The organism is Xanthomonas hortorum pv. pelargonii, from assembly GCF_024499015.1.
GTDB classification, from domain to species: Bacteria; Pseudomonadota; Gammaproteobacteria; order Xanthomonadales; family Xanthomonadaceae; genus Xanthomonas; species Xanthomonas hortorum_B.
The window spans coordinates 4949554-5064896 of sequence record NZ_CP098604.1 but is presented as its reverse complement, the minus strand read 5'-3'; the positions used below and the strand labels follow the sequence as shown (position 1 = coordinate 5064896).

Here is a 115343-nt window from a genome sequence, read left to right as displayed (position 1 = left end):
TACGCGGCATCCATGCCGCGTAAGGTCCCGCGACGGTAGGCGGGCAAGGACCAGTCGAGATGGTCGGTGTGCATGTCTTTCAACAAAGCACCGACTCACTCTCTGGTGCGGTGTCCTCACCGATTGCGGGACCGTGTGGCGGCATGGATGCCGCCACCGAGCCTCCACGGATGGATTCACGGCGTGTCCCGCGAGCGGTGAGGGCACCGCGCCCTCGACCGACCCAGCGTTTGATCTGGCTTCTGACTGCATCCAACAAGATGCAACCAACGAACCCCTACTGCGCTCCTCGTCAGCAAGCCCCGCCACGTTCTATTAGCCGCTCTGACCGGCAACCGATCTACCGCGCCTGATCTGCAGCGCAAGTTTCCACCGCTTCCGCCTAGCTGCTACCCACCTGCAGCCAGCCCTGCCCCGCGCAGGCCGCCGCGCCCCACTCCGGGTGATCCAGCGCACAGCCGGCAAAAATCCGGCGCGGGTTTGGCACGGCACGTGCATATACCCAGCCGTGCCCGGAACACATCCCCGGGTCTAACGAGGAATCGGGTCATGAATCAGGCTTTGTGGGTCGCCAAAACCGGACTGGATGCGCAGCAGACGCGCATGTCGGTCATTTCCAACAACCTGGCCAATACCAATACCACCGGCTTCAAGCGCGATCGTGCTGCGTTCGAAGACCTGTTGTATCAACAGGTGCGTGCGCCGGGCGGTTCCACCTCCGCGCAGACGCAGTTGCCGACCGGCCTGCAACTGGGTACCGGTGTGCGCGTGGTCTCCACCTTTAAGGGCTTCGACCAGGGCAGCCAGCAGCAGACCGGCCGCGCGCTCGATGTGATGGTCAACGGTCGCGGCTTCTTCGAAGTGCAGATGCCGGACGGTACCTCCGCCTACACCCGCGACGGCACCTTTCAGATCAATGCGCAGGGCGAAGTGGTCACCAACAGCGGCTACCCGCTGCAGCCCGGCATCCAGGTGCCCGAAGGCGCGCAGTCGCTGACCATCGGCAACGACGGCACCATCAGCGTGACCCTGGCCGGCCAGGCCGCCGCACAGGAAATCGGCGCGTTGACGCTGACCGACTTCATCAACCCCTCGGGCCTGCAGTCCAAGGGCGAGAACCTGTTCGTCGAAACCACCGCCTCCGGCCCCGCGCAGAACGGCACCCCCGGCCTCAATGGCCTGGGCACCACCGTGCAGGGCGCCCTGGAAGGCAGCAACGTCAATACGGTGGAAGAGCTGGTGAGCATGATCGAGACCCAGCGCGCCTACGAAATGAATGCCAAGGCGATCTCCACCACCGACTCGATGCTCGGTTACTTGAACAACAACGTCTGATCGGCTCGCCGGTCGCTGCCCTCTCAGGAATCCACGCCATGTCACGCCTGCCTTCTCTCTCTTCGCTGTCTTTTGCCCTCGCCTGCAGCGCGCTGCTGGGTGGCTGCGTGGCAGCCGGCGACGTGCGGCCGTTCGCCGAACTGGCACCGATCGTGCCGGTGGTCGCGCCGGTGGCGCAGCCCACCGCCGGTGCCATCTATGCCGCCGGCCCGGGCCTGAACTTGTACGGCGACCGCCGTGCCCGCGATGTCGGCGATCTGCTGACAGTGAACCTGGTGGAAAGCACTACCGCCTCGTCCACCGCCAACACCAGCGTCAGCAAGGCCGACACCGTGGACATGAGCACGCCGACGCTGCTGGGTGTGCCGCTCACCGTCAATGGCACCGACGTGTTGCGCAACTCCACCAGCGGCGACCGCAGCTTTGCCGGCAAGGGCAACACCGCGCAGAGCAACCGCATGCAGGGCAGCGTGACCGTCACCGTGATGCAGCGCCTGCCCAACGGCAATCTGGTGATCCAGGGGCAGAAGAATCTGCGCCTGACCCAGGGCGACGAGCTGGTGCAGGTGCAAGGCATCGTGCGCGCCGCCGACATCGCCCCGGACAACACCGTGCCCTCCAGCAAGGTGGCCGACGCACGCATCGCCTACGGCGGCCGCGGCGCGATCGCGCAGTCCAACGCGATGGGCTGGCTGAGCCGCTTCTTCAATTCCCGTTTGTCGCCCTACTGAGCCTGCGACCATGAATCTGTCTTCCCTGCCCTTCCGTCTGCTCGCTGCCGCTGTCGCGGTCTGCGCGATTGCCGCGCCGGCCTCGGCCGAGCGCATCAAGGATCTTGCACAGGTCGGCGGCGTGCGCGGCAACGCGCTGGTCGGTTACGGCCTGGTGGTTGGCCTGGACGGCAGCGGCGACCGCACCAGCCAGGCGCCCTTCACCGTGCAGAGTTTGAAGAACCTGCTCGGCGAGCTGGGCGTCAATGTTCCGGCGAACGTCAATCCGCAGCTGAAAAACGTCGCGGCGGTGGCCATCCACGCCGAATTGCCGCCGTTTGCCAAGCCCGGCCAGCCGATCGACATCACCGTCTCCTCGATCGCCAACGCGGTGTCGCTACGTGGCGGCTCGCTGCTGATGGCACCGCTGAAAGGCGCCGATGGCCAGGTCTACGCGATGGCCCAGGGCAACCTGGTGGTCGGTGGCTTCGGCGCGCAGGGCAAGGATGGCTCGCGGGTGTCGGTCAACATTCCCAGCGTCGGTCGCATTCCCAACGGCGCCACTGTTGAGCGCGCATTGCCGGACGTGTTTGCCGGCACCGGCGAGATCACGCTCAACCTGCATCAGAACGACTTCACCACCGTCTCGCGCATGGTCGCGGCGATCGACAACAGCTTCGGCGCCGGCACCGCGCGTGCGGTCGATGGCGTCACCGTGTCGGTGCGCTCGCCCACCGATCCGGGCGCCCGTATCGGCCTGCTGGCGCGGCTGGAAAACGTCGAACTCTCTCCGGGCGACGCGCCGGCCAAGGTGGTGGTCAACGCACGCACCGGCACGGTGGTGATCGGCCAGCTGGTGCGGGTGATGCCGGCGGCGATTGCGCATGGCTCGCTCACCGTGACCATCAGCGAAAACACCAATGTCAGCCAGCCGGGCGCCTTCAGTGGCGGCCGTACGGCAGTGACGCCGCAATCGACCATCACGGCCACCTCCGAAGGCAGCCGCATGTTCAAGTTCGAAGGCGGCACCACGCTCGATCAGATCGTGCGCGCAGTCAACGAAGTGGGCGCGGCTCCCGGCGACCTGGTCGCCATTCTCGAAGCTCTGAAGCAGGCTGGCGCGCTGACGGCGGAGCTAGAGGTCATCTGACATGCGTATCGCAGCCTCGCCCATTGATCTCAACCCGAGCACCAAGGCCGATCCGGCAAAGATCGACAAGGTCTCACGTCAGCTCGAAGGACAGTTCGCGCAGATGCTGGTCAAGAGCATGCGCGATGCGAGCTCCGGCGACCCGATGTTTCCGGGTGAAAACCAGATGTTCCGCGAAATGTACGACCAGCAGATGGCCAAGGCGCTGACCGAAGGCAAGGGGTTGGGTCTGTCGGCGATGATCTCCAAGCAGTTGAGTGGCGACACTGGCGGCCCGGCGTTGAACACCTCGCTGAGCACCGCCGATGCGGCCAAAGCCTACGCCCTGGTGGCCGGCAAGCGCGATGCCTCGTTGCCGCTGCCGGCACGCGACGGCGCGGCAACCAGCGTCGGTGCGAGCCTGGGCGCAGCGGTCGGCACCGCTGCAGGCATCGGCGCAGGCGGCCTGACCGGTATCGGCATGAGCCAGGTGCTGGATCTGATCGCCGGGCGTACCGGCGGTGGCGAGTCCGGCGGCGACGATGCGGCCGCACTGAGCTGGCCGTCGGCCAACGATCGCTGGAGCGATGTGGCTGTCAGCGATGCCGCCGATGCCAGTGCCGCGGTCAATGCGAGCGCGGCCAGCAGCGCCGCCGCCAGCCTGGGCGAGCGCACCCCGGAAGGCTTCGTCGCCAAGATCTGGACGCATGCGCAGAAAGCCGCGCGCGAACTGGGCGTGGATCCGCGTGCGCTGGTCGCACAGGCCGCGCTGGAAACCGGCTGGGGCCGTCGCGGTATCGGCAATGGCGGCGATTCCAACAACCTGTTCGGCATCAAGGCCACCGGCTGGAGCGGCGACAAGGTCACCACCGGCACCCACGAATACGTCAATGGCGTCAAAACCACCGAAACCGCCGATTTCCGTGCCTACGGCTCGGCCGAAGAGAGCTTTGCCGACTACGTGCGGTTGCTGAAGAACAACAGTCGTTACCAGCCCGCACTGCAGGCCGGCACCGATATCAAGGGTTTTGCACGCGGCTTGCAACAGGCTGGGTACGCCACCGATCCGGGCTATGCAGCCAAGATCGCGGCGATCGCCAACGGTCCGACCATCGACCGCGCGGTGGCCGCCATCGGCAACGCGGCGGCCGACCTGTCCAACCGCTATGCCAGCACCGCCGAGCCCGCCGGGCTTGGCACCATTCGTCGCTGAGGTAAACGCTCATGTCCATCATGTCCACCGGGACCAGCGCGCTGATCGCCTTCCAACGGGCGTTGTCGACCGTTAGCCATAACGTCGCCAACATCAATACCGAAGGTTACAGCCGCCAACGTGTGGAATTTGCAACGCGCACGCCCACCGACATGGGCTACGCGTTCGTGGGCAATGGCGCCAAGATTACCGACGTGGGCCGGGTGGCCGACCAGCTGGCCATCTCGCGCCTGCTCGACAGCGGCGGCGAGCTCTCGCGCCTGCAGCAGCTGTCCTCGCTGACCAATCGCGTGGACAGCCTGTACTCCAACACCGCCACCAATGTCGCCGGGCTGTGGTCGAACTTCTTCGACTCCACCAGCGCGGTGTCGTCCAACGCCTCCTCCACCGCCGAGCGGCAGAGCATGCTCGACAGCGGCAACTCGCTGGCCACGCGCTTCAAGCAGCTCAATGGGCAGATGGACAGCCTGAGCAACGAGGTCAACAGCGGGCTGACTTCGTCGGTGGACGAGGTCAATCGCCTGACCCAACAGATCGCCAAGATCAACGGCACCATCGGCAACAGCGTGGACAACGCCTCGCCGGATCTGCTCGATCAACGCGATGCGCTGGTGTCCAAGCTGGTCGGCTTCACCGGCGGCACCGCGGTGATCCAGGACGGCGGCTTCATGAATGTTTTCACCGCCGGCGGCCAGGCGCTGGTGGTGGGGACCACGGCGGCCAAACTGACCACCGTGGCCGACCCGTATCAGCCGACCAAGCTGCAGGTGGCGTTGCAGACCCAGGGCCAGAACGTCAGCCTCAGCGCCAACTCGCTGGGCGGCCAGATGGGCGGCCTGCTGGAGTTCCGCAGCAGCGTGCTCGAACCGACCCAGGCCGAACTGGGACGCCTGGCCGTGGGCATGGCCAGCACCTTCAATGCCGGTCACGCCCAGGGCATGGACCTGTACGGCGCGATGGGCGGCAACTTCTTCAACATCGGCTCGCCCACCACCGCCGCCAATCCCAAGAACACCGGCACTGCGGCGCTGAGCGCCAGTTTCAGCAACATGAGCGCGGTGGACGGGCAGAACGTCACGCTCAGCTTCGACGGTGCGGCGTGGAAGGCCACGCGCGCCGATACCGGCGCCGCCGTGCCGATCACCGGCACCGGCACCCCGGCCAATCCGCTGGTGCTCAACGGCGTCAGCCTGGTGGTCGGCGGCACGCCGGCCAACGGCGACAAGTTCCTGCTGCAGCCCACCGCAGGGTTGGCCGGCAGCATCTCGGTGGCCATCACCGACCCCTCGCGCATTGCCGCGGCAACGCCGGTCAAGGCCACGGCCACGCTCGCCAACCTGGGCACTGGCAAGATCAGCGACGTCAAGGTCACCAATGCGCAGAACCCTGCGCTGCTGACGCCGTCGTCGGTCGAGTTCATCGACGCCAACCAGTACACCATCGATGGCAACGGCCCGTTTCCCTACACCGCCGGCCAGACCATCAGCGCCAATGGCTGGAGTTTTGCGCTGGATGGCGCGCCCAAGGCCGGCGACACCTTCGGCGTCGGCCCGATGGGCGCCGGCTCCAGCGACAACGGCAACGCCAAACTGCTGGCCAAGGTGGAAGACGCCAAGGCGCTCAACGGCGGCACGGTCACGCTCAATGGCGCGCTGTCCGGCCTGACCACCTCGGTGGGCTCGGCCGCACGTGCGGCCAGTTACTCGGCCGATGCGCAGAAGGTCATCAACGACCAGGCGCAGGCCAGCCGCGATTCGATTTCCGGCGTCAACCTCGACGAGGAAGCCGCCGACATGCTGAAACTGCAGCAGGCCTATCAGGCCGCCGCACAGATGATCTCCACCGCCGACACCATCTTCCAAGCCATCCTGGGCGCCGTACGCTGATGACCGACCGTATCTCCACCAGCATGATGTACAGCCAGTCGGTGTCGTCGATGACGGCCAAGCAGTCGCGGCTGAACCAACTCGAGGCCCAGCTCGCCAGTGGGCAGCGCCTGGTCACCGCCAAGGACGACCCGGTCGCCGCCGGCACCGCGGTCGGCCTGGATCGCGCCCTGGCGGCGATCACACGGTTTGGCGAAAATGCCAACAACGTAAAAAATCGGCTGGGTTTGCAGGAAAACGTGCTGGCGCAGGCCGGCGACGCCATGGCCCGCGTCAACGAACTGACGATCCAGGCCAACAGCTCCGCGCTGGGGCCCGACGATCGCAAGGCGATTGCCTCGGAACTGACCGCGCTGCGCGACGGCATGGTGAGCCTGGCAAACAGTACCGACGGCACCGGGCGCTACCTGTTCGGCGGCACCGCCGATGGCAGCGCGCCGTTCATCAAGAGCAATGGCGGCGTCGTCTACAACGGCGACCAGACCCAGAGGCAGGTGGAAGTGGCGCCGGACACCTTTGTCAGCGACACCCTGCCCGGCAGCGAGATCTTCATGCGCATCCGCACCGGCGACGGTACCGTGGACGCGCATTCCAACAGTGCCAATACGGGCACCGGGCTGCTGCTGGATTTCAGCCGCGATGCCAGTACCGGCAGCTGGAATGGCGGCAGCTACAGCGTGCAGTTCACCGCCGCCAACACCTATGAGGTGCGCGACAGCACCAACGCAGTGGTCAGCACCGGCACCTACAAGGATGGCGAAGACATCACCGCCGCCGGCGTGCGCATGCGCATCAGCGGCGCACCGGCGGTGGGCGACAGTTTCCAGATCGGTGCCTCCACCACCAAGGACGTGTTCTCCACCATCGACGACCTGGTCGGCGCACTCAACTCCGACACTCTGACCCAGCCGCAGAAGGCAGCGATGATCAATACGCTGCAGACCTCCATGCGCGACATCAGCCAGGCCTCGTCGAAGATGATCGATGCACGCGCCTCGGGCGGCGCGCAGTTGTCGGCGATCGATAACGCCAACTCGCTGCTCGAATCCAACGAAGTCACGCTCAAGACCACCCTGTCGTCGATCCGCGATCTGGATTACGCCTCGGCGATTGGGCAGTACCAACTCGAGAAGGCCTCGTTGCAGGCCGCTCAAACGATTTTTCAGCAGATGCAGTCGTCGTCGTTGTTCAACCTGCTCCGCTGATTTTGCAGTAGAAACTTGGTTTTTCTTCGCTCCTGCGTGTGAGCATCTGCGCAGGCTGACGGAGTTTATTTGTAGATAGTTATACCAGCGCTAAAGATCTGCGGGGTGCTGCCGAATAAACCAAACCCCTTGCTACACAACGTTTCCGTATTTCGTCCCGATGCAGAAAAACAGTAAAAAAATACTGGATTTCGCTAAAGGTTCCCGACGCAACGCCGTTATTCATCTCAGCAGCGGCAACGGCCAACTTGATGGCCCCCCTGCGGAGGCTCCGGGCAAGTCCCCCTTGCCGGAAAAATCGCTTAGGAGAAATCAAAATGGCACAGGTAATCAACACCAACGTAATGTCGCTGAACGCTCAGCGTAACCTCAACACCAACAGTTCGAGCATGGCGCTGAGCATTCAGCAGCTGTCCTCGGGCAAGCGCATCACCAGCGCCTCGGTCGATGCGGCCGGTCTGGCGATTTCAGAGCGCTTCACCACGCAGATCCGCGGCCTGGACGTTGCCTCGCGCAACGCCAACGACGGTATCTCACTGGCCCAGACCGCCGAAGGCGCGATGGTCGAAATCGGCAACAACCTGCAGCGTATCCGTGAGCTGTCGGTGCAGTCGGCCAACGCCACCAACTCGGCCACCGACCGTGAAGCACTGAACTCCGAAGTCAAGCAGCTCACCTCGGAAATCGATCGCGTCGCCAACCAGACCAGCTTCAACGGCACCAAGCTGTTGAACGGCGACTTCTCCGGCGCGCTCTTCCAGGTCGGCGCCGACGCTGGCCAGACCATCGGCATCAACAGCATCGTCGACGCCAATGTCGATTCGTTGGGCAAGGCCAACTTCGCAGCATCGGTGTCCGGCGCTGGCGTCACCGGCACGGCCACCGCGTCGGGTTCGCTCAGCGGTATCACTCTGGCCTTCAAGGATGCCTCCGGCGCTGCAAAAAGCGTTGCCGTCGCCGATATCAAGATCGCTTCCGGCGATACTGCGGCAGACATCAACAAGAAAGTTGCCTCGGCGATCAACGATAAGCTGGATCAGACCGGCATGTATGCCTCGATCGACACCAGCGGCAACGTGAAGCTCGAGTCGCTGAAGGCTGGCCAGGACTTCACCTCGCTGTCCGGCGGCACCTCCGGCGCCGCGGGCATCACCGCCGGTGCAGGCATCCAGACCGCCTCGGCCGCTTCCGGCTCCGCTGCGTCCACCCTGAGCAGCCTCGATATCTCCACCTTCTCGGGCGCCCAGAAGGCCTTGGAAATCGTCGACAAGGCATTGACATCGGTCAACTCCTCGCGCGCCGACATGGGTGCGGTGCAGAACCGCTTCACCTCCACCATCGCCAATCTGGCCGCCACTTCGGAGAACCTGACGGCCTCGCGCAGCCGGATCGCCGATACCGACTACGCAAAGACCACCGCCGAGCTGACCCGTACGCAGATCTTGCAGCAGGCGGGTACCGCGATGCTGGCCCAGGCCAAGTCGGTTCCGCAGAACGTGCTGAGCCTGCTGCAGTAATCGCAAGCGCTTTGCAGAAAGTCAAAAGCCCCTCTTCGGAGGGGCTTTTTTGTGGCTGCGGACCTGGCGCGGCCTCGCCACGGGTTTTTGACGCGGTTTTCTTGACGCATTCCGGGCATGGAAGTTGCTATAGCCGTCGTTGTGAGCGAGAACGGTCGCTGCCGCTAAAGTCCTCCCGGATACGGCCGATACCAGACTCGTAACCCCATGCGTCCGCTGTCGCTGGACGCCTAGACGAGGAACGCACCATGGCATCGTTGGTCAGCACCTCCAGTTCCGGACTGGACATTCCTACCGTGGTCTCCACGCTTGTGGCCCAGCGCAAGGATCCGGAGCAGGCGCGCATCAACAAGGCCGGCACTGCCGCGACGACCCAGTTGTCGGCGATCAGCCAGATCAAGAGCAGCATGACCACGCTCAAATCTGCGCTGGACAAGGTCGTCAGCAGCGCCGACACCAACGCCTACAAGGCGACCGTGCCGACCGATGCCGGTTTCACCGCCACCACTACCAGTTCGGCCGCACCCGGCAACTACTCGGTGGAAGTGGTCTCGCTGGCCAGTGCGCAGAAGCTGGCGTCCGGTGCATTCACTGCCGATGCTACGGTGGGCAGCGGCACGCTGACGATCGGGTATGGCGACAAAAGCATCACCGTGGACATCAGCGGTACCGACAAGCTCACCGACATCGCCGCAGCCATCAACAAGGCAGCTGGTGGCAAGGGCGTCACCGCCAGCGTGGTGACCGCCAACGATGGCCAACATCTGGTGTTCAACGCAGCAGACACCGGCGTGAAGGGCGCGCTGACCGTCAGCGCCAGCGACCCGAGCCTGAGCCGCCTGGCATATGGCGGCGGCACGACTGGCGGCTTGACCCAGACTGCGGCGGCTGCCGATGCGCTGGTGCGCGTGGATGGCTTCGAGCGCAGCTCCAGTTCCAACACTATCACCGACATCGTACCGGGCGTGGTGCTCAACCTCACCAAGGCCGCCGAAGGCACCAAGGTCACGCTGGGCGTTGCAGCCGACACCAGCGGCCTCAAGGGCAATCTCACCGCCTTCGCCGCTGCCTACAACACCGCCAACACGCTGTTGAAGAACAGCAGCAGTTATAACGCCACCACCAAGACGGCCTCGGCGTTGACCGGCGACTCGCTGGTGCGCAGCTTGCAACAGCAGCTGCGCAGTCAGGTCAGCGGCAACGTCAATGAACTCAAGGCGCTGGGCCTGACCATAGATAAGGATGGCGTGATGAGCTTCGATGGCGGCAAGTTCGATACCGCCATCGCCGCCGACGGCGGTGCCGCCACCGACGCGTTGGGCAAGGACAGCAAGTTCGGCTCCGGGATGACCAAATTGCTTGAAAGCAATGTCAACGTCACCACTGGCACCCTGACCTTGCGCTCGGACAGCTTGAACAAGCAGATCAAAGGCTACGAGGCCGATCTGGACGACCTCGATGCACGTATGGTGAAGTTCAGCGACCGCCTGACCGCGCAGTTCACCGCGATGGAAACCATGGTCAGCAAGCTACAGGCAAGCACCGGCTCGCTCAGCAGCCTGCTGACAAGCTGAGTTTCGTGATGCCGATCCTCAAGTCCTGCGAGGGTCTTGCCGATACAAGAAGGGTCTATCGTGATTTCGGCCTTGCCTTCTGGCAGGAGCGTCGTCGCAGGAGCACAGCGCTCCGGGACCAGCGAAGGTCAGCCCATTGAGGAGTCATCCATGTACGGTTCCAATCGCCAATATGCAGAGCAGTACCGCAAGGTCGGCGTGTCCACCAGCGTGACGGAAGCCGACCCGCACAAGCTGGTGTCGTTGCTGTTTGCGGGCGCCTGCCAGCGCATTCGTCTGGCTCAGGCCTGCCTGGCGCAGGGCGACCAGGCGCGCAAGGGCAAGGCCATCGGCGAAGCATGCGCCATTGTCGGTCACTTGAACGGTTCGCTCGATCACGAAGCCGGCGGCGAGATCGCAGGTAACCTGTCGGCACTGTACGACTACGTCATGCAGCGGCTGACCGCAGCCAATCTGCATAATGACGAAACTGCGTTGACCGAAGCGCTGGAGTTGCTCAGCGAAATCGACTCGGCGTGGAATTCCATCCCCTTGAATCAACGCGGCATTGCTGCGGTCTCGTGAGTTCAACCATGCATAGCGTGCAAAGTCTTCAAGCCGAAATCTCCGACATCCGCCTGGCCATGGCGCATGAGGAGTTCGAGGTCATGCCGCAGATGCTGGACAACCACGACCTGCATTTGCACGAATATGCGCAACATGTGGATCTGAACCAGGATCGCGACGCATTGCAAATCTTGCTGACGATGCACAACGACCTGATGCGTTTGATGCGCGAGCGCCAACGCAAGTTGGCGGAAATGATCCGCGCACAGCGCACCTCATCGACGGCCAGCCGCGCCTATGCCCGGGTCGGACGGATCTGATGAGTACGCTCGGCACACTCGCGCCATCCGCCGATGCCGCGCTGTTCGCCGACACGCTCAGCTGCGAATTGCGTCTGCCGGCCGGCTTCCGCGCCGGTAGCGATGCCGGCTCGCACAGCGCCACAGAAACCCTGCTGCGCAGCCTGGGCCAGGTGGAAGACCTGCGCAGCGAAGAAACCAGCGAAGACCGCGGCGACCTGCCGCTGCTGGTGCAGCGCATGGATGCCAAACTCGACCTGATGCTGGCCTTGATCGGCCGCCTGGTGCGGCAAGCCGACACCGGCCTGATCCAGGGCACGGTGCGCTGGTCGGTCCGAGGGATCCGCCTGAGTTGCGCAAGCAGCCAGCCGCCAGGCACGGTTGGCAGCGTTTGCCTGCAGCCATCCGACTGGCTTCCTGAACTGGTACAGCTGCCTGCCGAGGTGTTGGCGAGCGCCCACGATGGCCACGATCACTGGCTGTGGCTGCGGTTTGCGCCGCTCTCGCCCGGCCTGCAGGACGCACTGGAACGCCATCTGTTCCGTCTGCATCGCCGTCAGATCGCCGACGCCCGCCGCCAGCGCTGACGCCGCCTGTTGGCGCGAGGCGCCGGGTCGGCTAAGGTGCCCTTTACTGAAAAAAGGTCTCTTCTGCGCCGTGCGAGTCATCATCGTCGACGATCACACCCTTGTACGTGCCGGCCTGGCCAGGCTGCTGCAAACCTTCGCCGGCATCGATGTCGTTGGCGAGGCCAGCAATGCGCAACAAGCCCTGGATATGACATCCCTGCACCGACCCGATCTGGTGTTGATGGATCTGTCCCTGCCCGGCCGTAGCGGCCTGGATGCCATGACCGATGTGTTGCGCGCTGCGCCGCGTACGCATGTGGTGATGATGTCGATGCACGACGACCCGGTGCATGTGCGCGACGCGCTGGATCGCGGCGCGGTCGGTTTCGTGGTCAAAGACGCCGCGCCGCTCGAACTGGAACTGGCGCTGCGTGCTGCAGCCGCCGGCCAGGTGTTTTTGAGCCCGCAGATTTCTTCCAAGATGATCGCGCCGATGCTGGGCCGCGAAAAACCGGTCGGCATCGCCGCGCTGTCCCCGCGCCAACGCGAGATCCTGCGCGAGATCGGCCGCGGCCAGAGCAACAAGGAAATCGCCGCCGACCTGGGCATCAGCGTCAAGACGGTGGAGACGCATCGCGCACGCATGATGGAATCGCTCGGCTGCCGGCGTGCCAACGACCTGGTGCTGCTGGCCGCCAAACACCACAACGAGCTGGTCTGAGGCGGTCGCTCGGTCCGATCGTCTGGCAGGCTGTTGAAGGCCAAAACAGTGACGGGATTCCGGCGGGCATGCTTGAGTCCGCCTGTGGTGTCAGGAATTTCCCGACACCCTGTCAGGAATATCATGAGTCACCTCACACCACTCCCTGATTAGAAACCCGTCGCGTTGTCCTGCAAGATGCGTTCCATCGCCGCTACATGCGGCGCCTTACGGAAGCGCTTCGATGAAGACGACCATTTCCGCCCAGCTTGGCCAGCAACTGCACCTGACCCCGCAGTTGCTGCAGTCGATCCGTCTGTTGCAATTGGACGGCATGCAGTTGGAATTGGAAATCCGTCGCGCGCTGGAAACCAATCCGCTGCTGGAGCTGGAAGAACTGGCCGACAGCAGCGACGACGTCGCGACCAGCGATGATGGCGCCTCCGATATCGCCGCTTTCGACGAGCTGCCTGAGAGCACGATGTGGGACGTGCAGAGCAGCAGTTGGAACGATGGCGACGACGACCGCATGCAGCGCGTGGCCGCTGGCGAATCCACCGACCCGCATGTGCGCATCCTGCGCGAACTGGCGCTGGACCTGGACGAGGCCGCGTTGGCGGCTGCCGCGTTCTGGTTGGAGCAGACCGACGACGCCGGCTATCTGAGCGAAGCGTTGGCGACCCTGCAGCAGCTCGGCGCCACTCGCTTGGGTATGACCGTGCAGGCAGTGGAAGCGATCCGTCAGCGCCTGCTGCATGGCGACCCGGCCGGCTTGGCCGCCTGCGATCTGCGCGAGTGTCTGCAAGCCCAGCTGAGCGCCCTGCCCGGCCGCGTGCCGGCACGCCATCTGGCTGCGCGCATCTTGTCCGGCGATCTGGAAGTGCTGGCCAGCCACGATTACGCATTGCTGGCACGCGCGCACAACGCCGAGCTCGACGACGCCCGCGAAGCGGTGCGCCTGATCCTCTCGCTGCAACCGCGCCCGGGCGACGACCTGCTGCAGGAAAGCAACGCCAGCGTGATTCCGGATGTGCTCGCCTGGCATGCCGATGGCAGCTGGCGGGTTGCATTGAATCCGGCCACTACCCATCGCGTGAGCATCAACCCGGTGCACGAGCGCGCACTGGCCGAGGCCGGCGACGCCGCACAACCGCTGCGCGATATGCTGCAGGAAGCGCGCTGGCTGACCCGTGGGTTGTCGATGCGCTACGAAACCTTGCTGCGTGCCACGCGTGCCATCGTCGAGCGTCAGGCTGCCTTCCTGGTGCGTGGCGAAGAAGCCATGGCACCGCTGACGCTGAAGGAAATTGCCGATGAGATCGGCATGCACGAATCGACGATTTCGCGCATTACCACCGGTAAATACATCCAGACCCCGCGCGGCACCTTCGAGCTCAAGCATTTCTTTGCCGTGCGTCTGGAAGGCGCCAGCGTCTCCGGCCAGGCAGTCAAGGCGATGGTGCGCAGACTGATCGAAAGCGAACCGGCCGGCCGGCCGCTGGCCGACGAAGCCATCGCCGGGCTGTTGTCGCGTCAGGGCGTTAACATTGCCCGTCGCACTGTGGCCAAGTACCGCGAACAACTCGACATCGCCCCGGCACGCGAGCGCCGCCGCATCAACAAACCGCTGCTTGCCCGGGCAGGATAAGGATTACTATGAGCAAACTCACCGTGCTGCTGGTCGACGACCACGAGGGCTTCATCAACGCTGCGATGCGTCATTTTCGCAAAGTGGAGTGGCTCAATATCGTGGGCAGTGCCGCCAATGGGCTGGAAGCGATCGAGCGCTCTGAGTCGCTGCGCCCCAATGTCGTGTTGATGGACCTGGCCATGCCGGAGATGGGCGGGTTGCAGGCGACCCGTCTGATCAAGACGCAGGACGATCCGCCGTATATTGTCATCGCGAGCCACTTTGACGATGCAGAGCATCGTGAACATGCCCTTCGCGCGGGTGCTGACAATTTTGTTAGCAAGCTGTCCTATATCCAGGAAGTCATGCCAATCCTGGAGGGCCTGACGGAAGGAGCCAGGAATGAGTGAGTCCCGCATTCTGTTGATCGACAGCGATGCCGTGCGCGCCGAGCGCACGGTGTCGCTGCTCGAGTTTATGGACTTCAATCCACGCTGGGTCACCGACGGCGCTGACATCAATCCTGGCCGTCATCGCCACGATGAGTGGATGGCGGTGATGGTGGGCTCGGCGCAGGATGCTGCACAGGCCGACAAGTTCTTCGACTGGCTGGCCGATGCCAAGCTGCCGCCACCGGTGCTGCTGATGGAAGGCAGCCCGAGCGCGTTCGCGCAGACGCACGGGCTGCACGAAGCCAACGTCTGGACGCTGGACACGCCGCTGCGCCACGCGCAACTGGAAGCCTTGTTGCGCCGTGCCAGCCTCAAGCGGCTGGATGCCGAGCATCAAGCCGGCGTGCAGCAGGACACCGGCCCGACCGGCAATAGCGAGGCGGTGACCCGTCTGCGCCGCTTGATCGACCAGGTGGCGGCGTTCGACACCACCGTGCTGGTGCTGGGCGAATCGGGCACCGGCAAAGAGGTCGTCGCACGCGCCATCCACCAGCACTCGCCACGGCGCGATGGGCCGTTTGTGGCGATCAACTGCGGCGCGATTCCGCCGGACCTGTTGGAAAGCGAACTGTTCGGTCACGAAAAAGGTGCCTTCACCGGTGCCCTGAGCACCCGCAAGGGCCGCTTCGAAATGGCCGAGGGCGGCACCCTGCTGCTCGATGAAATCGGCGACATGAGCCTGCCGATGCAGGTGAAGCTGCTGCGCGTGCTGCAGGAGCGCAGCTTCGAGCGCGTGGGCGGTGGCCAGACCATCCGCTGCAACGTGCGGGTGATCGCCGCGACCCATCGCAATCTGGAAACGCGCATCAGCGATGGCCAGTTCCGCGAGGATCTGTTCTATCGCCTCAACGTGTTTCCGATCGAAATGCCTGCGTTGCGCGAACGCGTGGACGACCTGGCCATTCTGGTGCAGACCATCGCCGGGCAGCTGGCGCGCACCGGGCGCGGCGAAGTGCGCTTTGCCGACGAAGCCTTGCAGGCGCTGCGCAGCTACGACTGGCCGGGTAACGTACGCGAGCTGACCAATCTGGTGGAGCGCCTTGCGGTGCTGCACCCGGGCGGTCTGGTGCGCGTGCAGGATCTGCCGGCACGCTATCGCGGCGATTTTGCCGCGGCCACGGCGCTCGAACTTCCGCCCGAGCCGGCGTTGGTTGCCGCACCGGCAGAGGTCAGCACCTTGCCGAGCAATGTGGTGACGCTGCAGCCCAAATCGGCCACCTCCGAACCGGCCACCGCGTCCAGCCTGCCCGACGATGGTATCGACCTGCGTGGTCATATGGCCAACATCGAGCTGGCGCTGATCAACGAAGCGCTGGAACGTACCCAGGGCGTGGTGGCGCACGCCGCGCAGCTGCTCGGCCTGCGCCGCACCACGCTGGTGGAAAAGCTGCGCAAGTACGGCATCGATCGCGAGCAAACCGAGCTGGCGAACTAGGACCAGCGCGCCGGCCACGTCTGCTGGCACAGCGCTTGCTTCAGCAGGATCACTCCGTTCGCAGTCATCGGCTGCGAGCGGAATCGACATCGACGTGCCGACTCCACTTGCCGAGTGTTTGATGACCATACCCGTCACCAGTCCGCTGCTGCCGCCGCTGGAAGAATTTCTGCCCTATCTGGAGCAGATCTGGACCAGCCGCATCCTCAGCAACGGTGGCGAGATGCATGGGGCACTCGAGCGCGCACTGTGCGATTACCTGGGCGTGTCGCATCTGGCATTGCTGACCAACGGCACCACTGCGCTGATCACCGCGTTGCAGGCGCTGCGCATCACCGGTGAAGTGATCACCACGCCCTACTCGTTCGTGGCCACCGCACATTCGCTGCTGTGGAAAAGCATCACCCCGGTGTTTGTGGACATCGACCCGGTGACGCTCAACATGGATCCGTCCAAGATCGAAGCGGCCATCACGCCGCAGACCACCGCGATCATGCCGGTGCATTGTTACGGCACGACCTGCGACACCGCCGCCATCACGCGCATCGCCGATATCTACAACCTCAAGGTGATCTACGACGCGGCGCATGCCTTCGGCGTGCGCGATGGCGGCGGCTCGATCCTGCGCCATGGCGACCTGAGCGTGTTGAGCTTTCATGCCACCAAGGTGTTCAACACCTTCGAAGGCGGCGCGATTATCTGCCCGGATGAAAAAACCTATCAACGTATCGGGCATCTGAAGAACTTCGGCTTCGTCGACGAAACAACGGTAGTGGCGCCGGGCATCAACGGCAAGATGAATGAGATCAGCGCGGCGTTCGGCTTGTTGCAACTCAAGCACATCGATCACGCCATCGCCCAGCGCAGCGCCATCGATGCGCAGTATCGGCAGCGATTGAACGATATTCGCGGCATCCGCTGCGTTGCGCGGCCCGATCACGCCACGGCCAACTACGCGTATTTTCCGATTCTGGTGCAGGACGATTACCCGCTGGCGCGCGATGCGCTATACCAATTGATGCGCGAGCACGGCATCCTGGTACGGCGTTACTTCTATCCGTTGATCAGCGATTTCCCAATGTATCGCGCCCTGCCCTCGTCCGCACCGGCATGGCTGCCGGTGGCGCGTTCGGTGGCGGCGCAAGTGTTGTGCCTGCCGATCTTTCCTGGCTTGACCCGCGACCAGGTCGATACCATTGCCGATCTGATCGCCGGCCAACAGGCAACATGATCGCAACACGCTGCACCTGCATTTCAGACTCCCATTTCTTCAACAGGCAACCAGGCGAGATCGCATGACCCAGGCAACGTTTATCGAGAACTTCATCTCCGCCACCGACTTCCAGGAACCGGTGGAGGTCACGCTGGACACCGTGCTGCTGGAATTGCCGGAATGGGATTCGCTGGCCGCGCTGGGCGTGATCGTGATGTTCGATATGGAATACGGCAAGACCATCACCGGCGAGGACCTGACCACGGCCATCACTGTCGGCGATCTCTACAAACTGACCGAGGCGTAAGCACCATGCCGACCTCCACGCTGCACAATGTTCGCTTTGCCGGCATGGCGACATGCGTGCCGAAGCGGGTCGTGTCCAACCTCACCGATTGCCGGCCGCAGATTCGTTCCGAGCGCGAGCGCCTGGTGCGCAACATCGGGATCGAGACGCGCCGCATGGCCTCGGAGTGGCAGTGCTTCTCCGACCTGGCCTTCGATGCGACGCAGGTGCTGCTGGAAAAACTGCAATGGAAGCGCGAGGAGATCGACGCACTGATCGTGGTGACTCAATCACCAGATTATCCGATCCCGGCCACCGCGATCATCCTGCAGGACCGGCTGGGGCTCTCGCACGCCACGGTCGCCTTCGACGTCAACCTGGGCTGCTCGGCCTACCCGTTCGGCATCAACCTGCTCGGCTCGATGATCGCCGCCGCCGGCGTCAAGAAAGGCCTGCTGCTGGTCGGCGACCGCAGCGCCACGCTGGAAGACCCGATCTTCTCCGATTCCGGCACCGCCACCGCGCTGGAATTCAGCGCCGACGCCCCACCGATGCATTTCGACCTCAACAGCGATGGCAGCGGTTATAAGGCGATCATCCTGCCGGTGGGCGGCCACCGCGAACCGGTCGGCATCCAGCACTTGGTGCCGTATCGCGACGAGGCGGATGGTGCCTGGAAGCGTGGCGTGGACCTGATCCTGGACGGCGTGGCAGTGCTGAGCTTCTCCACCCAGCGCATCCCGCCAGCAGTGCAGAAATTGCTCGACTACACCGGCGTGGCCAAAGAGGACATCGACTACTTCGTGTTCCACCAGGCCAACCGCATGATCAACGAAACCATCCGCAAGAAGCTCGGTCTGCCGGTGGAAAAAGTTCCCTCCACGCTGCGCGATTTCGGCAACACCAGCGGCGCTTCACTGCCAGTGACCATGACCGCGCGCATCAACAAGGAACTGGAATCCGGCCGCAAGCGCGTGCTGCTATGCGGCTTCGGCATCGGGCTGTCGTGGGGCACCTGCCTGGTGGACATCGATGGCGCGGTGTTTCCTGATTTGATCGAGTCATGATGGCCACACCTGCAGCAACCACCGATGCGTTCGGGCTGCAAAACAAGACAGTTATGGTGACCGGCGCGTCGTCGGGCATTGGCGCTGCGGTCGCTACGTTGTGCGCGCGTCTGGGCGCGAGTGTGGTGCTCACCGGGCGCGATATTGCGCGACTGGATACGGTAGCCGGCGCGTTGCAGGGCAGCGGGCATGCGGTAGTGGCCGGCGATCTGACCGAAGAAGACACCCGTACACGCCTGCTCAACGCTGCAGAGCGGTATCACGGGCTGGTTTCCTGCGCAGGCATCGCGGCGTTGGTGCCGTTCCGCATGGCCGCAGAAAAGCATCTGCAACAGATGCTGTCGGTGAACTATCTGGCACCGATCGCGCTGACGCAGCAGTTGCTGGTCAAGCGCCGCCTGAGCGAAGGCGCATCGCTGGTCTATATCTCGGCATTGTCCGCACGCGCGGCACCTCAGGCCGCCGCCGGCTACGCAGCATCCAAGGCAGCGCTGGAGGCTGCGGTCCGCACGCTGGCGCTCGAACAGGCCAAACACGGCGTCCGCGCCAACTGCATCGCGCCAGGCTACGTGGACACGCCCATGCTGAAGAAATTGGGCACCGCAGCAGACCTGGAAGACAAGATCGGGCTGACGCCGCTGGGGCGCATCGACCCGGATGACATCGCCAAAGGCGCGGTGTATCTGTTGTCGGCGGCCAGCCGCTGGATTACCCGCAGCACCTTGACCATCGATGGCGGGATTTCCCTGCCCATCCGCCTATGAGTATCGACACCACCATGGCAGCAGACGATCCCATTTCCGTGCTGCTGCGCGACATGTATGGCCTGCGCGGCAAGTCCGTACTGGTGACCGGCGCATCCAAAGGCATCGGCGAAGCGGTCGCACGCGCATGCGCCGCCGCAGGAGCACGCCTGATCGTCACCGGGCGCGATGCGGAGCGTCTGCAAACCACGCTGGCATCGCTGCACGGCGATGGCCATCGCCTGTTTGCTGGCGACCTGAGCGATGCGGCTGTCGTGCAACAACTCGCTGCCGATTGCGGGCCCGTCGACGGTGTGGTGCACAGCGCCGGCATTCGCGGGCTGTCGCCCATGAAACTGGTCAGCGAAAAATTCCTGCGCGAGGTCATGGACATCAACTATCTGGCGCCGGTGATGCTGACTCGCCACCTGTTGGCGCGGCAATCGCTGAAGCCTGGAGGTTCGGTGATCTTCCTTTCATCCATCGCCGCACTCACCGGCACGGTGGGTGTGGGCCCGTACGCAGGCTCCAAGGCTGCACTGGTCGGCACGCTACGGCCGTTAGCGCTGGAGCTGGCGCGCCGCAAGATCCGCGCGAACGCGCTGTGCCCCGGCTTGGTCGAGACCTCGTTGATCAATGAGGACAAGGCCTGGTTCGAAGAAAGCCGCAAGCGCTATCCGCTGGGCATCGGACAGCCCGACGACGTGGCGCTGGCCTGTCTGTATTTTCTTTCCGATGCCAGCAGCAAGGTGACCGGACAGGCCTTCAGCATGGATGGAGGCGTGGAATTCGCATGACCGCCGATACACCTGCCCCGCCCTACCACCTGCTGATCGTCAACGCCGGTGGCTTTGGGCGGGATATCGCATCGCTGGCGTATCACGAAGATCCAGCCTACGGGGTGGAGTGGGACATCAAGGGATTTCTGGATAACCGCACGCATCTGCATGGCACATCGCGTTGGCCGATCGTAGGAGACCCCTCCACCTATCACCCCGTCGAAGGCGATATCTTCATCTGCGCGATCGGAGACCCTGCAGCGCGACGGCGCTACTCCCGTGCGCTGATCGACAAGGGTGCGGACTTCATCGTGTTTCATCCGCCGCCGTCGCGCGAGGCCGCTGCCGGCTACATCGGGCGCGGAAGCGTGTTCGATTCGCGCGTTTCCATTGGGTCGGGTAGCCGGATCGGCGAGTTCGTTACCGTACTCTCCACGTCCATCATCGCGCACGAAGTCAGCATCGGCGATTACGTGCAGATCGGCAGTTTCGTTTTCATCGGCGGCGGCGCGGTGGTTGGCAACGAAGTGACGATTCACCCGCACGCCACCATCCTGCCCGGCATCCGCATCGGCGACGGCGCAGTGGTCGGCGCCGGTGCGGTTGTGGTGAAGGACGTGCCGGCGGGCGCCAGCGTGTTCGGCAACCCGGCCCGGGTCATCTACTACAAGGATTCGTGAGGAAGCCGCGCCGATGCGATCGCGAATGCACCCCAGCTACTACCTGTCCACGGACATCTTCGCCCGCGAACAGCGCAAGATCTTCCGCAAGGCCTGGCTGTTTGCCGGCCTGAAGACGCTGCTGCCCGACAACAACTGCTTCATCACCCGCAAGCTCGCCGGCATTCCGGTGCTGATCCAGAACTTCCAGGGCCGGCTGCGCGCGTTCGAGAACGTCTGCCTGCACCGCAGCGCGCTGCTGCAGACCGCTGTGGTGGGAAAGCGCCCGCTGGTCTGCCCCTACCATGCATGGAAGTACGACGCCGACGGCCGGGTCGAGAACATCCCCGAGTGCGATGCCCTTTATGGCTTCGGCGATGAGGAACGGCACGGTCTGAAGCTGCGCGAGTTTGCGCTGTGCGAGGTGGGCAACCTGCTGTTCGTCAACCTCGACCCCGACCCGATGCCGATCGAGGAGCAGTTTTCGGCAGACTTCATCGCCTTGCTGGAAAGCAGTTCCAATGCCTATGACACCGAGGTCATGGTGACCACATGGCATGGCCGGTACAACTGGAAACTCGCTTACGAAAATCTTCGGGATGCCAACCACCCGCGCTTTGTCCACCCCAAGACCCTGGCCAAGAGCGTCAGCTTCGTTCCCCAGGTAAACGAGGAACAAGCCAAGGAGTCCATGGGAGCCTTGCAGGAAACATCGCCCGCAGCCTTGCGGCGCGAAATGCGTCGCTTCAGCTTCGGTGGGGCTGAAGCGCCCATCCCCAAGCTTCAGCACTTCGGCTGGCACGAGAAAGTGGAACGCTGGGGCAAGCAGGATGCCTACTTCAACTGGCTGGCCTTCCCGAACTTGCATATCGCCAGTCCCAACGGCGGCTATTCCTTCACGCTGGAACACCACATCCCCGTCGCACCGGACCGGACCGACCTGGAAATCTATTGGTTTAGCGCACGCAGGAAACAGCCTTACGTTTCTTCCAGCCAAGTGCTACTGGCACAGATGCACGGCAGCAAGGTGGTGGTGGGCGAAGACGTGGACATCATGGAGCGGGTGCAGGCGGCATTACACACGGATGCTCCGCTACCCACCCAGGGTGCCTACGAATCCATGAATCGCCTGGTCGAACGCTGGTACACGCTGCTGATGGAGACCGAACATGAAATCTAGGTGGATCATCGGCGGCAGCGCATACCTCGACCTGGCCTTTCACGCCTGGAAGCAGGCGCGTCAGGACGAGGCGGTCATCAGGATCGATGTGCCACAAGACGCGGAACACGAATTCGATCTGGGCGTGCTGGATGGACTGAATCCGACCGATGGGGCCATGTTCGTGGCGATCGACGAACGCTTCGGCAACTTCAAGCGCCTAGAACTGATGCAGGCAGCGATGGAACGTGGCTTCAAGCTGGAGCCCTTCATCCACTCCAGCGCAGCCATCGCCTCTGACACGGTCATCGGGCTCAACGCATTCGTGGGTGCCAATGCTGTCGTCGGGCACGGGTGCAGGATCGACTACAACACCGTCATCCATGCCGGCGCGCACCTGGGACCGGCATGCCGCGTCAAATCGTCATGCTGGATAGAGAATGGTGTGCAAATCGGCGCGGGCGTCGAGATCGGCGGCAATAGCATCCTGCGCACCGGCGCCATCGTGAGTTGGGGCGTCAAGGTGGGACGAAGCTGCGAACTGGGTTGGCAGCGTGCCTACCGCGAGGACGTGCCTGCCAAGACCTATTTCGATGTCCGCTACGACGCCCCCATTCATACCTACGGGAGATGACGTTCATGAACGCAAGAAATGAGCAGCTTCGCCAACGGATTCTCCGTATTGCGGAGCAGGAGCGCCCCGCACTCGAGGATGTCATTGCGCGCCTACCCGCGATTGCAGATCGCCCTGTATTCCTCGTCGCTCCCGAGTCCTATGCAGGCGTGGTGCATGGCCCCAGGGTCGTTGCCGACCTGCGCCATGTCGTTGCCGCAATTGATGACCAAAGCATCCACCTGGACCGCATTCACGGCGCGCCGCGCTGGAATAGTCAGGAGTTCCTTGCCAAGGCAGGGCAGTACGCCGATGCGATCGCTATCGATTTCTCTTGCAGCCCGCGCGGTCGGGCGTTTGCAAACGACCTCTGTGCCAGCGCGGGTATCGAGCAACTGAGCATTGCGCCTTCCGTGGATCCGCTGATCCCACACTTTGAGCAGCGCCCCCTCTTTCTGCTCCATCCGCGCTCGGGCATTGGCAACATTTATGGCTCAAAGATCGTCCAGCACTCCAGCCATGTAATCGCCGCCATTGATGACCAGCCAAGCGACAGCGACACCGTTCATGGGGTGCCGCGCTGGAGTTCGCGCCAGTTCATCGAACAGGCGGCCCAGTATTCCCAGGCATTGGCCATCGATTTTTCCTATAGCCCCGGAGAATCCGGCCTGGCACGCAAGCTCTGCGAACAAGCAGGCATTGAAAGGGTAGATGCCTGCCTGGCCGTTGCTCACTGTGGACTGCTCGCCGTATATGAGCCTGCCAAGGTATACCGTCAGCGGACGCTTACGCGCCTGGACGAATTTCTGAGTTTTACGGATCGGCTGGACGACGATTTCAGCGTTTTTACGCTCTACAGCAACCTGTTGTTCCGCCTGACCTACGATTCCAGCCTCCTGCTGGACTGTTGGGCTACGCCGATCAACGAGTACTTTTCAGAGTTCGCCGATAGCAGTACTTTCCAGCTGGGCCAGCGTGAACATTTCTGCGATGGCGGTGCCTTCCAAGGCCCCATCGTCCACAAGTTTCTGGAAGCATCCCGCTATCGCTACGAAAGCATCACCGCCTTTGAACCCGATAGCATCAACTTCCAGAAACTGGAGGGCATCGCCAGCTCCCTCCCCCTTCCACCGCACAATTTCAAGGCCATAAAAAAAGCCATCTCCAACGAACAGACGACGCTGCGCTTCGAGGAGACCGGCACCGTTTCCAGCCATGTATCGCCGGATGGCGGAATCTCCGTGACTACTACGCGCCTGGACGACGAGTTGGAAAAACTGACGCTACTGAAGTTGGATATCGAAGGGTTCGAAGCCAGGGCACTAGAAGGCGCATCTCGCCTCATCCGCACCCAGCGCCCCCGTATGGCTATTTGCGTGTACCACTACGCCCAGGATTTACTGGATATCGTGGGGCAACTGGACAAACTGGTGGATGGCTATCACTTCCGTCTACGCCAGCACTCTCCCGCCCACTACTACGACCTCGTTTTGTATGCATCGCCCGTCGCCGGTGCCGCACCGCCGCCCTGGGCGGAGTAAGGCCAGTAAACTTACGACTTGGAGAAGATAGAGAGATGACTGACGTCCGCATTGGATACATCTTAAGATGACCACCAGCATCATTCTTGTTCCGGACTTACTAAGAGATACGCGTGTCTTTCCGGAAGCTTTTTTCGATCTAAGGAACCTCTGAACAACGCACCATAGATACGCGACACTACCCGCCTCATGTTGAGGAGTAATCCATGCAACTGACGTTCGGCGACGCTGAAGGCCTGGGCAAGCGCAAGCAGACCCGCCGGGAGATCTTCCTGGCCGAGATGGAGCAGGTCGTTCCGTGGCAGCACTTGCTCGGTCTGATCGCACCGCACTATCCGGTGTCGGGACGCCCTGGTCGACAGCCATACGCACTGGCGACGATGTTGCGGATTCATTTGCTGCAGCAGTGGTATGCGTTGAGCGATCCGGCGATGGAAGAAGCGCTGCACGAGATTCCGACCTTGCGGCGCTTTGCCCAGCTCGGTGGCTTGGACAACGTTCCGGACGAGACCACGATTTTGAACTTTCGGCGCCTGCTGGAGACCCATGGCCTTGCCGCGCGGATGCTGGACGCGGTCAACGCGCATCTGGCACGCAAGGGGCAGAGCCTGCGGTCGGGCACGATCGTCGATGCGACGCTGATCGCTGCACCCAGTTCGACCAAGAACGCCGATCACGCGCGCGACCCTGAAATGCATCAGACCAGGAAGGGCAATCAGTGGTATTTCGGGATGAAGGCGCACATCGGCGTGGATGAATTTTCCGGGCTGGTGCACCACGTCCATTGCACAGCCGCCAATGTCGCCGACGTCACGGTGACGCACGCATTACTGCATGGCAAAGAAGACAGCGTGTTCGGCGACAGCGGCTACACCGGTGCGGACAAACGCGAAGAACTGCAGACCTGCAAGGCTGCATTTTTCATTGCCGCCAAGCGTTCGACGCTGAAAGCCATCGGCAACAAACGCGAGCGTGCTCGGGAACAGCGTTGGGAACACTTCAAGGCCAGCGTGCGCGCGAAGGTGGAGCATCCGTTCCGGGTGATCAAGCGCCAGTTCGGTTACACCAAGGTCCGCTATCGCGGCCTGGCCAAGAACACCGCACACGTGCTGACCTTGTTTGCGCTCTCCAATCTGTGGATGAAGCGAAAGCAGTTACTGCCTGCCATGGGGAGCGTGCGCCTGTAACCCGGGGAATTCCCAAGGAAAGTGCCAGAAATAGCGGAAGATCCGAAGATCCAAACGCGACTCTCCGGACCGACGCGACATCCCGCACTCTCAGGCCTCGTTGTTCAGACCTTCCCTAATCAGGGAACCTATTTTACAAGGCTCAGGAATCGAGATCGGTTTTGCGCTCGATAGCGACCACTGTCATTATCAGAGCTTTGATCTGGATTATTTTCGCCGACTCGCATTTGCCGATTCTGGCTCTTGGTCTAAGTACTACTACCAGCTGCCGCAACGGGCCGAAGAATATTTGAAGCAACACTTACCACCATGCGACCTACTAATTTCACTTGAAATGCCGCCATGGCTGATGGATTTCTGCACTCAGGCGAGCATCCCTTTCCTCGATATCCGTGTCTCGCCGCTTCGCTTCGCGCGTGATCTGTACGTGGCGCTGCGTAGTTCGCAGCAGTTGGTGGCCAAGCGTGTGTCCATGCATACCGTTACCTCGGAGGAACTACGTCTCGAAGCCGCAACACTTGCAGCAAACGTGCGAATGCATCAGCGCCGCCTGCACGACGAGCGCAGCTATTCCTTTACCCCACTGGACGGCGGCATCGTCTTTGTCGGTCAGGCGCCATACGATGCCTCATTGATCTCTCCTGACGGGCATGTATTGCAGTGTGCGGACTTTTCTGACCAGTTGCGGACACTATGCACAGGCAGGCGTCTTCTGTACAAAGCGCATCCTATGGCCGAAGATGCCGCGAGCGAGGAGATAGCAACGCTACAGCGAATCACCGGCCAATCCCCGATCCGCTGCCTGCACAATGCTTACCAGATTCTCGCTACACGTGAGGATGTTGAGCTGGTAGGCATTTCATCGGGCCTGTTGCAAGAAGCCAAATGGTTCGATAAAACCGCCCATATGCTTTATCAGCCATTTGTTCCGCTTGCCCAGCAAGGTCACGACAATAGCCAAGCCTACGAGCAGATCCATTTCCAGACATTGCTTTCGCCAACATTCTGGCACCAGTTGTTATGCCCCGAGCGTGCAGCGCCACGCCTCCCCGCTTTGCCCGCATTGGCACATCATCATGCTCGCGAAACACTCGACCATTGGTGGGACTATTCCAAAGTCATGCTTTGGGAACGCAGCTTTCCGGTTGAGGCATTTATCCGCTCGGGGGGAGGACTGGTTCATCAGCGTCTTGAACAGATCGAAAGCACGATTGAGGGCGGGAGCGCATCCACGAACGGAGGAATAAAGCGCGGAACTTCAAAAGACGCTGCGCTTCACAAAGAACTTTCCATTTCGCTCTATACAAGGCTCGCTGCGACCTACACATCGATCGGGCATGCTTTAAGCGCAAATAGCGCTCCTGCCGAATATGCAAACAAGGTATTGGACGCGGCGTACTACCAACGTCTGCATGAAAACAATCCGCTGTTTCAACGCAACAACTGGCTTATGCCGTATACCAAATTTCTTGCCGAACGTCGGTTTGCGAACGTGCGAGAGGTTGGCTGCGGAAATGGTGCCTTCGTCGCCGAAATCGCGAAGTCCGTGCCTCGCGTTATCGGCCTGGATTGGGCCAGGTCGCCGGACTTTCCAGAAGGCGACAACATCGAGTTTTCCCAACAGGATCTAACCAGTTCTACATTGGAGCATGTCGACCTTAATTGTTCTGCCGATGTTCTTGAGCATATCCAGCCCCATGAGCTAGCCGAGTTGACAAGATCTTTGCACCGAACAGCTCGCTTTAATTTTCATGTCATCGCCTGCTACGACGATGGTCATAGCCATGTCTCGATCTTTCCGCCGGACGTCTGGCTGCATCTCTTCCTGCAACAGTCTCCCGACTATCGCATTTACGATATTTCGATTCGGCACGACAACGCCTCTCACATTGTCTGTGTGATCAGCAACCTATGAATCAGCTCAAGCTACATGTCGGGTGTGCTTCAAAACGACTGAACGGCTATATCAATATTGATTCCAGGCAGACTGAAGCTACCGACCACGTTTGTGATGCAGGAGCGATCACGATCGCTGCTCCAGGTAGCGTTGCGGAGATCTATTCCCGGCACATGTTGGAGCATCTCGATCCGAATGATGCGCTTGCCACATTGACGCACTGGCACGCGCTACTTGCACCCGCGGGCATGCTGCATGTGATTGTCCCCGACATTACATTCCATGCGCGCCAACTTCTCGGCTTGGAGCGCAGCTCCCTGGCGGACCAGAACTTGCATGCATTCGCCGGGTTCTGGGGTTGGCGCGACGAGGCACGCGGAGGCAGTAGGGAAGATGCGCATCGTTGGGGCTACACCGAGCAATCTCTGATGTCCCTGCTCACCGATATCGGCTTCACCGATGTGCAAAGACTGACGGAAGGCCCGGACAGCGAGCCTTGGCACCTGAATTTGATTGCGCGGCGAGAAGCTGCCACTCCTCTAAAGCAAACCGACACTGCGGAAATCTGACTGCAGCGTTCGCTATTCGCTAGCTCGACGCTTCTACGAGCAGAAACCGGGTCGACCGAGCGGACCCAAGCACGATGGCTCCCCTACAGTTTGACCGTAATACTCTCCCCCGCCACAGCCTTCATCACACAGATGCCTGACGCTCCACTACCTTCGAACGCCCTGGTCAGCATCGTCATGCCGACCTACAAGCCGCGCTATTTCGCGCAGGCGCTGGATAGCGTGCTGGCGCAGAACTACACGGCATTGGAGCTGGTGATCTGCGACGACAACACCGATGGTGCCATCGAGGCCGTGTTGGCGTCGAGGCTGGCTAACGCCCCATTTCCGATTCGCTACCACCGCAATGCCACCCGTCTCGGTGAACTCGCCAGTACCGTCAAGGGCATCGCGCTGGCGCAAGGCGCGTACGTCAAATTCCTGCACGACGACGATGTGCTGCAGCCGGACTGCATTGCCCAGTTGGTGGCGGCGATGGAACGCAACCCCGGCACAGCGCTGGCGTCCTCGCGCCGGCTGCGCATCGACGATGACGGCGCGCCGTTGCCGGACATCCTGGCCACCAGCTTCCCGTTCGGCGAGGACGTGCTGATCGACGGGCCAGAGCTGGTGTCGTTCCTGGCCGACCACGCCATCAACTTCATCGGCGAGCCGAGTTGCGTGCTTGCACGGCGCGCCGACCTGGCGGCGCTGGGTGGCGAGCTGATGATGTTGAACGGCAAGCCAATCCACTGGGTTGGCGATCTGGCGACCTACGTCAAGCTGCTGCGTCACGGCAACCTAGCCTTGCTGTCCAGTCCGCTCACGCATTTTCGCGTATCCAGCGCGCAATTCAGTCAGGCTGGTCGCGATCAGCCGGGCATCGGCGATCAGGGCCATGAAGACTTGCGCCAGGGCATCCGCCAACTCGGCTGGCGACGCGAAAGCGGCGACAACCGCCAGGTGCGCGTGGCCCCGCTCAGCCCGCACAAGGCGCGGGTGTTCAAGTCGGTGGATCTGGTCAATGCGCTGATGCAAAGCGCCGGCATGGCCGAGCGTGTGTCGCCCTCCACCTGGTTGGGCGTGCGCCATCCCAGCAACGTCCAGCGCTCACTGATCGAGGCGCGCTTGCAGGCGCATGCAGGCGGCCCGCGGATCGCAGTGATGTTGATCGACAGCAATGGCGATGCGGCAGCGGTGGCCGCAACTCAGGCCAGTCTGGCGGCGGTGGCGTGTTATCGGAATCAGCAGACCTGGGTTTTCAGCAGCTCGCCGCAGCAGGTCGCCGAGCATGGGGAGTGCGGTGTGTTGGTCGGCCCCGACGGGTTGTTGTCCACACTCAATCGGACCATCGCCGCACAGCAGTCCATCGACTGGGTGCTGCTGGTCGAAGCCGGCAGCCTCTTTACTGCCAGCGGCCTGTTGATGCTGGCGCTGGAGATGCTCGCGCTGCCGGACGATTGCCAGGCCGTCTACGCCGACGAAGTGGTCGCGCTGGACGACGGTCAGCTGGGGCTGGCGATGCGGCCGGCGTTGTATCTAGACATGCTGTTGAGCGCGCCATCGACGATATCGCGGCATTGGTTGTTCCGGCAGCGCACGTTGTTGGCCGATGGCGGCTTTCCAACCGAAACGAGCGACGCATTCGAGCTCGATTACCAATTTGGGCTGGTCGAGCGCCACGGCCTGGCCTGCATCCAGCACATCGCCGAACCCTTGCTGGTTGCATCGGCCAACACCTCCCGGCACAGCGACGAGGACGAACAACGCGCCATCACGCGCCATCTCGCCGCGCGCGGCTATGTGGACGCGGTGGTGAGCAGCAACGGTCCCGGCCGCCATGCAGTGGATTACCAGCATGCGCAGCAGCCGCTGGTCAGCATTCTGGTGTTGGTCGATGGACGCCTGGCGCAGGTACAGCGCTGCCTGGAAAGCGTGCTCGCCAATACCGCCTATCCGCACTATGAGTTGCTGTTGCTGGATCGCGGCGACAGCACCGAGCCGGAGCTGCGCGACTGGCTGACGGGCATCGACAACCTCGGCCTGCAGCAGATCCGCGTGCTGCGCTTTGAGGGTGAACCTTCGCGCGAGGCGGCCTGCAATGCCGCAGCCGAGCAGGCACGTGGGGACGTGCTGCTGTGGCTGGCAGCGGGCGCGGCAGCGATCAAGGCCGATTGGCTGGCGCAGTTGCTCAACCACGCGCTGCGTCCCGAGGTCGGCGCAGTGGCTGGCAAGCTGCTACGTGGCGACGGCACCGTGCACCATGCCGGCTTGCTTCTGGGCCTGGGTGCACCGGCAGCACGCGCATTCGAAGGCGCCGCGTTTGACGAATCGGGCTATTTGCAGCGGCTGCAACTGGATCAGAACTACAGCGCACTCAGTGGCGAATGCCTGATGCTGCCGCGCCAGCTGTTTCTGGACGCCGGCGGCTTTGCGCAGGAGCCGGCGTTGGCGCAGTGGAGCGATGTCGATCTGTGCCTGCGCCTGCAGCAGGCCGGCTATCTCAATGTCTACGCTGCACGCGCGCAGTTGTTGATCGACCCGCCCGAAACAGCGCCCGCCACCGCCCTCGACGAAGAGGCGATGTACGCACGCTGGCTGCCAGTGATGGCCAACGACCCGGCCTACAACCCGGGTTTTTCGCTGGATCCCGGCGCCGGTTTCAAACTGGCCGACCCACGCGCCAGCTGGCGGCCGTTACAGTCGTGGCGGCCGCTACCGACGGTGATCGCACTGCCGGCCGATATCGAAGGCTGCGGCCACTATCGGGTGATCCAGCCGCTGCGCGCCCTGCGCGAAGCCGGCATGGTCGAGGGCGTGCTGTTCAACGGCTATCTGGAGATCAGCGAGCTGGCGTGCCAGGATCCCGACGTGGTGATCCTGCAACGCCAGGTCGGCGAGCCGCGACTGGAAGCGATGCGGCGGATGAAGGCGCTGTCGCGCGCATTCAAGGTCTACGAGCTCGACGACTACCTGCCCAACCTGCCGCTGAAGAATGCCCACCGCGAGCACATGCCCAAGGACATCCTCAAGACCGTGCGGCGCGGGCTGAGCATGGTGGACCGCTTCGTGGTCTCCACCCCGGCGCTGGCCGAGGCATTCGCCGGGCTGCACAGCGACATCCGCGTGGCCGAAAACCGCCTGCCGGCACACTGGTGGAACGCACTGCCGGAGCGTTCGCTCGAACGCGGCCGCCGCCCCCGCATCGGCTGGGCTGGCGGCGCCAGCCACACCGGCGACCTGGAACTGATCGCAGATGTAGTACGCGAGCTGGCCGACGAGGTCGACTGGGTGTTCATGGGCATGTACCCGTTCGCGCTGCGCCAGCACATCCATCACTTTCAGCCTGGCGTGCTGATCGATCACTATCCCGCCGCGCTGGCCGCGCTGGACCTGGATCTGGCACTGGCACCGGTGGAGCAGAACCTGTTCAACGAGTGCAAAAGCAATCTGCGCCTGCTCGAATACGGTGCCTGCGGCTACCCGGTGATCGCCAGCGACGTGCGCTGCTACCAAGGCAACCTGCCGGTGACGCTGGTGAAAAATCGCTATCGCGACTGGATCGGCGCGATCCGGGAGCATCTAGCCGACCCGGCCGCTGCGACAGCAAAGGGCGCGGCGTTGCGTGAAGTGGTGCGCCGCGACTGGATGTTGACCGGCAGCAATCTCGATCGCTGGCGTGAGGCGTGGTTGCCGGATTAGCTGGTCAAGTGCGCGGGTGCATGCACTACTGTTAGGACACGTTGTCATCGAAACCAAACCCGCCGACTCAATCAGCTCACAGCCGCAGAGATATCGAGTCGTAGCGTCGTTTAGACAGTCAAATGAATAGATCAAAGGCCTGGTCGGTCGAGGGCGCGGTTATCAGAACAACGCACCTCATGCCCGCTTGCAACCATGCACACCGACCGTCTCGACTGGTCCTTGCCCGCTCACCGTCGCGGGACCTTACGCGGCATGGATGCCGCGTAAGAGCTTACAAGGACGTACTTGCAGCGTGTCCCGCGATGGTGAGCGGGCAAGGACGCTGCAGCAAACTCGCAGATCCGCTGCCCTGCAATTGATCTATCCGTACTGACCAACTACATCAGGACACAACAAACCTGGATTTCGAATCGCAGCTTTGTCTATTAGATGCAGTCAAAGCTCAGTAGATCGAGGGCGCGGTGCCCTCGCCGCTAGCGGGACACGCCGTAAACCCAGTCCCTGGGGGCTCGGTGGCGGCATCCATGCCGCCACACGGTCCCGCAAGCGGCGAGGACACCGCACCAGAGAGTTTGCAGGTTGCTTTGTTTAGAGCCTGCTCGTTGCTCGGCGTTCGTTGGGAATTGGTGCGCGGTTATCAGAACAACGCACCTCATGCCCCGCTTGCAACCATGCACACCGACCGTCTCGACTGGCCCTTGCCCGCTCACCGTCGCGGGACCTTACGCGGCATGGATGCCGCGTAAGAGCCTACATGGACGTACTTGCGGCGTGTCCCGCGAGGGTGGGCGGGCAAGGGCCCGCAGCCAAAACTGCAGACGTGAAGCCGGATTCACTCGCAGCCCACCCCCCTCCACGCCCCGGCGCCGGAATCCCGGCGCGGTTTCGGCACGCCGCTTGCATTGGTGTGGATGCCTCCCTGGCTGACCGCACCCATGAGCGATTCCGTTACCTCCATCCTCTCGCAGATCCGCAGCTACCAGACGCAGATGGGCCAAGGCCCCATGGGCGCGGTGGGCGATGCGGCGCGCGGCAATCAGATCCAGGGGCTGGCCGGCACGCAGGGCACCCCGGCCACCCAGGCACCGAGCTTCAGCGAGACCTTGCGCGGCGCCATCGGCGGCGTCAACGAGGCCCAGCAGAAGTCCGGCGCGCTGGCCAAAGCATTCGAAATGGGCGACCCCAGTGCCGATCTGGCACGGGTCATGGTCGCCTCCCAGCAGTCCCAGGTGGCTTTCCGCGCCACCGTGGAAGTCCGCAACCGTCTCGTCCAGGCTTATCAGGACGTCATGAACATGCCGCTGTAAGGGTTAACGACACATGGCACTCGCGATTTCCAAAGAAAACATCAACCAGAACGCCGAAAAGGCCGGGCAATGGTTCGACCGTGTCCGCAGCCTGCAGATCACCCGCAAGCTGACCATGATGGCGATGATCGCCCTGGCGGTGGGCGCCGGTCTGGCGGTGTTCTACTGGTCGCAAAAACCCGGCTATCAGTCGCTGTACACCGGCCTGGACGACAAGGGCAATGCCGAAGCGGCCGACCTGCTGCGTACCGCGCAGATCCCGTACAAGATCGACCAGAACACCGGCGCCATCTCGGTGCCGCAGGACCGTTTGTACGATGCCCGCCTGAAGCTGGCCGGCTCCGGCCTGACCGGTAAAGAGACCGGCGGCGGCTTCGAGCTGATGGAAAAAGACCCCGGCTTCGGCGTCAGCCAGTTCGTGGAAAACGCCCGTTACCAGCACGCCCTGGAAACCGAATTGTCGCGCACCATCGGCACCCTGCGCCCGGTGCGCGAGGCCCGCGTGCATCTGGCCATTCCCAAGCCCAGCGCCTTCACCCGCCAGCGTGATGTGGCCAGCGCCTCGGTGGTGCTGGAGCTGCGCGGCGGCCAGGGTCTGGAACGCAACCAGGTGGATGCCATCGTCAATCTGGTTGCTTCCAGCATCCCGGACATGACCCCCGAGCGCGTGACCGTGGTCGACCAGAGCGGCCGCATGCTCTCCATCGCCGACCCCAACAGCGACGCCGCCCAGCACGCCGCCCAGTTCGAACAGGTGCGTCGCCAGGAAAGCTCCTATAACCAGCGCATCCGCGAGCTGCTCGAGCCGATGACCGGCGCCGGCCGGGTCAACCCGGAAGTCAGCGTGGACATGGATTTCTCGGTGGTCGAAGAAGCCCGCGAGCTCTACAACGGCGAGCCGGCCAAGCTGCGCAGCGAGCAGATCAACGACACCAGCACCAGCGCCACCGGCCCGCAAGGTCCCCCGGGCGCCACCAGCAACAGCCCCGGCCAGCCGCCGGCGCCGGCCGCCAATGCCACTGCCGGCGCACCGGGCACCCCGGCCGCTGCCAATGGCCAGGCCGCCGCGCCTGCCGCGCCGACCGAAAGTTCCAAGAGCGCCACCCGCAATTACGAATTGGACCGGACCTTGCAACACACCCGTCAGCCGGCCGGCCGCATCAAGCGGGTGTCGGTGGCGGTGCTGCTGGACAACGTGCCGCGCCCCGGTGCCAAGGGCAAGATCGTCGAGCAGCCGTTGACCGCCGCCGAGCTCACCCGCATCGAGGGCCTGGTCAAGCAGGCCGTGGGTTTCGACGCGGCACGTGGCGACACGGTGTCGGTGATGAATGCCCCGTTCGTGCGTGAAGCGGTGGCCGGCGAAGAAGGCCCGAAGTGGTGGGAAGACCCGCGCGTGCAGAACGGTCTGCGCCTGCTGGTCGGTGCGGTGGTGGTGCTGGCGCTGCTGTTCGGTGTGGTGCGCCCCACCCTGCGTCAGCTCACCGGCGTGACCGTGGTCAAGGACAAGCAAGGCAAGGGCGGCAAGGATGGCACTCCGCAGAGCGCGGATGTGCGGATGGTCGACGATGACGACCTGATGCCGCGCCTGGAAGAAGACACCGCCCAGCTCGGTCAGGACAAGAAAGTCCCGATCGCCCTGCCGGACGCCTACGAAGAACGCATGCGGGTCGCACGCGAAGCAGTCAAAGCCGATTCAAAACGTGTCGCACAAGTCGTAAAGGGATGGGTCGCCAGTGAAGCCTGAAACACCGCCGATGACCGGAGTACAGCGCGCCGCCGTGCTGTTGCTGTCGCTTGGGGAAAGCGACGCCGCCGAAGTGCTCAAGCATATGGACCCCAAGGAGGTGCAGAAGATCGGCATCGCCATGGCCACCATGACCGGCATCTCGCGCGACCAGGTCGAGCGGGTGATGGACGACTTCAACGGCGAACTGGCCGGCAAGACCTCGCTGGGCGTGGGGGCCGACGACTACATCCGCAACGTGCTGATCCAGGCGCTGGGCGCCGACAAGGCCGGTGGCCTGATCGACCGCATCCTGCTCGGCCGCAACACCACCGGTCTGGACACCCTGAAGTGGATGGACCCGCGCGCGGTCGCCGATCTGGTGCGCAACGAGCACCCGCAGATCATCGCCATCGTCATGGCGCATCTGGACAGCGACCAGGCCGCCGAAGCGCTGAAGCTGCTGCCCGAGCGCACCCGCGCCGACGTGCTGCTGCGCATCGCAACGCTGGACGGCATTCCGCCGAATGCGCTGAGCGAGCTCAACGACATCATGGAACGCCAATTTTCCGGCAACCAGAACCTCAAGTCGTCCAACGTGGGCGGCATCAAGGTCGCTGCCAATATCCTCAACTTCCTGGACACCGGCCCCGAGCAGGGTGTGCTGGGCGAGATCGGCAAGATCGACGCCGACCTGGCCAGCAAGATCCAGGACCTGATGTTCGTGTTCGACAATCTGGTGGACCTGGACGACCGCGGCCTGCAGACGCTGCTGCGCGAAGTCTCCGGCGAGCGCCTGGGCCTGGCCCTGCGTGGCGCCGACACCAAGGTGCGCGAGAAGATCACCCGCAACATGTCCCAGCGCGCCGCCGAGATCCTGCTCGAAGACATGGAAGCGCGTGGCCCGGTACGCCTGGCCGACGTGGAAGCGGCGCAGAAGGAAATCCTCACCATCGTCCGCCGCCTGGCTGACGAAGGCGCCATCAGCCTGGGCGGCGCCGGTGCGGAGGCGATGGTATGAACGACATCGTCACCCGCTGGCTGGCCCCCGACCTGCACATGGCTCCGGCGCTGCCGGAAACCGAATTCGACGAACCGGCGATCTATGAGCCGGTGCTGCGTCCGCCGACCCTGGAAGAGATCCAGGCCATCGAAGACGCCGCCCGTCAGGAAGGTCTGGAGCGCGGGCATGCCGAAGGCTTCGCCCAGGGCCAGTCCGAGGTGCGCCGGTTGACTGCGCAGATCGACGGCATCCTGGACAATTTCACCCGCCCGCTGGCGCGGCTGGAGAACGAAGTGGTCGGCGCGCTCGGCGAGCTGGCCGTGCGCATCGCCGGTTCCTTGGTCGGGCGTGCCTACCAGGTCGAACCGCAGCTGCTGGCCGATCTGGTGCACGAAGCCATCGACGCGGTCGGCAGTGCCGGTCGCGAAGTGGAGGTGCGCCTGCACCCGGACGACATCACCGCGCTGCTGCCGCATCTGGCGCCCAGCAGCACCACCCGCGTGGCCCCGGACCTGAGCCTGAGCCGTGGCGACCTGCGCGTGCACGCCGAAAGCGTGCGCGTGGATGGAACCCTGGATGCGCGCCTGCGGGCCGCGTTGGAGACCGTCATGCGCAAATCCGGAGCGGGCCTGTGAGCGACGTGTTGGCAGCCACCCCAGCCCCGGCCGATTGGCTGGACGCGCGCAACCTGCGCCTGGCCACGCGCCTGAGCGGGCTGGGGCTGGAGCCGACTGCCGGCCGCACCCTGATCCGCGAAGGCATCCTGCGCCGCGCGGTCGGCCTGACCCTGGAAGCCACCGGTTGCGAAGCGCCGATGGGCGCCACCTGCAAGGTCGAAGTCGACGGCGGCTGGGTCGATGCCGAAGTGGTCGGCTTTGCCGGCGAACGCACCTATCTGATGCCCAGCGCCGAGCTGCATGGCCTGCTGCCGAATGCGCGCGTGGTGCCATCGCGGCGCCGCGGCGGCGTGGAAGTGGGCGAAGGCCTGCTCGGCCGCGTCATCGACAGCGACGGCACCCCGCTCGATGGCAAGGGCCCGATCCGCGGCGAAGGCAGCGTCAGCATGGCCGGCGTGTCGATCAACCCGCTGGCGCGCGAACCCATCACCACCTCGTTGGACGTCGGCGTGCGCGCCATCAACGCGCTGCTGCCGATCGGCCGCGGCCAGCGTGTGGGCCTGTTCGCCGGTTCCGGCGTCGGTAAATCGACACTGCTCGGCATGATGACCCGCTTCACCTCGGCCGACGTGATCGTGGTCGGGCTGATCGGCGAACGTGGCCGCGAAGTGCGCGATTTCGTCGAAACCACCCTCGGCGAAGAAGGCCTGCGCCGCGCCGTGGTGGTGGCCGCCCCGGCCGACCGACCGCCGTTGGCGCGTCTGCATGGCGCCTACCGCGCTACTGCCATCGCCGAATGGTTCCGCGACCAGGGCTTGAACGTGCTGCTGCTGATGGATTCGCTGACCCGTTTCGCCCAGGCGCAGCGCGAGATCGGCTTGTCGGTCGGCGAGCCGCCGACCACCCGCGGCTACCCGCCGTCGGTGTTCGCCAAATTGCCGGCGCTGGTGGAACGTGCCGGCAACGGTGCCAAGGGCCGCGGCTCGATCACCGCCTTCTACACCGTGCTGACCGAAGGCGACGACCCGCAGGACCCGATCGCCGACGCCGCCCGCGCCATTCTAGACGGCCACATCCTGCTCTCGCGTCGGGTTGCCGACAGCGGCCTGTACCCGGCCATCGACGTCGAATCCTCGGTCAGCCGCGTGGTGCAGGACATCGCCGACGACACCTGGCGCCTGCGCATCCGCAAGCTCAAGCGGCTGCTCTCGGCGTATTCGTCCAATCGCGATCTGATCGCCATCGGCGCCTACCAGCGCGGCAGCGACCCGGCCACCGACGAAGCCTTGGCGCGTTGGCCGGACATCGTCGAATTCCTCGGACAAGACGTCCACAAGGCCGCCCACCTGCCCGACAGCCTGTCCGCGTTGCAGCGGCTGGTCGAACCCGAGAACTAATCCATGATGCAGTCCAAACGGATCGACCCCCTGCTGCGCCGCGCCCAGGAACAGGAAGACCAGGTCGCGCGCGATCTGGCCGAGCGTCAGCGCGCCCTGGACACGCACCAGTCGCGTCTGGAAGAACTGCGCCGCTACGCCGAGGAATACGCCAACAGCCATATGGCCGGCACCAGCGCCGCGGCGTTGACCAACCGCCGCGCCTTCCTGGACCGGCTGGACAGCGCCGTGCTGCAGCAGGCGCAGACCGTGGAAAGCAACCGCAACAAGGTGGAGGCCGAACGCACCCGGCTGCTGCTGGCCAGCCGCGAGAAGCAGGTGCTGGAGCAACTGGCTGCCAGCTACCGCGCACAGGAGAACAAGGTGATCGAACGCCGCGACCAGCGTGAGATGGACGACCTCGGCGCGCGCCGCTCGCGCCTGGCCCGCAGCGAAGACAGCCACGGAGAATCCGCATGAATCCCCTGTCCGCTTTTGCCGCTGGCCTTGGCGCGCTTGCCGGCACCGGCAAGAAATCCAGCTATAGCGACCCTTCGTCCGAGCCGGACGCCGCCCCGGACCAGTTCGCGCGCATGCTCAATCCGGCCAACACGCCGAACCAGGCCCCGCCGCAGGCGCCCGAGCGCGTGCCCGCCAAGCAGACCGCGCCCAAGCCCAGCCAGTCCGACAAGCAGAGCGACGACAACGATAACGGCGACGATGCAGCCGGCGATGCCACTGCACGGCCGCGTGCGCAGGACGGCGACAGCAAGGCTGCAAAGCCCGCCAAGTCCGGCTCCACCAAAGAATCAACTACAGCCGAGAGTAGCTCTGCCGCAGGCACCGCCAAGACCGGCAAGAACGCAAAACCCGCGACTGCCAGCGAAGACGCACCTGCCGAGGCAGCCACCGCGACCGATTCCACCTGGCCACCGCCAGGTCTGGGCGGCTTCGGCATGGGCCTGCTGGCGCAAGCCCTGCCCGGTGGCGAAGTGCTGGCTGCCGCGGCAGCGGCACTGACCGCCAGCATGGCCGGGGCAGCAGGCGGCACGGCAAGTGCAACCGCCCTGCCCACCGATGCCGCCGCACCTACCGCCACGGCAACCGCCGGCACCGCCCTGCCCTCGTTGGGCGCACTGGCACCGGCAGCCGCCGCGGGCGCCAAGCCCACTTCCGTCACCGCCTTGAGCGGCGACGCCCAGACGGCCGCGCTGATGAGCATGGCCACCAAGGCACTGGACCCGAGCGCCGATGACGCCGCTGCCCCGGCAGCGCCGGACGCCCCGGCGTTCGTATTGCCGACTACCACGGCAGCCACGCTCGGCCGTCTGCAGGATCAGGCGCCGGTGTTCAGCGCCTCGCCCACCCCGACCCCGGAAATGGGCAGCGACAACTTCGACGACGCCATCGGCGCGCGTATGAGCTGGCTGGCCGACCAGAAGATCGGCCATGCGCACATCAAGGTGACCCCGAACGAGATGGGCCCGGTCGAGGTGCGTCTGCATCTGGATGGCGACAAGGTCAGCGCCAGCTTCACCTCGGCCAACGCCGAGGTGCGCCAGGCGCTGGAACAAAGCCTGCCGCGGCTGCGCGAAATGCTCGGCCAGAACGGCTTCCAACTGGGTCAGGCCGATGTGGGCCAGCAACAGCAGGGCCAGGCCGGCAACCGCAACGGCAGTGGGCGCGATGGCAATGGCCTCACCATGGACGACAGCCCGCCCGTCGGAATTCCGTCGGTGGTGTTACGCCAGCGTGGATTGTTGGACGCCTACGCCTGAAGTTCTGCGCCGGATCATCCTCGGCGCGACTGAAAACCGCGCGTCGGCATGATGCGCGCGCGGCCCGCCTCCCCGCAGCGCAAGGCTTGCGGGGCTTTTCGTGTTGGCGCGCAGGCCGCGCCAGGAAACCGTCGCGGTTTTGGCATGCCAATTGCATCCACAGGGTGAGCATTCCCCTGGAGCAGACTGTGGCAGCCGCCGAAAAACCCAAGAAGACCGAAGACAAAGACGAGAAAGGCGAAAAGAAGAAGGGTGGCAAGAAGTCCATCCTGCTGATCGCCATCGGTGTGGTGGTACTTGCGGCCGCTGGCGGCGGCGCCTGGTTTTTCTTCGGCCACAAGGGCGATGAGAAAGGCGGCAAGCACGCCGCGCCCAAGGTCGCCGAAGTGCCCAAGCCGGCCCAGTACTTCCCGATGGACCCGGCGATCGTGGTCAACCTGGCCGACCCCGGCGATGGCCCGCAGTACCTGCAGGTCGAAGTGCAGCTGGTCACCCGCGACCCGGAAGACCTCAAGCTCATCACCGAAAACGCCCCGGCCATCCGCGCGCATCTGCTGATGCTGCTGTCGCAGACCAAGGCCACCGACGTGGCCGACCTGGTCGGCAAGCAGAAGCTGCAGAAAGCCGCCCTGGTCGAAGCACAGAAGGTCATGACCAGCGAGACCGGCAAGAAGTGCGTCGAAGAACTGCTGTTCACCAGTTTCGTTACCCAGTAAGGCCTGCCCATGAGCGTCAGCGATCTGCTTTCCCAGGACGAAATCGATGCCCTGCTGCATGGCGTGGATTCGGGCGTGGTCAACACCGAGCCGGAGCCATTGCCCGGCGAGGCGCGCCAATACGATCTGTCCAGCCAGGACCGCATCATCCGTGGGCGCATGCCGACCCTGGAGATGGTCAACGAGCGCTTTGCGCGGCTGTGGCGCATCGGCCTGTTCAACCTGATCCGGCGCTCGGCCGACCTGTCGGTGCGCGGCATCGACCTGGTCAAGTTCAACGAGTACATGCACTCGCTGTACGTGCCGACCAACCTCAACCTGATCCGCTTCAAACCGCTGCGCGGTACCGGCCTGATCGTGTTCGAACCCACGCTGGTGTTCACCGTGGTGGACAACTTCTTCGGTGGCGACGGCCGTTACCACACCCGTATCGAAGGGCGCGAATTCACCGCCACCGAGATGCGCGTGGTGCAGCTGATGCTCAAGCAGACCTTCGCCGATCTGAAGGAAGCCTGGGCGCCGGTGATGGAAGTGGACTTCGAGTACATCAACTCGGAGATCAACCCGCACTTCGCCAATATCGTCACCCCGCGCGAGTACGTGGTGGTGTGCCGCTTCCATGTGGAGCTGGAAGGCGGCGGCGGCGAGATCCACATCACCCTGCCGTATTCGATGCTGGAGCCGATCCGCGAATTGCTCGATGCCGGCATCCAGAGCGACCGCAACGACCGCGACGACTCCTGGAACGTGATGCTGCGCGAGCAGCTGGACACTGCCGAGGTCACCCTGTCCAGCGTGCTGGCCAGCAAGCGCATGAGTCTGCGCCAGCTCACCGGGTTGAAAATCGGCGACATCCTGCCGATCGACCTGCCTGCACAGGTGCCGCTGTGCGTGGAAGAAATCCCGTTGTTCACCGGCGAATTCGGCGTTTCCAATGGCAACAACGCCGTCAAGATCACCGCCGTACGCCCGCCCGGCGTGCAAGCCCCGCGTGCCGTTCCATCCCAGGACCCCAGCAAATGATCAACTCCGACATCCTCGACGCCGCGCCCGCCACCTTCGACAGCCTGCAGCCCGAGCGCGACCTCAATGCCACCGACCTCAACCTGGACGTCATCCTGGACGTGCCGGTGACCCTGTCGCTGGAAGTGGGCCGCGCGCGCATCCCGATCCGCAACCTGCTGCAGCTCAACCAGGGCTCGGTGGTGGAACTGGAACGCGGCGCCGGCGAACCGCTGGACGTGTACGTCAACGGCACCTTGATCGCGCATGGCGAAGTGGTGGTCATCAACGACCGCTTCGGCATCCGCCTGACCGACGTGGTCAGCCCCAGCGAACGGATCCGGAGGCTGCGGTGATCGGCTTGCTGGCCACTGCCGCGCCGGTCGCGGCCAAGGCCAGCCAGGTCGGCGCGCAGGCACCGTCCTCGCCCAGCCTGTTTGGCGCGGTCTTTGCATTGCTGCTGGTGCTCGCGCTGATCGTCGGCCTGGGCTGGTTGCTCAAGCGCCTGCCCGGCAGCGGTTTCCGCAATACCGAGGGCTTGCGTGTGGTGACCAGCCTGGCAGTCGGTGCCAAGGAACGCGTGGTGGTGGTGGAGGTGAACGGCCAGCAATTGCTGTTGGGCGTCACCGCCGGCGGCATCAGCACCTTGCACACCTTGCCCGAACCGCTGCCGCCCACGCCGGCCCCCACCCTGCCCAACTTCAAGCAACTCCCCAATTTCGCCCAGCTGCTGGCACAGAAGCTGCGCAAGGACCCGTGACATGTTCAGTCGTTGGAATCGCTGGGGGCGCAGCCTGCGCCTGATCCTGATCCTGCTGGTGATGAGCTGCCCGCTGCTGGCCGCCGCCGCACCTGCCGCCCTGCCGGCGATGGCCCAGGCCGCCGCTCCCGCTGCGGCGCCCGCTCCGGCCGGCGCCAATCAGTTGCCTTCGTTGCCGAACGTGAGCGTTGGCCGCATCGGCGACCAACCGGTGAGCCTGCCGCTGCAGACCTTGCTGCTGATGACGGCGATCACCCTGCTGCCGTCGATGCTGCTGGTGCTGACCGCCTTCACCCGCATCACCATCGTGCTGGGCCTGCTGCGCCAGGCGCTGGGCACCGGCCAGACCCCGTCCAATCAGGTACTGCTGGGCCTGTCGATGTTCCTGACCGCGCTGGTGATGATGCCGGTGTGGCAAAAGATGTGGGGCGCCGGCCTGTCGCCGTACCTCAACAACCAGATCGACTTTCAGACCGCCTGGACGCTGACCACCCAGCCGCTACGCGCCTTCATGCTGGCGCAGATCCGCGAGACCGATCTGATGACCTTTGCCGGCATGGCCGGCGACGGCAAATACGCCGGCCCGGATGCAGTGCCGTTTCCGGTGCTGGTGGCCTCGTTTGTGACCAGCGAGCTGAAGACCGCGTTCGAGATCGGCTTTCTGATCTTCATCCCGTTCGTGATCATCGATCTGGTGGTGGCCAGCGTGCTGATGTCGATGGGCATGATGATGCTGTCGCCGATGTTGATCTCGGCACCGTTCAAGATCCTGTTGTTCATCCTGGTGGATGGGTGGGTGCTGGTGGTGGGCACGCTGGCAGCGAGCTTCAACGCGTCTTAGCCGCGAGGTTTGCATGCGCGCTGCACTGCCGGGGTGTCTACCCGGCTTGCCGATTCGGCATGGGGTTTCGAGGCCGAGCAGCCAATAGAGGCCGAAGCCCACTACTGAGCAATGAGTGAGCTGGCGGAGCCAGACACCACGCGTGGCTTCGCCTCGTACCCTCACCCCAACCCCTCTCCCGCTGGAGAGGGGCTAGTGTCTGCAGACCGCACGTTCGTCAGCTCACACACCACTGCACCAGCTCAAATCTCATTCCCGAATCCCGAATCCCGTCCTTTGGCACCCCACTTGCATCAGACCCCTCCATGAGCCCTGAAATCGCCCTGACTGAATTGCGTGGTGGCCTGGTCACCGTCCTGTGGATTGCCGGGCCGATGTTGCTGGCGGTGCTGGTGGTCGGCGTGGTGATCGGTGTGGTGCAGGCTGCCACCCAGTTGAACGAACCGACCATCGCCTTCGTTGCCAAAGCCGTCGCATTGACGGCCACGCTGTTTGCCACCGGCAGCATGCTGCTGGGGCATCTGGTGGAGTTCACCATTGCGCTGTTCCAGCGTATTCCGCATCTGATCGGTTAGCGGGATAGACCGGATGGATGCCGCCACCCAGATGGTGATCGATGGCCAGCGCGCGTTTGCGATGGTCGGGGCGATCATGTGGACGATGCTGCGCACCGGCGCGTTGCTGACCGCGATGCCGTTGATCGGCACGCGTGCGGTGCCCGGGCGGGTGCGGGTGATGCTGGCCGGCACCTTGTCGATGGTGCTGGCGCCGCTGCTGCCGCCGGTGCCGGAGTGGGATGGTTTTACCGCGCAGGCGGTACTCAGCGTGGCACGCGAGCTGGCGGTGGGCGCCAGCATGGGCTTCATGCTCAAGCTGATCTTCGAGGCCGGCGCGTTGGCCGGCGAGCTGGTGTCGCAATCCACCGGTCTGTCGTTTGCGCAGATGTCCGATCCGCTGCGCGGGGTGACGTCCGGCGTGATCGCGCAGTGGTTCTATATCGGGTTCGGGCTGCTGTTCTTCGCGGCCAACGGGCACCTGGCGGTGATCTCGCTGTTGGTGGACAGCTACAAGGCCTTGCCGATCGGCACCGCAGTGCCGGACGCGGCCGCCTTTGCCGAAGTGGCGCCGACGCTGTTCCTGCAGATCCTGCGCGGCGGGCTCACCTTGGCGTTGCCGATGATGGTGGCGATGCTGGCGGTCAACCTGGCCTTCGGCGCATTGGCCAAGGCGGCGCCAGCGTTGAATCCGGTGCAGTTGGGCTTGCCGCTGACGGTATTGCTGGGCCTGTTTCTGCTCTCCAGCTTCGCCAGCGAATTCGCACCGCCCGTGCAGCGCATGTTCGACACTGCGTTCGACGCCGCCAGAGCATTGACGACGTAAGTGTGAACTGCCTCAAGTTTTTGGCCGGCAAGCCGTCAACGCCACAGGATCACTGACGACGCCAATCGCCAGTCATCACATCCTCACTGCCACGCCTGCGGGAACCGATGCCCAACGTGTCTGCGCTGTTCGCCCGTTCTGCCGTGCGCAGCATTGCGCCATGGGCATGGCTCTGCCTGCTTGTGACCGGCCTGGCCAGTATCGCGAGCGTGCAGGCGCAGAGTTACAGCTTCCGCGATTACGCCCAGGCCGATGGCCTGCAAGGCATGACCATCACCGGTCTGGTCGAGGATCGCCGTGGTGTGGTGTGGGTGGCCACCGAACTGGCGTTGCATCGGTTCGAGCGCGAGCGCTTCATTGCCGTCGGCCAGGATCAGGGCCTGGACGCGCGCTTCACCCGCGGCCTGACGCTGGATAGCGCCGGGCGCTTGTGGGTGGCCACCGCCAATGGCGTGTTCGTGCGCGACGGCGAGCAGTTCGTCCAGGTGCTGCGCGAGGGCAAGCGCATTCGCGCCGATGCCGGCAATGTGATCGCCGCCTACCGCGACGGGGTCGCTGTGATCAGTGCAGGGGCGCTGCTGGCGGTGACGCCGGGCGTGGGCAAGCAATGGCAGGTGCAACCGCTGCCGCTGCGAACGCCCGATGGAATCCTGCAGCCATCGGGCAGCACCCTGCTGGCCGATGGGCAGTTTCTGTGGGCGTCGTGCGGCGCTGGCGTCTGCCGGTTGGATGCAGCCGGCAAGGTGGTCGAATCCCTCTCCGAAGCCGATGGCGTGCCAGCGCGCCGCTGGCGGGTGATCTTTCGCGAACGTGGCGGTCGGCTGTGGCTGCGTGGCGGCGGCGCCATCGTGTCGCGAGAGCCGGGCGCGCGCCGCTTCCAAACCCATCCGGCCAGCGCGCACAGCAGCTTCAGCACCATGTCCGGTGCCACCACCATGGTGGAGGATGCGCGCGGACGCATGCTGACCCGCTCCGATCATGGGCTGGTGCGCTGGGACGGCACCCATTGGCACGACATCGGCCCCGACCAGGGCCTGCAGCTGGATGCCATGGTCGGCCCACTGCTGTTGCAGAGCAACGGCACCTTGTGGATCGGCACCCGTGGGCTTGGGGTGCAACGCCTGCTCGGCTACGGCAGCATCGAGCATCTGACCGAGCCGCAAGGCATGCCATCGGCGCCGACCTGGGCGATGCAGCGCCTGCCCAACGGCATGCTGGCGGTTGGTGCCGATGGCGGCGCTGCCCTGCTGCCCCGGCATGCCCAACGCGCCCAGCCGTGGCTGCTGGACAACGGCAAGCCGTTGTCGCAAACGCTCAGCCTTGCGGTGGCACCGGATGGCGCGGCCTGGGTGTCGTACTTTTCCGGCGCCATTGCCCGGCGCGATCCGCACACCGGGCTGACCCGCGTGGTGATGGACATGCCCAGGCCGGGCTACAAGCTGTTGTTCGACAACGCCGGTTCGGTATGGATCTCGACCCCGCGCGGGCTGGCACGCGGTCAGACCACCCCGCCCTATGCGCTGAACTTCGAGCCGGCGCTGCAAGGCAAGTTTGTCGGCGACATCGATGTCGACCGCCAGGGGCGGCTGTGGGCGGCGACCGGCGACGGGCTGTATCGCCGCGAGGGCGCGCAATGGGTGCGCGTGCCGGTGCGCGGCTCGCTGCCCAGCCAGGACATGTTTCAGATCGACTTCGCACCGGACGGCGAAATCTGGCTGTCGCTGCGCGAAGCCGGGCTGTGGCACGGTCGCCTGCAGGCCGACGGCGGTGTGTCGGTGCAGACGGTCGACGACCCGCTGATCTCCAAGGTGATGCCCTTCATCCTGCGCCACGACCGCAAGGGCCGGCTGTGGGTCGGCAGCAGCCAGGGGCTGGATCTGTATCAGCAAGGCCGCTGGTCGCGCATCACGCGCAGCGAGGGTCTGCTGTGGGACGACCTGTCGTCCAACGCGTTTCTGGAAGACGACGACGGCAGCCTGTGGATCGGCAGCAGCCGCGGGCTGAGCCACTTGCTCGACCCGCAGCGATTGTTCGCCGCACAACCGCTGCAGGTGGAGATCGCGCACGTGCGGCGCGGCACCGAGATGGTGCGCGCCGGGGCGGCGCTGGAGTGGTCCGACATTCCGCTGGATATCGATCTGGCCACGCCCGGCGTGGAAGGCGGCGCCGACCGAATCAGCTTCCGCTACCGGGTGGAAGGCCATCAGGCGCGCTGGACCACCACCTCGCTCAGCCATCTGACCTATCCGCTGCTGCCGCCCGGCACCTACACGCTGGAAGTGCAGGTGCTGGATGCCTACCAACGCAGCAGCAGCCCGATCACGCGCTTTCGTTTTGTGCTGCATCCGCCGTGGTGGCGCGGCATTCCCGCGTTGATCGGCTATGTGCTGCTGGGCATCGCGGCGGTGATCGTGCTGCTGCGCTGGCGCACGCGCAAACTGCTGCGGCGCAAACGCGAGCTGGAGCAACTGGTGGCCGAACGCACCGCCGAGCTGGAGCAGGACAAGCGCGAGCTGGAAGCCGCGCGCGCCGAACTGGCGCTCAAGGCCACCCATGACGAACTGACCGGCCTGCTCAATCGTGCCGGCATCCTGCACGCGCTGCGCGGCATGCTGGCGCGTGCTGCGGTGCAAGCGCGGCCGTTGGCGGTGGTGCTGATCGATCTGGATCACTTCAAGCTGGTCAACGACCAACACGGCCATCTGGCCGGCGATGCGGTACTGGCCGAGGTCGGCCGGCGGCTGGATACGTTGGTGCGCGGCGACGACCGGATCGGCCGCTACGGTGGCGAGGAATTGCTGGCGCTGCTGCCCGGTCTGAATGCCGACTCCACGCATCGCTTGCAGGCCTTGCATCGCGGCATCTGCGGCGATTACCCGATCGACGGCAGCGTGCTGGCGGTGACCTGCTCGATCGGCGTGGCCTGGTTTCAGCCGGGCGAAACCCTGGAACAGTTGCTGGCACGCGCGGACGCGGCGCTGTATCGCGCCAAACGTAGTGGACGCAATCGCATCGACTACGACCACACCGCGTCTGAGCACGCCGCTGAGAGTTGAGCGTTAGCGCCGAAGCGCCTTGAAATACGTTGAAAGCGGCGTTCCAGTGAACGCACAACTCGATCCAACTGCGCTGCCGGCAAACCAATACCAGCACCTGTCGAGCTCGCATGCAATCGACTGCCGGGCGGCAATCACGCCATCGTGTTGCTGCGCGCATTAAAGAAACACGCGTGAACAGCCGTTAGTCGGTTTACTGCGGCCTACTATGGGGGCCGCCCATGGCAAGCGTGAGACACCCGCGCAAGGCGCGGACCACACCTGCCGACGCGTGGGAGAGTGCAACGCTCGTGGGGTGTGAGTACCGCCAGTGGAGGTCGTCGAGCCGGCGCGCGCCGTTTGCCGCGGTGCTGGTGTTGGCGTTGCTGTCGTTGGCCGATCTGGCCGGCGCGCAGACCGCGAGCATTCGCCGCTACGCCCATGACCAGGGCCTGCTCGGGCTGGCCGGCACCTGCCTGCTGCAGACCCGCGCCACGTTGCTGTGGGTGTGCACCGAAAGCGGCCTGTATCGCTTCAATGGGCGCAGTTTTCAGCAGGTGGTGCTGGATGGCCTGCGCAACGAATCGATCAGTTCGATGACCGAAACCGCCGACGGTACGTTGTGGGTGGCCGGCTTCCAGACGCTGTTCGTCGGCAACGAACACGGCTTCCGCAGACTGGCGCCGTACGAGGCCGAGCATCTGCAGGAAGGCATGCTGCTGGCCAGCACGCCGTGGGGCACGGTGCTGGCCAACGGCGGCACGCTGGAGCGGCTGAGTGCACGCGGCAACGGCCGCTGGCATAGCGAGCCGCTGCTGGATACCGCCACCCGCGTGCGCGTGCCCGAGTTGTCCAAGGTGTTGAGCCTGTCGGTGGACGGCGACACCTTGTGGGCCGGCTGTGCCAAGCGGCTATGCGCCATCGATGCGCAGCGCAAGGTGCAGGTGTACGGGCCCGAACAAGGCGTGCCGGAAGATCGCTGGTACAGCGTGCTGCGCGACCACGACGGCGCATTGTGGGTACGTGGCACCGGCACCCTGCTCTACCGCGCGCCGGGTGCGGCCACCTTCAGCGTGCGGCCGTTGCCGTTGCTGGATGGCAGCACCGTCGGGCAGCAGGCACCGCTGGTGCTCGATCGCGAAGGACGGGTGCTGGTGCGCCGCAACGACGGACTGGTGCGCTGGGAAAACGGCCAGTGGCGCAGTTTCGGCACCGAGAACGGGCTGCCGCCGGGCAGCAGCGACGCCATCGTGGTGGACCGCGACGGCGACATCTGGATGACCGTGGACGGCGAAGGCCTTGTGCGCTGGGCCGGCTACGAGTGGATCGAGAACTGGGACGCCTCGCAAGGCATGCCGGTTGCGCCGACCTGGTCGATCGCCCGCGACGCGCAGGGCGCGTTGCTGGTCGGCAACGAACATGGCGTGGGTCGCCAGGCCGACCCGAAGGGGCGCTTCGTTCCTGCATTACCCAACTCCGGGATCCAGATCGTGGGCATGGCGCGCAGTGCCGACGGCAGCCTGTGGACGCTGAACTCGGCCGGCTTCGTGCGCCGCAACTGGCCGGATGGGCGCAGCGCCGAGATCGCCAAACTTCCGCGTACCGGGCGGCGTCTGATCATCGACCGCCAGGGCCGGCTGTGGGTGCTCACTGCCGGTGGCCTGTTTGCGCTCGAACGGCCGCTGGACGGCGGCACGCTGCACATGGTCAGCCAGATGCCGGCTATCGCCTATACCGATATCCAGCAGACTGCCGACGGCACGTTGTGGGTCTCCAGCGCCAATGGCCTGTTTCGGCTGCAGGGCGCGCACTGGTCGAAGGTGAAGGTCAAGGTCAATGGCGGCGCCTCCGACCCGTGGATCAGCAAATTCCATATCAGCGACAGCGGCGAAGTGTGGCTGGCGTTCTATCGCGCCGGGCTATGGCACGGCCTGTTGCTGGACGAAGAAGTGGATCTGCAGGCGGTCAGCGATGAAGCGCTCGCCGACGTCAGCGTGTACCAGTTACGCGGCGACAGCGTCGGCCGGGTCTGGGTGGGTCATGCACGCGGGGTGGAGGTCTACGACGGCGAGCATTGGGCGCATCTGTCGCAGTCGCAGGGGCTGTTGTGGGACGACGTGTCCGAAGCGGCGTTTGCCGAAGATCCCGATGGCTCGGTGTGGATCGGCACCGCGCGCGGGGTGAGCCATCTGCGCGACCCGGCGCGCCTGTTCGATCAGCGCCAGCCCAGCGTGCGTATCGACAGCGTCAGCCGCGGTGGCGTGCCGGTGCAGCGCGGCCAGTTGCTCGCCTGGAGCGACAGGCCGTTGCATATCGAGCTGTCCAGCATGGAGGTCTACGACGACCCCAGCCGGCTCACGGTGCGCTATCGCCTGCTCGGTCTGCACAACGAATGGATCCAGAGCGACACGCTGTCGATCGACCAACCGCCGCTGCCGTCCGGCCATTTCCGCCTGCAGGTGCAACTGCTGGACCGCTACCGACGCACCACCTCGCCGATCACCGACCTGCCGTTCGCAGTGGCGCCGCTGTGGTGGCGCAGCCCGCCGGCAATCGCGCTGTATCTGCTGATCGGCAGCGCCCTGCTGGCCGGTCTGTGGCGCTGGCGGCACCGTCATCTGGTCGCGCGCGAGCGCATGCTCGCCGAGCTGGTCGCCGAGCGCACTTATCAGCTGGAGCGCGAAAAACGCGAGCTGGAAAGCGCCCGTGCGGCGCTGGCACTGAAGGCCAGCCACGACGCGCTGACCGGCCTGCTCAATCGCTCCGGCGTGCTCGAGGCGATGGCCGAAGAACTGCAGGCCTGCGCCCACGGTGCGCATCCGTTGGCGGTGGTGCTGATCGACCTGGACCACTTCAAGCTGGTCAACGACGAACACGGGCATCTGGTCGGCGATGCGGTGCTGGCCAAGGTCGGCGCGCGGCTGACCGCCTGCCTGCGCGATTCGGACCGCGTGGGCCGTTACGGCGGCGAAGAATTGCTGCTGTTGCTGCCGGGCATGTCGCAACACAGCCAGCACCGGCTACGCGCCATCCACGAAAAGCTCAGCGTGGCCCCGTACGAAGTGGGCACCGCCCGCCCGCTACCGGTGACCTGCTCGGTCGGTGTGGCCTGGTTCCGGATCGGCGACACGGCGGCCACGCTGCTGGCGCGCGCCGACGAGGCGCTGTACCGGGCCAAGCGCCACGGACGCAATCGCATCGAACCGGAGGAGCCTGAGTCGTCGGTGGCATGAGCAGTCACTCCCATCACCCCAGTGCCGCGAATGGCCGCCGGGCCGATGTGCGCGATATGCCGCAACCGCCGTGCATGCGTGCGCGCGGCATCCCTGCCGACGGCACGGCTGCCGCGCATCTCGCGCCAGCGAGTCTCTGCGTCGCCACAACCGGCGCGCAGTTGCCGTTGTCCTGGCTGACCGCAGTAGTGGTGGTTGTGACGCTGGCCTTGCTGGTGTTGGCGCTGGTGATCTCGGTGCTGTCGCGGCGCTTCCAGCAGCGCACCGATGTGCTGGCGCAATCGCTGGCGCAGGCCAATGCCGAGCTGGTGCTGGCCGCGCTGCACGACCCGCTCACCCGCCTGCCCAACCGCGTGCTGCTGCACGAACATGTGCTGCAGAGCATCGACCGCGCCCAGCACGACGGGCAGCGCTTTGCGGTGATGCTGATCAATCTAGATGGCTTCAAGGCGGTCAACGACGGCTACGGGCATCAGTTCGGCGACCAATTGCTGGTGGCGGTGGCCGGGCGTATGAGCGCGCACCGCCGCGCCAACGGCAGCCTGGCGCGGCTGGGCGCCGACGAGTTCGCGCTGGTGTCCGACATCGCCGACCCCGAGGACGCCGCCGCGATCGCCGCGCATCTGCTGCAGGCGCTGGCGGTGCCGTTCCTGGTCGGCGACCAGGAACTACGCCTGAGCAGCAGCGTCGGCATTGCGCTATATCCCGAAGACGCCGGACCGGAAGACGCCGGCAGCGAGCATCAACTGATGACGCATGCCGATGCGGCGATGCGCCACGCCAAACAGGCCGGGCGCAACCGCTACAGCTTCTTCGAGCGCTCGATGACCGGTACCACCCGCGAGCGCCTGCAGCTGCTGCAGGACCTGCCGCGCGCGCTGGAGCTGGGCCAGTTCGTGCTGCATTACCAACCCAAATACTGCGCCGAGGATGGCCGCCCGATCGGCGCCGAGGCGCTGATCCGCTGGCAACATCCCGAACGCGGCCTGGTGCCGCCGGACAGCTTCATCCCGCTGGCCGAACGCAGCGGCATGATCGGCCCGCTCGGCAGCTGGGTGCTGCAGCAGGCCTGCCGGCAGATGCGCGCCTGGCGCGAGGCCGGGCATGGCGACTGGCGGGTGGCGGTGAACCTCTCGGCCACGCAGCTGGCCTCGCCCAGCCTGCTGGACGAAGTAGCCACCACCCTGGCCGAGCATCTGATTCCGCCCGGCCAGCTCACCCTGGAAATCACCGAAACCATGGCCATGCGCGACGCCGACGCCTGCCTGCGCACGCTCGGCCAGCTCAATGCGCTGGGCGTGCGCATCGCCATCGACGATTTCGGCACCGGCTATTCCAACCTGCTCTACCTGCGCAAGCTACCCGCGCACGAACTCAAGATCGACCGCAGCTTCGTGCAGGCGATGGACACCTGCCCCGAAGACATCGCCATCGTCGCAGCCGTCGTCGCGCTGGCCCACACCATGCGCCTGCAGGTAGTGGCCGAGGGCGTGGAGACCAACGCCCAGCGCAACACCCTGGAACGGCTGGGCTGCGACCAGCTGCAGGGCTATCTGCTGGGCCGGCCAATGGACGCAGAGCGTTTTATCGCCACGGTGGTCGCCCAGCGCGATGGCCTGCACCGCCAGGCCAGCTGAGCAAAAAGCATCAAAAACGACCGTAGACCTGCATCCACGCTCGACGACCCGCCAACCGAGCCGAGCACCAGCCTGCAGTTGGTTAGCCCTCGCGCCCGATTCCCGACCTGCGGCCCTCCCCGCTAACCACCCAGCTACAACACCCCGCCAGCGCTCCACGCGTGGCCGCTGCGTCCCGATTCCCCAATCCCGATTCCCGATTCCCGACTCCCGATTCCCGACTCCCGATTCCCGACTCCCGATTCCCGACTCCCGACTCCCGACTCCCGATTCCCGACTCCCGATTCCCGACTCCCCAATCCCAGCCCCACAAATCTGGAACGCCGCTTGCATGAGGCAAGGCTGACAAGTCACCGGCACCCCCATGTCCGAGTCCGAAGACGGCGGCGAACGTACAGAGCTTCCCACCGAAAAACGCCTGCGTGAAGCCCGCGAGCAGGGCAACATCCCGCAATCGCGCGAGTTGTCCACTGCCGCCGTGTTCGGCGCCGGCGTGTTCGCACTGATGGCCCTGGCCCGCGGCATCGGCGACGGCGCCAGCGTCTGGATGAAGAGCGCACTCAGCCCGGACCCGAAAATGCGTGAAAACCCGATGGCGCTGTTCGGCCATTTCGGCGACCTGCTCATGCAGCTGCTGTGGGTGATGGTGCCGCTGATCGGCATCTGCCTGGCCGCCGGCCTGGCCGGCCCGCTGCTGATGAGCGGGCTGCATTTTTCCAGCAAGGCGATCATGCCCGACCTCACCAAGCTCAGCCCCATGAGCGGGATCAAGCGCATGTGGGGCAGCCACGCGCTGGCCGAGCTGGTCAAGTCGGTGCTGCGGCTGCTGTTCGTCGGCCTGGCCGCCAGCCTGTGCATCTCCAAGGGCCTGCACGGCCTGCGCTCGCTGGTGAACCAGCCGCTGGAACAGGCCGTGGGCAACGGCCTGGACTTCACCAAGAGCCTGCTGTTCTACACCGCCGGTGCGCTGGTGCTGCTGGCCGCCATCGACGCGCCGTACCAGAAGTGGAACTGGATGCGGAAGCTCAAGATGACCCGCGAAGAGATCAAGCGCGAGATGAAGGAGAGCGAGGGCAGCCCGGAGGTCAAGGGGCGCATCCGCCAGATGCAGATGCAGATGTCGCAGCGCCAGATGATGGAAGCGGTGCCCAAGGCCGACGTGGTGCTGGTGAACCCGACCCACTACGCGGTGGCGCTCAAGTACGAGGGCGGCAAGATGCGCGCCCCGATCGTGGTGGCCAAGGGCGTGGACGAAATGGCCTTCCGCATCCGCGACGTCTGCGAACAGCACCGGGTGTCGATCGTCACCGCCCCGCCTTTGGCACGCGCCTTGTATAGAGAAGCTCAAATTGGCAAGGAAATTCCCGTGAGACTCTATTCGGTCGTGGCCCAGGTGCTTTCCTACGTCTACCAGTTGCGTGGCTGGAACGGCGGCCCGATGCCTGAATTGCCTTCCCTCGAAGTGGATGAGTTCGGCAAGGGAGCCAGCGCATGAGCGCCCAACCCGCACCGCTGAATGCCCGACGCATCATGGAGTTGCTGCGCAACGGCCTGGGCGCCCCGCTGGCGCTGATGGCCATGCTGGCCATGCTGATGGTGCCGCTGGCCGCACCGGTGCTGGATGCCTTGTTCACCTTCAACATCGCCATCTCGCTGATGGTGCTGCTGGCGGTGATCTACGTGCGGCGCCCGCTGGAATTCACCATTTTCCCGATCGTGCTGTTGATGACCACGATGCTGCGCCTGGCGCTGAACGTCGCCTCAAGCCGCGTGATCCTGATCAACGGCCAGGACGGCCACGCTGCGGCCGGCAAGGTCATCGAGGCGTTCGGCCAGTTCGTCATCGGCGGCAACTACGCGGTGGGCATCGTGGTGTTCGCGATCCTGACCATCATCAACTTCGTCGTCATCACCAAGGGTGCCGGGCGCGTGTCGGAAGTGACCGCGCGCTTTATCCTCGACGCCATGCCCGGCAAGCAGATGGCCATCGACGCCGACCTCAACGCCGGTTTGCTGACGCGTGAGGAAGCCAAGGCCCGCCGCGAAGAAGTGCGCGAGGAAGCCGACTTCTACGGCGCGATGGACGGCGCCAACAAGTTCATCCGCGGCGACGCCATCGCCGCCATCATGATTTTGTTCATCAATCTCATCGGCGGCATGGCGGTGGGCATGTTCCAGCACGGCATGAGCTTTGTGGATGCGGCCTCCACCTACACCCTGCTGTCGATCGGTGACGGTTTGGTGGCGCAGCTGCCGGCCTTGCTGGTGTCGTCCTCGGTGGCCTTGCTGGTCACCCGCGCCTCGCGGGCGCAGGACATGCGCGGCGCCATGATCAGCCAGGTGTTCGGCCAGCACCGCGCGTTGGCGGTGGCTGCGGCCATCCTGGGCCTGGTCGGCCTGGTGCCGGGCATGCCGAACGTCGCGTTTTTGACGCTCGGCCTGATCCTGGGCGTGATCGCCTGGAAAATGTACAAGCGCAGCCTGGTCGTCCCGCCGACCGGCGACCCTGCCACCGACCCGAAGGCGGCCGCTGCGGCCACCGCCGCCCAGGCCAGCTCGGAACTGAGCTGGGACGAGCTGCGCCCGATCGACCCGCTGGGCCTGGAAGTGGGCTACCGGCTGATCCCGCTGGTGGACAAGAACCAGGGCGGCGAGTTGATGGCGCGCATCAAGGGCGTGCGCCGCAAGCTCACCCAGGACATCGGCTTTCTGGTGCCGCCGGTGCACATCCGCGACAACCTGGAGCTGTCGGCCAACGCCTACCGCCTGCTGGTGCACGGCGTGCCGGTGGCCACTGCGGAAATCTATCCCGACCGCGAACTGGCGCTGGACCCGGGCGGTGCACTCGGCCAGCTCGACGGCATTCCCGGCAAGGACCCGGCATTCGGCCTGGACGCCACCTGGATCCAGCCGCATCAGCGCGCCTATGCCGAATCGATGGGCTACACCGTGGTCGACCCGGCCACCGTCATCGCCACCCACCTGTCGCACCTGATCCGCGAACACGCCCCGGAACTGCTCGGCCACGAGGAAGTGCAGCAACTGCTGGCGACCCTGGCCAAGACCGCGCCGAAGATGGTCGAAGACCTCACCCCCAAGGCGTTGCCGCTGTCGGTGGTGGTGCGGGTGCTGCAGAACCTGCTGATCGAACGCATCCCGGTACGCCAGCTGCGCAAGATCGTCGAAGCGCTGGTCGAACATGCCCCGCACAGCCAGGACCCCACCACCCTCACCGCTGCGGTACGCACCTCGCTGGGCCGCTTCATCGTGCAGGAAATCGCCGGCATGTCGGCCGAGCTGCCGGTCTACACACTGGCCCCGCAGCTGGAGCGCGTGCTGCAGGAATCCACCCACGGCAACGGCGTGGCGCTGGAACCCGGCCTGGCCGAGCGCCTGCACCAAAGCCTGGCCGATTGCGTCGGCAAGCAGGAAGCCCGCAACGAACCGGCCGTGGTGCTGGTACCCGGCCAGGTCCGCGCCGCACTGGCCCGCCTGGTCCGCCATAGCGTGCCGACCCTGTCGGTATTGGCGTATAGCGAAGTGCCGGAAGACAAGCGCCTGAAGCTGGTCGGCACGATCAGCTGAGGCTGACGCACCTCGTAGGAGCGCACCCGGGCGCGACGGGCTCTACCGGGACGGCCCGTCGCGCCCAAGGGCGCTCCTACGAAGCCACCCGCGCCCGGTCCTCGAGCTGCAGACAGGCAACCGACCACCGCGTCGGAAAGCCGCCACTCGTCCAAACCTCCAATCGATTGCACGACGCTGGCCGTTTCGAGGCTTTCCAGGCGCTCCAGGCTCAACCTCCCACCCGCCAGCCCATCCACTCACACAGTAGATGCCAACGCAGCGCGCCCCTAGAGAAAAGTCAATCAAACCAGTGACTTGAAATCTTGCAGCCGCGCCGATCGCACAGCTCCAGCCTGTCCCAACCCTCCAGATCCCCGCGCCGGAACCCCGGCACCGCGTTTTGGCACGCCGCGTGCATTAGCTCTGGCGAGACCGCAGTCAGCTTGATCGCTGCGGGGCGAGCAGCAGCACTTGGAACAACCGAACGGGACAGGCAACTCATGACGCTGGCAACACACCCACATTCATCGCGCACCCGTCCGGCGTCCGGCGGGTCCCGTTCCTGGAGGCACTTCGCATGAAAATCAAACGCTTCGTTGCCCCGGACATGCGCACCGCATTCCGCATGGTGCGTGAAGAACACGGCCCGGACGCAGTGATCCTGTCCAACCGCCGTACCGCCGAAGGCATCGAGATCGTCGCTGCCAGCAACTACGACGAAGAACTCGTGCAGCGCGCCCTGGAAACCGCGCGCTCCGAGACTCCGGCGGCTGCGGCACAGATCGAACAGGCGCCGGTCCAGCAGGCCCCGGCCAAGCCAGCCGCGCCGTTCCACGCCCCGCTGAAGCCGGCCGGCGACACCGGCAGCAACCAGCGTCAGCGCGTTGCCAGCGCCGCAGACGACATGATCGCCGCGATGGCGCTGCGCCAGCCGGTCAACGTGCCGCGCTCGGCGCCGGTCGCCGCACCGGTGCGCACTGCCGCCGCCCCGTCGGCCGCCGCCCAGGCACTGGCCCACGCCGTTGCGGTTGCCGCCGCACCGCGCCAGGAACATGCGCTGTCGGCAGTGCCGGAACAGCTGTTCGCCGACTTCCTGACCACCGCACCGGTACAGGCTCCAGTGCACGCTGCCCCGGTGCAGGCACGCACGCCGATCATGGCCGCCGCGCTCGCCACGCACGCCTCTTACGGGCAGGACGACGACGAGCAGGACGACGACGGCTTCGACATGGACGACGCGCTGCCGCAGATCCTGCCGCCGGCCGCGTTGCCGCCGCTGGTGGCCGCCCCGGTCGCCCTGGCTGCGGTGCCGGTCGCCGCCGCCCCGGTGCCGCAGAACGACGAAGAACTCAAGCAGCTGCGCGGTGAGCTGGCGCTGATGCGTCAGATGATCGAGCGCGAAATGAACCGTCTCACCGACGAGCGCCTGCGTGGCTCCCCGGTGCGTGCGCAGGCCCTGGAGCTGATGGACGACTACGGCTTCGATGCCGGTCTGATCCGCGATGTGGCCCTGCAGATCCCGGCCGATACCGAATTGCACCGCGGCCGCGGGCTGATGCTGGGCCTGCTGTCCAAGCGTCTGCCGGTGGCTCCGATCGACCCGCTGGAACGCGGCGGCGTGATCGCCCTGGTCGGCCCGACCGGTGCCGGCAAGACCACCACCATCGCCAAGCTCGCCCAGCGCTTCGCCGCCCAGCACGCCCCGCGCGACGTGGCCCTGGTCACCACCGACACCCAGCGCGTCGGCGGCCGCGAGCAGCTGCACAGCTACGGCCGTCAGCTCGGCATCGCGGTGCACGAGGCCGACAGCGCCGAGAGCCTGCTGGAACTGCTCGAGCGCCTGCGCGACTACAAGCTGGTGTTGATCGACACCGCTGGCATGGGCCAGCGCGACCGCGCCCTGGCCGCACAGCTGAACTGGCTGCGCGCCGCGCACCAGGTCACCTCGCTGCTGGTGCTGCCGGCCAACGCCCATTTTTCCGACCTCGACGAGGTCGTACGCCGCTTCGCCCACGCCAAACCCCAAGGCGTGGTGCTGACCAAACTCGACGAGACCGGCCGCTTCGGCAGCGCCTTGTCGGTGGTGGTCGACCACCAAATGCCCATCACCTGGGTGACTGACGGACAGCGGGTCCCCGACGACCTGCACCGCGCCAATGCCGCCAGTCTCGTTCTTCGCCTTGAAGATTTGCGGCGCGCTGCCGATAAGCCCTGTACTCCGGAGCACAACCATGCAGTCGCGTGAATACGCCAAGCTGACCAACGCCTTCCCCCTGACGGCGACCCGTCCCGAGCCCCTGGGCCCGGTGCGCACCATTGCCGTGACCGGTGGCAAGGGCGGCGTGGGTAAAACCAACATCTCCGCCAACCTGGCCGTGGCCCTTGCCGAGATGGGCAAGCGCACCCTGCTGCTGGACGCCGACCTTGGCCTGGCCAACCTGGACGTGGTCTTGGGACTCTCGCCCAAGTACACCCTGGCCGACCTGATCGCCGGCCGCTGCACGCTGGACGAAGTGATCATCGAAGGCCCCGGTGGCGTGTTGGTGGTCCCGGCCGCCTCCGGTCGCCGCCACATGGCCGAAATGGCTCCGGCCCAGCACATCGGCCTGGTCAACGTGTTCTCCGAACTGGAACGCGACCTGGACGTGATGGTCATCGACACCGCCGCCGGCATTACCGACAGCGTGCTGACCTTCTGCCAGGCCGCCCAGGACACCGTGGTGGTGGTCTGCGACGAACCGGCCTCGATCACCGACGCCTACGCGCTGATCAAGGTGCTCTCGCGCGAACGCGGCGTGGACCGTTTGCAGATCATCGCCAACATGGTGCGCGACCCCAACGAAGGCCGCCTGCTGTACGACAAGCTGTCGCGGGTCTGCGAAAAATTCCTCGGCGACGTGTCGCTGAACTACCTCGGCCACGTGCCCCAGGACGACTGGTTGCGTTTGTCGGTACAGCGCCAGCAACCGGTCATCAAGGCCTACCCCGCCAGCCCCTCGGCGCTGGCCATCGCAGAAATCGCGCGGCGTACCTCGCGCTGGCAGGCCCCCACCGTGCCACGCGGCAACGTCGAGTTCTTTGTCGAACGCATCATCCAACGGGGGGTCGCCGCATGAGCACCGCTACCGCAACCGCAACGACGGCCACCGCGCAGTACCGTGCAGTGCAACGCAACAACGCCAACGACATCGTCACCCAACACGCCGATCTGGTGCGCCGCATCGCCCACCATCTGGCCGCGCGCCTGCCGGCGAGCGTGGAAGTGGACGACCTGATCCAGGCCGGCATGATCGGCCTGATCGAAGCCTCGCGCAGTTACGACTCCGAGCAGGGCGCCTCGTTCGAAACCTATGCCTCGATCCGTATCCGCGGCTCGATGATCGACGAGATTCGCAGAGGCGACTGGGTGCCGCGTTCAGTCCACCGCCGTGCCCGCGACGCTGCCGCCGCCGTGCGCAAGATCGAACAGAACACCGGCCGCGCCGCCGCCGCCACCGAAGTGGCTGCCGCGATGGAAATGCCGTTGCCCGATTACCTGCGTCTGATGGAAGACGCCGCCCGCGGCCAGGTGCTGAGCCTGGAGTCGCGGATCGAAGATCACGGCGAGCTGGACACCACCGCCAAGGGTGGCCCCAACCCGCAGCAGATGATGGAGCGTGGCGAGTTCGGCCGCGAGCTGGGCAAGGCCATCGGCCAGTTGCCCGAGCGCGAGCAGCTGGTGCTGTCGCTGTACTACGAACAGGAATTGAACCTGAAGGAAATCGGCGCCGTGCTCGGTGTCAGCGAATCGCGCGTCTGCCAGATCCACGGCCAGGCCGTGGTGCGTCTGCGCGGCCGCCTCAAGGTCTTCGAACTGGCCGATGCCGGTGTCGAAATTGACGAATGATTTTTTCGCGTATTTTTTAGTGTTAGGAGCTTGATGTGAACAAGAACATGCGGATTTTGATCGTGGACGACTTCTCGACGATGCGACGTATCGTCAAGAATCTGTTGGGCGATCTTGGCTTCACCAATACCGCAGAGGCCGAAGACGGCAACAGCGCACTGGCTGCATTGCGGGCCGGCCCGTTCGATTTCGTGGTCACCGACTGGAACATGCCCGGCATGACCGGCATCGACCTGCTGCGCAACATCCGCGCCGACGCCAAGCTCAAGCACCTGCCGGTGATGATGGTGACCGCCGAAGCAAAGCGCGAGCAGATCATCGAAGCCGCCCAGTGCGGCGTGAATGGCTACATCATCAAGCCGTTCACCGCGCAGACGCTGGAAGAAAAGCTGGGCAAGGTGTTCGAACGTCTGGCGGCGACCGCCTGATGAACGCCACCGTGGAAACCAATGCCGAACGCGCTGCCTTGATCGACCGCCTGCAAGGCGCGCTCGATGCACTGGAAAGCGGTGACGAAGCCGCCTGGAAGCGCGAGGTCGACCACCTCGCCGCCTTGCGCACCCGTCCGATGATGCAGGGCCTGAGCCGGCTCGCACGCGAACTCGGTCAGGCGCTGGGCGAACTGCCCACCGTGCCCGAAGAAGCCGGCGAACTGGACGATGCGTGTTCGCGCCTGGACCACGTGGTGGAAATGACCGAAAAGGCCAGCCATCGCACGCTGGATCTGGTCGAAGAATGCCGTGAGCTGGCCAACCAGCTGCGCGACGGTGGTCTGAATCAGGACCAGGGCGCGCTGATGGACAAGATGCGCCACAACCTGACCGAACTGTCGCTGGCGCAAAGCTACCAGGACCTGAGCGGGCAGATCATCCGGCGCGTGGCCGGCATCGTGCGGCGCGTGCACGAAGGCTTCGGCGCACTCGGCCTGCCGCCAAAGAGCACCGAGCCGAAGAAAGACGACGGCGGTCTTGCCGGTCCTGCAGTCAAGGGCCTGGACCGTCACGCGGTGTCGCAGGACGACGCCGATGACCTGCTGTCCGGATTGGGGTTGTAACCATGAGTGCTGTTCCAGACGATATTGCTGCCGATTTCATCGTCGAGGCCCAGGAAATCCTGGATCGCCTCGGCGAACAGCTGGTCGCGCTGGAACAGGCACCGGACGAAGCCGACCAGCTCAACGCGGTGTTCCGCGGTTTCCACACGCTCAAGGGCGGCGCCGGCTTTCTGGCGATCAAGCCCATGGTGGAGCTGTGCCACGCCGCTGAAGAAACCCTCGGCATGGCGCGCTCCGGCCAGGCGGTGTTGCAGGCGCATCACTTCGATGCCGCGCAGCAGTCGCTGGATTATCTGCAGGCGATGCTCGATGCGATGGGCTCGGGCGAAACCGTGCCGCATGCGCCGGCCTCGCTGATCGCGCAGTTCGATGCCAAGAGCGGCCCGCCGGCGGTCAAGGCCGCGCCCAAGGCCGCATTGGCTGCGGTGGCCACACCTGCCCATGACGACGGCCACGTACCGGCGCCCGGCGCCAAGGCCGCGCCCAAAGCCGCCGCCAAGGGTGCCGAAGCCGAACAGACCGTGCGCGTGGACACCAAGCGCCTGGACGCCATCGTCAACCTGATCGGCGAACTGGTGCTCTCGCGCAATCGTCTCAAGACCCTGCGCACCCGCCTGCGCGACGAAGAACTCGATCGCGCGGTCAGCGTGCTGGATATCGCCACTGCCCGCCTGCAGACCGCGGTCATGCGCACCCGCATGCAGCCGGTCAGCAAGGTGTTCTCGCGCTTCCCCAAGGTGGCCCGCGATGTGGCGCGCACCTTGTCCAAGGAAGTGGAGCTGGAACTGATCGGCGCCGAGACAGAACTGGACCGTAATCTGGTCGAAGCCCTGGCCGATCCGCTGGTGCATCTGGTGCGCAACGCGATCGACCACGGCATCGAATCCCCTGCCCTGCGCGAAGCCACCGGCAAACCGCGCAGTGGTCATGTGCGCCTGTCCGCACAGCAGGAAGGCGACTACGTCAGTATCGAAATTCAGGACGACGGCGCCGGCATCGACCCCGAGCGCCTGCGCGAAATCGCCCGCAATAAAGGCCTGATCGACGCCGAAGCCGCTGCCCGTCTGAGCACCGACGAGTGCCTGCATCTGATCTTCATGCCGGGCTTTTCGACCAAGGCCGAGGTCACCGACATCTCCGGCCGTGGCGTGGGCATGGACGTGGTGCAATCGCGCATCCGCGAACTCAGCGGGCAGATCCAGATCCAGTCGGAACTGGGCCGCGGCAGCCGCTTCATGATCCGCGTGCCGCTGACCCTGGCGATCCTGCCGACCCTGCTGGTGCAGGCCGGCGAAGCCGTCTATGCACTACCGCTGGCCCGCGTGGTCGAAGTGCTGCACGCCCCGCAGACCTCGCTGGGCTGGTTCGACGGCCGCGCCGTGCTGGACCGCCGCTCGCACACCTTGCCGCTGATCGACCTGCGCCGCTGGCTCGGCGTCCCCGCCGAGCAACCGCCGCTACTGACCGTGGTGCTGCTGCAAGCCGGAGAAACCCGCTTCGGCCTCGTCGTGGATCAAGTGCGCGGCCGCGAGGAAGTGGTGATCAAACCGCTACCGCGCGCCTTGCGCGGCCTGCCCGGCTACGCCGGCGCAACCCTGATCGGCGATGGCCGCATGGCACTGATCCTGGACGTGGACGGGTTGCGCTCCAGCGATCATTGAGTTTGGGGAATCGGGAATCGGGAATCGGGAATCGGGAATCGTGGTGACGATCCGGGTTGCTTGATGTAATCACAATGGCCGCGCATAGCGGCCGTTATCGTTTCGATACGTGTTTCGTGTGCCGGCGTGCGCCAATGCAGCGGATCGCTGTTAGGCGCAAGCGCGCCGAGCCTGAATCTCAGCTCACCCGCCACGCCGTCGCCACCTGCTGCGCGTTCCACAGCGCGCCATAACGGCCATTGCAGGTCAGCAGTTCCTCATGCCGGCCCTGCTCCACCAGCCGGCCATCCTCCACCACCAGGATGCGGTCGGCGCCGGCGATCGTGGACAGACGGTGCGCGATCACGATCACCGTCTTGTCGCGCACCAGGGTATCGATGGCCCGTTGCACCGCCAGCTCGCTTTCCGTATCCAGCGCGGCGGTGGGCTCATCCAGGACCACGATGGGCGCGTCCTTGAGCAACGCGCGGGCGATCGAGATGCGCTGGCGCTCGCCACCGGACAGCCGGTCGCCGATCTCGCCCAGCCGCGTGTTCCAGCCCTGCGGCAGGCGCTCGATGAAGTCCAGGCACTGCGCAGCCGCAGCGGCAGCGCGCACCTGTGCGTCATCGGCATCGGGGCGTCCCATGCGGATGTTGGCCAGCACCGTGTCGTCGAACAGATGGACGTCCTGGAACACCACCGACACCAGAGCGTTCAACACCTCCGGCGACATGCGACGGATATCGATGCCGCCGATCGTGATGCTCCCCGCTTGCGGGTCGGCATGGCGTAACAGCAAGCGGGCCACGGTGGTCTTGCCGGAACCGGAGGGGCCTACCAGCGCCGTCATCGCCTGCGCCGGCAGCGTCGCGCTGAAGTGCATCAGCGCGGCGCTGTTCGGGTCGTCGGCATAGTGGAAACAGACCTGTTCGAAACGCACATCGAACTGATCGGGCATGGCCTGCGGCAGCTGCACCGGTAGCGCGGGAATGGCCAGCAGCGCTTCGATCCGTTCCAGCGCGGCCTCCATCATCTCCAACACCATGGTGTAACTGACCAGGGTTGCCATCGGTTCGGACAAGCGCACCACGATCACCATGACCGCGGCCACCGCCGCAGGCTGCAGCCTTCCCGACACGACCCATCCGGTCGCCGCCACGACGACCCCCAGCAGGCCCAGCTCGACCAGGCTGGCGGTGACCACCGACGGGCGAACGCCTTGACGATGAGCCGCAGTCTGGATCAGGCGCAGGCGCTCGAAACCGGCGTGCAGCATCCCCACGCGACCGCCTTCCTGGCAGGCCGCGCGCAGCGCGGTCAGCCCCTGCGTGTACTCGACCAGATCCGCATGACAGCGCCAATGCGCGTCGTTCAGGCCGCGCATGTCGCGCGCGAAGGCTGGACGACGCCAGCGATGCAGTCCCCACAGCAGCGGGAAGACCGCCAGCAGCAATGCCCCCAGGCGCAGATCGAACGCCAGCACCGCCAGCGCCAGCGCCAACGGCGCGACGGTGGCGGTCAGGATTAGGTTGGCGATGGCCACGATGTAATTCAGCTGCTCGTCCACGTTGCCCAGCAGCAGCGCGTTCATCTCCCCGGCGCGGCTTTCGCGCAACCGCTCCAGCGGCATGCGGCGCAGTTGCTCGCCGAGCCGCAGGCGCAACGCGTGAGTGACCTGCGCCAATCGACCGCCGTACTCGAACCCCTGCGCACGCCAGCGCAGCACCGTGGCGATGCCGGCCAGCACCGTCATGGCGGCCAGCCAGCCTAGCGCCCGGCCCTGATCCGGCGCAGGAAACACCGCCGCCAACAGCGGGAACACGCAGGCCAGCGCCAATCCCTGCAGGACCGCAGCGGCGACAAGCCCGGCCAGGCAGCGCCGCAAGGCCGGCGCATGCGACCCCATCACCCCCAGCAACCGGCTCCAGGCCGTCCGCGTGGAACCCAGCATCGGGGACAACTGCGACAACGGTCTAGGCAAGCCACTCATGGCACCACCTGCGGCGCGCGATCGGCCGGCTGCCCGGCAGCATCAGTCCCGCGCAAGGCCCAACGCCGGGCCTGCGCGTGATGCTCCCAGAGCCGCGCATACACGCCCCCGCCGGCAGCCAGCGCAGCGTGCTGCCCGGATTCGACCAGCCGCCCACGCTCGAAGACCAGGATCTGGTCCACATCGCGCACCGTGGCAAGACGGTGCGCCACGATGATCACCGTCTTGCCGCGCATCAGCGCGGCCAGGGCGGTCAGCAAGGCCAGTTCGTTTTCCGGGTCCGCAAACGCAGTCGGCTCGTCGAGCACCAGGATCGGCCGGTTCTGCAGGATCGCGCGGGCAACGGCGATGCGCTGCCGTTGCCCGCCGGAGAGCGCGGCGCCACGCTCCCCACCGGGGTGTCGTAGTCCTTTGGCAGCGCCTGGATGAAGGCGTGCGCCTGGGCGGCGGTGGCGGCTTCGATCACCGCGCGCATGTCCGCATCCGGCACGCCAAGACGGATGTTGTCGGCCACCGTGTCGGCAAACAGAAAGGTGTCCTGGAATACGAACCCGACCTGGGCCATCAGCATCTCGGTAGGAAGTGCGCGCACATCCACGCCGCCGATGCTGACCTGGCCCTCCAGCACGTCCCAGAAGCGCGGAATCAGCCGGGCGACGGTGGTCTTGCCCGCCCCCGAAGGACCGACCAGCGCGGTGACGGTGCCGGGTTCGACGCGGAAGCTCACCCCGCTCAGCGCACGCTCCTGCGGCGGCTCATCCGCTCCATCCGCCGATCCCGTCTGCTGCGCGTAACCGAAGCTGACATTGTCGAACACCACTCCGGCATCCGCCGGAACACTGGCGCACGCCGCCGGCACCGGCTGGACCGGCAATGCCAGCACGTCCTGGATGCGCGCCGCACTCAGCTGCGCCTTCTCGACCATCTGCCGTAGCATCATCATCGGCATCATCGCTTCGGCCATGCCAGCGCTCAGCAGCAACGCGCCTACCCAGATTCCGAACGCGAGCTGCCCGCGCAGCAGCAGCCATCCGCCCAGCCACAGCAGCACCAGCAGCGTTGGCAGCGGGTTCAAGACGGCGAAGGAAACCCGCGCCGAAAACCCGGCCTGACGGTACCAGCGCGTGAGCACGTCCAGATACCCGTCCAGTGCCTGCCGATAACGGCCAAAGGTCGACTGGCCGGTGTCGAAGCTGCGCACCACCGGCATTGCCTGCACGAATTCGATCACCGCCGCGCTCACCTGCTCGCGGGCCTGGTTGTAGCGCCGGCCCATCTCGGCCCCGCCCCGCATCGCCAGCGCCAACACGCCGAACCCCAGCGCCAGCGGCGCCGCCGTGGTCAACGCCAGTCGCCAGTCGAGCCACAGCAGCGCCAGACCGGTGCAGACAGGCATCACAAAGGCTCGCGCATACAGCGGCGTGCTATCGGCAACGAACACATGCAGCGCCTTGACGTCGTCCTGCAGCACTTTCGACAGCGCCGCCGCGCCCCAGCGCTGGATCTCGCCCAGCGGCACGCGCGTCAGGTGCTGCGCCAGTTGCTGGCGCAACAAGGCCTCCAGCCGAAAGGCGGCCGCATGGGATTGGTTGAACCCGGACAGGCGCATCCCATAGCCGCCCACCAGGCACGCTGCCGCAGCGAGCAGCGGCGCCACCGGCCAGCGGCCCGATGCCTCGGCAAGCTGACGTACCGCCAGCGCCAGCGCCAGCAGCGAGCCCAGATTGAGCAGCGCAGCGGTGGCGGCAAGACACATCGCCAGCCGGATCTGGCCACGCACCGGCTGCATGATCTGCCAGGCGTGCGGTTCGCCACGTTGCGCCCGCGCGCGCGTGGGTGGCGCGGCCGCAGACGTTGGCCCGTCGGTGTTGCCTTGCCTGGTCGCCACCCTAGAAATCATGCCTGACACCGACACCCAGCGTGCGGCCACGCGCGGGCGCGCCGACATAGGTGGGTGCGGCGGGCGCGAACCCGTACAGGTCGTACTGCTCGTCGAGCAGGTTGCTGCCGAATACATAGATCTCGGTGCCGCCGGAGGCCACACCGATCCGCACATCCACCTTTTGATATTTGTTCAGATCGAAGTGGTTCTGGGTGTCGGCCGCGCGCGTACCGACGTATTGGTAGTCGAGCCGGGCGTTCAGCACCGGCGCGGAGAGCCAGCGCACCGCCGCCAACGGCCGCACGTACGCCGCACCCAGGGTGCCGCCCCACCTCGGCACGTCGGGCGAACGATTGCCCTTGCGGATATCGCCGCCGGACACGCCCGATACGTTGCTGGTGATCTCGGCATCGATGAAGCTTAGCCCGCCCGACAGCGAGAATCCCTCGCCCAACCGCCACGTCCCCTGCATTTCGGCGCCCCGACTGCGGGTATCGGCATTCACCGTCGAGGTGGCCAGGGTTGCCGGATCGAAGCCCATCAAGTGGTCGTCCTTGACCCGGGTGGCAAACAACGCGCCATTCAATGCGTAACGGCCGTCGGCAGACTCCGTCTTGAAGCCCAGCTCGAGCGCATTGGATGCGGCCGGCTTGAACGGCACGCTGTCGGCCACCTGGGTCGGAAAGTCGCCGATGCCCCCGATTCGTAGCCGCGCGACACTGCGCCATACAGGTTGGTGGTCGGCGTCAGCGCGTAGGACAACGCCACCCGCCCGGTGGAATAGTCGTCGCGCAGCCTGCGGTAGTCGGCCACCGTGCCGGCGTAGAGCGCGTCGTAGGACTTGTGGTCCCAGGTATGGCGCAGGCCGCCGGTCAGCTTGAGCACGTCGGTCAGCGGCCAGGTGACCTCGCCGTACACCGCATGGCTATCGGTCTGGTAGTCCCGGTCCATGGCCTGGTTGCTGCTGATGTACAGCTGGTCGAAGCTGCGCTGCGCGCGCGACAGGTACACGCCGGTCACCCAGAACACCGACGCACCCGGCAACGAGGTCCAGCGCAGGTCCTGGCTGAGCGTGTTGCCGTCCATCCTGCTGCGCTGCATGTTTTCGGCCGGAATGCCGAACATGGCCTGCATCGCACGGGCGTCGTAACCGCCCACGAAGTCGGTATCGAACCTGGTGTAGCCAGTGACCGAGGTCAGCCGACCCACCGGCAGGTCGTGATTGAGGGTGACTGCATAGCGCTCCACCGTCTTGCTGTTGTCGTCGTACAGGCCGGGGGTGACGTCCATGACCGGCTGCTCGTCGTACGGTCGCAGCACCGCCAGGCCAAGGTTGCGCCTGGCGTCCTCGCGGTCGGCAGTGAACAGCAGGTTGGTGCCGGCGCCGTTTTCCCAAAACACGCTGCCACGGAACATCAGGCTGCGCGGCCTGGACAGCGGCTCGCCGGTGCGCGCGTTATCGACCCACTGATCAGAGCCGCTATTGCGGATTGCAAAACGCCCGCTGAGCGATTCCGACAGCGGGCCGCTGAGCACGGCTTCTTCCAGGTGCTGGCCTTGCTGACCGATCTCGCCGCGGACGTAAGCCTGCAGATCGCGGGTCGGCTTGTTGGTGATGACATTGATCGCACCGGCCCGGCTATTGCTGCCGAACAAGGTGCCCTGCGGACCCTTGAGGATCTCCACGCGCTCGATATCCAGCGTGCCGAGCGACATCGAACGCATGGACAGCGGCACGCCATCGATCGACAGCGCCACCGCGCCATCGTCGGTGCTGACCGGATTGATCGAGCCGGTGCCGCGGATCAGGACGTTGGCGCTATGAGGCGAGCTATCGCTCCAGACGTTCACACCCGGCGTGGCGCGCAGCGCCTCTTCCAGCGTGAGCTGCCGGCGGGTCTCAAGCTCGCTGCCCCCGATCACGCCGATCCCGAAAGGAATATCCTTGGCGTGCTCTGCTGCAAGGCGCGCCGTCACGGTTAGGCCATCCAGTTCCGTCACCGGCCCTTCCACCGTGGCGCCTGCATCCGACACGGCATCCTCGGCGGCACGGCTCGGCGCGCTCGCCGGCGCCGCTGACACGCTCGGCGCGGCGGCAAGCGCAGCCAACAACGCCAGGGCCAAGGAATTGAGCGTTTTGAAACGGCCTTGCGGCGTCTGCGCGACGAGCGGATGCTGCACGGACTGGGCTCCTGATCGGATATGGGAACAAAGCGGCTGCGTGTCGGTCCGCTGGCAGCTGGCGGCAAACGCCGGCCGACTGCGGCAGCACGCGGAAATTGAAAGAGCAGTCGACGATGGGCATCGCCTCCTGCCCGGTTGCTGAACCAAGCCGAAGCGACAGTCGTCACACCGCCTCGACGGTTAACGATAATGATTCTTATTTTTACACTACCCGAATCGGTTCACACTCCCCGGATCCGCATCACTCCATGAAGCAGGTCGCATGAACTCCACCCCCACGCCGCATATCGCTTCCGAGGTCACTGTCTCTTCGCTACTTGCCGGCACGGCGGTGCCGGATCTGCAACCCGACGCGTCCTGCGGACTGATTCATGTGACGCCGCAGCCCGGTGTCGATGTGCTGCTGTGGCGGGCGCACTTCCCCCAGCCGGTGACCATGAGCGTGCGCGACGACTGGGACCGGGTGCACTTCTCCTGCGCCCTGCATGGACGCTGCAGCTTCGCGATGCGCGAACGCGGCAGCGAGGTCGAGCATGTGCTGGAAGAACGCATGAGCTGCATCAACTACACCCCCGGCTGCAGCAGCAAATCGTCCTACGCGGGCAGCTTCGAGCAGGTAACCGTCTCCGTCCGCCCGGATCTGCTTGCCGATTGGATGCCTGACCTGGGCGGATCGCTGCGCCGGGATCTGGACGCGACCCACTGCTGCGACATGCAGCGCTGCGGCGCCGAAATGCATGCCACGGCGCACGCCCTGAGCGAGGCCTTGCGGGCGGCGTCGGCACGTCCGGAGTTGCGTAAGGCTGCCTCCCCGCTGTGGTTGCTGGGCCAGGCGCTGGTGCTGGTGGGCCTGTCCGTGGAAGCCCGCTGCGAACAGGCACCATCGCAGCAGAACGCGCCCTGCCCGGCCAGCCAGAAGAAACTGCTGCGTGCACGCGACCTGCTGCTGGCGGATCTGAGCAAGGCGCCCACAATCACCGAACTGGCGCGGGAAACCGGCCTCAGCGCGGTGACGCTCAAGCGCGGCTTCCGGCAGTTGTTCGACCACAGCATCTATGGGCTGTTCCAACACGAACGGATGCACATGGCGCGCGAGCGTCTGTGCAACGGCCATGCCGCGGTGACCGTAGTCGCCGCCGACCTGGGCTACACCAACGCGAGCCACTTCACGGCCGCCTTCCGCAAGCAGTTCGGCGTCAATCCTTCGGCGTTCAAGCGGCAGCGCTGAGACAACGCCGGCGCGTTCTCCGCATCGGCCATCGCGCACACCGGCCCTGCCATGCGCCTGCGGACTGACCGGATACGGGCCGAGAAAAGTCTGATCCGGGCGGCGGCACAATTACGAATAATTATCATTTACTGCTCGATCAGGCAGTACGCCCCCCTGCGTCAAGGGCGGCGTGACGGGTCGGTGCGCGCAGATTGCGGCGTGCCGCCTCCTGTGCTGCCGATCGCCGCCGGCTTTCCTTCCAAAGGTATTGCATGACTCCGTTTGTCGACACCCGGGACTGGCCTCTGGTCGCGCTGCACATGCCGGAGCATGTGCCCGATGCGCAGGCCGATGCGCTGATGGCGCAACTCCAGGCTGTCTATGCGCGTGCCGAGCGGCACATGCTGGTGCTGCAAGGCGCGCAACTGCCGCGCCAATCGGCGCACTTCATGACGCTCTATACCCGCTGGAGCAAGGACAGCTTTGCCCTGCAACAACGCGATTGCCTGGGCGCGGTGCGCGTGGTGGAAGACCCGGTTGCGCGTGGCGAGTACGCGCGTCAGGCCGATGGCTGGAACGCCTCCGGTCAGGCCGCGTATCCCTACCGGATCGTCGCCACGCATGCCGAGGCACTTGCCCAGGCACAGGCCTGGCTGGCGGCCGCCCAAGCCACCGGCGTGGCTGCGGCCGAGCCGGCACCGGAACGATGACGGCCTTGCGGCCCCTGCTGTTGCGCCGCAATCGGCGCTTCTGCCGTCAGCTGCCGACCCGCGTCATGTCGGCATGGAACGATCCCTATGAGCTCGCCCGTGGCCTCTGACACCGAATCGGACATCCAGCACCACGCCCCCGCAGGCAGCGCCGCGCTGCAGACAGATCCTGCGCAAACCGACCCGACACTGCACGCCGAGCTCGCAGCTGACCTGGGCATCCCGACCGCACACCTGGAGGCGCACGCCAATCTGATCCAGCTGGGCATGGACTCCATGCACCTGATGGCGTGGCTAAACCGGCTGCGCCAACGCGGCCACAAGGTCACGCTGCGAGAGCTCTATGCCGCGCCCACGTCCGCCGGCTGGAGCCGCCTGCTGCGGCACAAGAGCGGTGCCGTGCAAGCGCCAGCCGCCGCGCCGCCGGAGTGGCCGCAGATGCGCGACGGCGAGGCCTTCGAACTGACGCCGGTGCAGCATGCCTATCTGGTCGGCCGCTCCCCTCAACAAACGCTCGGCGGGGTCGGTTGTCACCTCTACCAGGAGTTCGATGGCCCCGGCCTGTCCAGCCGGGCGCTGGAATCGGCGGTGCAGGCGCTAATCCAGCGCCATCCGATGCTGCGCGTGCATTTTCGCAGCGATGGGCTCCAGCAATACGAGGCGCAATCCAGTTGGCCCGGCCTGGCCATCCACGACCTGCGTGCGATGGACGCCGCCGCGCGCGATGCCGCCTTGCTGGATCTGCGCGACCGGCTCGGGCACCGCGTGCTGGCCGTCGAGCGCGGCGAAACCATCGATTTCCAGCTTTCGCTGCTGCCTGATGGCCGCCATCGGCTGCACGTCAACATCGATCTGCTGGTGCTCGACGCGGCCAGCTTCACGCTGGTGTTCGAAGAATTGGCTGCCTTGCTGCGCGGCGACACGCTTGCGGCGCCCGATCCCGGTTACGACTTCCGCAGCTATCTGGCCCAACTGCAGCAGCAGACCGGACCTGCCCGCGAGCGTGCGCAACGCCATTGGCTCGATCGGCTGGACACCCTGCCACGCGCGCCGGCGCTGCCGCTGGCCTGCGAACCCGAGCGAATCGAATCGGTCCGCATCCGCCGGCACCGCGCCGAACTGAAGGCCGCCGACTGGGAACGCTTCAAGACCCATGCAGGCGCCAGCGGCGTTACGCCGACCATGGCGCTGGCGACCTGCTTTGGCGCCGTGCTGGCGCGCTGGAGCAACCAGCCGCGCCTGCTGCTCAACCTCACCCTGTTCGACCGCCAGCCACTGCATCCGTCAGTCGAGCGCATGATCGCGGACTTCACCAATGTGCTGCTGCTCGACCTGTGCGGCGAAGGCGCCGCGTTCGACACGCTCGCGCAACGCAATCAGGACGCCTTCGCAGACGCTTACGAACATCGCCACTGGTCGGGCGTGGAACTGCTACGCGAGTTGCGCAAGCAGCAGACCCATCCGCACGGTGCACCGGTGGTGTTCACCAGCAACCTCGGCCGCCCGCTCTACGGCGATGGCACCGGCCCGATGCTGGGCGAACCCGGCTGGGGGATCTCGCAGACGCCGCAGGTATGGATCGACCATCTGGCGTTCGAACACGGCTCGGTGCTGTGCCTGCAATGGGACAGCAACGCGACGCTGTTCCCGCAGGGTCTGGTCGACACCTTGTTCGAGGCCTACATGGCCCTGGTCCGCCGCCTGGTTGACGACGCACAGGCGTGGCACATGCCGTTGCCGGACCCGATGCCGGCCAAGCAGCGCCAGGTGCGCGCGCGGATCAACGCCACCACGCGGCCGGTTCCGCGCGGGCTGCTGCATCAGGGCGTCTTCGCCGCCGCCGCGCGCAACCCGCAGGCGCTCGCGCTCATCCACGGCACCCGCTCGCTGCGCTATGCCACCTTGGCCGAGCAGGCGCGGCGTTGCGCCGGAGCGCTTGTTGGCCAGGGCGTGCGCCCCGGCGACACGGTTGCCATCGTCATGTCCAAGGGCATCGGACAGGTGGTCGCAGTGCTGGGGGTGTTGTGTGCCGGTGCGGTCTACGTGCCGGTCGCGCTCGACCAGCCGGCGCAACGTCGCCGCAAGATCCAGCGCGACGCCGGCGTGGCCATGGTGCTGACCTGCCGCGACGACGCACAGCCCGGCGCCGCGCAGGACACCGACGCCACCGATCCCCCGGTGCTGTGCTGGCAGGAAGCCATCGGCCATGCGCCTATGTCCGCCCCCGTCGACGTGGACCCGGAACATCCCGCCTACGTCATCTACACCTCCGGCTCGACCGGCACGCCGAAGGGCGTGACCATCTCGCACCGCGCGGCGCTCAATACCTGCGCCGACATCAACCAGCGCTACCGGCTCGCCGCGGGCGACCGCGTGCTGGCGCTGTCGGCGCTGCACTTCGATCTCTCCGTCTTCGACATCTTCGGTCTACTGGCGGCCGGTGGCGCCCTGGTGCTCGTGGACGAAGCGCAACGCCGGGATCCTGCCGCGTGGTGCCAGATCATCGACAGCCACCGCATCACGGTCTGGAACAGCGTGCCGGCGTTGTTCGACATGCTGCTGACCTACAGCGAGGGCCTGCAGCTGCACGCGCCGGCCCGGCTGCGCCTGACGCTGCTGTCCGGCGACTGGATCGGGCTGGACCTGCCGCAGCGCTACCGGGCGTTCCGCGCCGACGGGCAGTTCGTCGCAATGGGCGGCGCGACCGAAGCGGCGATCTGGTCGAACGCCTGCGACGTGCAGGGCGTGCCGCCGCAGTGGCGCTCGATCCCCTACGGAACCCCGCTGGCCAACCAACGCTACCGGGTGGTCGACGAGCACGGCCGCGACTGCCCCGATTGGGTGCCGGGAGAGCTGTGGATCGGCGGCGAAGGTGTCGCCTTGGGCTATTTCAACGATCCCGAGCGCACCGCCCGGCAGTTCGTCGCCGCCGCCGATGGCCGCTGGTACCGCACCGGCGACATGGGCTGCTACTGGCCTGACGGCACCCTGGAATTCCTTGGCCGCCGCGACACCCAGGTCAAGATCGGCGGCCACCGCATCGAGCTGGGCGAAATCGAGACCGCCCTGCAGCGCGTCGACGGGGTGCGTCAGGCCGTGGCGATGGCGGTCGGCGAGCGCGAGAAATCGTTGGCTGCCTTCGTCGTGGCCCAGGGCGATGCATTGCATAGCCTGCGCCACGCCGACCCTGCACTGCCGGCCGACTATGCCGCCCTGTTTGCGCCGATTGCCGCCGAGGCGACGCGTGAGCCGGAGGTCGAACGCCTGGTCGCCGACTTTGCGCTCGCACATCTAAGCCGGCAGGGTCTGGACTTCACTGCACCGACCGATGTCGATGCGATCGTCCTCCAAATGGGCATTGCGCCGCGCTGGCGCGGCTTGCTGCAACGCTGGCTGGACCTGCTGGTCCGCCAGCAGCGCCTCGACCACGCTGCGCAAGGCCAGGGCTACGTTCGCGGGCTGCACCACCATCAGGCGCCCTGGCAACCTGCGAGCGGCGACCCGCTCAGCGCAACCGCCGAGGCCCTGCTCGCTCACCATGACGCCCTGGCACTGATCCTGCGCGACCAACGGCCGGCCTTCACCCTGCTTGAGCATGCCGTCTGGGCGCCCGAGCGGCTGCTGTTGCAAAGCCGGGGGACGCCTGCCGCAATCGAGGCGCTGGCCGCTGCGCTCAAGGCGCTGTCGCAGACGTTGGGCCGCCCGGTACGCGCTGTCGAGATCGGCGCACGCACCGGTCTGGCCGCCGAAACGCTGCTGCGCCGCCTGGGTGTGGACCAGCTCAGCTACACCGCGCTGGAGGCGTCGCAGGACATGGTGCTGCGCGCAACGGACCTGCTTGCCGCCTATCCGCATGCCTGCGTCAGGCGCTGGGACCGCGCCGCGCAGATGGAATTGGCCCACCGCGCCGACCTGGTGTGGTCCTGCAATGCCTTGCACCGGCTTGGCGATGACGCGCTGGACGCCCTCGCCACGTTGGCGGCGCCAGCGGCGCTGATCCACGTGCTCGAGTTGCGGAGTGCCTCCTGCCTTGCCCTGGTCAGCGCCGACCTGCTGGCGCAGGACGGAGAAGCGCTCGGTAGCCGTCTGCGCGACGCTGCTGGTTGGCAGGCTGCCTTCCGGCAGCGCGGCCTGCAGGATGCCCTGGTCGATGCGGCAGGCGATCAGCAACGCTTCGTGCTGCGTGCGCCTGCGCAGCTGCGCCAGCCCGATCCGCGCAAACTGTCGGCGGCGCTGGCCGCACAGTTGCCTGCCTACATGGTGCCGCAGCGACTGGTCTTCCTGGACGCGCTGCCGCTCACCGCCAACGGCAAGGTCGACCACCAGGCCCTGCGCGCGCTCTGCCAACCCGCCCAGCCGGCCGAGGCCGCGCCAGAACCGCCCTGCGGCGATGCCGAGATCGCCATCGCCGCCGCGTGGCGAGCGCTGCTGCAGGCGCCGGTGCTGCACCGGCATAGCCACTTCTTCCAGCTGGGCGGCGACAGCCTGCTGGCAACCCGTCTGATCGGCGCACTGGACCAGGCCGGCTTCGATGCCCGCCTGGGCGATCTCTTCGACTACCCCACGCTGGCTACCTTTGCGGCCACCGTGCAAACGCGAGGCGAGCGTGGTGCCGAGCAGCTGCGACCCGACCCGAACGCGCGGCACACACCGTTCGCGCTTACCGAGGTGCAGCAGGCCTACCTGGTGGGACGCCAGCCCGGCTTCCCGCTCGGCGGCGTCGGCGCGCATTTCTTTATTGAATTCGAGGTCGCCGACCTCGACGTGCCCCGCTTCGAGGCTGCCTGGAACCGCCTGATCGCCCGCCACGACATGCTGCGCGCGGTGGTACGCGAGGGCCGGCAACAGGTGCTGGCCGAGGTACCTGCGTTCACCTTGCAGCGTCAACGCGTCGCGCATTTCGACCACGCCGAGGCCAGCGCGCTGTATGCGCGGCTGTCCTGTCAGGTGCTCGATCCGACGCGCTGGCCGGTGTTCGACGTGCAGGCGGCCGAGGACGGCAGCGGCACCAGCCGCGTGTTCGTCTGCCTCGACAACCTGCTGCTGGACGGGCTGAGCATGCAGATCCTGCTGGCCGAGCTGGAGCAGCTCTACGCCGACCCCGACTGTGCGTTGCCGCACCTGGAGATCGGCTTTCGCGACTATCTGTCGCATCTCGCCGGCCAGCCACCCAGCGACGCCTCGCTGGCGTACTGGCAGCGGCGACTGGACCGCCTGCCAGCCGCGCCGCAACTACCGCTGCGTCGCGATCCGGTCGCTATCGGCGCGCCGCACTTCGTGCGCTTGTCCGACCGCCTCACCGTGGGCGAATGGACTGCGCTCAAGACCTGCGCCAAGCAGGCAGGGCTGACGCCGTCGGCATTGTTGTTGTCCGCCTACGCTGCGGTGCTGTCGGCCTGGAGCGCGGACAAAGACTTGTGCGTGAACCTCACCCTGTTCGACCGGCGCCCGCTGCATCCGCAAATCGACGCCGTGCTGGGCGACTTCACCTCGCTGCTGCTGGTGGCCTGGCAGCCTGCCACGCACTGGCGCGCCAGCGCCCAGCAGCTGCAGCAGCGCCTACGGCAAGACCTGGTGCATCGCGATGTCTCGGCCATCCGCGTCATGCGCGAGCTGGCGCAGCGCCGCGGCCAGTCGGCGGCGGCCATGCCGGTGGTCTTTACCAGCGCGATTGGGTTTGCCGGCGACCGCTTCCTGGCGCAAGCCGCAGCGCTGAAACCGCGCCGGGGCATCTCGCAGACGCCGCAGGTCTGGCTGGACCACCAGGTCTACGAGTCCGAAGGTGAGCTGCGCTTCAACTGGGACGCGGTGGAGGCGCTGTTCGACCCGGCGCAGCTGTCGGCCATGTTCGAGCAGTACGCGGCGCTGCTGCGCCGCCTTGCCGGCGATCCCGACGCCTGGGATCTGACACTCGACGCGCTGGTGCCGCCGGCGCAAGGGCACGCCACCGCACGTGTCGCAACGGCGCCGCTCGCGCTAACGACCACCACCGCACCCGCCGCCGCCCAGCCGCCAGCAACCGATGCGGCGCTGGTGGACACGCTGCGCGCGCAGTTCCAACGCGTCACCGAGCTGCCGATCGCCGCTCGGCAAAGCTTCTTCGAGGCCGGGGCCTCCTCGTTACAGCTGGTGCAGTTACATCTCCAACTGCGCCAGGCAGGGCACGACGGCCTCGCGGTGACCGACCTGTTCGCACATGCCACGCCGCACGCGCTGGCGCTGCATCTGGCTGGATTGGCCAGCGCTGCCCCCGCCACCGCACCCTTGCCGGAGTCCGGGCGGCAAACGCTGCTGGAACAGCGCAAGGCGCGTGCACAGCGTCGGCGGGGCGAGGCATGATCGCCCGCCATGTTCCGCATTGGTGCTACTACCTGCACCAGGGCATGCTCACCGCCCTGGTGATGCAGGGCGTGGTCGGCTACTACCGCCATGCGGGACTGGACCTTGCACAGCTCAGTTGGCTGTCGCTGGCGATGCTGCCCTGGGTCGGAAAATTCCTGTGGGCGCCCTGGTGCGAGCGGAATGCGCGGTCGCTGCGCGGCAACCGCTTCCTCGGCAGTCTGGTGTTGTTGCAGCTCGGGATGGCCGCGTTGCTGGCCGGCATCGCGCTGCTCGCACCCACCCTGACCGACCCCACCCGCTCCACCGCCGTGGTGGTCTGCGCGCTGATGCTGCTGACCTTGCTGTCGGCCAGCCATGGCATCTATGCCAACGGCATCGTCATCTGCACCACCGACGCGGGCAGCCGCCCGCTCGCCAATGCCGCCCAGGTCGGTGGCAGCTACCTGGGCATTCCGCTGGGCGTGTTCGGCTTCCTGGCAGTGGCGCAGCAGGCCGGCTGGACTGCCGGCTTCCTGTGCATGGCGGGGTTGTCGCTGCTGCTGCTGATTCCCGTATTGCTGGTGCGTCAACCCATTGCGCACCGCACGCTTCCCGCGCAGCCCCGGTTCGATCCCGCCGGCCTGCGCATGCTGTGGCCGGCGCTGGCGCTGACCGCCATCTACTACCTGGCCATGCGCGGCCTGATGGCGCTGCAGACCGTGCTGCTGGTGGACCAGGGACTGAGCCTGGTCGCGCTGGGTCAGGCGATCACCGTGTTCAGCACCGTCGCCAGCGGCCTGGGAGTGGTGCTCGGTGGCTGGTTCGCGCGGCGCGTCGGCGCCGCGCGCGGTCTGCTGCCGGTGATGCTGCTGCATGCCGCGCTGGCCTGCGCGATCGCGTTGGGCTATTCGCATTTCGGGTTGAGCGCCTGGCTGGTGGTGTTCGGACTGGTCAACACCGCCGCCGCGATCGGCTTTGTGATGCTCTACAACGTGCTGATGGGCCTGGTGCGCCCGCACCAGCCGGCCTCCGATTACGCGCTGTTCCAGTCGCTGGACATGGCCGTCGCCCTGGCCGCGTCCATGGCAACCCTGCGCATTGCGCACCACGCCGGTTACCAGAGCGCCCTGACCCTGCTCGCCGCAGTTGCCGTGCTGTGCGTATGGCCTGCCAGCCGGTTGCGTCACCGCTTCTCCCGGAACGCACTCGCGGAGCCGGCAGCCCCTCACGACACCTGCCTGAGCCCCCGCAATGGATGACGCTTCGCCCCGCAACGCGCAACCCGATTTTCGCGCCCTGGTGACCCAGCACTACCCCGGCTGCGATCCGGTCGCGGTGATCGGCCACGCCGGCCGCTTCGCCGACGCTCCCGACAACGAAGCGCTCTGGCACAACCTCGTGAACGGGCAGGCCTGCAGCCACCATTTCTCGCGGCAGCAACTGCTCGATGCCGGCCTTCCGGCCTCCACCGTCGATGCGCCCAACTTCGTCGGCGTCGGCAGCGTGGTCGCCGATGCCGATGCCTTCGATGCCGACCTGTTCGGCTACTCGCGCCAGGAAGCCGAATCGATCGACCCGCAGCAGCGGCTGTTCCTGCAGATCGCCTGGCATGCCCTGGAACACGCCGGCTATGCCCCCCGCCAGGTCCCCCACAAGACCGGGGTGTTCGGTTCCGCCCGGGTCAGCACCTATCCGGGCAAGGAACCGTTGCGCATTGCCGAAGTGGCGCAGGTCAAGCGCCTGCAATCGTTGATGGGCAACGACAAGGACTACGTGGCCACCCGCGCGGCCTACAAGTTGAACCTGCACGGCCCGGCGATCTCGGTGCAGACCGCCTGTTCCAGCTCGCTGGTGGCGGTGCACATGGCCTGCGAGAGCCTGCGCGCCGGCGAATGCGACATGGCGGTGGCCGGCGGGGTGGCGGTGTCGTTTCCCCAGCACTCCGGCTATCTGCACCAGCCGGGCATGATCTTCTCCCCGATGGCCTGTGCCGGCCGTTCGACGCCCAGGCCCAGGGCACCTTCGGCGGCAACGGAGCCGGCGCGGTGGTGTTACGCCGCCTGGCCGACGCGCTGCGCGACGGCGACCCGATCGTGGCGGTCGTACTCGGCAGTGCCGTCAACAACGACGGCGGGCGCAAGGTCGGCTACACCGCGCCCTCGGTCGCCGGCCAGAGCGAGGTGATCCGCGAGGCGATGACGCTGGCAGGCGTGGAGAGCCGGCAGATCGGCCTGATCGAAGCCCACGGGACCGCCACCCCGCTGGGCGATCCGATCGAGGTGGAAGCGCTGCGCGCGGTGTTCCACGGGCGCGACGACGGCCCGGCCTGCGCGCTGGGCTCGGTCAAGAGCAACCTGGGCCATCTGGATACCGCCGCCGGCATCGCCAGCCTGCTCAAGGCGGTACTGGCGGTGGAGCGCGCGATCATTCCGCCGTGCCTGCATTTCCGCAGCCCCAATCCGGCGCTGCGGCTGGAGGACAGCCCCTTCCACGTCCCCACGCAGGCCGAACCGTGGCGCGCGCCGATCCGCTGCGCCGGGGTGTCCTCGTTCGGCATCGGCGGCACCAACTGCCACCTGATCGTCGCCTGCCTGCCCGAAGCATTGCGCGCCGCCGCGTCGGCAACCGGCCCGGATGCCGACGCCAATGCCGTCCCCACCGGCACCCTGTTGCTCAGCGCCGCCAGCGAAGCCGCGTTGCGGCGCCTGGCCGGTGCCTATGCGCAAGCGCTGGGCAGCGCGCAGCCGGCCGATCTGGCCCACACCGCCTTGCACGGCCGCCAGCTGCAGCTCGGCTTCCGGCTGGCCACGCCGCTGTCGGAGGAAACCGCTGCCGCACTGGCCGCCTGCGCGGCCGGCGAGGACGACGTGCTGCTGCAGCGGGGCGATGGTGAGCCCGGCAAGCAGGCCTGGCTGTTCACCGGCCAGGGGTCGCACTGGCCCGGCATGGGCCAGGCGCTGTATCGGCACTCGCCCGCCTTCGCGGACCGCCTTGAGCACTGCCTGGCCGCCTGCGAGAGCAGCGACCAGCCGCTCACGCCCTCGCTGCGCGAGGCCTTGCTGGGACAGCACGGCGAGCTGCTGGAACGCACCGACTACGCACAGCCGGCGATCGTCGCCTTCGAACTGGCGATGGCCGCGCATTGGCAATCGCTGGGGCTGCAGCCGGACCTGGTGCTGGGCCATTCGGTGGGCGAATTCGCCGCCGCGGTGGTCGCCGGGCACTACCCGGCCGATGCGGTGATGCGCCTGGTCTGCCTGCGCGGCGCGCTGATGCAGCGCTGCAGCGGCGGCGGCATGCTGTCGGCTTTTGCCGACCACGCCACTCTGCTGCCGCTCGCCGCGCCGCTCGGCCTGGAACTGGCCGCCTGCAACGGCGATCGCCATCTGGTGTTCTCCGGCGAGCGCGAGGCCATCGATGCGTTCGCCGCGGCGCTGGACGCGCGCGAGATCCGCTGCAACCGGCTGTCGGTTGCCGGCGCGGCGCATTCCCGCCAGCTCGACCCCATCCTCGCCGACTTCCAGCGCGCGGCGGCCAGCCTGCGCGCCGCGCCCGGCCGCCTGCCGCTGATCTCCACGCTGACTGGCGAGATCATCGACGCGCAAGGACTCGACGCACCCGACTACTGGCGCCGTCACCTGCGCGAGCCGGTGCGTTTCATCCAGGCCCTGCGCACCGCGCTCGCGCAGGGTGCCGACATCTTCCTGGAACTGGGCCCGGATGCCCCGCTGACCGGCATCGGCAGCCGCGAGCTGGCGGACACAGCGACCTGGATCGCCAGCGCCCGGCGCCATCAACCCGCGCCGGCCCAGTTGCAGCACGCCTTGCTGCAGCTGTATGCGGCCGGAGCAGAGCTCCCCTGGCACACCCTGCTACCTTCAGCGGGACGCAAGATCCACGCACCGCTGTACTCGTTCGACACCGAGCGCTACTGGCGCGAAAGCGAACCGACCCCCGTGTCCGGGCCTACGGCGCAGGCGTCCTGGGTCGGTTCCGGCGCACCGGAGGCCGGCCGGCACATCGCCCTGCAGGCCGCCACCCAACTCGATCTGCCACGCCTGCATGCGCTGTACGCCTGCGTGACCAAGCTGCACGCCATCGACGTCGACGCGCTGGTGCGGCGCTGCGTCGGCGCGCGCATCGAGCCAGGCGTGAGCGTGCTGGAGGTGCTGCGTGGCGGGCGCCTGCTGCCGCGCCACCGCCAGTTGCTCACCCGCCTGCTCGATGCCTGTGTCGAGGATGGCTACTACCGCCGCGACAACCACCGCTACAGCGCCGCTGCCGCGCTTCCGCAGGAGCCGCGCGCGGCGCTGATCGAGACGCTACGCGCCTGCTGCGAAGGTCTGGACGTCATCGCCGATACCGTCGCCCGCGCCGGCGAGCAGTTGTACGCGATGATGAGCGGTCAGGTGGAGCCGGTCGCGGTCATTTTTCCCGAGGGCGCATCCGCCGGTGTCGAAGTGCTCTACCAGGACTTCAGCTTCGGGCGCTACTTCAACCAGATCGCCGCCGGCACGCTGGCGGGTCTGATGCAGGAACGCCAAGCGCAGCGCCGCCAGCACCAGCCATACCGCATCCTCGAGGTCGGTGGCGGGACCGGCGGCACCACCGCCTGGTTGTTGCCCGAGCTGGCCGATCAGCCCGCCTTGCACTACGACTTCACCGACATCTCGGCGCTGTTCACCCGCCGCGCCGAGCGCAAGTTCGCCCAGTACGGCTTTGTGGCGTACCGCGAACTGGATCTGCAGCAGGACGCCCAGGCGCAAGGCTTCGAAGCTGCCGGCTACGACTTGATCGTGGCCGCCAACGTGATCCATGCCACCCAGCATGTCGGGCGCACCCTCGCCAACCTCTATCCGCTGCTGAAGCCGGGCGGCCGGCTGCTGCTGCGCGAGATCACCCGGCCGATGCGCTTGTTCGATTTCGTGTTCGGCCCGCTGGTCGCACCGCTGCATGACGCCGCGGCCCGTGGCGGCGAATTGTTCCTCAGCACCGCGCGCTGGAAGCAACATTGCCTGGCCGCCGGTTTCGAACGCGTCGACTGGCTGCCGGAGGACGGCACCCCGACTGCGGCAATCAGCGAGCACATCCTGCTGGCGACCGCACCGGGGCAGGCGACGGACCTGGTACTTCCCTGGCAGACCGGCGCTGGCGACGGCATCCTCGGCCACGCGCTCACCGACGACGGCTGCTATCTGGCCGATTGGTCGGACTGTGCCGGTCAGGATGCGCGCTGGCAGGAGCGCGTCCACGCCGCGTGCGCCGAACTGGCGCGTCGCCATGGCAGCGGCCAGGCGCTGGTTCCTGCCGGCACGCCGGCAGTGCCCACGCGGCTGGCGCTGGTGCGGCTGCGCTGGCAGGCCGCCCCATTCGCTGCGCCCCAGGTCGGCATCGAGGCCTGCGACGCCCAGGACGGATGGCGCTTCACCCTGGCCGCCTGCGCTGCCGCGCCAGGCCTACCCGCGCCGCTGCCAGCCCCGGCCACGCATTACGCGTGGCAGTGGTCGGCCGCTGCCGACGCCGCTGCCACGCCGCAGCCATTCGCCCTGCGCGATGCCACGGCAGAGACTGTTGCAGCGCTGCACGCGGCGGGCGTCCGGCTTGCGCCACAGGCGCCGCAGGCATTGTTGCTACTGGACAGCGGCGATGAGGATCCGCTGTCGGTGGTCACCCCGCTGCTGGCCGCGCTATCGGGCGATCAGCCACTGCTGGTGGTCACCCGCTGTGCCTGGAAGATCGGCGCCGATGCGCGTGTCGACCCGGTACAACATGCGGCCTGGGGGCTGTTGCGGGTCGCCGCCGCCGAACATCCCACGCGCGCGCTTGCGGTGGTGGACCTGGATGCCCAGACCGGCTGGGACGACCTGCTGCCGGCACTCGCAGCCGTAGCGGCGGGCCAGCGCTGGATCGCGGTGCGTGGCAAGCGCGTGCTGCTGCCGCAATTGGTTGCCCAGCCCCACGCCGCACCCGCGTTGCCTCCTGCTGGCCTGGCGGATGCGCGCTGGCATGTGGTGACCGGCGCCTTCGGCGGCCTGGGACGCCTCAGCGTGCAATGGCTTGCCCGGCATGGTGCACGCCGGATCGCGCTGCTGGCGCCGCGCGCCCCTACGGACTGGGCGGACTTCCAGCTCATGCTGAGCGAACGTGACGGTTGCCGGCTGCACTGGCTGCCATGTGACGTCGGCGATCCGGAGCAGCTCACCCAGGCACTGGAAACTCTGCAGGCAGACGGCGGCATCGCCGGGGTCATCCACTCGGCGGGGCTGCTGCACGATGCGCCGTTGGCGTCCCTGGACCGCACCCTGATGGCACCGGTGCTGGCGGTGAAAGCGCAGGCCGCGCGCAGACTGCATGCCTGGCTGCAAGCACACCACGGACGCTATCTATTGCTGTATTCGTCGGCCGCCGCAGCGCTGGGCGCCGCCGGCCAGGGTGCGCATGCGCTCGCCAGCGCCTACCTGGACGGCCTGGCCCTGGCGCAAGACCCAAACACCTTGCCCAAAGTCATCTCCATCGGTTGGGGTGCCTGGGGCGATACCGGCCGCGCCGTCGATCCCGCCCTGCAGAATCAGCTCGCCACCAGCGGCATGGGACTGCTGGCCAGCACCGAAGGCCTGTGGCATCTGGACCAGGCGGTGATGCGCGCGGCCCCATACCGGCTGGCCATGCGTGTGCTCAGCGAGCGCCTGGATCCCCAGCGTCGCGCCCTGCTGGCGCCCGTCGTCGGCACCGCCCCACCTGTTCGTTCTGCCAGCAACGCGAAGGCCGCGCGCGCCGGCAACGCCACACCCGACCAGGCCACACTCTCGCCGGCCCCGACCGACCTCCACGACGCCGCGGCAGTGAGCGCCTGGCTGAGCGAGCGCATCGCCGCGCAACTGCGGCTGGACGACCCCAGCCGGCTCTCGCCCGGACGCGACCTGCTGCAGTTGGGGCTCGATTCGCTGTTGTTCCTGGAACTGAGCAGCGACATCCAGCGCCAGCTCGGCGTGCGCCTGGACGCCGAACACGCGTATCGCGACCTCAGCGTGACCGGGCTCACCACGCTGATCGCCGCGTTGGCCGGCGACCCCGCCTCCATTACCCCCACCGGGCAGGTGCCAGCCGCGCTGGAGCACGACGCGCCCGGCCGCTACCAGCCGTTCCCGCTGACCGCGATCCAGCACGCCTACTGGCTCGGCCGCACCGACCTGATCGACTATGGCGGCGTGGCCTGCCATGTGCTGTTCGAATGGGACCTGCGCCACGACGCGTTCGACCTTGCGCGCCTGGAGCGCGCCTGGAACACGTTGGTGCAGCGCCACGACATGCTGCGCATGGTGGTGGATGCCGACGGCCAGCAGCGCATCCTCGCCCAGGTGCCGGTCTACCGAATCGAACGCCACGATCTGCGTGCGCTCTCTGCACCACAGCGGCAGCAGGCGCTCGAAGACACCCGACAGGCGCTGTCCTACCGCGTACCGCCCACCGATCGTTGGCCCATGTTCGAACTGCTCGCCAGCGACCTGGACGGTCGGCATTACCGGCTGCACATGAACCTGGATCTGCTGATGTTCGACGTGCAGAGCTTCAAGGTCATGCTGGACGACCTGGCCAGCGCGTACCGTAGCGAAGACCTGCCGCCGCTGCCCATCACCTTCCGCGACTACGTGCTGGCCGAACAGGCCCGCCGCCAGGAGGACAGCTGGCAGGCGTCCTGGCAGTACTGGCAAGGTGTGCTCGCCGACCTCCCGCCCGCCCCGCGCCTGCCGCTGGCGGCCAAGCCTGCGCTGACCCAGCCGCGCTTCACCACCTATCAAACCCGGCTGGACGCGTCCGCCTGGGCGGCCCTCAAACAGGAATGGCAGCGCTGGGGCGTCACGCCCTCGGCGGCGCTGTTGACGCTTTTCGCCCACACCCTGGAGCGCTGGTCGCGGCAGCCGGATTTCACGCTCAACCTCACCTTCTTCGACCGCCTGCCGATCCACCCGCAGATCCGCGCGCTGATCGGCGACTTCACCTCGGTGCTGCTGGTGGACTTCGACCTCAGCCGTCCGGTCTCGCTGCGTGCGTCCATCGAACACACTCAGCAGCGGCTGTGGAAACGCCTCGCGCACAGCCAGGTCAATGGGGTGGAACTGCTGCGCGAACTCGGCAAGGGCCGCGGGCATCAACGCCAGCCGCTGATGCCGGTGGTGTTCACCAGCATGCTCGGCATGTCGCTGGACGGGCTGGCCATCGACCAGGCCCTGACCGGGCTGCTCGGCGATCCGGTACACGTGTTCACGCAGACCCCGCAGGTCTGGCTCGACCACCAGGTGATGGAGATCGATGGCGAACTGGTGTGCAGTTGGTACTGCATGGACGAGGTGCTCGAACACGGCGCGGCCCAGGCCATGTTCGAGGACTACCGCGCCGTGCTGGGCGCGGTGGCGGCGCAGCCGGAGGTGATGCAGCAGGCCGGAGTGATGCAGTTGCTGGACGGTGGCGGCATGGCCGCATTTGCGCGCGCGCCCTGGCCTGCACTGGTTCACGACGCCGGCATCGACCTGCGCGATCTCGAAGACGCCCTGCGCGAACGCAGCGACATCGTGCAGGCCGAGGCGGTGTCCGCATCAAAGGGCGACGCGCTCGACGTGCAACTGGTCGCCGCCGAGCGCGACTGCCTGCCCCCGAACAGGTGCCCTGCGATCCAGGCCCGCTCGCGCCACTCGACACCGCGCAACAACACGAACTCGACTGCGCCTGGAGCTGGCTGGAAATGCGCGCGGTGCGCGGCATCGCCGCGACCCTGCTGGGCCATGGGCTGTTCGAACGGCAAGGTCAGCGGCATCGTCTGGACGAGGTCCACGCCAGGCTGCGCGCGCTGCCCCAGTACCGCCGCCTGCTGCGGCAATGGCTGCACCTGCTGTGCACGCGCGGCTGGCTGCGCCAGGACGGCGACGCTTTCGTCTGCGAACGCGCGTTTACCGACGATCCTGGCCCGGCACAAGCGCCACCGGATGCGCCGTGGTGCTGCAGCATCGCCGGCTATCTGGACAGCTGCATCGACCAACATGCCGCCCTGCTCACTGGCACCCGCTCGCCGCTGGAACTGCTGTTCGCCGACAGCGCTGCCACCACCCACGCGCTCTATATCGACAATCCTGCCTCGCGCTGCCTCAACGGGCACGCCGCGCAGGTGGCGCGCGCGCTGAGCGAAGGGCGCTCGGATTTGCGTGTGCTGGAAGTCGGCGCGGGTATCGGCTCGACCACCCGGCAACTGCTGCCCGCGCTGGAGGGCCGGCTGGCGCTGTACCGGTTCACCGACGTCTCCACGCTGTTTCTGGACGATGCTCGCACGTTGTTCGCCGATACGTCCCACGTCGACTACGCCCTGCTCGACATCAACCGCCCGGTGGACTTCGACCAGCACCCCGCACAGGGCTACGACCTGATTTTCGCCGGGCAGGTGATGCACGACGCCAGCCATGTGGTGCGCACGCTGCGCCGACTCGGCATGCTGCTCAAGCCCGGCGGCCGGCTGATGCTGACCGAGGCCACCGAACGCGACAGCGCCTTGCAGATGGCCAGCGTCGGCTTTATCGAGGGCCTGGTCGGCTATCAGGACGCGCGCATTGTGGACGACAAGCCGATGCTCGACCTGCCGATGTGGCGCAGCGCCCTGGAGCAGGCCGGCTTCGGCATCGAATTGGCATGGCCGGAGCAGACGCCCTCGCCGCTGCGCCAGCACCTGATCGTTGCCCGCGCCGAGCGTATCGGCCGGCTCGACCTCGACGCGATCGCAGACGAGATGCGCGCCCGCTTCGGCACGCGCCTTCCCGCCCTGCAACTGCGCCAATGCGAACGCCTGGGTCGCGGCACTGACACCGCGCCGGCAATACCGTCGGCAGCGCCTTCCACCGCTGCCGACACCCCACTGCGCGCCAGCGCGCCGGACGACGGCGCAGCCGACCAGGACGCGCTGGAGCGGCAGCTCGCCGAAATCTGGCAGGAACTGCTGGCACGGCCGATCCAGCGCGACAGCGATTTCTTCCAGTCCGGCGGCGACAGCCTGATCGCCACGCGGATGATTGCCCGGCTGCACCGGCAAGGCCTGCGCGGCGCCACCCTGCAGGGCTTGTTCGCCAATCCGGTCCTGGCCGCATTTTGCAGCCTGCTCGCGTCGCCGCGCGAGGCCGACAGCGCCCCTGCCCCCATCGCACTGGCACGCGGCAGCCAGGCCGGGCGCGCCTTCGTATTGCATGCCTCCGATGGCGAACTCGGTGCCTATCTACCGCTGGCCAACGCCCTGGACACCGAGGTGTTCGGGCTGCAGGCCCCGGAGGTGGTGACCGCCGGGAGCCTGAACGCACTGGCCGCAGGCTATGCCGCTGCGATCGGCCGCATGCAGCCGCAGGGGCGGTCGACCTTGATCGGCTGGTCCTACGGCGCGTTCGTCGCCGCCGAGACCGCACGCCAGCTGCACCAGGCCGGAGCCAAGGTAGAGCTGGTGCTGATCGATCCGGTCTGCCGCGCCGACTTCGCCTTCTCCAACCGCGCCACGCTGCTCCGCCTGATCGCCAACGGCAGGCTCCAGGTGCCGCTGCCCGACGACCTGGAACAGCTCGACCCCGACGCACAGCTCGCCTGCTTCGCGCGCAACGCGGAAGCAGCCGGGGTGCTTGCCGCCCCCGCGATCCCGCACTGGCGCGCGCCTGGATCGAGCGCATCGCGCGATTGCTGGAGATGCTGGCCCGGCATCTCGCGCCGGACCTGCTGCCGGTGCCGTGCCTGTGGCTGAGCGCGACCCGCCGCCCGGCGCACTGGACACCCGCCGAGCACGACTGGTCGTTGTGGGCGCCGCACGCCGAGCGGCACACGCTCGAGGCCGATCACTGGCAACTGCTGATGGACGACGGCAGCGCCCGACGCGTCGCTGGCCTGATCCGCCAGTGGCAACAACGTCCCCATTGCATCGCCGAGCACACCGCATGACCACCTCCTCCCCTACCCCCGGCGGGTGCTGATCGCCGGCGCCAAGTTCGGCGAGATGTACCTCAACGCCTTCCTGCGGGACCAGCCCGGCCTGGAGCTGGCGGGCCTGCTGGCAACCGGCAGTGCACGCGCGCAGCAGTTGGCGCATGCCTTCGGGATTCCGCTGTACACCGCCATCGAACAACTCCCCGACGACATCGACATCGCCTGCGTGGTGGTGCGCTCCACCGTGGTGGGCGGCACCGGGACAGCGCTGGCCGAGGCCTTTCTGCGCCGCGGGATGCACGTGATCCAGGAGCACCCCATGCACCCGGACGACGCCGCACGCCTGCAGGCACTGGCGCATGCGCAAGGCCGGGCCTACTGGATCAACAGTTACTACGCGCATACCCCGGCCGGCGCGTGCTGGATCGATCGGGCGCGCCGCGTGCGCCAGTTGCTGGACGGTGAGGCGGCGCATTTCGCCCAGCTGACTACCAGCCGGCAACTGCTGTATTCGTCGCTGGACCTGTTGCTGCAGGCCTGCCAGGTCTCTGGCAGCGCTGAAGACGTCGCTGTCGAAGCCACCGCCGACCAGGATCGGGCCTTCCGGCTGCTGCGGTTGAATCTGGGGCAGTGCCAGGCGTCGCTGCGCCTGCAGACCTATCTGGACCCGCAGGATCCGGACCTGCACAGCCTGGTCATGCACCAGCTCACGCTGGGCTGGCCGTCCGGTTATCTGTCGCTGGAAGCCAGTCACGGACCGGTGCTGTGGACAGCGGCGCTGTACGACCCACACCACCACGACAGCGACCGCAGTCTGTACCAGCGCGCGCACGACCAGGACGAGGATCCATTCGCGCGCCCCGCCACCCAGGTACTGCACCCGGCGCCGCCGGATTGGCGGCACAGCCTCGAGATCGACGGCCCCACCGGCGTGGGCCGGGTGCTGCAGCTGCTGGGTCAGCATCTGGATGGCGCTGCGCTGCCGCCGGCGTTCGATCCGGCTTACCAACTCGCCCTGGCCACTTTGTGGCAACAGGTGCTGCGCTGCGCCGGCCCCGCCCACGCGCGCAGCCTGCCCGCGCCGCGTCTGCTCGACCTGCGCGACCCGGCCACGCCGGGCCACGCCGAACCGATCGCGGCTCGATGACCCACGGCGGCAGGCTGCGCACCCTGGTGACCGGGCCGGACCCGGCGCTGCACGTGGTGCTGTGCCCGTTCGCCGGCGGCAGCGGCGCGGCCTTCCGCAGCTGGCACGGCATCGACGCAGGCGCGCTGCAGGTGTCCCTGGCGATCTATCCCGGCCGCGACCATCGCCTGCACGAGGCGTGCAGCACGGACATCGGTACGCTCGCCGCCGACCTGGTCGCAGCGCTTGTCGAAGCACAGATCGCCCCGCAGCGCGCAGTGCTCGCCGGCCACAGCATGGGGGCTCAGGTCGCGTTCGAGGCCTGTGCGCTGCTGGAACGGCAGGGGAATCGCCGGCCGGCCTGGCGCTGTCCGGTTGCCACGCGCCCCACCTACGCGGGCGACGGCTGCTCAGCCCATTGGACGACCGCACCTTCCTGACGCAGTTGGTCGACATCGGCGGCTGCAGCGCCGAGTTGCTGGCCGAGCCTGCACTGATGGCGCTGTTCCTGCCCATGCTGCGCGCCGACTTCCGCGCTACCGAACGTTATCACCGCCCCGCTTCATCGGACCGGCAGCGCCTGCGCACGCCCGCCTTGCTGATTCACGGCAGCAACGACGCCGAAGCCGATCACAGCGAGGTTGCGGCGTGGGCGCAGTGGCTACACGAGGCCGACGGCCCGGTCTGCATCGCCGGCGACCACTTCTACGCCACCCGGCGGCCACGGGCCTTCCTGAGCCATCTGGCGCGCCGCTTCGCATTCCACTCCACAGGCGTGACCCACGCCAGGTGACTCCATGAACGCACTCAGCAGCAACCCGCTTGCAGACGCCACCTCGGCCTGCGGCCCGTCCGACCCGCATCCCGCGCTGGGCGAATGCCTGCGCCGCTGGGCACATCTGCATGCGTCCCGCACCGCGTTGGTGGACGAAGACAGCCGGATCTCGTTCGCCGACCTGGACCGCCGCGTGGACCGGCTGGCCGCAGGCCTGCATGCGTTGGGACTGCGCAGCGGCGACCGCGCGATGCTGCAACTGCCCAACGGCATGGGATTTGTCACGGTCTGCTTCGCGCTGCTGCGCCTGGGCGTGATTCCAGTGCTGGCGATGCCCACCCAACGCGCGCACGACATCGACGCGCTGTGCCGCCTGGCCGAACCGGCAGCCTATTTCGTGCCGGACCAGGTCGGCGGTTTCGACTACCGGCCGCTGGCCGCGCAGATGGCGCAGGCGCACACCTGCCTGCGCGCGGTGGTCATCGATGGCGAGCCCGGCCCACAGGCTCCCGGCACCTACGCGCTCGCCAGCCTGGATGACGAACCACGGCCATGGCCGGTTCCTGCGCCTGGCGACACCGCGCTGCTGTTGCTCTCGGGCGGGACCACCGGCGTGCCCAAGCTGATTGCGCGCACCCATCGCGACTACGCCTACAACTTCAGCGCCTCGGCCGAGCTATGCGGGCTGGACGAGACCACAGTGTATCTGGCCGTGCTGCCGATCGCGCATAACTTCACCCTGGCCTGCCCCGGCATCCTCGGCACGCTGGCGCGCGGCGGCACCGTGGTGCTGTCGTGCAGTGCCAGCTGCGACGAGGCGATGCCGTTGATCGAACGCGAACGCGTCACCCATGTGGCGCTGGTACCGCCGCTGGCGCAGTTGTGGGTGCAGGCCCGCGACTGGGAGGACAGCGACCTGTCCAGTCTGCGCCTGGTCCAGATCGGCGGCTCGCGGCTGGAACCGGCACTGGCACGGCGCGTCCCCGACGCACTGGGCCCGCTGCAACAGGTGTTCGGCATGGCCGAAGGCCTGCTGTGCTACACCCGGCTAGACGATCCGGCCGACACCATCCTGCACACCCAGGGACGGCCGCTGTCACCGCAGGACCAGATCCGTATCGTCGACGAGCACGAGCAACAGGTGCCGCCGGGCAAGGTGGGGCAACTGCTCACCCGCGGCCCCTACACCATCGGCAGCTATTACCGCGCCACCGAACAGCATGCCAGCAGCTTCACCCGCGATGGCTACTACCGCACCGGCGATTTGGTGCGCCAGGATCCGGCCGGCAACCTGATCGTGGAAGGCCGCATCAAGGAGCAGATCCAGCGCGGCGGCGAGAAGATCTCCACCGCCGAGGTCGAGTGCGCACTCGGCCAGCTTGCCGGTGTGGGGGCAGCGGTGGTCGTGGGGGTACCCGACGCCGTGCTGGGCGAGCGAATCTGCGCCTTCGTGCAGCCGAACGACAGCGGCATCGATACCGCCAGCCTGCGCCAGGCGCTGCGCGCGCAAGGCCTGAGCGCCTTCAAACTGCCCGACCAAGCGGAAACGATCGCAGCCTGGCCACTGACCCCGGTGGGCAAGATCGACAAGCAGCGGCTGATCGCAATCGCCCAGGAGCGGCGCGCCAGCGCATCCGCAGCATCACCGCCGCCCGCCGCGCGCTACGCCGAACGCCGCATTGCAGTGACTACCCCGCCACTGGAGCTGGCCACGCGGCTGGCCGCCACTGTGGAGTCGCAGCACTACACGCTGTACGAACGCGGCGACGAATGCAGCATCGGCCTGGATGCGGTAATGCAGGTGGTGATCGAGCCGGACGGAACCGTGCGCCGCAGCGACGCTACGCTCGGCCCGGCGTCCTCGCCGTGCGCGGGCGTCGCCCAGGCGCTCGCCGGGATTCCGTTCGAAGGCTGGCGCGCCTATGGCCGCGCCGATTTCGAATTGGCCCACCTGCTGCATGGCCTTGGCGGCAGCCAGGGCAGCCGGCCATTGCTCACCTTGTCCATTCCCCGCGCCGAAATCCGCTTGCGCCCCGGCCAGGCGCTGCTGCGTGCACTGGATTCGACCGATCTGGATGACCTGCAAGCGCGCGTGGTCGCCCAGGATGCCGCCAGCGAGCCGGCGGCGGGCCAACCTGTCCAGATCGGTGTGGACACGCACGCAGGCGAGGAGCACCTCTACAAGCAGCACGTCGCCGCTGCCCTTGCCGAGATGCATGCGCATGCCTACCAGAAGGTCATTCTGTCGCGCACCGTCGAAGCGCCGGCAGACCTCGATATGGTGGCCAGCTATCTGGCAGGCCGTCGCTGCAACACGCCGGCGCGCTCCTTTCTGCTGCGCGACGGCGACTTCCAGGCCTATGGATTCAGCCCCGAGACGGTGGTGGAAATCGACGCCCTGGGCCGGGTCTCCACTCAACCGCTGGCCGGCACCAGCGCACTGTGCGGCGATTCGGCAGAGAACGAACGGCTACGCCGCGAGCTGCTTGCCGACCCCAAGGAAATCGCCGAACACGCCGTCTCGGTGAAGCTCGCCTTGCAGGAAATGGCGTCCATCTGCAGCCCCGACTCTCTGGGCGTAAGCGAGTTTATGGAGGTCTCTTGCCGAGGCAGTGTGCAACACCTCGCCTCGCGGGTCAGCGGCCGGCTGGCATCGGGCCGCGATGCCTGGAGTGCCTTCGAGACGCTGTTCCCGGCGGTGACCGCATCCGGCATTCCCAAACGCGAGGCGCTGGACAGCATCCGACGCCACGAACCGGCGCCGCGCGGGCTCTACAGCGGCTGCGTCCTGCTGGTCGATAGCGACGGCGCGATGGACGCCGCACTGGTCCTGCGCGCGGTTTACCGACACGGCGAGCGCTGCTGGCTGCAGGCCGGCGCCGGCCTGGTGCCCTCCTCCACGCCGGAACGGGAATGGACGGAAACCTGCGAAAAACTGGCCTCGGTAGCTTGCCATCTACGCCGACGTCCCCTCCCCGACGCCGCCGACTGACATCCCCTGCACCTCGCTAAGCACGACCCCGCCAGCACGACCTTGCACAAACGCCTGCCTCCCACGTCGATCGCCGCACATCACCGCTCACCAGGAGCCCCCATGACAGACAACCTCGCCGCATCCCAGGACGCGTACACCCAGTCCGCCGAGTGGTACGACATCCTGTCCGAGCAACATTGGACAGCGCGCCACGCGTCGGTGTCCGGTGCCCTGCGCGCCGCCTGCCCCGACGCACGCGTCGTGCTCGACATCGGCACAGGCACCGGCATGGCGCTCAAGCTCATCGCCGACGCCTTGCCACTGGCCGACATCCACGCCATAGAACCCTCGGCCTCGATGCGCGTAGGGCTGATGGCGCGCATCCTTGCCGACGCCCAACTGCGCCGCCGGGTCACCGTGACCCCCGCCGACATCGCCCAGGCCCCGTTGCCTGCCAGCATCGATGTGGCGCTGGCATGCGGGTGCATCGGCTTCTTCGACCCGCCCACGCGGCGCGCGCTCTGGCCACGACTGGCGGCAGCGCTGGCACCGGCAGGCGTGGTGCTGGTGGACGTGATGCCGCTGGACCGGCCGCAATCCATCCCCGAGTCGCAGGTGGCCGACGTCCAGGTGGGACGGCACCGTTACCAGATCTGGCTCAGCGGGCAACCCGCCGGAGCGGACCCGGAGCTCATCCGCTGGCGGACGCGCTTCGGTCAAAGCGACGGCGCTACACAACTCCGCAGCTTTGCGATCGAGCGCGAGTGGCGGGCGTTCGGCCTGGACACCGTAGTGGACGAAGCCGCTGCAGCCGGCTTCACCGCCGAGCGGCTGACCGACAGCCCGGTTCCCGCTGCGCTGCTACGGCTGGCATAGGCATGCGGTCATGCCTTGACCGATGGTGCGGACGCCGTCGGCAACGCGCTCGCGCGATCCGGCACGCGTTGCGCTCGCTACAGACCTGAAGCGCGGTCGCGCGCGGGGAATTCCTGCGAGGCAAGTGCGCTGTCGACAACCATTAACCGTGACGGACATCAATTGTTATGTTAAAACATAACATTACCTTCACTTGGCGACTGCGTCCCGACACCGACTGCATCAATGACCATCAACCCCCTGTGCCGCGGACCGACACCTTGTCCGCGTCAGTGAAAGTGCCGGCGTTCCACCGCATGCCAAGGCGGATCGGCACGCGACGGCGGCACTCCGGCGCTGCGCCTGTGATCGCCCACCGGCACTGACGGTACCGGCCTCTGCGGGCACTGGAGGCTGCGAGGGACTCGCATCCCTGCGCCACCGGCGATGCAACGACACACGACCGCCCGGCTGGCGCAGCACCAAACCGGATCGACATCGCCTGCGTCTGCGCGTCGCAGCACGTCGCCGGCGCTGCGTTTTTCCCACATTTACGGCACCTCACATTCAAGGCACTGGACGCGCATGACCGCCACCTCCGGCTTACTGATCGAAGGCTTGACCAAAACCTACCGCAACGGCGTCCACGCGCTCGCCGGGGTGGACCTGCATGTGCAATCTGGCATGTATGGGCTGCTCGGGCCCAACGGTGCCGGCAAAAGCAGCCTGATGCGCACCTTGGCCACCTTGCAAACCCCCGACAGCGGCCGGATTCAGCTGGATGGTGTGGACGTGCTCGCAGACCCTGACCACCTGCGCCGCCGCCTGGGCTATCTGCCGCAGCAGATTGGCGCCTATCCCGGCATGTCCGCGCGCACGCTGCTGGATCGGTTCGCCTGGCTCAAGGGACGCACCGACCGAGGCGAGCGCCGCGACGAGGTGCACGGCCTGCTGGAGAAGGTCAATCTGGCCCAGGTCGCCGACCGCGAGGTCGCCAGCTATTCCGGCGGGATGCTGCGCCGCTTCGGCATCGCACTGGCACTGGTGGGCGCGCCACGTCTGCTGATCGTCGACGAACCGACCGCCGGGCTGGATCCGGCCGAGCGCAATCGCTTCCACCATGTCCTGGCCGAGGTGGCGGCCGACGCCATCGTGCTGCTGTCCACCCACATCGTCGAGGACGTGGAAAACCTCTGCCGGCGCCTGGCGATCCTGGCGGCCGGACGCATCGTCGCCGAAGGCACCCCGGACGCGCTGATAGCGCCCTATCGCGGTCGCCTGTGGCACTGCGTGGTGCCGCGCGGTCAGCCATTGCCGCCCCATCTGCATGCCACCGCCAGCCCCGAGGGCTCACGCGTGATCGCACTGGCGCAGCAGGCGCCGGATCCACGCTTCGTGCCGCACCTGCCGCGCCTGGAAGACGTGTATTACGCCGCGTTGGCGCAGGCGCATGCCAACGTCGCGGAGGCGGCATGAGCGCAGCGCAGCTGCTGCAGGAAGCGCGCGCGGAGCTGCGCGCCGGGCTGCGCAGCGGCATTGTCGGCCTGGTTTTCGTCGGCCTGGCCGGCTATCTGCTGATGTGCCTGACCAATGCCGACTACGTGCAACAGATGGGCGGCACCGACATTCCGCGCAACGCTCCCAGCCTGATCTACCTGATGTCCACCGGCTGCATGTTCTTCCTGTTCTTCGCCTGGGCCTGGGTGTTTGCGCAACCGCTGCTGCGCGACCGCCAGGCCGATCTGCATGAAGTGGTGTTGTCGCTGCCGATCTGCCTGCCGGCCTTGCTGTGGGGACGCTTCATTGGCGCCGCACTGGTCGGCGCGCTGCTGGCCAGTGCGTTGATCGTGGGTTTCATCGCCGCCCCGGTGCTGGGCTGGCTGGGCCTGGTGCCAGCCGGTTCGATCGCTGCCCTGCCATGGCGCGCATTGCTGTTCGCCTGGGGCTGGCTGTTGCTGCCGGCCGGCACCGGCATCGGCGCGCTGTACTACCTGATCACCCTGCGCACCCGCAGCGTGGCCGGCGCCTTCGGTCTGTCGGCGCTGTTGATGCTGCTGTGGATGTTCGCGGTGGTGGTGCTCAAAGGCGGCGACATCAATCCGCTGCTGGCGGCAGTGCTGGATCCGTCGCTGTTCACCTTTGCGCATACCCGCATCGAGGCCTGGACGCCCCTGCAGAAATCCACCGCGTTGCTGCCGATGACGCCGGGGTTCCCTGCTCAACCGCGCGGTCTGGGGTGTACTGCCGCTGGCGCTGCTGGCCTGGGCACTGCATGGCGTCCGACGCGAATCGCTGGTGCTGGAGACGGCGGCACCGCGTGCTGCCGTGCCCGCCGCGGCGGCCATCCAGATGCTGGCCGTGCAGCGGTCACTGGCGCCGGTTGCTGCGTCGCACTGGGGGATCGCGCTGTGGCTGGAAACGTATTGGCAGCTACGGCAACTCGCACGCAGCCGTGGCTGGTGGGCCGGCATGACCGTCCTGGCCGCCATGTGCGTACTCAGCGCATTCGTCCACGGCATCTGGCATGCCGACGGCCCGCTGCTGCCACGACCGGACCTGCTGCTGCCGCTGCTCAAGGACGCCACCTATCTGGTGATCGCGTTCCTGATCGCCGCCTTGGTCGGCTGGGTCTGGCGACGCGACCAGGTGGATGGTTTCGACAGCATGTTCGATGCGCTCCCTGCGCCAATCTGGCTACGCCCGTTCGCGCGCGCCTTGGCGGTGATCGCCACGACCGTGCTGCTGTCGCTGCTGCCGGGTGCCGCCGCCGTGCTGGTCACCGCGCTCGCCTTGCCTGCGGCCCTGGACCTGAGCGATGCCCTGCTCTATCAGTTGCTGGTGATGGCGCCGCCGCTGCTCGAGCTGGGCCTATTGAGCTTTCTGGTGCATGCGCTGTGCCGCCGGGCCGGTGTCGCCTACAGCCTGTCGATGCTGCTGACCTTCATCCTGGTGGTGAACCATGAGCTGGGGATGGCGGATTACCCGCTGTACCAGGTCGGCATTCCGGTCCATCTGCAGCTGTCGGGGCTGAGCGGCTGGGCGCCCTGGCGCGCGTATCTGCTCGCCCTGGACGGCTACAAGCTGGCGCTGGGCGCACTGTTGGTCGCCGCTGCGGTGCTGGTGCTGCCACGCGGCGTCGATAGCCGGTTGCGCCAGCGCGCCGGGCAGCTCTGCAACCGCTTGCGCGGACCGGGGGCGTGCTCGCCAGCGTTGCGCTGGTCGGTCTGCTGGGGCTGGGCACGCTGCTGAATGCCCAGCTGATCGGCCATGGCGGCTATCGGCCGTTGGCGCTCATCCAGCGCGAGGACGCCGCCTGGGAACGGCGCTGGCTGGCCGAAGCAGGTGCTTACAAGGTCGCGGGCGGCGACCTGCGCCTGCAGCTCGATCCAGCCGCCGAGCGCCTGCAGGGAGAGTGGACGCTGCACGGCGTACGGGCCGCTAGCGGCAACCTGCATGCCGAACTGCCGAACGGATTCGCGCTGCAGCGCGCCACGGTCGACGGCCGCAGCGTGAGCGCGGAGGTCGCCTATGCGCATCTGGTCGTGCCGCTCGGCACCTGCGCCACCCGTGCCGCCGGTTGTACGGTACGACTGCGGTGGTCGCTCGCGCCCAACGGATGGTCGGCCGACGGCCAGCCGCCATGGCTGGGTCACGCCGGCTTCTGGTTACGTGCGCAGGACGCTGCACCGCGGCTTGGGCTGGATCCGGATCGGGTGCTCAGAAGCGCCGGCGATCGGCGTCGCTACGGCCTGGGTGAGGCTGTCGTCCTGCCGCCCGATGCCGCATCGGTGGCCAGCGACGCGATCGCCCCGAGCGGGACATGGCATTGGTCGTTGCAACGTGGCGGCACCGACTCCACTGCCGGCACACATGGCCAGACGCAGGGTCCATTGACGTTCGCAGTGGCATGGGCGGCTGATCCGCACCAGACCCTGGGGGTCCAGTGCGGATCGCCCACGACCGCCACCTGGCCGACAGCGCACCCGGTATCGGCGCCGACGTGCAGGCCATGCAGGCCTGCGTGCAGCGGCGGCTGGGACACGTCGGCGTGGTGCAGGAGATCGCGCAGTGGCCGCGCGGCCTGGGCGAACCACGTCTGCTCGGCACCACCCTGGTGCTGCCGGAAGCGCCAAGCTGGGACGTGGCCGATCTAGGCGTTGGCCGCTCGCTGCGGCGCGCGCGCATTGCCTCGGCACTGGCGCGGCAAGCCCTGGCCAACGCAGCCGATCTGCGGCAGGGCCGCAGCGCCGTTTGGCTGGGCGACGGCGTGGCCGGTGCGCTCGGCCTGCTGTGTGTCGGCGATGTCGATGGGCTGGCCGCCCTGCAGCAGGCACTGATCCGCGCCTCGGGCACCACCGCACGCGTGCTGGCCGACAGCGATGTCCCGGTCGACGCCTTGAGCCTGGCGCGCAGTTCCGGCTGGGCGCAGCACTACGCCGCATTGGCGGCGTTGGACTGGACCGCGCGCCAGCGCCCGCAGGATTTCGACACGTTAACCCGCCAGCTCGCCGCACGGGTGCCGTTGGCCGATGCACTGGCCGCACACGCCGGGCCGCAGGCCGCCGCAGAACAACTGGGCGCACCGCTGGCTTCGCAGCTGTCACTGCATCGCGATCGCGCCGGCACCCGCATCGACGCCAGCCGCTGGCGCTGGCACGGCGGCGGCTGGAAACGTGCAACCGACAGCCTCCCGCATTACCGCCTGCTCACGCGTCACCACGGCGTCGTGCGGTTGCAGGCCGCGCCATCCAGCTACCCGCGCTATCCACCCGACAGCGACGGACTGCTGCTCGACGCCTGGCCGTCCTATCAGCGCAACCCGCAACAGGTGCTGCTGCATCCCGACGCGGCCAACGCGCCACCGCCCTGATTCCGCGATGCCAGCCAACCGTGGCGCTGCAGCAGCGCCAGCCCCCTCTCCTCCCCGCCTTTGCCCATCCAAGGATTCTCCATGCCGTCCACCGTATTGCTTGCCGCTAGCGGCAGATCGCGTTACTGCGCCGACGCGCTCGCCGTGGCCATCGTCATTGCCCTGTTGCCGGTAGCCGCGCTGGCCGACTCCGGCTCCGGCTCAGTTAACGACGATGCCAAACAGGCCACCGACCTGCCCACCGTCACCGTCAGTGCCCGGCTGGCCGACGAAAGCGCCAAGGATGTGCCGTTCGGCCTCAGCGTGACGCGTCGCAGCGATATCGAGGCCGGGCGTCTGCTCAACATCAAGGAGGTGCTGCGCAACACGCCCGGCGTGGACGTGAGCTCCTACGGCGGCAGCAACGACGGCAATGTCCGCATCCGCGGCGTCGGCTCGCTCAATCAGGTCAGCATAGACGACGGCTCGGTTGTATTGAATGTCGATGGCGTGGCGATCTCGATGCGCCACGCCTCGTTGGCGACCTTCGATGTCGAGCAGGTCGAAGTACTCAAGGGGCCGCAAGGCACCTTGTTCGGCCGCAACAGCGAAGCCGGCGCCATCAATGTCACCAGTCGCCGGCCAACCCGCGAACGCGAAGGCTATGTGCGCGTGGAAGCCGGCGAGCAGGGCCAGCAGTTGCAGGAAGCCGCGCTTGGCGGCGCGCTGTCCGAGCATCTTTCCGGGCGCATCGCGGTGCGTCACAGCGGCTACGACGCCTGGGTGGATAACGCACAGGACGGCCGCCCACTGGTCGAACCCAGAGAAACCGCGCTGCGCGGCAGCCTGCTATGGGACCTTGCCGACAGCACCAAGGCGCTGCTGATTCTCGAAGGCCAGAATACCCGCCATGAGGTGGCGCAGGAGGTGCTGCGTCCGTTCGGCGAGCAGCCCAGCCTGGACCTGACGCCCGGCGTGTTCGATGGCAACCGCAAGCAAATGCGGCGCTACTCGCTGCAGATCGACCATGACCTCGACAACAGCCGTATCACTTCGATCACCGCACATACCAGCGCCGATTTCACCGGCGGCAGGGGTACGACCGCCGCCTCACCCAGGCCCTGTTCGGCTCGGCGTTCGAGTATCTGGCCACCGACGTCTCCGAAGAACGCGTCAACAGCCAGGACCTGCGTTGGTCCTCGCTGCCGCAGGCGCAGGTGTTCTGGGTAACCGGGGTGAACCTGCTGCACTCGCAGCGCAGTTTCGACTCGCTGTTTGCAAGCACCGGCAACCAGCAGCAGCGCGACTTCGGCACCGACAGCTATGCGCTGTACGGCGAAGCCACGCTGCCCTTGGGTGAGGCGTTCAAGCTTACCGGGGGTTGCGCTACTCGCGCGATCGCAAGACCTATCGCGGGCTGTATCGCGTCAGCGGCAGCGCTGTCGGCGACAGCCGCCGGGTTGGCGACGATTACCTGACCGGCCGCACCGCGCTGTCCTACGCCTGGACCGACACCACCAACGTGTATGCGGTGTACGCACGCGGCTACAAATCGCAAGGGTTCAACGACTACGCGACCCAGCCGATCGACAGCCGGCCCTATCGCGCCGCCACGGTGAACAGCAGCGAGATCGGGTTCAAGCATGCCTCCGCAGACCTACGTTTCTCGCTGGACGGCGCGGTGTACCTTAACCAGGTCAGTGACGACCATCTGCTTGGCTATGACGTCGCGACGCTGGCGGTCAGCACGGTCAATGCGGACACCCGCAGCAAGGGCGCCGAACTGCAGGGCAACTGGCATCTGCCGAGCGGCTGGACGCTCGGCGCCGGCCTCAGCTACATCGATGCCAACATCACCAGTACCGCCGTTGGCGTCTCCGGTGGCGATGTCGCCGCCGGCAACCGTGTCTCCGATGTTCCGCACCTGAGCGGCAACCTCAGTCTTGCCTACCACCGCGAGCTGGCCCAGTTCTGGGGCCTGGCGGCGCCCGCGCTGAATGCACGTCTGGGCTACCGCGGCGTCGGCAATCGCCCGGCCAATCCACAGAACAACTTCGAACTGGCCGGTTACCAGAAAATCGACCTGCGCATCGGCCTGGAAAACGGCAATGCCGAGCTGTATGCCTGGGCCGACAATCTCGGCGACGATCGCTACGACCTCTACGGCAACTACGCTGCTCCAGGCGTCATCACCGGCCTGCCGGCGCGCGGCCGCACGCTGGGCCTGGGGTTCCAATACGCTTTCTGAGCGCAGGCCTCTTACCGATCGATTCTGGGATTTGAGGCACTTGGCTCGCTCCATCCACACGCAGTGCCTGCGGGAGTGCCGCGCAGCACGAACGTGGCACAAGCGCCCAGATCCTCAAGCAGCGCGTCGTGCTCGCTACGCTGGCGCTAGCCGTCAGCGCTTGACGTGCATGGCGCGCCGGCGCGGGCATCCTGCGTGCCAGTCGGGTCCCTACGCCACCACACGGGGCCGCACATTGCGCTCGATCTCGCTGCGGTTGGGCAAGGTCTTCAGATCGTGGGTGGCCCGTAGCGCCAGCCAGGACGCCGCATCGCCACCGAAGTGGCGTGCAAGCCGTGCCGCGGTGTCGGCGCTGATGGCACGCTCGCCGTGCACGATGCTGTGGATGCGCGTTGCCGGTACATCCAGCGCCCGCGCCAGGCCGTTGATGGTCAACCCCAATGGCAGCATGAAGTCTTTCCGCAGAATCTCGCCGGGATGGATGGCGCGCAGTTTGTTCGTGGGCCGCATGGCAACACCTCAGTGATAATCGACAATCTCAACGTGTTCTGGGCCGGCGTCAGTCCAGACAACGCACACCCGCCATTGGTCATTGATGCGGCTGCTGTGCTGACCTGCGCGCGTACCTGCCAACAGCTCAAGCCGGTTGCCCGGCGGGCTGCGCAAGAACTCCAGCGTCTGCGCCGAACCCAGCAATTGCAGCTTCCGTTCGGCTACAGCTTGCATGTACAGGAATTGCCAGGCTAGCGCCTTCGAGTAGTGATGCGCCTAATGCGCGCGGTTACTGTTCCCTTCTCCCATCGGGAGAAGGTGGCGCGTAGCGCCGGATGAGGGTACGTCTGCTGCAATGACATTGGCCAACCGTACTCTCACCCCAACCCCTCTCCCGCAGGAGAGGGGCTTCAGGCAACTTCGTCGTTACCGCGTTCAGCACTTTTCGAAGTCACAGCAACAACGTACCGAGGCGGTAGCGTGGCTGGGGATTGGCGGAGAGCGGCACACGGATGTGCCGCGCGGCGAGTCAGACAGGATGTCTGACCGAGCCGAGGAGCCGATCCCCGGCCGCGCTGGCGCCGCTTACCGAAGCCGGCGACTCGCAGGCGAGGGCCTGGTCGTACCCTGAAAAACCGTACCCTCACCCCAACCCCCGCTCCGCGCCCCGGCCCGCGCTTGCGGCGCGGGCGCTCCAAGGCACGCGCGCCCATGCCGCGCAAGCTGTGCCTTCTCGCCCCGGCGGGAGAGGGGCTTTAAGCCAGCAGGAAATGGGCCTTCAGCCCAAAACGACAACTTTCTGGCGCTTCAACCAAGCGCGCCTATCAAGTCCGCCGCGCTTGGGCCGATATCGCTTCCATGGACAGACTCAGCATTATCGGACTGCTACTTGCGATCGTGGCGATCGTGGGCGGCAGCGTATTGAAAGGCGCCGGTATTTCGTCGCTGTGGTCGCCTGCTGCCTTCCTGATCGTGATCGTCGGTACCGTGGCGGCGATTTTGCTGCACACCTCCCCGGCAGTTTTCCGCCGCGCCTTCAAGATCCTGCGTTGGGTGATCCAGCCGCCGGCCAGCGACCGCCCACAGTTGCTGGCGCGCATCGTCGAATGGAGCAACATCGCCCGTCGCCAGGGCCTGCTGGGCCTGGAAGACCAACTCCCGCGCCAGGACGACGCGTTCCTGCGCAAAGGCCTGCAGATGCTGGTCGATGGCGTGGAGCCCGAATCCATGCGGCATATGCTCGAGATCGAAGTGGACAACCAGGAGCGCCAGGATCTTGCCGCCGCCAAGGTGTTCGAAGGCATGGGCATCTACGCGCCCACGCTTGGCATCATCGGCGCGGTGCTCGGCCTGATGGCGGTGATGAAGAATCTGGCCGACCCGGCCATGCTCGGCCACGGCATCGCGGCCGCGTTCACCGCCACCATCTACGGCATCGCCTCGGCCAACCTGCTGTTTCTCCCGGTCGCCGCCAAGCTCAAGAGCGTGATCCATTGCAGTACCAACGAGCGCGAAATGGCGATCGAAGGCTTGATTGCGATCGCCCAGGGCGAGAACCCGCGCAACATCGAATCGAAATTGGCCGGATACTTGCATTAAGCCCGTCATGGCCCGCCGTCGCAAACATCACGAAGAACATGGCAACCACGAAGCGTGGGCGATTCCGTATGCCGATCTGATGACGCTGCTGCTGGCGTTCTTCGTGGTGATGTACGCCATCTCCTCGCTCAACGAGGGCAAGTACAAGGTCATGGCGCAGGCCTTGACCACCGCGTTCGGTGGCTCGTCCAATGCGGCCAGCCCGGTGCAGATCGGCAAGACCCAGACCCTGGGGGCGGACTACGACCGCCCGTCGGTGATCAAGGCCGGCGCACCGATGGCGGCTTCCAACGGCCCCACCGACCCCACCCTGCTGCCATCGATGGCCGCGCAGATGCGCATGCCGGTGTCGCTGCGCAACCAGGCGCAACTGGCGCGTGCGCAGCGGCAGATGGATGCGGTGGCCGCGCAACTGAGCAAGACGCTGGCGCCGCTGATCGACAAGAAACTCATCACCATCCGCCGCAACGATCTGTGGATCGAAGTGGAGATCAACAGCGACATTCTGTTCGGCACCGGCTCGGCCGCATTGGCCGGCACTGCCCGCGACACGCTGTCCACCCTCGCCTCGGTGCTGCGCGATGCGCCCAACGGCGTGCGCGTGGAGGGCTATACCGATAACCAGCCGATCGCCACCGCACAGTTTCCCCTCTAACTGGGAGCTGTCGGCCGCGCGTGCCGCCAGCGTGGTGCACCTGTTTGCCGACGACGGTGTCGCCCCGCAGCGATTGGCGATGGTGGGCTATGGAGAATTCCGCGCACGTGCCGATAACAGCACTGAGGCGGGACGGAATGCGAACCGGCGTGTGGTGTTGATCATCCTCGCTGATTCGGCTGGCTCACTCGCACCCGATCCGCCATCGCAGATGCATGCGACCGCCGCCGGGGCGCCGAAGCTTCCCAAGTCTGACGGCGGCCAAACGGCCGTCACCACCGAAAGCGGCACAAGTTCCGTCCCCGCCGTAATTCAAGGAGTGCAGTGAGATGCGTATCTGGGCAATCGCCAACCAAAAGGGCGGCGTGGGCAAGACCACCACGACGCTGGCACTGGGTCGCGGCCTGGCCGCGCTCGGCCACCGGGTGCTGTTGGTCGACCTCGATCCGCACTCCTCGCTGACCCGCGCGTTCGGCGTGGCGGTGGACCCGCCGCCGCGCGGGGTACTGGACCTGTTCGGCACCCCGCCGAGCGATCTGGCCAGCCTGTTGCACGAAAGCAGCATCCCTGGCCTGTCCTATGTGTGCGCGCAAGCGGCACTGGCCACGCTGGAACGTCGCAGCGCCAATCAGCCCGGTCTGGGCCTGGCCCTGCAGAACGCCATGACCCGCCACGCCGGCCAGCACGACTACATCCTGCTGGACTGCCCGCCCACCCTTGGCCTGCTGATGATCAATGCCCTGGCCGCCTGCGACCGTGTGGTGGTGCCGACCCAGGCCGAGCCACTCGCCCTGCATGGCCTGGCCAGCATGGTGCGCACCGCCGACATGGTGCAGCGCTCGCGTCGCCGCCCGTTGCCGGTGTCGATCCTGCCGACCTTGTTCGACCGCCGCACCCGCGCCGGCACCGACACCCTCAAGGAAATGCAGGCCACCTATGGCGCCGTGGTCTGGGAAGACGCGGTGCCGGTGGATACCCGTATCTGTAACGCCGCTGCGCTGACCGTTCCCGCTACCGGCGGCGACTATCAGGGTCGTGGCCTGTCTGCTTATCGCCGCGCGCTGGAATGGGTGCTGGCCGATGACGCGATGCCCATGGAGCAAGCCGCATGAGCAACCACACCGCCAACGGTGAGCTCGACGATTATCTGGAAGGCCTGCTGCACGATGCCGGCGTGGAGATCCCCGCTGCCGTGACTGCCGCTGCTGTCACCGCTGCGGTGGCGACTGCCGACATCGCCGCGGGACCGGTGCTTGCCGACACCGATGCAGACGTCGCGCTGGCAGAGCCACCTGTGCAGGCCGTCGCTGTGCCGGAAGCGATCACCCCCGTGCTCAGCGCCGAAGCGATTGCCGCCGATTTCCTCGCCGAAATGGACGCCGACCCCGCCTTCGGTCCACCGGTCGTCGCCGCGCCGAGCGCTGCAGACATCGCTGCCGATTTCCTCGCCGAAATGGATGCCGACCCGGCCTTCGGCCCGCCGGTCGTCGCCGCGCCGAGCGCTGCAGACATCGCCGCCGATTTCCTGGCCGAGATGGATGCCGACCCGGCCTTCGGCCCGCCGGTCGTTGCCGCGCCGAGCGCTGCAGACATCGCCGCCGATTTCCTGGCCGAGATGGATGCCGACCCCGCCTTCGCCACCTCAGCGCCCAGCCCGTTCATGAGCACGGCCGATCTGATGGCCGAAATGGACGCAGACCCGGCCTTCGGCACCGCCGCCTCCAGTGCCGATCTGTTGTCGGAGATGGATGCGGACCCGGCCTTCGGTCTTGCCGCACCAGCCGCACCGGCACCTGCGCGCCCTGCGCAAGCGCCGATCGCACCGCACCGCGCGCCGCCGCCATCAATCTATCCGCAAGGCCTTGAAGCGCTGCTCGCACCCGGCCAGGCCGAACGCATCCATGCCGAACGGCGCGCGGCCGAACGCAGTACGCGTTGGCTGCGCCTGCGCTGCGGCGAACAGACGTATGCACTCGAATTGCTCAAGGTGCAGGAAGTGGTCTTGCCGGTGCCCCTGCTGCCATTGCGCGGCACCCCCAGCGCGATGCTCGGCATCATGAATCTGCGTGGCCAGGTGGTGCCGGTGATGGATCTGGGTATCCATCTTGGTGCATCGGCGGTGGACATGGATCTGCACACCCGCGTGGTGGTGCTGGAAGAAAACGGCGAAACCATGGGTCTGCGCGTGTCGGCGGTGGAAGACGTCACCAGCCTCACCGATCAGCAGATCGAGCCGCCGGACAACGCACGCCTGTGCCGCATCTCCAACAACCTGTTCCGCGGCGTCGCGCGCCTGGGCCATCAGCCGATGATCCTGCTCGATGCCAGCCATCTGCTGCACTGATGCGCCGCATAGCTGACGCGCACATGCACGCACACAGATTCAACGTTAAAGCTTTCCCGCCCCCCGCCGTTAGTACGCATAGAACCGTCCGTTCGGAGCAACGATGAGTACAGTGACATTGGGTGAGGATCTCGGCATCGAGACCAGCACCGACCTCAAGCAAAAGCTAGCCGCAGTCCTCGCGGAGGATGGCGATCTGGTGCTTGACGCCGGTGAAGTCCGCCGCATCCACACCGCCAGCGTGCAGTTGCTCTGCGCCTTCGTGCAGGCCCGCCGCCAGGCCGGGTTGAACACCGAGTTCGATGGCTGCAACGACACTTTTAGAGATGCGGCCCGTCTGCTCGGCGTCACCGACGCGCTCGGACTTTCCGCATCCAATGACAACCTGAAATCTGTGGAGAACGCCGCATGAGCGCACGTATCTTGGTGGTGGACGATTCGGCGTCAATGCGCCAGATGGTCTCTTTCGCCCTCACCTCTGCCGGCTTTGCCGTCGAAGAAGCCGAAGACGGCGCCGTTGCGCTGGGCCGCGCGAAGGGCCAGCGCTTCAACGCGGTGGTCACCGACGTGAACATGCCCAACATGGACGGCATTTCGCTGATTCGCGAACTGCGCCAGCTGCCGGACTACAAGTTCACCCCGATGCTGATGCTCACCACCGAATCGGCGGCCGACAAGAAATCCGAAGGCAAAGCTGCCGGTGCCACCGGCTGGCTGGTCAAGCCGTTCAATCCAGAACAGCTGATCGCCACCGTCCAGAAAGTTCTGGGTTAATTCTCTCTCGCTTCACCATCGGATTTCGCACCCATGAGCATGGACCTGCAACGTTTCCACGCCACCTTTTTCGAGGAAAGCCGTGAAGGGCTCGACGCGATGGAGGCCGGGCTGCTGTCCCTTGAAGAGGGCAACCGCGACCCGGAAATCATCAACTCGGTGTTCCGCGCTGCGCACTCGATCAAGGGTGGCGCTGCCACTTTCGGTTTCGAGGCCGTCGCCGGCCTGACCCACGTGCTGGAGACGCTGCTGGACGAACTGCGCTCCAACAAGCGCCAGCTCGCACCCAATGCGGTCGATGCCATGCTCGGCTCGGTCGACGTGCTGCGCGCCCTGCTGCGCGAAGCCGAACACGGCACCCCGGCCGACCCGGCTGCGGTCAAGGCCGTGCACACCCGCTTGAACGCGGTGCTGGCTGGCGAAGCACCGGTGGCTGCGGTCGTTGCCAAGCCGAAGGAAGAAGAACCCGAAGCCTGGCACATCGGCTTTACCCCGGCGCCGTCGCTGTTCATGAGCGGCAACGACCCGCTGCGCATCATCCGCGAGCTCGAGCACCTGGGCCCGCTGCAGATTGCCGCCCGTCTTGAGCGCATGCCGGGCTTTGAAAACATCGATCCGCTGGAAGCCTACCTGGCCTGGGATCTGGGCCTGATCGGCAAGATTCCGCGCAGCAAGATCGAAGACACCTTTGCCTGGGTGGTGGACGATTGCGAGCTGGACATCCGCCCGATGGCCGTGCCCGGCCCGCCGCCGAGCCTGGCGGTCGACGCGGCTGACACTGCCGCCGTCGCGGTTGCAGCAACCGCCGCTGCAGAACCTGCCGCCGCCGTTGCCACGCCTGCCAAGGCCGCCGCTGCCGAAGCCGAAAGCTCCATCCGCGTCAGCGTCGACAAGGTCGATGCGCTGATCAACCTGGTCGGCGAACTGGTCATTACGCAGGCCATGCTCAAGCAGGTCTCCACCGGCCTAGACCCGGCGCATGCCGAACAGTTGTTTGCCGGTCTGGATCTGCTCGAACGCAACACCCGCGATCTGCAGGAAGCAGTCATCGGCGTGCGCATGCTGCCCGTCGATGCGGTGTTCCGCCGCTTCCCGCGTCTGGTGCGCGACCTCTCCAGCCGCCTCGGCAAGCAGGTGCGTCTGCGCACGATTGGCGAAAGCACCGAGTTGGACAAGGGGCTGATCGAAAAGATCGCCGATCCGTTGGTGCATCTGGTGCGCAACTCGATCGACCATGGTCTGGAAATGCCCGATGCGCGCCGCGCCTCCGGCAAGGACGAGACCGGCACCATCACCCTGGCGGCATCGCACCAGGGCGGTCACATCGTGATCGAAGTCAGCGACGACGGCCGTGGCCTCAATCGCGCCAAGATCCTGGAAAAAGCGGCCGAACGCGGCATCGCCGTGCCGGACAACCCGACCGATGCGCAGGTGTGGGATCTGATCTTCGCACCTGGCTTCTCCACCGCTGACGCAGTCACCGATCTGTCCGGTCGTGGCGTGGGCATGGACGTGGTTCGCCGCAACATCCAGGGCCTGGGTGGCGAAGTGCAGCTGGAAAGCAACGCCGGCAGCGGGACCCGCGTGCTGATCCGTCTGCCGCTGACCCTGGCCATCCTGGACGGCATGACCGTGTCGGTCGCCGGCGAAACCCTGATCCTGCCGCTGTCCTACGTGCTCGAAGCGCTGCAGCCGGCACCGGAAGATGTCCGCTCGATGGCGGGCGACGGCCGGGTACTGCGGGTGCGTGGCGAATATCTGCCGATCCTGTCGCTCACCAATTACTACGGTTTCGGCGGGCAACAGTCCTCCAAGGAATCGCTGGTGGTGGTGGTCGAAGGCGACGGCCAGAAGATCGCGCTGGAAGTGGACGAATTGCTCGGCCAGCAGCAGGTCGTGGTCAAGAACATCGAAAACAACTATCGCCGTATCCCGGGCGTCTCCGGCGCCACCATCCTCGGCGATGGACGGGTCTCGCTGATCGTGGACATCGGTGGCCTGGTGCGTTCGTTGAAAGTGCCGCAGGCGGCGTAAGACGCAAAGCCGCAGAAGAAGGCACTAAGAGCGGCTAACAAAACCTAGCGAGCGCCTGTCAGTGACTGCAGTGGTTTTGTCGGCCGTCTCTTGGTGGATGCAGTCAGAAGTCCAGATCAAACACTGAGTGGGTCGAATGCGCGGTGCCCTCACCGCACCAGAGAGTCTGCTGGTTGCATTGTTTAAAACCATGCATACCGACCATCTCGACTGGTCCTTGCCTGCCCACCGTCGCGGGACCTTACGCGGCATGGATGCCGCGTAAGAGCCTACATGGACGTACTTGCGGCGTGTCCCGCGATGGTGGGCGGGGCAAGGGCCCTGCAGCCAGACAGCAGATCAGCCGGCCTGCAGTAGGCTGGCGTGACGTAGTTTTGTTAGCCGCTCCAAACCGCGAAGGCCGCCGATGTTGTGCGGTAACGACAAAGCCCTGGCAGCGATGCCGGGGCTTTGTCGTTACCACGCACCCACTCGCCACACGCTGGCACTGCCGCCGTTGCCGCCCTTCATTGCACGACGCAACGCAACGCCTCATACGCAGCGCACCCGCCGCAGCGACGATGAACGCAGACGCATCGACGAACGCGCATCAGCTCAAGAAAACCCGCCAGCGAACGCTACCGCTGTACCTCTTTTCCTCCCTCCCTCCCCGAGAACACCATGAAATTTCTGCATTCGCTCAATGTCGGGCGACGCCTGGCGTTGGCCTTCACCTTGTTGATCGTTTTATTGGCCGGCTCCACCAGCCTGGCGTTATACGAATTCAAGACGGTCAAGAACCAGGTCTCCATCATTATCGAGATCAATAATCGCAAGGCGCAGCTGCTCAACCAGATGCGCGAGAGCAATATGCTGGGCGAGCGTTATATCCGCGACTTCATGCTGGCCACGCCGCAGCAACAGCCCACGATCGATGCGCAGCTCAAGGCCAATCGCGCGCACTACGCCGAGTTGTGGACTGCGCTGAAACGCCTGCCGACCACTGCAGATGGCATGCGTGCACGCCAGACCATCGAAGACAGCCTCACCGCCGCCCGTGCCACCAACAACCGCCTGCTCGGCATGATCCGCGACGGCAATCTGGATGGCGCCAAGCAGCTGTTGAGCGGTGAAGCACAGCCGCTGCTGGAGCGCCGCTCCAACGCGATTGCCGCCGCAGTGGAACTGCAGAACCAGCAGAACGCTGCCGGTGCAGCCGCCATCCTGGGCAGTGTTGCACTGGCCAACCGCGCCCTGATCGCCTTCGGCCTGCTGTCGGCGTTTCTGGCCGCTGCACTGGCGTGGTTGATTTCGCGCAGTCTGGTGCGTCCATTGACCCAAGCCACCCAAGTGGCCGAAGCGATCGCGCATGGCAAGCTGGACAACCCGATCGGCCCGCAGCCCGGCGACGAACCCGGCCAGTTGTTGACCAGCATGCGTGGCATGCAGGAACAGCTCAAAGCCGTCTCCGCAGCGCAGCAGGACATGGCCCGCCGCCACGACAGCGGGCAGATCAGCTTCCGCATGGACGAAGCGGTATTTCCCGGCGAATACGGCAGCATGGTGCGCGACACCAATGCACTGGTCGAATCGCATATTGCGGTGAAGATGAAGCTTGCACGGATCATGTCGCGCTATGCGATCGGCGATATGAGCCAGGACATGGACCGCCTGCCTGGCGAGAAGGCCGTGCTCAGCGACACCATGGACGCGGTCAAGCGCAATCTCTTGGCAATGAACAGCGAAATCAAATTGCTGGCGCAGGCCGCCGCCAATGGCGACTTCAGCGTGCGCGGCGATACGCAGCGCTTCCAGTACGATTTCCTTGCGATGGTGGAGAGCCTCAACCAGCTGATGGCCACCGCCGACGGCAATCTGGGCGCGCTGTCCAAGGTGCTGCAGGCGATTGCCGCCGGCGATCTGACCGAGCGGATGCATGGCCAGTTCCACGGTGTGTTCGCACAGATGCGCGACGATGCCAACGCCACCACCGAGCAGTTGTCCGGCATCGTCGGGCGCATCCAGCACGCGACCACGTCGATCAACGCCGCTGCCAGCGACATTGCCGCCGGCAACAACGACCTGTCGCAGCGCACCGAGCAACAAGCGGCCAACCTGGAAGAAACCGCCGCCTCGATGGAAGAACTCACCTCCACCGTCAGGCAGAACGCCGAAGGCGCCCGCCAGGCCAACCAGTTGGCGATCGGCGCGGCAAGTGTTGCTTCGCAAGGTGGCGAGGTGGTGAACAAGGTGGTCGCCACGATGGCCGACATCGAGGCATCGTCGAAGAAGATCGCCGACATCATCAGCGTCATCGACGGCATCGCCTTCCAGACCAATATCCTGGCCTTGAATGCCGCCGTGGAAGCGGCGCGTGCCGGCGATCAGGGTCGTGGTTTTGCGGTGGTTGCGTCCGAGGTGCGAACGCTGGCTCAGCGCTCGGCTGGTGCGGCCAAGGAGATCAAGCACCTGATCGACGATTCGGTCGGCAAGGTCGCCGAAGGCTCGCTCTTGGTGAATCAGGCCGGTACCACCATGACCGAAGTCGTTGCAAGCGTGCAGCGCGTGACCGACATCATGGGCGAGATCTCCGCCGCCTCGCAGGAGCAATCCGCCGGCATCGAACAGGTCAACCTCACCGTGACGCAGATGGACGAGGCCACCCAGCAGAATGCCGCGTTGGTGGAAGAAGCCAGCGCCGCCGCACGTGCGATGGAAGAACAGGCTGGTCAGCTGTCTGATGCGGTGGCGATCTTCAAGATCCAGCCGAACGCTGCGCTGGCTTCGGTAACGAACATCCCGGCCCTGCGGCGTCTGGCAGCGGTTTAATGGAGCGAGGGCTGAAGGCGCCAGATTTAAAGCCCCTCTCCCGCCGGGGCGACAAGGCACAGCTTGCGCGCCATCGGCGCGCGTGCCTTGGAGCGCCCGCGCCGCAAGCGCGGGCCGGGGCGCGGAGCAGGGGTTGGGGTGAGGGTACGGAGCGAAGCCCTGTGCCAATTAAGTTGTCCACCAACTGCTCTGCCAGTTCCAGCGACGTGCTTTTTAGTGCACGAGGCTGCGCCCGTACCCTCATCCGGCGCTTCGCGCCACCTTCTCCCGCAGGGAGAAGGGTTCATAGCCCCTCTCCCGCCGGGGCGACAAGGCACAGCTTGCGCGCCATAGGCGCGCGTGCCTTAGAGCGCCCGCGCCGCAAGCGCGGGCCGGGGCGCGGAGCGGGGGTTGGGGTGAGGGTACGGCGCCGCGGCCAATCGCCAACCGCCAATCACGCGCAATGCTGTCACAGCACTCCACCTTCGCTCACGTTGTCATTGCCCCTCAAAACGCCCCGCTCCTGTCGGGGCGTTTTGCTATCTGGCAAAAACCGGCAGACATACCCCACGTCGCAACACCCCGGCCACATCGCAACACCCCTGAGATTCCCCCAACACTGCCGTTGGTCGAAAGGTGATCAAGCGCAAGCTTCTGCGGCCGATACACAGAGCAATGAGGGCCGTCTTGCCCGCGCTACGTCGAAGGAACTCCGCATGCACACCGCCAATTCCACACGCTCTGCCCGCCACACGCTAGGCTCCATGCTCGTTGTCGCGCTGCTGGCTGCCGGTGTGTCGTTGCCCCCCTCTTTCGCCGCACCGGCGGCGCCGGTCTCGGTGCTTCTGGACAACGTCCCGGTGAGCGCGCTGCAGTCGCTTGCCATCGATCTGGTGCAATTGCGCGACGACCAGCGTGCGCAGCTTGCCGCCTCGCATGACATCGCACGCATCGATGCCTACGACGAGCGTCTGGGCCATCTGCGTCAACGTATCGCGCGGCATGCCGGTTACTTCCAGGCCACCGCGCCGCAGGGCGAACAGGCGCGGCAGTTTGCGCTGGTGCAACAGCAACTGGGCCAGTATCTGGCGCAACACCGCCAGGCCAATCGCGCCCTGCACGATGGCGATCTGCAAACCGCACAAGCCTTGTCGCTCGGCCACGCCGGCGATACCCGCCACCAGTTGTGGAGCGAATTGCAGAACCTGCAGCAGTCCGTGGCAAGCGTCAGCAGCACGCAGCGCAACTAAGAGCGGCTAACAAAACTACTGCGCATCCGCCGAACGCCTACCCCGCCACTCCTCGGTCGTGGCGGCACCGCAAGCCCATTCCAGCCAGCCCCCCACGCTGCGCCGATCCACGCGACCTGACGTCCAGGTCGGCGTGCGGCGTGCGCTGCGCGGCCTGACGGTGCGCGTAATCCGCCGCAGACTTGCCAGGTCATGTGCCGGCGCGGGACCAGCAATGGCTTCAAAGAATGGCTTCAAAAAGCACTGCAAATCTCCCACACACCAGCCGTCGGGCAACGCTCAACATTTCTGCAATCGGGTCGCTATCCGACATATCCCGGTCACAATCCTTTCACTGGATACCTGCCATGACGTTTAAGACCACGATCGCAAACACGCTGGCCAACGTGCCGCTCAAGCGCAAGTTCCTGTTCCAGACTGCGTTGGTGGCGCTGGGCATCATCGCGCTGGCGGTCATCGCCGCGCGCATGCAGTACGTGGATCTCACCGATACGCGCCGCGATGGGCTCAAGAGCCAGATCGAAATGGCGATCGCGGTGGTCAATGGTTACGCCGAGCGCGCTGAAAAGGGCGAGATGGATGTGGCGACCGCAAAGAGCAGAGCGCTGACCACCTTGTCGACGATGCGCGCACGCGGCGGTGTGGATTACATCTACGTCACTGACCAGGCGCCGGTGATGCTGATGCACCCCACCCGCCCGGATCTCAACGGAAAACCGCTCAACGATGTGCTGAGCCCGGACGGCAAGCGCATCTTTCCGGCATTCGTCACTGCCGCGCAGGCTGGCGGCGGCTACGTCGATTACGCCTGGGCCAAGCCGGGCGAAAAAGACCCGGTGCAGAAGACCTCCTACGCGGCGCTGTACAAGCCGTGGGGCTGGGTGATCGGCACCGGCGTGTATCTGGACGACACCCAGGCGCAGGCGCTGGCCTTCACCGGCATTGTCGCCGTGGCCGGCGGCGTTCTGGTACTGATCAATCTGCTGGTGGGCTGGCTGATCGGCAACTCGATTCTGGAGCCGGTGTCGCGTGCGCTTGCCGCCATCAAGGGCGTGGCGCGTGGCGATCTGAGCGTGCGCACCGCCCAGCACGGCAGCGATGAAATCGGCCAGATGCTCAAGGCCACCGACGAGATGGTGCACACGCTGGAGCGCTTCTCCGCGCAGACCAAGGTGATGATGCACATGCACGCCGGCGAAGACGTCAGCCATCGCATGCCGACCGATTTCCCCGGTGTCTACGGCGAGCTGGCCGGCGGCATCAACACCATGATCTTCGAACACCTGGACGCCATCATCGATGCGATCGGGGTACTCAACGAATACGCGCAAGGCGACCTGTCGCGTGACGCCGAACGCCTGCCCGGCACGCGTGCCGTGCTGCATGAAGCGATGGATGCGGCCAAGGCCAGCCTGCTGGCGATCAACACCGAGATCAAGCGTCTGGCCCAGGCTGCGGCCAATGGCGACTTCAGCCAGCGCGGCGATGCCACACGCTTCAAGCACGATTCGGCACGCATGATCAACGACCTCAACGCGATGATGGAGGTCAGCGACCGCAACCTGGGCAAGCTGTCCGAGCTGCTGGCCGCGCTGGCCGAGGGCGACCTCACTGCGCGCATGGACGGCCAGTTCCACGGCGTGTTTGCACGCATGCGCGATGACGCCAACACCACTGCAACCCAGTTGGCCGGCATCGTCGGACGCATCCAGCAAGCGGCCAGTTCCATCACCGGATCGGCCAGCGAAATCGCCGCCGGCAACAACGATCTGTCGCAGCGCACCGAACAACAAGCGGCCAATCTGGAAGAAACCGCCGCCTCGATGGAGGAACTCACCTCCACCGTGAAGCAAAACGCCGAGAGCGCACGCCAGGCCAATCAACTGGCGATCGGCGCGGCATCGGTGGCATCGCAAGGCGGGCACGTGGTCAGCCAGGTGGTGGACACCATGTCCGGTATCCAGACCTCGTCCAAGAAAATCGCCGAAATCATCAGCGTCATCGACGGCATCGCCTTTCAAACCAACATCCTGGCCTTGAACGCGGCGGTGGAAGCCGCGCGTGCCGGCGAACAGGGTCGCGGGTTTGCGGTTGTGGCCTCGGAAGTGCGCACGCTGGCACAGCGCTCAGCCGGCGCGGCGAAAGAGATCAAGCACCTGATCGACGACTCGGTCGGCAAGGTGGCACAGGGCTCGGCGCTGGTGGATCAGGCAGGCAAGACCATGGCCGAAATCGTGTCCTCGGTGCAGCGCGTGACCGACATCATGAGCGAGATCTCCGCTGCCTCCCAGGAACAATCGGCCGGTATCGAGCAGGTCAATCTCACCGTTACCCAGATGGACGAGAGCACCCAGCAGAACGCCGCGCTGGTGGAAGAAGCCACCGCCGCCGCCAACGCCATGCAGCAGCAGGCGCAGCAGCTCGACGAGGCGGTGTCCAGCTTCCGGGTGAGCGCAGCGGTTCCTGCACAGCGCAGCCACAGCCGCGTTGGCGCACGCGCAGGAGCCATGCTCGCCACCGGCTGAGCAACATCCACACCGTCGCCTTCAGCAGTCACCCCCTTCTTTCGCAGCGACTCCCATGACCGTGTCTTCCACGCAATCTCGCTCCGGCGGCAGTCTGGCGTACCGCCTGATGCTGGGCACCGCAGTGGCCGCATTGCTGTGCTTCGGTCTGACCGCGGCCATCAGCTACTGGCAGAGCAGCCGCGCCTTGAACGCGTCTGCGCAGGCCACGATGCAGAACGCGGCGCATTTCCAGGCCGAGCAGATCGGCGGCGAGTTGGGCCAGGCATTCACCACCGGCAAGGCCCTGGCCACCACGCTGCTGGTGCAGCGGGCCAACGGCACCATCAATCGCGAGACGGCCGCCGCGGTGGTGCACGACCAACTGCAGGACCACCCCGAGTGGGTGGGCATGGGCACGCTGTGGGAAGCGCAGGCGTTCGACGGCAAGGACAGTGCCTATGTCAGCGCCAAAGGCCACGATGCCAGCGGCCGTTTCATGACCTATTGGGGGCGCGACGGGCAGACCCTGGTACGCGAGCCGCTCGCCGATTACGAAACCCCGGGCCTGGGCGACTGGAACATCAAGCCGCGCGAACTTGGCCGGCAGATCGTGGCCGAACCTTACGATTATCAGATCGGCGGCAAGACCGTGCTGATGACCACCCTGTCCACGCCGATCAT

85 protein-coding genes and 6 pseudogenes (1 of these 91 running past the window's edge) are annotated in these 115343 nt (G+C 66.2%); 83 read left to right on the top strand and 8 right to left on the bottom strand.

The annotated features are described in order from the left end of the window. Positions 1-549: 549 nt before the first annotated feature. The 53 genes and pseudogenes from flgG to NDY25_RS21330 all read left to right on the top strand — a co-directional run bounded on the left by flgG (position 550) and on the right by NDY25_RS21330 (position 62173). Positions 550-1335 (top strand): flagellar basal-body rod protein FlgG, encoded by a 786-nt coding sequence (flgG, locus tag NDY25_RS21590; protein WP_006452262.1) that lies wholly within the window; start codon positions 550-552, stop codon positions 1333-1335. 38 nt (positions 1336-1373) lie between these two features. Next, positions 1374-2066 (top strand): flagellar basal body L-ring protein FlgH, encoded by a 693-nt coding sequence (gene flgH, locus NDY25_RS21585; protein ID WP_168959528.1) that lies wholly within the window; start codon positions 1374-1376, stop codon positions 2064-2066. A gap of 10 nt (positions 2067-2076) precedes the next feature. After that, positions 2077-3195: a flagellar basal body P-ring protein FlgI gene (locus NDY25_RS21580; protein WP_006452264.1), complete on the top strand. Its 1119-nt coding sequence runs from the start codon at positions 2077-2079 to the stop codon at positions 3193-3195. 1 nt (position 3196) lies between these two features. Beyond that, the gene (flgJ, locus tag NDY25_RS21575) at positions 3197-4387 is read left to right on the top strand and encodes a flagellar assembly peptidoglycan hydrolase FlgJ (RefSeq protein ID WP_023903954.1); all 1191 of its coding nucleotides are present in this window, start codon (positions 3197-3199) and stop codon (positions 4385-4387) included. A gap of 11 nt (positions 4388-4398) precedes the next feature. After that, positions 4399-6273 (top strand): flagellar hook-associated protein FlgK, encoded by a 1875-nt coding sequence (flgK, locus tag NDY25_RS21570; protein WP_168959529.1) that lies wholly within the window; start codon positions 4399-4401, stop codon positions 6271-6273. After that, on the top strand, positions 6273-7478 hold the full coding sequence (gene flgL, locus NDY25_RS21565; protein WP_256627676.1) for a flagellar hook-associated protein FlgL: 1206 nt from the start codon (positions 6273-6275) through the stop codon (positions 7476-7478). The genes flgK and flgL overlap by 1 nt, the downstream gene beginning before the upstream one ends. Before the next feature lie 317 nt (positions 7479-7795). After that, on the top strand, positions 7796-8995 hold the full coding sequence (locus tag NDY25_RS21560; protein WP_168959531.1) for a flagellin: 1200 nt from the start codon (positions 7796-7798) through the stop codon (positions 8993-8995). A gap of 248 nt (positions 8996-9243) precedes the next feature. Beyond that, positions 9244-10569 carry a flagellar filament capping protein FliD gene (fliD, locus tag NDY25_RS21555; protein WP_168959532.1) on the top strand — a complete coding sequence of 442 codons (1326 nt, stop codon included), beginning with the start codon at positions 9244-9246 and terminating at the stop codon, positions 10567-10569. 150 nt (positions 10570-10719) lie between these two features. Further along, positions 10720-11133 (top strand): flagellar export chaperone FliS, encoded by a 414-nt coding sequence (gene fliS / locus NDY25_RS21550; protein ID WP_043910397.1) that lies wholly within the window; start codon positions 10720-10722, stop codon positions 11131-11133. Between the two features lie 8 nt (positions 11134-11141). Next, positions 11142-11435: a hypothetical protein gene (locus NDY25_RS21545; protein WP_168959545.1), complete on the top strand. Its 294-nt coding sequence runs from the start codon at positions 11142-11144 to the stop codon at positions 11433-11435. Beyond that, positions 11435-12001 carry a PilZ domain-containing protein gene (locus NDY25_RS21540; RefSeq protein ID WP_168959533.1) on the top strand — a complete coding sequence of 189 codons (567 nt, stop codon included), beginning with the start codon at positions 11435-11437 and terminating at the stop codon, positions 11999-12001. The genes NDY25_RS21545 and NDY25_RS21540 overlap by 1 nt, the downstream gene beginning before the upstream one ends. A 70-nt stretch (positions 12002-12071) precedes the next feature. Then, on the top strand, positions 12072-12704 hold the full coding sequence (locus NDY25_RS21535) for a response regulator transcription factor (RefSeq protein ID WP_168959534.1): 633 nt from the start codon (positions 12072-12074) through the stop codon (positions 12702-12704). Positions 12705-12927: 223 nt separating this feature from the next. After that, the gene (gene rpoN, locus NDY25_RS21530) at positions 12928-14331 is read left to right on the top strand and encodes an RNA polymerase factor sigma-54 (RefSeq protein ID WP_168959535.1); all 1404 of its coding nucleotides are present in this window, start codon (positions 12928-12930) and stop codon (positions 14329-14331) included. Positions 14332-14339: 8 nt separating this feature from the next. After that, on the top strand, positions 14340-14723 hold the full coding sequence (locus NDY25_RS21525) for a response regulator (protein WP_005997154.1): 384 nt from the start codon (positions 14340-14342) through the stop codon (positions 14721-14723). After that, complete coding sequence (locus tag NDY25_RS21520; RefSeq protein ID WP_115038929.1) at positions 14716-16200, top strand: sigma-54 dependent transcriptional regulator; 1485 nt, start codon at positions 14716-14718, stop codon at positions 16198-16200. The genes NDY25_RS21525 and NDY25_RS21520 overlap by 8 nt, the downstream gene beginning before the upstream one ends. Positions 16201-16321: 121 nt before the next feature. Then, positions 16322-17431 carry a DegT/DnrJ/EryC1/StrS family aminotransferase gene (locus NDY25_RS21515; protein ID WP_168959536.1) on the top strand — a complete coding sequence of 370 codons (1110 nt, stop codon included), beginning with the start codon at positions 16322-16324 and terminating at the stop codon, positions 17429-17431. 64 nt (positions 17432-17495) lie between these two features. After that, entirely contained in the window at positions 17496-17720 is a 225-nt protein-coding gene (locus NDY25_RS21510; protein WP_115038927.1) for an acyl carrier protein, read from the top strand. Positions 17721-17725: 5 nt separating this feature from the next. Next, on the top strand, positions 17726-18766 hold the full coding sequence (locus NDY25_RS21505) for a ketoacyl-ACP synthase III (protein ID WP_168959537.1): 1041 nt from the start codon (positions 17726-17728) through the stop codon (positions 18764-18766). Further along, complete coding sequence (locus NDY25_RS21500; protein ID WP_251756656.1) at positions 18766-19530, top strand: SDR family NAD(P)-dependent oxidoreductase; 765 nt, start codon at positions 18766-18768, stop codon at positions 19528-19530. Before NDY25_RS21505 ends, NDY25_RS21500 begins: the two co-directional genes overlap by 1 nt. Next, on the top strand, positions 19527-20306 hold the full coding sequence (locus tag NDY25_RS21495; RefSeq protein ID WP_168959539.1) for an SDR family NAD(P)-dependent oxidoreductase: 780 nt from the start codon (positions 19527-19529) through the stop codon (positions 20304-20306). Before NDY25_RS21500 ends, NDY25_RS21495 begins: the two co-directional genes overlap by 4 nt. Then, positions 20303-20968, top strand: coding sequence for a NeuD/PglB/VioB family sugar acetyltransferase (locus NDY25_RS21490; protein WP_168959540.1), 666 nt, complete (start codon positions 20303-20305; stop codon positions 20966-20968). The genes NDY25_RS21495 and NDY25_RS21490 overlap by 4 nt, the downstream gene beginning before the upstream one ends. A gap of 13 nt (positions 20969-20981) precedes the next feature. Continuing rightward, a complete protein-coding gene (locus NDY25_RS21485) occupies positions 20982-22127 on the top strand; it encodes an aromatic ring-hydroxylating oxygenase subunit alpha (RefSeq protein ID WP_168959541.1) in 1146 nt (381 codons plus the stop codon). Beyond that, complete coding sequence (locus NDY25_RS21480; protein WP_168959542.1) at positions 22117-22740, top strand: LbetaH domain-containing protein; 624 nt, start codon at positions 22117-22119, stop codon at positions 22738-22740. The genes NDY25_RS21485 and NDY25_RS21480 overlap by 11 nt, the downstream gene beginning before the upstream one ends. Continuing rightward, positions 22737-24260 carry an FkbM family methyltransferase gene (locus NDY25_RS21475; protein ID WP_168959543.1) on the top strand — a complete coding sequence of 508 codons (1524 nt, stop codon included), beginning with the start codon at positions 22737-22739 and terminating at the stop codon, positions 24258-24260. Before NDY25_RS21480 ends, NDY25_RS21475 begins: the two co-directional genes overlap by 4 nt. A 206-nt stretch (positions 24261-24466) precedes the next feature. Next, entirely contained in the window at positions 24467-25447 is a 981-nt protein-coding gene (locus NDY25_RS21470) for an IS5 family transposase (RefSeq protein WP_233366556.1), read from the top strand. Between the two features lie 100 nt (positions 25448-25547). Then, on the top strand, positions 25548-27362 hold the full coding sequence (locus NDY25_RS21465) for a class I SAM-dependent methyltransferase (protein ID WP_256627675.1): 1815 nt from the start codon (positions 25548-25550) through the stop codon (positions 27360-27362). Next, positions 27359-27913, top strand: coding sequence for a class I SAM-dependent methyltransferase (locus tag NDY25_RS21460; protein ID WP_168958843.1), 555 nt, complete (start codon positions 27359-27361; stop codon positions 27911-27913). Before NDY25_RS21465 ends, NDY25_RS21460 begins: the two co-directional genes overlap by 4 nt. Positions 27914-28090: 177 nt before the next feature. Further along, positions 28091-31594 carry a glycosyltransferase gene (locus tag NDY25_RS21455; RefSeq protein WP_168958842.1) on the top strand — a complete coding sequence of 1168 codons (3504 nt, stop codon included), beginning with the start codon at positions 28091-28093 and terminating at the stop codon, positions 31592-31594. Positions 31595-32532: 938 nt separating this feature from the next. After that, positions 32533-32904 carry a flagellar hook-basal body complex protein FliE gene (fliE, locus tag NDY25_RS21450; protein ID WP_006449786.1) on the top strand — a complete coding sequence of 124 codons (372 nt, stop codon included), beginning with the start codon at positions 32533-32535 and terminating at the stop codon, positions 32902-32904. Between the two features lie 13 nt (positions 32905-32917). Beyond that, positions 32918-34648 (top strand): flagellar basal-body MS-ring/collar protein FliF, encoded by a 1731-nt coding sequence (fliF, locus tag NDY25_RS21445; RefSeq protein ID WP_023903933.1) that lies wholly within the window; start codon positions 32918-32920, stop codon positions 34646-34648. A gap of 10 nt (positions 34649-34658) precedes the next feature. Next, on the top strand, positions 34659-35648 hold the full coding sequence (fliG, locus tag NDY25_RS21440) for a flagellar motor switch protein FliG (protein WP_006449784.1): 990 nt from the start codon (positions 34659-34661) through the stop codon (positions 35646-35648). Then, positions 35645-36265, top strand: coding sequence for a FliH/SctL family protein (locus tag NDY25_RS21435; protein WP_023903932.1), 621 nt, complete (start codon positions 35645-35647; stop codon positions 36263-36265). Before fliG ends, NDY25_RS21435 begins: the two co-directional genes overlap by 4 nt. Further along, positions 36262-37644, top strand: coding sequence for a flagellar protein export ATPase FliI (fliI, locus tag NDY25_RS21430; RefSeq protein ID WP_006449782.1), 1383 nt, complete (start codon positions 36262-36264; stop codon positions 37642-37644). Before NDY25_RS21435 ends, fliI begins: the two co-directional genes overlap by 4 nt. 3 nt (positions 37645-37647) lie before the next feature. After that, a complete protein-coding gene (fliJ, locus tag NDY25_RS21425; RefSeq protein WP_168958841.1) occupies positions 37648-38103 on the top strand; it encodes a flagellar export protein FliJ in 456 nt (151 codons plus the stop codon). Continuing rightward, the gene (locus tag NDY25_RS21420; RefSeq protein ID WP_168958840.1) at positions 38100-39401 is read left to right on the top strand and encodes a flagellar hook-length control protein FliK; all 1302 of its coding nucleotides are present in this window, start codon (positions 38100-38102) and stop codon (positions 39399-39401) included. Before fliJ ends, NDY25_RS21420 begins: the two co-directional genes overlap by 4 nt. 164 nt (positions 39402-39565) lie before the next feature. Continuing rightward, the gene (locus NDY25_RS21415) at positions 39566-40117 is read left to right on the top strand and encodes a flagellar basal body-associated FliL family protein (RefSeq protein WP_176341942.1); all 552 of its coding nucleotides are present in this window, start codon (positions 39566-39568) and stop codon (positions 40115-40117) included. A gap of 9 nt (positions 40118-40126) precedes the next feature. Next, complete coding sequence (gene fliM, locus NDY25_RS21410) at positions 40127-41140, top strand: flagellar motor switch protein FliM (protein ID WP_023903929.1); 1014 nt, start codon at positions 40127-40129, stop codon at positions 41138-41140. Then, positions 41137-41475, top strand: coding sequence for a flagellar motor switch protein FliN (fliN, locus tag NDY25_RS21405; RefSeq protein ID WP_006449777.1), 339 nt, complete (start codon positions 41137-41139; stop codon positions 41473-41475). The genes fliM and fliN overlap by 4 nt, the downstream gene beginning before the upstream one ends. Continuing rightward, positions 41472-41879: a flagellar biosynthetic protein FliO gene (gene fliO, locus NDY25_RS21400; protein ID WP_006449776.1), complete on the top strand. Its 408-nt coding sequence runs from the start codon at positions 41472-41474 to the stop codon at positions 41877-41879. Before fliN ends, fliO begins: the two co-directional genes overlap by 4 nt. Position 41880: 1 nt before the next feature. Then, positions 41881-42720 (top strand): flagellar type III secretion system pore protein FliP, encoded by an 840-nt coding sequence (gene fliP, locus NDY25_RS21395; RefSeq protein WP_168958839.1) that lies wholly within the window; start codon positions 41881-41883, stop codon positions 42718-42720. Between the two features lie 305 nt (positions 42721-43025). Then, on the top strand, positions 43026-43295 hold the full coding sequence (locus tag NDY25_RS21390; protein WP_005917968.1) for a flagellar biosynthetic protein FliQ: 270 nt from the start codon (positions 43026-43028) through the stop codon (positions 43293-43295). Between the two features lie 13 nt (positions 43296-43308). Further along, the gene (gene fliR / locus NDY25_RS21385; RefSeq protein ID WP_006449774.1) at positions 43309-44100 is read left to right on the top strand and encodes a flagellar biosynthetic protein FliR; all 792 of its coding nucleotides are present in this window, start codon (positions 43309-43311) and stop codon (positions 44098-44100) included. 107 nt (positions 44101-44207) lie between these two features. Continuing rightward, complete coding sequence (locus tag NDY25_RS21380) at positions 44208-47156, top strand: ligand-binding sensor domain-containing diguanylate cyclase (protein ID WP_168958838.1); 2949 nt, start codon at positions 44208-44210, stop codon at positions 47154-47156. Positions 47157-47446: 290 nt separating this feature from the next. Next, a complete protein-coding gene (locus tag NDY25_RS21375) occupies positions 47447-50368 on the top strand; it encodes a diguanylate cyclase (RefSeq protein ID WP_168958852.1) in 2922 nt (973 codons plus the stop codon). A gap of 101 nt (positions 50369-50469) precedes the next feature. Then, a pseudogene (locus NDY25_RS21370) lies at positions 50470-52005 on the top strand (putative bifunctional diguanylate cyclase/phosphodiesterase); the annotation flags it as partial. A 364-nt stretch (positions 52006-52369) separates the two neighbouring features. After that, a complete protein-coding gene (gene flhB, locus NDY25_RS21365; protein ID WP_168958837.1) occupies positions 52370-53500 on the top strand; it encodes a flagellar biosynthesis protein FlhB in 1131 nt (376 codons plus the stop codon). Continuing rightward, a complete protein-coding gene (flhA, locus tag NDY25_RS21360) occupies positions 53497-55590 on the top strand; it encodes a flagellar biosynthesis protein FlhA (RefSeq protein ID WP_168958836.1) in 2094 nt (697 codons plus the stop codon). The genes flhB and flhA overlap by 4 nt, the downstream gene beginning before the upstream one ends. A gap of 559 nt (positions 55591-56149) precedes the next feature. Then, positions 56150-57817: a flagellar biosynthesis GTPase FlhF gene (gene flhF / locus NDY25_RS21355; protein ID WP_256627674.1), complete on the top strand. Its 1668-nt coding sequence runs from the start codon at positions 56150-56152 to the stop codon at positions 57815-57817. Continuing rightward, positions 57804-58688 (top strand): MinD/ParA family protein, encoded by an 885-nt coding sequence (locus NDY25_RS21350; RefSeq protein ID WP_168958834.1) that lies wholly within the window; start codon positions 57804-57806, stop codon positions 58686-58688. Before flhF ends, NDY25_RS21350 begins: the two co-directional genes overlap by 14 nt. Next, positions 58685-59458, top strand: coding sequence for an RNA polymerase sigma factor FliA (locus NDY25_RS21345; protein ID WP_023903918.1), 774 nt, complete (start codon positions 58685-58687; stop codon positions 59456-59458). The genes NDY25_RS21350 and NDY25_RS21345 overlap by 4 nt, the downstream gene beginning before the upstream one ends. A 35-nt stretch (positions 59459-59493) precedes the next feature. Beyond that, on the top strand, positions 59494-59886 hold the full coding sequence (gene cheY, locus NDY25_RS21340) for a chemotaxis response regulator CheY (RefSeq protein ID WP_002813536.1): 393 nt from the start codon (positions 59494-59496) through the stop codon (positions 59884-59886). After that, complete coding sequence (locus NDY25_RS21335) at positions 59886-60512, top strand: protein phosphatase CheZ (RefSeq protein ID WP_006450905.1); 627 nt, start codon at positions 59886-59888, stop codon at positions 60510-60512. Before cheY ends, NDY25_RS21335 begins: the two co-directional genes overlap by 1 nt. A 2-nt stretch (positions 60513-60514) precedes the next feature. Further along, a complete protein-coding gene (locus tag NDY25_RS21330; RefSeq protein ID WP_168958833.1) occupies positions 60515-62173 on the top strand; it encodes a chemotaxis protein CheA in 1659 nt (552 codons plus the stop codon). Positions 62174-62351: 178 nt separating this feature from the next. On the opposite strand, the gene NDY25_RS21325 is transcribed toward NDY25_RS21330, so the two are convergent. Genes NDY25_RS21325 through NDY25_RS21305 form a run of 5 tightly spaced genes read right to left on the bottom strand, consistent with a single transcriptional unit; the run spans position 62352 to position 68208 of the window. Beyond that, positions 62352-64145, bottom strand: coding sequence for an ABC transporter ATP-binding protein (locus NDY25_RS21325; RefSeq protein ID WP_168958832.1), 1794 nt, complete (start codon positions 64143-64145; stop codon positions 62352-62354). Beyond that, entirely contained in the window at positions 64142-64495 is a 354-nt protein-coding gene (locus NDY25_RS21320) for an ABC transporter ATP-binding protein (protein ID WP_256628021.1), read from the bottom strand. The genes NDY25_RS21325 and NDY25_RS21320 overlap by 4 nt, the downstream gene beginning before the upstream one ends. Continuing rightward, on the bottom strand, positions 64399-66045 hold the full coding sequence (locus tag NDY25_RS21315) for an ABC transporter ATP-binding protein (protein ID WP_256627673.1): 1647 nt from the start codon (positions 66043-66045) through the stop codon (positions 64399-64401). Before NDY25_RS21315 ends, NDY25_RS21320 begins: the two co-directional genes overlap by 97 nt. Further along, positions 66035-66688, bottom strand: a complete 654-nt coding sequence (locus NDY25_RS21310; protein ID WP_256627672.1) for a TonB-dependent receptor domain-containing protein — start codon at positions 66686-66688, stop codon at positions 66035-66037. Before NDY25_RS21310 ends, NDY25_RS21315 begins: the two co-directional genes overlap by 11 nt. Next, entirely contained in the window at positions 66610-68208 is a 1599-nt protein-coding gene (locus NDY25_RS21305) for a TonB-dependent receptor (protein ID WP_256627671.1), read from the bottom strand. Before NDY25_RS21305 ends, NDY25_RS21310 begins: the two co-directional genes overlap by 79 nt. Before the next feature lie 265 nt (positions 68209-68473). On the opposite strand from NDY25_RS21305, the gene NDY25_RS21300 reads away from it, so the two are divergent. The 13 genes and pseudogenes from NDY25_RS21300 (at position 68474) to NDY25_RS21230 (ending at position 94599) form a co-directional block, all read left to right on the top strand. Then, positions 68474-69439: a helix-turn-helix transcriptional regulator gene (locus NDY25_RS21300; RefSeq protein WP_168958848.1), complete on the top strand. Its 966-nt coding sequence runs from the start codon at positions 68474-68476 to the stop codon at positions 69437-69439. 254 nt (positions 69440-69693) lie between these two features. Continuing rightward, a complete protein-coding gene (locus NDY25_RS21295; RefSeq protein ID WP_168958831.1) occupies positions 69694-70131 on the top strand; it encodes a hypothetical protein in 438 nt (145 codons plus the stop codon). A gap of 87 nt (positions 70132-70218) precedes the next feature. After that, positions 70219-76470 (top strand): non-ribosomal peptide synthetase, encoded by a 6252-nt coding sequence (locus NDY25_RS21290; RefSeq protein ID WP_168958830.1) that lies wholly within the window; start codon positions 70219-70221, stop codon positions 76468-76470. Continuing rightward, positions 76467-77711, top strand: coding sequence for an MFS transporter (locus NDY25_RS21285; RefSeq protein ID WP_218974062.1), 1245 nt, complete (start codon positions 76467-76469; stop codon positions 77709-77711). The genes NDY25_RS21290 and NDY25_RS21285 overlap by 4 nt, the downstream gene beginning before the upstream one ends. Then, the gene (locus tag NDY25_RS21280) at positions 77704-78636 is read left to right on the top strand and encodes a polyketide synthase (RefSeq protein ID WP_256627670.1); all 933 of its coding nucleotides are present in this window, start codon (positions 77704-77706) and stop codon (positions 78634-78636) included. Before NDY25_RS21285 ends, NDY25_RS21280 begins: the two co-directional genes overlap by 8 nt. After that, positions 78546-85628 carry an SDR family NAD(P)-dependent oxidoreductase gene (locus NDY25_RS21275; protein WP_256628020.1) on the top strand — a complete coding sequence of 2361 codons (7083 nt, stop codon included), beginning with the start codon at positions 78546-78548 and terminating at the stop codon, positions 85626-85628. Before NDY25_RS21280 ends, NDY25_RS21275 begins: the two co-directional genes overlap by 91 nt. Further along, positions 85613-87214, top strand: coding sequence for a thioesterase domain-containing protein (locus tag NDY25_RS21270; RefSeq protein ID WP_256627669.1), 1602 nt, complete (start codon positions 85613-85615; stop codon positions 87212-87214). Before NDY25_RS21275 ends, NDY25_RS21270 begins: the two co-directional genes overlap by 16 nt. After that, the gene (locus tag NDY25_RS21265; protein ID WP_256627668.1) at positions 87151-87408 is read left to right on the top strand and encodes a hypothetical protein; all 258 of its coding nucleotides are present in this window, start codon (positions 87151-87153) and stop codon (positions 87406-87408) included. The genes NDY25_RS21270 and NDY25_RS21265 overlap by 64 nt, the downstream gene beginning before the upstream one ends. Positions 87409-87433: 25 nt before the next feature. After that, positions 87434-88540: a Gfo/Idh/MocA family oxidoreductase gene (locus NDY25_RS21260; RefSeq protein WP_256627667.1), complete on the top strand. Its 1107-nt coding sequence runs from the start codon at positions 87434-87436 to the stop codon at positions 88538-88540. Next, positions 88537-89312 (top strand): annotated as a pseudogene (locus NDY25_RS23250) (thioesterase II family protein). The gene NDY25_RS21260 and the pseudogene NDY25_RS23250 overlap by 4 nt, the downstream one beginning before the upstream one ends. A 4-nt stretch (positions 89313-89316) precedes the next feature. After that, on the top strand, positions 89317-92286 hold the full coding sequence (locus NDY25_RS22870; protein WP_168958826.1) for a salicylate synthase: 2970 nt from the start codon (positions 89317-89319) through the stop codon (positions 92284-92286). A gap of 102 nt (positions 92287-92388) precedes the next feature. Further along, positions 92389-93144 carry a class I SAM-dependent methyltransferase gene (locus tag NDY25_RS21235; RefSeq protein ID WP_168958825.1) on the top strand — a complete coding sequence of 252 codons (756 nt, stop codon included), beginning with the start codon at positions 92389-92391 and terminating at the stop codon, positions 93142-93144. A 564-nt stretch (positions 93145-93708) separates the two neighbouring features. After that, positions 93709-94599: an ABC transporter ATP-binding protein gene (locus NDY25_RS21230; RefSeq protein WP_168958824.1), complete on the top strand. Its 891-nt coding sequence runs from the start codon at positions 93709-93711 to the stop codon at positions 94597-94599. Here the strand turns inward: NDY25_RS21230 and NDY25_RS21225 are convergent. Further along, positions 94551-95270, bottom strand: a complete 720-nt coding sequence (locus NDY25_RS21225) for a hypothetical protein (protein WP_256627665.1) — start codon at positions 95268-95270, stop codon at positions 94551-94553. The two genes, NDY25_RS21230 and NDY25_RS21225, sit on opposite strands and share 49 nt — an antisense overlap. Positions 95271-95418: 148 nt before the next feature. Here NDY25_RS21225 and NDY25_RS21220 point away from each other — a divergent pair, with 148 nt between their 5' ends. The 5 genes from NDY25_RS21220 to NDY25_RS21200 all read left to right on the top strand — a co-directional run bounded on the left by NDY25_RS21220 (position 95419) and on the right by NDY25_RS21200 (position 100220). Further along, positions 95419-96372, top strand: coding sequence for a hypothetical protein (locus NDY25_RS21220; protein ID WP_256627664.1), 954 nt, complete (start codon positions 95419-95421; stop codon positions 96370-96372). Positions 96373-97066: 694 nt separating this feature from the next. Then, entirely contained in the window at positions 97067-97993 is a 927-nt protein-coding gene (locus NDY25_RS21215; RefSeq protein WP_256627663.1) for a hypothetical protein, read from the top strand. A gap of 81 nt (positions 97994-98074) precedes the next feature. Continuing rightward, positions 98075-99202 carry a TonB-dependent receptor gene (locus NDY25_RS21210; protein WP_256627662.1) on the top strand — a complete coding sequence of 376 codons (1128 nt, stop codon included), beginning with the start codon at positions 98075-98077 and terminating at the stop codon, positions 99200-99202. A 5-nt stretch (positions 99203-99207) separates the two neighbouring features. Beyond that, positions 99208-99450 (top strand): hypothetical protein, encoded by a 243-nt coding sequence (locus NDY25_RS21205; RefSeq protein ID WP_256627661.1) that lies wholly within the window; start codon positions 99208-99210, stop codon positions 99448-99450. Then, positions 99354-100220 (top strand): TonB-dependent receptor domain-containing protein, encoded by an 867-nt coding sequence (locus NDY25_RS21200; RefSeq protein ID WP_256627660.1) that lies wholly within the window; start codon positions 99354-99356, stop codon positions 100218-100220. The genes NDY25_RS21205 and NDY25_RS21200 overlap by 97 nt, the downstream gene beginning before the upstream one ends. A gap of 210 nt (positions 100221-100430) precedes the next feature. On the opposite strand, the gene NDY25_RS21195 is transcribed toward NDY25_RS21200, so the two are convergent. Together NDY25_RS21195 and NDY25_RS21190 are read right to left on the bottom strand one after the other, a co-directional pair. Then, positions 100431-100730: a HigA family addiction module antitoxin gene (locus NDY25_RS21195; protein ID WP_168958821.1), complete on the bottom strand. Its 300-nt coding sequence runs from the start codon at positions 100728-100730 to the stop codon at positions 100431-100433. A gap of 9 nt (positions 100731-100739) precedes the next feature. Further along, positions 100740-100946 carry a type II toxin-antitoxin system RelE/ParE family toxin gene (locus NDY25_RS21190; RefSeq protein ID WP_168958820.1) on the bottom strand — a complete coding sequence of 69 codons (207 nt, stop codon included), beginning with the start codon at positions 100944-100946 and terminating at the stop codon, positions 100740-100742. Positions 100947-101570: 624 nt separating this feature from the next. Here NDY25_RS21190 and NDY25_RS21185 point away from each other — a divergent pair. From NDY25_RS21185 to NDY25_RS21130, 12 genes and pseudogenes are all read left to right on the top strand, one after another. After that, entirely contained in the window at positions 101571-102311 is a 741-nt protein-coding gene (locus NDY25_RS21185) for a flagellar motor protein (protein WP_006452732.1), read from the top strand. A 7-nt stretch (positions 102312-102318) separates the two neighbouring features. Beyond that, a pseudogene (gene motD, locus NDY25_RS21180) lies at positions 102319-103294 on the top strand (flagellar motor protein MotD). Between the two features lies 1 nt (position 103295). After that, positions 103296-104078: a ParA family protein gene (locus NDY25_RS21175; RefSeq protein ID WP_006452730.1), complete on the top strand. Its 783-nt coding sequence runs from the start codon at positions 103296-103298 to the stop codon at positions 104076-104078. Then, a complete protein-coding gene (locus tag NDY25_RS21170; RefSeq protein WP_168958819.1) occupies positions 104075-105310 on the top strand; it encodes a chemotaxis protein CheW in 1236 nt (411 codons plus the stop codon). The genes NDY25_RS21175 and NDY25_RS21170 overlap by 4 nt, the downstream gene beginning before the upstream one ends. Before the next feature lie 103 nt (positions 105311-105413). Continuing rightward, positions 105414-105722 (top strand): STAS domain-containing protein, encoded by a 309-nt coding sequence (locus tag NDY25_RS21165; protein WP_023903904.1) that lies wholly within the window; start codon positions 105414-105416, stop codon positions 105720-105722. After that, positions 105719-106084 (top strand): response regulator, encoded by a 366-nt coding sequence (locus NDY25_RS21160; protein ID WP_002806565.1) that lies wholly within the window; start codon positions 105719-105721, stop codon positions 106082-106084. Before NDY25_RS21165 ends, NDY25_RS21160 begins: the two co-directional genes overlap by 4 nt. A gap of 33 nt (positions 106085-106117) precedes the next feature. Continuing rightward, entirely contained in the window at positions 106118-108118 is a 2001-nt protein-coding gene (locus NDY25_RS21155; protein ID WP_168958818.1) for a chemotaxis protein CheA, read from the top strand. Positions 108119-108778: 660 nt separating this feature from the next. Next, positions 108779-111068, top strand: a pseudogene (locus tag NDY25_RS21145) (methyl-accepting chemotaxis protein). Between the two features lie 553 nt (positions 111069-111621). After that, positions 111622-112155 carry a hypothetical protein gene (locus NDY25_RS21140; protein ID WP_168958816.1) on the top strand — a complete coding sequence of 178 codons (534 nt, stop codon included), beginning with the start codon at positions 111622-111624 and terminating at the stop codon, positions 112153-112155. A 227-nt stretch (positions 112156-112382) separates the two neighbouring features. Beyond that, positions 112383-113024 (top strand): annotated as a pseudogene (locus NDY25_RS23245) (cache domain-containing protein); the annotation flags it as partial. Positions 113025-113072: 48 nt separating this feature from the next. Then, positions 113073-114680: pseudogene (locus NDY25_RS21135) on the top strand (methyl-accepting chemotaxis protein); the annotation flags it as partial. A 55-nt stretch (positions 114681-114735) separates the two neighbouring features. Then, a protein-coding gene (locus NDY25_RS21130) for a methyl-accepting chemotaxis protein (RefSeq protein ID WP_168958814.1) crosses the window boundary here: on the top strand, positions 114736-115343 show its start. The gene runs 2194 nt beyond the window's last position; the window shows 608 of its 2802 coding nt (coding positions 1-608); the start codon lies at positions 114736-114738; the stop codon falls past the right edge of the window.

Coding starts and splice junctions, on each gene's coding strand:
- flgG (WP_006452262.1), top strand. CDS start 550: ATGAATCAGGCTTTGTGGGTCGCCAAAACCGGACTGGATGCGCAGCAG.
- flgH (WP_168959528.1), top strand. CDS start 1,374: ATGTCACGCCTGCCTTCTCTCTCTTCGCTGTCTTTTGCCCTCGCCTGC.
- NDY25_RS21580 (WP_006452264.1), top strand. CDS start 2,077: ATGAATCTGTCTTCCCTGCCCTTCCGTCTGCTCGCTGCCGCTGTCGCG.
- flgJ (WP_023903954.1), top strand. CDS start 3,197: ATGCGTATCGCAGCCTCGCCCATTGATCTCAACCCGAGCACCAAGGCC.
- flgK (WP_168959529.1), top strand. CDS start 4,399: ATGTCCATCATGTCCACCGGGACCAGCGCGCTGATCGCCTTCCAACGG.
- flgL (WP_256627676.1), top strand. CDS start 6,273: ATGACCGACCGTATCTCCACCAGCATGATGTACAGCCAGTCGGTGTCG.
- NDY25_RS21560 (WP_168959531.1), top strand. CDS start 7,796: ATGGCACAGGTAATCAACACCAACGTAATGTCGCTGAACGCTCAGCGT.
- fliD (WP_168959532.1), top strand. CDS start 9,244: ATGGCATCGTTGGTCAGCACCTCCAGTTCCGGACTGGACATTCCTACC.
- fliS (WP_043910397.1), top strand. CDS start 10,720: ATGTACGGTTCCAATCGCCAATATGCAGAGCAGTACCGCAAGGTCGGC.
- NDY25_RS21545 (WP_168959545.1), top strand. CDS start 11,142: ATGCATAGCGTGCAAAGTCTTCAAGCCGAAATCTCCGACATCCGCCTG.
- NDY25_RS21540 (WP_168959533.1), top strand. CDS start 11,435: ATGAGTACGCTCGGCACACTCGCGCCATCCGCCGATGCCGCGCTGTTC.
- rpoN (WP_168959535.1), top strand. CDS start 12,928: ATGAAGACGACCATTTCCGCCCAGCTTGGCCAGCAACTGCACCTGACC.
- NDY25_RS21525 (WP_005997154.1), top strand. CDS start 14,340: ATGAGCAAACTCACCGTGCTGCTGGTCGACGACCACGAGGGCTTCATC.
- NDY25_RS21520 (WP_115038929.1), top strand. CDS start 14,716: ATGAGTGAGTCCCGCATTCTGTTGATCGACAGCGATGCCGTGCGCGCC.
- NDY25_RS21515 (WP_168959536.1), top strand. CDS start 16,322: ATGACCATACCCGTCACCAGTCCGCTGCTGCCGCCGCTGGAAGAATTT.
- NDY25_RS21510 (WP_115038927.1), top strand. CDS start 17,496: ATGACCCAGGCAACGTTTATCGAGAACTTCATCTCCGCCACCGACTTC.
- NDY25_RS21505 (WP_168959537.1), top strand. CDS start 17,726: ATGCCGACCTCCACGCTGCACAATGTTCGCTTTGCCGGCATGGCGACA.
- NDY25_RS21500 (WP_251756656.1), top strand. CDS start 18,766: ATGGCCACACCTGCAGCAACCACCGATGCGTTCGGGCTGCAAAACAAG.
- NDY25_RS21495 (WP_168959539.1), top strand. CDS start 19,527: ATGAGTATCGACACCACCATGGCAGCAGACGATCCCATTTCCGTGCTG.
- NDY25_RS21490 (WP_168959540.1), top strand. CDS start 20,303: ATGACCGCCGATACACCTGCCCCGCCCTACCACCTGCTGATCGTCAAC.
- NDY25_RS21485 (WP_168959541.1), top strand. CDS start 20,982: ATGCGATCGCGAATGCACCCCAGCTACTACCTGTCCACGGACATCTTC.
- NDY25_RS21480 (WP_168959542.1), top strand. CDS start 22,117: ATGAAATCTAGGTGGATCATCGGCGGCAGCGCATACCTCGACCTGGCC.
- NDY25_RS21475 (WP_168959543.1), top strand. CDS start 22,737: ATGACGTTCATGAACGCAAGAAATGAGCAGCTTCGCCAACGGATTCTC.
- NDY25_RS21470 (WP_233366556.1), top strand. CDS start 24,467: ATGCAACTGACGTTCGGCGACGCTGAAGGCCTGGGCAAGCGCAAGCAG.
- NDY25_RS21460 (WP_168958843.1), top strand. CDS start 27,359: ATGAATCAGCTCAAGCTACATGTCGGGTGTGCTTCAAAACGACTGAAC.
- NDY25_RS21455 (WP_168958842.1), top strand. CDS start 28,091: ATGCCGACCTACAAGCCGCGCTATTTCGCGCAGGCGCTGGATAGCGTG.
- fliE (WP_006449786.1), top strand. CDS start 32,533: ATGAGCGATTCCGTTACCTCCATCCTCTCGCAGATCCGCAGCTACCAG.
- fliF (WP_023903933.1), top strand. CDS start 32,918: ATGGCACTCGCGATTTCCAAAGAAAACATCAACCAGAACGCCGAAAAG.
- fliG (WP_006449784.1), top strand. CDS start 34,659: ATGACCGGAGTACAGCGCGCCGCCGTGCTGTTGCTGTCGCTTGGGGAA.
- NDY25_RS21435 (WP_023903932.1), top strand. CDS start 35,645: ATGAACGACATCGTCACCCGCTGGCTGGCCCCCGACCTGCACATGGCT.
- fliJ (WP_168958841.1), top strand. CDS start 37,648: ATGATGCAGTCCAAACGGATCGACCCCCTGCTGCGCCGCGCCCAGGAA.
- NDY25_RS21420 (WP_168958840.1), top strand. CDS start 38,100: ATGAATCCCCTGTCCGCTTTTGCCGCTGGCCTTGGCGCGCTTGCCGGC.
- fliM (WP_023903929.1), top strand. CDS start 40,127: ATGAGCGTCAGCGATCTGCTTTCCCAGGACGAAATCGATGCCCTGCTG.
- fliN (WP_006449777.1), top strand. CDS start 41,137: ATGATCAACTCCGACATCCTCGACGCCGCGCCCGCCACCTTCGACAGC.
- fliP (WP_168958839.1), top strand. CDS start 41,881: ATGTTCAGTCGTTGGAATCGCTGGGGGCGCAGCCTGCGCCTGATCCTG.
- NDY25_RS21390 (WP_005917968.1), top strand. CDS start 43,026: ATGAGCCCTGAAATCGCCCTGACTGAATTGCGTGGTGGCCTGGTCACC.
- fliR (WP_006449774.1), top strand. CDS start 43,309: ATGGATGCCGCCACCCAGATGGTGATCGATGGCCAGCGCGCGTTTGCG.
- NDY25_RS21380 (WP_168958838.1), top strand. CDS start 44,208: ATGCCCAACGTGTCTGCGCTGTTCGCCCGTTCTGCCGTGCGCAGCATT.
- flhB (WP_168958837.1), top strand. CDS start 52,370: ATGTCCGAGTCCGAAGACGGCGGCGAACGTACAGAGCTTCCCACCGAA.
- flhA (WP_168958836.1), top strand. CDS start 53,497: ATGAGCGCCCAACCCGCACCGCTGAATGCCCGACGCATCATGGAGTTG.
- flhF (WP_256627674.1), top strand. CDS start 56,150: ATGAAAATCAAACGCTTCGTTGCCCCGGACATGCGCACCGCATTCCGC.
- NDY25_RS21350 (WP_168958834.1), top strand. CDS start 57,804: ATGCAGTCGCGTGAATACGCCAAGCTGACCAACGCCTTCCCCCTGACG.
- NDY25_RS21345 (WP_023903918.1), top strand. CDS start 58,685: ATGAGCACCGCTACCGCAACCGCAACGACGGCCACCGCGCAGTACCGT.
- NDY25_RS21335 (WP_006450905.1), top strand. CDS start 59,886: ATGAACGCCACCGTGGAAACCAATGCCGAACGCGCTGCCTTGATCGAC.
- NDY25_RS21330 (WP_168958833.1), top strand. CDS start 60,515: ATGAGTGCTGTTCCAGACGATATTGCTGCCGATTTCATCGTCGAGGCC.
- NDY25_RS21325 (WP_168958832.1), bottom strand. CDS start 64,145: ATGAGTGGCTTGCCTAGACCGTTGTCGCAGTTGTCCCCGATGCTGGGT.
- NDY25_RS21315 (WP_256627673.1), bottom strand. CDS start 66,045: ATGATTTCTAGGGTGGCGACCAGGCAAGGCAACACCGACGGGCCAACG.
- NDY25_RS21300 (WP_168958848.1), top strand. CDS start 68,474: ATGAACTCCACCCCCACGCCGCATATCGCTTCCGAGGTCACTGTCTCT.
- NDY25_RS21295 (WP_168958831.1), top strand. CDS start 69,694: ATGACTCCGTTTGTCGACACCCGGGACTGGCCTCTGGTCGCGCTGCAC.
- NDY25_RS21290 (WP_168958830.1), top strand. CDS start 70,219: ATGAGCTCGCCCGTGGCCTCTGACACCGAATCGGACATCCAGCACCAC.
- NDY25_RS21285 (WP_218974062.1), top strand. CDS start 76,467: ATGATCGCCCGCCATGTTCCGCATTGGTGCTACTACCTGCACCAGGGC.
- NDY25_RS21280 (WP_256627670.1), top strand. CDS start 77,704: ATGGATGACGCTTCGCCCCGCAACGCGCAACCCGATTTTCGCGCCCTG.
- NDY25_RS22870 (WP_168958826.1), top strand. CDS start 89,317: ATGAACGCACTCAGCAGCAACCCGCTTGCAGACGCCACCTCGGCCTGC.
- NDY25_RS21235 (WP_168958825.1), top strand. CDS start 92,389: ATGACAGACAACCTCGCCGCATCCCAGGACGCGTACACCCAGTCCGCC.
- NDY25_RS21230 (WP_168958824.1), top strand. CDS start 93,709: ATGACCGCCACCTCCGGCTTACTGATCGAAGGCTTGACCAAAACCTAC.
- NDY25_RS21225 (WP_256627665.1), bottom strand. CDS start 95,270: ATGCGCAAAGGTGAACAGCGACGGATCCAGCACTGCCGCCAGCAGCGG.
- NDY25_RS21210 (WP_256627662.1), top strand. CDS start 98,075: ATGCCGTCCACCGTATTGCTTGCCGCTAGCGGCAGATCGCGTTACTGC.
- NDY25_RS21195 (WP_168958821.1), bottom strand. CDS start 100,730: ATGCGGCCCACGAACAAACTGCGCGCCATCCATCCCGGCGAGATTCTG.
- NDY25_RS21190 (WP_168958820.1), bottom strand. CDS start 100,946: ATGCAAGCTGTAGCCGAACGGAAGCTGCAATTGCTGGGTTCGGCGCAG.
- NDY25_RS21185 (WP_006452732.1), top strand. CDS start 101,571: ATGGACAGACTCAGCATTATCGGACTGCTACTTGCGATCGTGGCGATC.
- NDY25_RS21175 (WP_006452730.1), top strand. CDS start 103,296: ATGCGTATCTGGGCAATCGCCAACCAAAAGGGCGGCGTGGGCAAGACC.
- NDY25_RS21170 (WP_168958819.1), top strand. CDS start 104,075: ATGAGCAACCACACCGCCAACGGTGAGCTCGACGATTATCTGGAAGGC.
- NDY25_RS21165 (WP_023903904.1), top strand. CDS start 105,414: ATGAGTACAGTGACATTGGGTGAGGATCTCGGCATCGAGACCAGCACC.
- NDY25_RS21160 (WP_002806565.1), top strand. CDS start 105,719: ATGAGCGCACGTATCTTGGTGGTGGACGATTCGGCGTCAATGCGCCAG.
- NDY25_RS21155 (WP_168958818.1), top strand. CDS start 106,118: ATGAGCATGGACCTGCAACGTTTCCACGCCACCTTTTTCGAGGAAAGC.
- NDY25_RS21140 (WP_168958816.1), top strand. CDS start 111,622: ATGCACACCGCCAATTCCACACGCTCTGCCCGCCACACGCTAGGCTCC.